Here is a 110228-nt window from a genome sequence, read left to right as displayed (position 1 = left end):
CAGTGGGACATCAATAATCATAGGAAAGTTTTTTTCCTAAGAGGCAATGGGCGCGCCCTGTGTTTTTCGCGCCCATTGCAAGCATTCAAGGCTGGATCAATATCGTTCCAACTGTGCTTTCACCTTTTCTTCGTCACCGGTGTGGCGCGCCTTTTCCAGGTGCTCAGCTTCGCGGACGAATTGGATGCGATGCCAGCCAACCCAGAAGACGACACCAATGATGACCATTAGAACTTCGTAACCTTGGAAGGGATAGACCGGCCCGACTTCGGCCAGATCCACGGCCCAGTTTGTATAACCATTCGTAGACATATCTTACTCCCTCATTTCGCTGCTACGCCACGGGCGGCCAGTTCTTCTTTATCGGCTTCGATAATGGCAGCTTTGGCGTCCTCATAGGCATGGTGTTCAGCGTAATCGAGACCCTGAAGTTCAACTTCTTCCGGGATGCGCAGTACGCCGGCAGCGGATTGCATTTTCGCCAGAGCCCAGCCTGGCAGGAACCCAAGGACAAAGAACATGATGACCGCACCCGTGATCTGACCGATCGGGTTGATGGTTGCATAACCTTCATATGGTGACGAAGGCACGCCCCACAGGACAAAGCCCGCGATGACCAGCCCGACGACACCTGCATAGCCATGCACGGCTACAGCACCGACAGCATCATCCAGCTTGAACCGACGCTCTACCCAGTAGTGCAGATTATAGACGATCACGACGCCGATTGCGGCAATGATCATCGCTTGGATCGGGTGATACAAATCGTTTCCAGCAGACGCGGTGATGATACCGGCCAGACCGCCCGAGAAGGTCCAGAAGGCATCTCCCTTCGAGACGACATAGGCTGCCATCAACCCGCCCGACAGCGACATCAGGAAGTTGAACGTAATCGCCGACAGCGTGGTCGGGGCCAGATAGATGTTGGTTGCAGTCCAGGTGGCGCCAACGATCTGACCGTCGATAACCTCGGGCGAGATTACCGGAACGTTACAGGCGGCATAGAAACCCCAGAACCCGGTATAGATCAGGAAAATACCGATGGTCAGCAACCATGGATTATGCGGAGGAATATCCCGCGGCGTTCCATCCTTGGCAAACTTGCCAAGTCGTGGACCCAGTACCATGATCACACCAAGTGCGTAACCACCTGCGATTGCATGGATAACGCCTGACGCATAAGCATCGTGATACCCCAAGATACGCACCATCCAGCCACCATAGTGCCAACCCCAAGCAGCGTCGATGATCCACCAGACGGACCCGATCATGACTGCATGGACCCACAAAGCCGATGACCTGATCCGTTCGATCACTGAACCAGAAACGATCGAGGCGGCTGTCCACGAGAACAGAAGGAACGCGGCCCAGAAGACCCCTGTGATTCTGTCGTCCAAATTGGTTGCCATTGTGTTCGCCCACGGTAGATTTGCGGCACCTGCTTCGGTGTCGAGACCGCCCCAGAACGGAAAGTTCGGGAACGCCCAGTAGATCCACCATCCAAAGAAGAAGAACGTGACCGTCACCAGCGGGATGATCATGATGTTTTTCATCAATGTGTGCATATGGTTACGGGCCCGACTGGCACCGACTTCGTACATGCAAAAGCCCACATGGATGAGGAACATGAAGACGACCGTTACCCAGTAATAAAACTCGGTAAAGACCGTCGTAAGTGCATTTAGATTGCCATCCACTTCGTAGTCTCCCTGTTGTTGCAGCAGGAGGTCTTTCTGCGAAGCATTTCCTGCTGGGAATAATTGTATACTAAGGGGACAATCTCATTGGCGACCTGTCAATAGATATGTGGGGCAAACATCTTTAAGGTCTGTGCTTGATGTATGTCCCCACACGTCCAAAAACGCACTAAGCCACAGATAAAGAAAAGAAATATCAATACTCCCGGATGTTCTTAGGGTGCAAAAATTGCAGGCAAATATTCCCAACAGGAAAAAATTCTGCACACAAGTGTTGATTTTCAACCCAACATCGGCCTCAATATGGGCAACAAAAACGATCAACGGGAGAACCGAACCATGGCCATTCTTTGGAGGACGTCGGCCCTTGCGCAGCGCCACGCCCAGATCGGCGGCGAGCTTGAAGACTGGAACGGGATGGGGACTGCTTGGTTCTATGACCAGAGCCCTGAACGTGCCAAAGCTGACTACGAAGCAATTCGAACCAAAGCTGGTCTTATGGATGTTTCCGGCTTGAAAAAGGTTCACGTGGTTGGTGAGGATGCCGCCTATGTCATTGATCGTGTCACCACGCGGAACGTCGAAAAGATCATGCCGGGGCGGTCGACATATGCCTCGATCCTGAATGCCGAAGGCAAGTTTGTTGATGATTGCATCATTTATCGCCTGTCGGTGAACACGTGGCTGGTGGTGCATGGCACAGGCACCGGAATGGAGCAGCTGACATCCGTGGCGGCGGGTAAGAATTGTTCGGTCATCTTCGATGATGACATGCATGACATGTCGCTGCAGGGTCCGGTGGCTGTAGACTTCCTGGCTAAGCACATCCCCGGAATTCGCGATCTGGCCTATTTCGGCATCATGCAGACCAAGCTATATGGCTGCCCGGTGATGATTTCGCGGACCGGCTATACCGGTGAGCGCGGGTATGAGATCTTCTGTCAGGCCAAGCACGCCGTGCATTTGTGGGACAGCATTCTGGCTGATGGCAAGGATATGGGCATCGTCCCGGTCCAGTTCTCGACGCTCGACCTGTTGCGCACCGAAAGCTACCTGCTGTTTTACCCCGGCGACAATTCCGAAACCTATCCGTTCGATGGCGATACCTGCGGCGATACACTGTGGGAACTGGGCCTGGATTTCACTGTCTCACCTGGAAAAACCGGCTTTATCGGTGCCGAGAACCACTATGCATCGCAAGGCAAAGAGCGGTTCAAGATCTATGGCGTCAAACTGAACGGCACGACCCCGGCGGATGAAGGCGCGGATCTGCTGCAAAACGGCGAGAAAGTCGGCGTTGTCACCTTCGGCATGTATTCTGATATCAATGGTCACAATGTGGGTATCGCGCGGATGCCGGTCGCATGTGCATCACCCGGCACCAAGCTGACGGTGCGCAACGGCGATGGGACAGAAATAACGGCAACTGCGGAAGAGATGCCGTTCTACGATCAGGACAAATCGATCAGAACCGCAAAGGGCTGAGTTTCAGGGGGCGCGACGGACACACCGTGGCGCCCTTTTCCTATTGAGGGCACAATGTCAAAGTTCGAATTTCCCAAGTCAATCGCAAGCCGCCCGGTCTGGGGCGCGCTAGAGGTTCGCCAGGGCGAACATCATCTCATGATAGCCGAGGCCCAAGGGGCCGAAGCCATTCTCGACATCGCAACACCTGACCTGATGGCCAAAACCCATCTGATCTATATCCCGAAAGGCACCGATTTCGCGGAAAAGCTAAGGGCATTGAACCCTGCTCAATTCTATGAAGGCCCGTCTTTCGAGGCGTCTCTGCCGCGCATTCGCAGGGTTCTGGAGGACGCGCATATGGGATTGCAGGTCTACCTGACCGGCACCGAAGGCATGATGGGGCAGGCCATGAATGAAGTGATGGCTGTGGGTCTGCCACACACGGCGATCCAGACCGAACATCGCGGATCGGTCGCCCGTCGGATGCAATGCGTGCATTGCAAAGGCATCACCGAAGACGTCGAGATTGACCCGTTTGTCTGTTCACATTGCGGCCTAAACCTGTTTGTGCGCGATCACTACTCCCGCCGTCTTGCCGCCTATCAGGGCGTCCGTATCGACGCCGAGGATCATGGTAATGTGCCCGAGTCGAAGGGGATTTACGAATGAGCGGTGCTGAGAAAATTCAGGTCAAGGTGACCGAGATCACTCCGCTGAACGAATTGGTGACGCGGTTCCGGTTCGAACGTATCGACGGCGCGCCATTACCAACCTTTTCGGGCGGGGCACATACTGTGGTCGAAATGCAGGATGGTGCCATTACACGGCTTAACCCCTATTCGTTGATGTCGGATCCGTTTGATCAGTCATCTTATACAATTTCGGTTCGACGCGATGATGAGGGCAGGGGTGGTTCGCTGTTCATGCACCGCCAGGTCAAGCTGGGCGACGAGATGACCATCAGCTATCCGGTCAACTTGTTTTCACTGGATTTGCGCGCCCGCAAGCATCTGTTTCTGGCCGGTGGCATCGGGATCACCCCGTTTCTGGCTCAGATCAAACAGTTGGAACTGCTGCACGGGCATTGGGAGTTGCATTACGCGTGCCGAAACACTGCCTTGGCATCTTATGCTGAGCAACTGACAGACAGACATCCGAACGAAACCCATCTGTACTATGACGATCAGAGCCAGGCGATTGATCTGAAAAATCTGCTCAGCGGGCAACCCCTGGGAACGCATGTGTATGTGTGTGGTCCAAAGGGCATGATCGACTGGGTCCGAAACACGGCTGCCGCCGAAGGCTGGCCCGAAGATTGCGTGCACTACGAAGAGTTCCTGGCGCCTCAGCCCGGCAAACCGTTCGAGGTGCGCTTGGCGGCATCGGATAAGGTCATTCATGTGGGTGAAAACGAAAGCCTGCTGGAGGCCATCGAACGTGAAGGCGTGGACGCACCATATCTGTGCCGCGGTGGGGCCTGCGGTCAGTGCGAAACCGTTGTGCTCGACCATGAAGGTAATTTCGTTCACCGCGATCACTGGCTGACCGGCGAAGAAAAGGCCGCGGGCAAGAAAATCATGCCCTGTGTATCGCGCTTCGAGGGCAAGTCCCTCGTGCTGGACCGTTGAGAGGAGGCCCAACATGACCATTCAATTCAACGACGAATCCTTCCGCGATGACTATACGTTTCACAACTCGGACTGGGCGATCAAACGCTTTCCGTTTCCGTTTCACGAAGACAGCTATATGTATTCGGTCAACATGGAACAGCATCGCGGCGGGCCCAAAGGATCGGTCTACGAGATGCGGTTCGACGTCGACGAACACTATGTGTCCGAGATGAAAGACCGCGCCATGGTATTGGATCAGGATCCGTTGCGCTGCCAGTCACTGCCGCATATGACTTTGGCCGGTTGGGACTTGCTGGAGCTGATCATGGTCAGCAAATCCGAAGACTATCCCGATCTGTTCGAACTGCATCGCAATGGGAACCAGTGGCGCTGGGTCAACAAACCGATGGGCATTGATCACAGCTTTACCTTCATGGACGAAACAACGCTTCCGTACGGGCCGATGGAATACATCACCCGTCAGGCACAGGGTGATTTCGCCGTGCTGGATCAGCGTGACGAGATGCTGTGGATGGACGCGGGAATGGTGACGACCCAAGCGGATTGGAGCCTGGATTTTGACATCGGAATGAACTTTTTCGAATGGCACGCGCCGGTTCCCAAAGCCCATGAAATGGGCATTTTCCAACGCGCCCTGAAATTCCTGCTGAACATTCAACAGGGTGCCCCGGCACGGCGTCTGAATTGGACTATGACAGTGAATCCGCTGCTGGATACCAGCCCGGAAAACTATCACAAATGGGGTATCCAGAAGACGACGCTGACACCTGAAAACATAGCGCACAAACAGTATCTGCGGGTCGAGTTGCAAACCTTTTTCCGCCTACCGCGTTCCAACGCCCTGGTGTTCCCGATCCGCTGCTACCTGTGTAGTTTTCAGGACCTGATGACCGTACCCAAATGGGGCCGTCGTCTGCATCGGGTCATCCGGGACCTGCCGGTCGAGCTGGCAACCTATAAAGGGTTCATCGATAACCGCCCCATGATGTTGGACTATCTCAGCCAGTTTGACGACGGGTTGCCCACGTCTCCGGGGATCTGGCCGGATTTGGAAACGGAACCACCTTTGTCTAAGTAAGCGAGACTTGCGAAATTTCTCAACTCATATGATTGACCCGGGCGAAGCGCCTTGGCTCATCTCGAGTGACGATTTTGCATTGTATGACGTGCTTGCGCTGCTTCGCGCGTCATTTCAGTATATGGATGCCCGGATCGACCCTCCGTCTTCTATCCATAGTCTGAACGTGGAAGGAATGCAGGTGCATTGTCAGGGTGGCGGCGAAATCTGGGCCGTTGGGCGACCACTTTTCGCGTGTATGTTTCTGACGCCCAAGCCCGACAGTTTGTACCTTGGAAAGCTTGCGGTGAAGGATGGATTGCGGGGTCAGGGTATCGGCCGCAGGTTGGTGGATCATGCTGTACGCCGTGCTGCAGAGCTTGGCTTACCTGCGCTGGAACTGGAAACACGCGTGGAACTTACTGAAAACCATCGCGTATTTTCGAGGCTGGGGTTCACGATCGTAAGCACGGGCAGTCGCGAAGGTTATGACAGACCCACAGATTTCTTATTGCGCAAACCGATCAGTTTGTCTGCGGATAGCTGATCACTGATATATACCGCGCCGGCAGACTGACAAGCCGTTCGGGCCCATGCGGAGCATCTGCATCAAAGAACAGGGTATCGCCGGGTTTTAGCGGGTAAATCTGGTCCCCGTGGCGGTAATCCACCTCACCGTCCAGCATGTAAATCGTCTCGATCCCGCCATGTTGGAAAGTTGGGAACACATCTGATTCAGCGGTCAGGGTAATCAGATACGGTTCTACGATCACGCCGGATCCGTTGGCACCAATATGTCCCAACAGGTTATACTGATGGTTCGCACGTGTTCCTTCACGCTCCAGTTCGACGCCTTCTCCTGCTTTTGTATGAACCGCCTCGCGGCGTTCTTCAAACTGCCGGAAAAAGCTTGTCAAAGGAACCGAAAGCGCATCCGCCAGCGATTGCAGAGTCGTCAAGGACGGCGACGTATTTCCGTTTTCGATCTTGGACAGCATGCCAATCGACAGGCCGGTCAACTGGGCCAGCTCTGCGACCGTTATGTTCTGCTGTTTGCGAAAGGCACGAACCTCGCGGCCGATGGCAACTTCAAGAACTTTCTCTCTGTCACCCGAACGAACGGAATGTGGGTCCTGCGTCAGGTTTGCTGCCATTTCTTTGTCGCGTTTTTTCAATTTCATTCTTTCAACGTCTTGCTACACGTGTCCAAACCGGTTCTGCAAGCAGGCGCGGCGCAATACCCAATTCTATTCGGATTACCATAGCATCAGTTTTTCCTGATAGTAATATAATCATGCTGACAGAAAACAGAATAGAGATCGGATTCTCACTGTTTGACGGCTTTCACGGCTCTGACGCCGATGTCCTAAATCAAGGTTCGGCAGCTGTGGCAAGGATGCTTGGTACACCGGAACGTCTTAGGTTTTGACCCTTTCATCGGGCACTTCCACAAGAGACCTCAACCAGCGACGCGGATTGACGCCGATCACCCTTAAGAACTCGCGGTTGAAGTTCGACTTGGTGTTAAACCCGCTGGCCAGCATCGCCTCGGTCACCGATTTTCCAGTCTTCATTACGGCGCAAGCGTGAGATATCCGATGCCTATTGATGTAGCGAGACACATTCTCGCTTTTGCCTTTGTTGATTGCGCTTGAAAGCTGCTTTTCTGGAACCTGCAACTTTCGGGCCAACCGGGCCAGTGTGAGATCGGGATCGAGATATGGCTTATGTGTTTCCATATAGGCGTCGAGCTTTTCGACAATAGCGGTGTCACGGGTTTTATCTTGCTTGGAATACGCATCGCGCGTGTCAGAACCAATGCTCTGGCTTTCGATTGCATGCGATAGGCTGAGCGCCCCTAATATGAGCAATGTGATTGCGGAAAACAGGCTTGGCAGCCAGAGCAAGACCTCGGTGTCTCCTGATGCAAGGCGGACTGCAATGAATATGTCGCTGCCTGCTGAGGCGATCAAAGCGATGGCCAGAACACGCCAAACCCAAACAATCATGCGCCCGTTTTCTAAGCGGCTATGGGGCAAACAATCTTCGCCGCGCAAGAGCATAGACGCGATGGCGATACCGTATGCCGCAAAGAGAAAGGGGATCAACACGTCCAGCGCTTCGGGTCGGGTTGCCAGAAAACTTATCGCAAGGGCCGGACCTACCGCATGCAAATACAAGTCCTGTCTGCGCAGATAACCCACCGAGGCCTGACGAAAGGACAGCCACGCGGATGCGGCAATTACAGTCGCAAGAATGGGCTGAACGATCCTGAGACCCGTAAAGCCATAATATTGCACAAGCGCGATAACCGCACTTTGTGCTGCGCAACATCCGATGAGGACCAAAAGCGTGGGATGGGTTTTGCGGGTCAGAAAGCGATGTAAAAGAAAGCCCGAAAGCAGCAGGGCAGTAATCATTGGGATCGGTAGAACTGGCATCAGGGGGGTCCGTTTTCGTCTGTCATAGGACCTAAATCCTGATCTGCGCGACCTTAAACCGGATTCAGGTCGTATGAAATCCCGACAGCGTCTGAATGTAGGCCGACACTAATGCCACCCTACAAAAAAGGCGCGCCATGAAACTTCCTCTTCTTACCCTCGTCATGACTCTTTCGGCGGGCACGGAAATTGCTGCACAAGATGTCGGCCTCGTCGAATTGACGATTGCCGCACCTCATCATGATCAGGACATGCAAATGGCTGTCATGTTCCCTGCGGCAGGTCAGCGCCAGACTATGTTTGCAGAAAATGCAGTGTTCTATGGAACAGAAGTAGTCGAAAACGCCAAGCCGGTGCCAGGGCAACATCCGGTTGTTCTTCTCTCACACGGATGGGGCGGCAATTATGCACGAATGGCGTGGCTTAGTGCGGGGTTGGTCTCGCACGGTGCAATCGTAGTGGCAGTAAACCATCCAGGCAGCACGACCTTAGATTTGGATTTCGATACCGCATTTAATCATTGGACCCGCGCCCAGGACATGTCCGCCGCGTTGGATCACGCTCTGCAAGACCCGGTTTTCGCCCCCCTCATCGACACTTCACGGATCTACGCCACGGGCTTCTCTTATGGTGGCTGGACAGCCCTTTCGCTTGCGGGCGTCCAGGGCAATCGTGACGGATTTTTCGATTATTGCGAGGCCGCAGGGGCAGGGTCACAATTTTGCGCAAAGCTGACGGCAGAGGGCGTCGATGTAACCGCAATCGACCAGGAAAAATATGAGGCTTCTTACAAGGATCCACGGGTCAGTGCCGTCGCAGCCATTGATCCGGGACTAACTTGGGATCTTGCGCGTAAGGACGTGCGGGACGTGACAGCCTCGCTTTTTCTGATTGGATTGGGTGACGGGGCCGGCAGGCTGAATGCAACAGACACGAGTGCCCTGGGAAGCAATTTTGAGGCGCTGGTTCCTCAGGCGTCTGTGATGACGATCGCGCCCGCAATGCATTTCACCGCGCTTGGATTATGTAAGCCCGCCGGTGAAACGATTTTGATCGAAGAGCAGGACGATCCTGTTTGCACTGATCCTGGGGGAACGGACCGCGCCCAAGTCCTTGATATGATAATTGACAGTTTGGCCGCTCACTTCGATCTGAATTAGTGTATTTCGGATACTTACATATCGGCATTGCATCCAATGGTGCGGGCCGACCATACCCCTCAGCGGTATACCAAAAATTCGTAGTTGGCTTGCCGCTACCTGCCACTGGCTTTCTTCGTGCCCCGGTGATGGGCGAGATCGATGAGCCGTCTGAATGTTGGGCATTCCAAATGCGATGGCGCCGGGCAATCCGCCACATGTCGCAGGGTATCGCGCAGCGCCGTCAGCTCGCGGATTTGCCGATCCAGCGCATCCGCACGAATGTGAAACTCTTGCCGGGGGATATTCGGAGATCCATCAAGGCCGAACATCCCCGAGATTTCCTCAAGTGAAAACCCCGCAGATTTGCCCATTGAGATCAGGGCTAGTTGCAATAAGACATCCGGCGTGAACTGCCGACGAAGCCCGTGCCGCGCAACAGACGAAATCAGGCCAAGCTCATCATAGTAACGCAGCGTTGAAGTTGGGGTGCCGGTCTTTTTCGACACCTCGCCTATATCCAAAAGTTTCATGCTTGACCTCAAGTCGACTTGAATTCGTAACGTCGCCTTCTGTAGCGATTCCGACAAGAGGAAAATAGTGGTGCACATCAAATCAAATGCATTGAAGACAACGAGACCCGGCGCTTTGTTGTGTTTCTCCCTGTCCATGCTGCTGGCCTCATTGGGCACCAGCATTGCCAATATTGCCTTGCCTGCAATCGCCCAGGACCTGAAGGCGCCGGTACATCAAGTGCAATGGGTGGTGATCGCATATCTCGCGACACTGACGCTGTTCTCTGTGCTGGCTGGACGACTTGGGGACCGCTTTGGACGACAGCAGATGCTGATCTTCGGGCTTATACTTTTCGCGCTGGCCTCTGCGTTTTGCGGCTTGGCGCCCAATCTCAAGGTGTTGAGTGCCGCGCGGTCTCTTCAGGGAATGGGCGCTGCATTCCTCATGGTGCTGACCGTCGCACTTGTTCGCGATATTTTTGAAACAGAGCGTGTCGGGCAAGCCATGGGCCTGTTGGGCACGATGTCGGCGGTCGGAACTGCACTGGGACCTTCGTTGGGTGGGGTGCTGATTGGAAAACTCGGGTGGCAAGGAGTGTTCTTTGTCCTGGTGCCGATGAGCCTGACTACGGCCGTTTTGGCCGTTCGGCTTTTGCCCGCAAGTGTTTCCTCTGGGATAACACCTCTGGTCGGACTAACTGCACTGCGAAAGAGCGGCGCTATCCTCGGCCTTGCAGCAAATTTTCTGGTGGCAAATGTGATGTTGACCACTTTGCTGATAGGCCCCTTCTTTCTGGGGCAGTCTCTTGGGCTGAGCGCGGCGAAAGTGGGGCTTGTCATGTCGGTCGGACCAATCATTTCGATCTTCCTCGGCGTCCCATCGGGTCGGCTAGTGGATGCATGGGGGGCGGCGCGTGTTCTGTCGCTTGGGCTCATTGCTCTGACCACCGGGACCTTTGCGCTTGCGGTCCTGCCAGTCGCATTCGGTGTCATTGGTTACATTGGCGCTATCAGCATCCTGACACCGGGATACCAGTTGTTTCAGGCCGCCAACAACACCATGATCATGGTGGGGGTTCGGGCAGATCAGCGGGGGACAGTTTCAGGGCTGCTTGGCTTGTCGCGCAATCTGGGCCTTATTTTCGGCGCCTCTGTCATGGGGACGGTCTTTTCCTTTGGGATCGGGGCCCGCACCGTCGAGGCAGCATCTGCTGAAGCGATTGCCAACGGGATGCAGCTCACCTTTGTAATCTGCGGGGTATTGGCCATCGTGGCGTATTGGCTTTCGCGTCGAACTTCGTTGAAGAGCATCACCAGTAAGACAGTCGCGAGATAATGATAAAGGAGGTCGCAGTCCTACCGATGAACACTTTTAAACCTGTCCCAATAGACGGCTTGAACGTACAGATTTGGGGGCATGGCGATACGCCCGCGCTCATTTTCCATGGGGGGCCAGGGTCGGGTCTCAACCCGCAGCACACAGCCTATTTCGACGCCGACCGCCATCGGGTGGTTCTTTTTGACCAACGCGGAACAGGGTTGTCGGGCAGAGCTGGTCGGGTCACAGCAAACACGACTCAGCACACCCTACGCGATGCCGAGGCCATCCGGATGACCCTGGGATATGAAGATTGGATTGTGCTGGGTGGTTCATGGGGTGGCGCACTGGCATTGGCCTACGCATCCGCTCATCCTGATCGGGTACGCGCATTGATCGTGCGCAGCACGCATATCTGCCGTCCTTCAATGGACCAGTGGATGTTGCGCGATAGGGCAAAGCGTTTCGAAGCCGGGCAGCGTGCGCGTGGCCTGTTTCTCGATCCTCTCGATGAGACTGAACAGCTCCATCCTGCCAAAGCATGGTTTGCCCGTATGGAAGACAATGACGCGCAAGCACGTGAGGCAGCCCGCCGTGTGATGGCCCTTGAAAATGCGTTTCATGGACCGCAACCCGGCACTGTGCGGCTTCCGGCAGCCGTCACCCAAAGCGACATAAATCGCACCCGCGTGTACCTTTGGTACTGGCTTAATAATTTCTTCCTACCTGCTACCGGCCCCGGAGATCCAAATACAATCGCCGTACTCCCACATCGTTTGATCCATGGGGCGGATGACCTAATTTGCCCGATTGAACCTGCCCGTGCCTTTGCCCAAGCTGGAAAGCTTCAATTTGAGGAGATTGAGAGACTGGGTCACAACGGTTTGGCGCCGCAGATGATCGCTGCTGTGCGCCAAGCCGTAGAAGATTTGAGCGGTTGAGCATCGAGCAGAAGCGCGTTCTCAAATCGGACAATCGCGGCAATTCCGAGTGCGCGCAATTTGGGTTCAGGGCATCGTCATTTTTTTGGTTGCGTGAGGTGGCTGAAGCAAAGCGCGATGCCTGACCGCCTTCGATTCCGTATGCGAGAGACAGGGGACAATTCTGGCTGGTCATTTCGCTTCGCGCGTCGATGTTGCTCAGCAGTTTATATCGTTTTGCCGGTAATCTTTTGGTCGAATTTTGTGCCAAGGCGACCCATCTCACCCGATTTAAAAAGCTGTTTGTTCTTGCTCGGCATTCACGTTGGCTGTGGCACCTAAAAGCCCAATGGCAGGAATAGTTAAGTTATCTATGAGGCGCATGTTTAGCCTCGCCCGGTGCCAGCTTCGTATGAGGCAGATGATTACAAATCGAAATATTTTTCGAAGCTATTTTCTGCATATGTGCAATCGAAATAGAAAACTCCGACCACGGGCAATACTGCACCGTACCTTCGGGGCAGGATCACTTTAGTCAGCTACAACCTCAAAGGTGACAACGATGGCGGTGTTTTCGCTGCCTTTGGTGTATACGCGCCCCTGATACTGGCCGGGTTCTGCCAGATCATGAATGGTGAGGCTTACGGCAACGTCGACGGCCTGTCCCGGGGGAATACGGACTGCGGAAGGTTGGATGCTCATCTTGTCGGTTGGCAACACGTTGCCGTCGCGGCTGATCATGTCGCCCGGTTCGAACTGCAAGTCGACAACGTCTGCTCCGGCAGGTGCAGCAAAGGACAACAGAATGGTTCCTGTCTCACCGGGCCTGCAGGGCTTGCGGCAGTGAAAGGGTCCGTCCAGTTGTTGTGTGGTGCTGTTTTCCGCATTCAGAATGCCCCGTGCGATCTGAGATATCGGAAGTGTATCCTGCTCCGGAACGGCCTTGGTGGCCGTGCGGAGAGCGCTGACAAATGGTTTTCGCTCGAAATAAGGCATAGCTCAATGTGCACAGCCTACAGCGTTTAGTAAATGACAAACTTGAAAGGAATGCGTATTGGATTCGGCGGTGGATTCACGGGATTTCGAAATTTAAGATATTGAATATCTACAAAAAAATAGGGCGAGTGTTAGACCTGACGCGCCACCAGATAATCCATGAACTGACCAAGAAACGCGCGCGGCGCCGCGTTGGTATTTGCAAATACAACATCGAATTCCCGACGGGCCGCCGCAAGCAGGTCATTTGCTGCGGCCTGAGCATATTCAATGCAAGAATAGTGGTTCATCCGCGCCAATACCCATTCGACCTCTTGCTCCGAACGGGCCGTTCTTGGCTTTTCTAGAAACTCTGACAGTCGGGACTGTTCCTGCCGATCCGCCTGCGCCCCAAGACGTCCCAGCATCAGCGTGCGTTTGCCTTCGTAGATATCCCCACCGATCTCTTTGCCGTATTTACCCTGGCTTCCCACAAGATTCAGAACGTCATCCTGGATCTGAAAGGCGGCCCCCAGAAAAAAGCCGAACGCGTTGAAGTCATCCAGATTCAGCGCCCCGGAGGCGACATCGTCCGGGCGCGCGATCAGGGCACCTATACGCATCGGGTGAATGAAGCTGTACCAGCAGGTTTTCTTCAGACACATGGTCAGATAGTCGGACGGGCTGAGGTCAAGGCGATTGTCTTTTATCCATCCCAATTCAAGGGCTTGGCCCTCGATCGACTCTTTCAGCAGGTGATCAAATTCGTCCACCACACGCGCGCCGGTCATCGGGCCCAGAGGGCCGAGGTTCTGGCGCAGCAGGCTTAGCGCCAGAGATTGCATGCCGTCGCCGATATTGATCGCCAAGGGCACACCAAGACGTTTGTGCATACATTCCCGACCCCGTCGGAAATCGCTGAGGTCTTCGATATCGTCATGAACCAGAAATGCATTGTGCAGCAATTCGATGACCGCAGCAGCAATTTCGGCATCCTCGGCTTTTCCGCCGAATGCTTCACACGTGGCCAGAAGAAGGGCAGGTCTAAGCCCTTTGCCCGAGGTTTCGATATAGTCCCGCATAGGCCCATAGAGATAGGCTTGCGGCTCACCCGTTGGCATTTTGTCCAACAGTACCTTGCGCGCCTGATCGCCATAACGCGTCAGCTGCTCAAGGAAGCCTTGCGTGGCTGCGGATGCCGGCTGCGCCTTGGGAACAGTCACCTGTCAGCCCTTCTGTGTGATGATGACTTTGCGACCGGACGTGTCGGTTGGCGGTGAGGTCGCCTCAACAATGCCGATCGCCAGATCTTCGGCAAAGTCCGCGCCGGGGATCGGTGTGTCCCGGCCCGGCAGATGCGCGGCCATCAGATTATAGAGCTCAGGAGGTGCCGCGACCATGCGCAACGCGTCCGAGATCGCAGGGTCTTCGACAATTCCGCCGGGCTTGGAGTATTCGGCCGTCAGCGGACCAATCGCGGCCAGCGGTCCTTGCCCACCACGTTTGGTGCCGGTGGCGTCTTGTCCCATGCGCAAAGCGGCCTCGACAGCGATGGCAAAGCGTTCATCCCAGGGCTCACCCGCCTGATATCGGGCATAGTCATAGGCCCGCAGGGGTTGCAGGATGTCGGGCTCATGCAGATCCCAGATTTCACAGGGCTGCGCCTCAGAACCACTGCGCCGTAGGATGGCATTGACGGCTCTTCGGGCAGCCTCATTTGCGCCTTCCATGGTGGCCAGGTCGGTGTTGGTCCGGACGTAGTCGGACGCAAGCATAAAGTTCGGAATCAGCGTCGCCGCTTCGGGCCGCAGCCGCCAGCTGTTAATGCGGTTTACCAACAGCGGTTCGACATTGCTTTCTCGGGCAGGATGATCGGGGTCCTCAACGATGTCGGGATCCAGGAACCAATAATGCAGTTCTTCATCCCTGAGGACGATGTTGCCATCAACGTTCAGGCTGCGTTTGAGCTGTTCCCAGACCTCTTTGGCGATTTCTTCACGAGAGCTGTCGCGCGCGGTTTTTCCGTTCGTGCCCGGCTTGTCCCATTCGGAAATATCGACCGAGAGTAATCCCTTGGTCTTACCATCGGCCCAGTTTTCAAAATCTATCTGGGACCAGAATTGTTTTTGCGAAACAGCCGTCAGCGCCCAAGGGCTGTCGATAAAGATCACATGGCCATGGGCTAGTTCAACATCCTTGGTCAGGTAAAACTGTATGCCATTCATCCATTGCACGTCTTCGGCAAGCAATGGCAGCTTGGCCAGACCCGGATCTACCTTTGTCATGGCCGGCGTCACCAAAGGTGCAATGCGTTCAATGGGCAAGGCGCTGATGAACCAATCACCGGTGACCTGCTTTTGCGTGCCGTCCTGTTCAACCGTGGCGCTGGCAATTCGGCCGTTTCGGCATTCAATCCCGGTCACCTTGGAATCGAAATGGTACACCACACCCCGGCTTTTCAGATATTCCAGCCAAGGCTGAATCCAGACCAGATTGGTTGGCCCGTTCAGCAGCCTGTTGCTGGTCGCCTCGGGTGTTGCGATCCCAAGCTGCAGTTGAATGGCGACATCGCCGACGGTCTTGGTGCTTGCGGTTGTCGCTTTGGCCGCCACCAGTGACCGGGTCAGGCCGATTGCCAGAAACTTCTGATAGGCTTCGGACCGCTCCGCGGCGCCGATGAATTCCCACCAGCCGATACGTTCATACTCATCGAACCGGCGCTCTTTGCACGAGGTCGCAATGCGCCACATGCAACCAATGAAATGTTCGATATCCTCAAAGTCGATTTCGTTGCGCGGCGAGATTGTATAGGCAAAGGTCTTGAGCGCATTGGCGACCTCTTTTAGCGATTGTGGAAACCGCTCGGGTACGATGATACCGGGGTGGTCGAACTGGCTGACCAATACCTGGGTTGTCGGAACCAGATTGTCGTAGCAGGTGCCCTTGTCATAATAGGGCGTGCGCGACATCGTATTGGTGATGTGCCGGTAGAAGTTAGGGAAGAACCGGAACCCATGTTCACCGGGCAACCAGGGGCGTTTGACACCGGGTGGCAGGTCATAGCCGTGCATCCCGATCCAGTCTTTCAGCGCTCTGATATGTTCCTCTTTCGAACCGTGATCGTCTTCGCCTTCAAGCACCGGAATGCTGCGGGCCTTGCCGCCGGCGATAAGCTGACGCTCATACACTTCGACTTCGAAACCCCGTTCGATCAGCTCATGCGCGGCGCTCATCCCGCCGACGCCTCCGCCTAATATGACCACCTTTTCAGCCATCGGATGTTCCTTTCGCGGAATAGACGTCAAATCGCAGGGTGATGTCGGACAGGCTGGCCTCTCCGATTCCGAAACCCTGCAGACGGTTGATCCACATATAACGCGGATTCGAGGTCAGATACCGGGGCGCCAGCCGAACCGGGGCACTGGGTGGCAGCTTGCCCTTGGCAAGGGCGGCATAGCCATCCGTACCGAAATCGCAGATCCCGGTATCGTCGAACATGACCGGGGCACCGCCGGTTGTCGGATTGATCAGCGCCTTGGCATGCAGAATACCCACGCCATCAGGGCGCACGCGCATCCAGTCTCCGCCCACGGGCTCGATCGTTCCGTTCAGGTTCGGGCCGGTCACGGTACCGCCCTCTTTGATCGCAAAATGCAGCCATATGCCATCGGGAGTTTCACCCGATGGGTTGAAGTTGCCTGAAAACGGCACCTCAAAATGGGCGATATGATCCAGCACCGGACTGGATGTCTCGTGTTTTGGCGCGCGATCTTCTGGTTTCGGCGCGACCGCGTTTCCGGGGTCATAATCGCGCCCGCCCGAGGTCAGAACCGGCCGCCAGGTCATCTGTTTTCCCACAGCGGGAACGGGCAGGGCCGCTGCAAATTGTTGCAACCCCGATTGTGGATCCTGACCCAGTGGCCACCCACGGACAGCCCGTTCAGGTCCGCCCCCTTCGCGATAGAACAGGCGCAGCGTGTCATGCGGAGATATCGCAGGCCCGGCCTCAACCAGAACCCGCTGTACCCCGGTGGCGGCCTGAAAGGCGGCTTCGGACCAGCGCAGGGTGACCCCGCCGTCGCTGAATTCCCGCATACCCATCGCGCCGGTCAGCACGTGATGGTCGAGATAGCCTGAGCTTCTTTGATCCTGAGGCGGAATTTCTGCTGAACGCGGAAGATATGATCGCCATCTGCCGAGGTCTGCAGATATTTGACCGCAATGTCAGAAGGCACAACAATCTCAACCGGTGCGCCCTGCAAAGACACCAGCACGGCCTTGTTCACCGGAAATGCGCCAGACCGCAGCAGCGGCCCGTCCAGAAATGGCAGAATGCTGTCGCGGGGCAGGACCATCGAGTTTTCCATCGGTGTCGTGACCGCCTGGAACAGGCCGTTACCCATCACACAGGCATAGGGTCCAAGATGACCCAGGGATTCCAGTTGACTGATCCCCGCAACCACGGCCTCGAAAACCTCGGGGCCGGTAGGCTTTTTCTTGGAACCGCTGGAAATGGGTTGTGCCTCCCCCGCTTCCAGCAGGCCTTCGTATTTTCCACCACCGCTTACGGTATAAACCGGGGGCAGCGTGACGGGTGCGCCGGGCGCGGGTTGGGGGCCTTCACCGGTGCCGGCCTGACCGTTAAAAATGATCTCATCCTCAACCCGTGCGACAATGGCAGCCGCCCGGCGGAACATAATCAGCGCGGCGGCCAGTTCGGGATCTGCAAGCTGTGCGCCTTTGACATGGACGTTCACGGACACTGTCGACAGCCGCGTCGTATCAAAATCATTCACGCCAAAGCGCATCTTTGGACCGGTCGCTTCGGGAACCAGTTCAAGCTTGTTCAGAGGAACCGATTGGGTATCAGCCGGTAGCGGGCCGTAGAGCGGCAGAAAACTGGCAGCAATACGCGCGCGCAACGCTTCATCGTGGACGGCCTTGTTCACAGCGTCCCACTGCTGCTGGTCCAATTCAAGTGCTTCGGTCATCGTCTCCCCCTTCTGGATGGCACTGCGCGGTTAAATCTGGCAGCTATCTAATTTCATAACGTTTTAGCAAATTTGTTCAGGCAATCCAGAGCGCGTTTCTCTTGAACAACTGCCCCGATGTCACGTGCAAGCTGCAGGGCTTGATTTGCCTCAGTGACAGCTTGGTCAAGGTCGCCACGGGCGGCCAATGCTTTAGCGCGCACACGGTGATATTCCGGCTTGTTCAACATCTCTCCACGGTCCCACCCGGGCGTGCAAACATGTTCAAGCCGGTTCAGGGCGTCCTCGATATGACCCTGATCTATCAACAGCTCGGACAGGACAATCTGGTTTTGCGGGAAGGTAAAGTTGCCGCCAGCCTGGGACACAAGGTCCATATAGGTCCCGACACGAGCAGCCCCCCCGATCACGTCACCTTTGCCCGCCTGAGCCAGACCCAGATAGATATCCTGCATTGCGTGAAGATACAGGAACCCTTCTTCGTCCGCGATCCGACGCGCTTCGTTCATCGTATCGTCCAGCAAGTCCCATTCGCCCGCATACGGAAGGAACATCGACGACGCGCCCATAATGTAAACAAGGTTGGGGGCGTGTTCGAACGGCTTGCTGATTTCGATCGACTTCAGGCGGGCCTCTTCGGCCTCGTCGAATTTGCCAAGCTGCCACAGAAGACAGCCCTGAATGGCAAAGAACGACGCGCTGGTCGAGGACTGGGTCATCGGCATCATGGCCATGTCAAGCTCGGGCGTGATCAGGGCAAGGCCCCGTTCAAGCTGTCTTTCGCAATCGGCGAACTCGCCGCGGAAATAATGAGTATAGCTGAGCGCTCGAGCAGCAAGGACGTTTGTAACCGGATCCGGTGCAAGGCTGGCCATGCCGTCAAGGGCCTGCGCCATCTCAAGTGCGCGGTTCATCTGGCCCGACACAAAGAAATGCGTCCATCGGCAGAAGGTCGCGGCAAACAGGGTTTCGCCCGCACCCAGCGCCTGTGCAAGATGCATCGCACGGGCTGCGGTCTGCCCAACCTGTGTGGATGACCAACCGTGTATCGCCATGAACGCAGGCAACACATTCATCTGAACGCCAAGCTCTACCCCATCTCGTTCGGGACCGCCGGGCATCGTTTCGATATTGCGCAATGCGGCCTGAAAAGCGGCAATCGCCGGTAGGTTCGCAAGGCGGCTGAGGGCCTGTTCACCCGCCAGAACCCAGTGGGTAACAGCCTCGCCCTTAAGACCGCCTAGATCGCAGTGATGCGCCACGGTATCCGGTGTCGGGTTACCAAAAGCCTTGTGACCGGCCAGCAATTCTTTGGCGATTTTCAGGTGAATCTGTTCCCGGTCTTCAAGTAAAAGCGACTGGTACGCTGTGTCCTGCACCAGCGCATGGTGGAACGTGTAAGTCGGCGCCCCGGCTTCGCTGGTGATGGATACCAGACCTGCACCGATCAGTTGGATCAATGCCGATTCCACATCCGTTTCCTTGGGCGCTACCGCATGGATCATCGCCGACGTGAAGCTGCGGCCAATCACGGATCCCAACTGCGCTACAGGTCGCGCATTTTCCATCCGGTCCAGCCGCGACATCAGCGAGTCATGAAGAGTTGCGGGAATACTGAGGGTTCCCATTACCCCGGCGTCGATGGGCACGTCCTGCGGCAGCTGATCCAGAACCGCCTTGGTCATTTCCTCGATATAAAGCGGCACACCATCGGCTTTTTCGACAATCTGTCTGACCAAAGTGACCGGCAGGCTGCGCGGTACGGCAACACGGCGCACCAGTTCAGACGCTTCGAGAACCGAAAGAGGTGTCAATTCGACGATTGACGCGCGGCCTTCAAAATGTTCCGGAGGCTCGTATTCAGGGCGGTGCGTCAGAACCACAAGGATGGGCAACTGGTCCAAGGCGTCGATCAGCGCGTCCAAGGCATCCAGCGTGGTTGCGTCCGCCCAGTGCACATCTTCGAATACCAACAGCAATGACCCGCGTTCATCGCAGATGCTCCCGGCACAGCGGATCAGCAAGTCCAAAGATTTGCGGGCTTTCTTGATCGGATCGGGTTCGACCGGAGCGTCAGTTTCAAACCCGGCCAAATCCAATAGCAGCGCAGCATCTTCTTCGGTCAAACGAGAGGCGTTTTTCGCGTATTCCCTGATCGACTCGGTTACCTTGTCGGTATCAGTCTCATCCCCTGCAAACCGCCGAAGCTCGGCACGCAGCGGGTGCAGGGGCAAACTGGCAAGATGCGGGACACATTGCAGGGTCATAGGCCTTTGTCCCAGCGTTTTGCTGAGGGAATTGATCAGCCGCGATTTCCCGATACCGGCCGGGCCACCAACCAGCGCAACCTGACCCGATCCGCGCAGCACATGATCCCAAAGCCCTGTCAGGCCGGTCAGGTCGTCTTCGCGGGCAACCAATTTGACCGTGGACTTGCCGGTGCGCGCGTCGAACCGGCTGGCGGCGATCTTTTCGTCAATAACGCGGAAGACCGAGCGCTCACCATCAAATCCCTTCAATTCGTGATTGCCGCGCGGTTCAAAGTTGAAGGCCCCTTTTGTCAGGCGCCATGTCTCGGACGAGACGACAACTTCACCGGGATTGGCCAATCCCTGAAGGCGTGAAGCAAGGTTGGCCGTTTCGCCAACAATGAAATCCTGTGTTCCCAGGCTGGCAGAGGAAACAACCCCGACAACGACAACTCCGGTTGCGATTCCCGCGCGCAGGTCCAGGTTTTCACCGAACTTGTTTTCCAGATTCTGAACCGCTTCGATGGTTTCCAAAACCGCACGCACCGCGCGCTCGGTATCATCTTCAGTGGCTTTCGGATATCCGAAATACATCATGATGCCATCGCCCTGCTTATAAGCCAGGTGGCATCCGTGTTGTTTCATCGTGCCGATGGCGGTGTCCAGATACAGATTCATGATCTGCATCAGCTCTTCCGGATCATGCCGCTGTGCTAATTGCGTGGACCCGACCAGATCACAGAATACAAGCGTCAGCTGTCGCCGTTCGGCCACACGGGACATTGCGGGTTTGTCGGACGCTTCCTGAAGCTTCAGTTCTGCCTGTGTTTGCCGAAAACGTTTCCTTTGACCGACAGTCAAACCCAGATCTCGAAGTTCCGGGTCTGTCAATTCGTCCAATATTACGTCGTCTATCCCTTCTTCGAGAAACCGCGCGCTGAAGTCATGTAGATCGGCGTTTTGCAGAATAGTTGAAAGGCGTGTGGATTTCCCGATGACAGTCGTCATTGATCAGCGCTTGCCCCCTGGTACTTCTTCGGCACATCGTTGCATGCCTCTTTCGCGTCAATATCGCGCCGAATCCAAAAGATTGACGTGGTATCAGACCAATTTGGTAACAAGTGTGGCAGATGTCAGGCCGAATTGCTATGATATTGCGGTCAAGCCTCCCAAATGAATGGTTTTGTTGTCAAATCGGAACCAGCCCGGTGTGGTCGCACCACTCAGACGCAATTTCGGTCGGTCCGAGGTTAATTGGCACCAGGTACAAGGCCTCAGGGGTTCAGGTTAATCCGGCCGGAAACCAGTGGTCTGACCGGATGGCCGTAAATATGCCGGTTGGTCACAAATGCGTCGCGAGCCCTTTCGCGGGCCATAGCTCTTGGATAAAAGAATAACGCGCCAGCACCGAAACGCCGGCCTTCGATGTCTTCATTGAATTACCGGGAGAATACCTGTGACGTCTTTCCGCCTGGCGAAACTAGCGATCCTTTGTCTTGGCATTCCAACCATGTCCCTTGCGCAATCCGCCGAGGACCCTAGCGCTGGGCTGTTGATGGAACTGAACAATCTGCAACAGGTCGACGGCAACTGCCGATTGTCATTTCTGGTGCAAAATCAAACCGGTGCCGAGATTGAGGCCGCCAGTTATGAAGCCGTTGTCTTTGACGCTCAGGGCAATGTTGTCAGCCTGACGCTGTATAAATTCCGCGATATTCCTGCAGGTCGTCTACGGGTGCGGCAGTTCAGCATCGCGGACATGAGCTGCGGCGATGTTGGCCGGATTCTAATCAACGGATCCAATACATGTACGGTCGAAGGCGCCGAGAGCGATCTGTGCGACGCGGCCCTGACCCTGAACAACCGAACAGATGTGGAGTTTCTCAGATGAGCCCGCTTGATGCTTTGCGTGAAATTGTTGCCCTTGGCGGGCCGGTGGTTGCGGTCCTGATCGCCATGTCGATCGTGACGCTGGCCGTCACGCTGTACAAGCTTTGGCAGTTCACCGTTTCCGGTGTCGGTCGGCACAAGATCCTGTCCCAGGCGCTTGCGGCCTGGGATGCAGGTGACACGCAAGCCGCAAGGGCCAAGCTGGCGGAAAGCCGCAGTTATCTTGCGCCGCTAGTCAGCACTGCCATGGATGCGCCCATCATGCCCGGGCTGGACCAAAGGCTGGATGCCGAGGCCGGGTTGGCCTTGGCGGGCCTTGAACGCGGCTTTCGCCTGCTGGACACCGTGGCACAGCTGGCGCCTCTGCTGGGCCTGTTCGGCACCGTCCTTGGCATGATCGAAGCGTTCCAGAGCCTTCAGACTGCCGGATCGTCGGTTGATCCCTCGCTGCTTGCGGGCGGTATCTGGGTAGCGCTGGTCACCACAGCGGTTGGTCTGGCCGTGGCGATGCCGACCTCGATGGTTCTGTCCTGGTTCGAAAGTCGCACTGCGCGCGAACGGGTTTTCGCCGACAAGGCCTTGAGGACCGTTCTTGTTCCGGGGCGGGGATCGTCAGACCCTGCCCAGATGGCCGCTGTCCCAACGACAGCAGATCATGCGTAATCGGGCACCATTTGTGCGACGGCCAATGTCGATGACGCCGCTCATCGACATCATTTTCCTTTTGTTGCTTTTCTTCATGCTGACTTCGACCTTCTCGAAATATGCCGAGATCGAATTGAGCAGTGCGACCGGCGGCGCCTCGACCGACGAAGTTACGGGTCAGCGGGTGTTTCTGCAGCTGGGATCAGAGCGCCTGATCCTGAACGGTGTGCCGGTCACATTGGACGACGTGGTCGAACAGGTGAACACCGGTCAGGTCCTGGTCAGCCTCGACCCCGATACAACCTCGCAAAGGCTGGTCAATCTGCTGGTACGGTTGCGTGGCCGTGACGGGTTGAGCGTTCTGGTGCTGGAGTGAGGCGATGATCCGCAATATTCGACCCCGCCGCAAACGCGATTCGACCATTGCTTTGATCAATGTCGTGTTTCTGATGCTGATCTTCTTTTTGATCACCGGAACGATAGCGCCGCCGCTGGATCCGGATCTGCAGCTTGTTGATACGTCAGAACTGGAGGGCAGTGAGCCCCCCGACGCGTTGGTTCTGCACAAGAACGGATTGCTCAGCTTTCGGGGCCAGCCGATGACCCCCGAAGCCTATATGACCGGCCGCGACCCCGCGCCGGTGCGGATCGTGCCCGACCGGGATGCACCGGGCCACCGGCTGATCGAGGTGACGGGGACTCTGCGGCGGTTGGGGGCGACGTCGGTCTTTGTCGTGACCGAAAAGGCGCTGGAATGATCAGACGCTCGGTTGTCATTGCGACTATTGCGGTGCTGGTGTCGCTGTTGATTCACTTAGGCGGGTTGAGCGTGACAGCGCCCCATCTGACGGAAACCGCAGAACCCGCAGGCCCGGCCGATGCCATCGCGCTGGGCAATGAGTTCGAAGAGATTGCCGATGTCGTTGCGGACCCGGTTGAGCCCGAGCCCGCCCCCGAATCCGAACCGGAACCGGAAGAGCCGCTGGAGCCCGAACCGGCACCCGAACCCGAAGAAGTGCCGGTCAGCGAAGCATTGGTCGCCTCTGATAACCCTCAGCAGGTCCCTTCACCCGATCTGGGCAAGTCCGAAATCGTGCGCCCGGTTGTGACGGAAACGGTTGAGCCGTCGGAAACCACATCTGAGACACCTTCGGACGCAAATGAAGCCGCCAGCCAGGACGAAGATTCCACGCCTCAGGCCGAACCCAGTGAGCAGGCCGAAACACCCGAAGGAGTGCCCGAGGCCAGCCCGGTGCAAGCCGAAGAACAGGCAGCGGTTGACCCGGCCCCGGCCGAAGTTCCCACGCCCGAGCCATCGCCGGTTCCCGACATACCGCTGATAGCTGACATACCCGACGTCGACATCCCACTTGTCGAGCCCGAACCCGAACCTGAGGCGAAAGAAGAGACAGCGACGGCACTAACCTCTTCGGTGCGTCCGAAGCTACCGGATCAACGACCTAGTTCCAAACCGCAGGGCGTCTTGCCGGGCTCCAACGATTTCAGTGATCTGCGGTTCCCAGAGAAAGAAGTCGAATCCCCGCTGTCGCAGTACAAACGCGCGGGAATTGACCCGTTCACACGCGGCAACACCAGTGCAGGTTCAGGGGGAAGGGGGCCAGGCAATTCCACCAAAACCAACTATGCTGGCCGTGTGCTCATGCATCTGAACCGGGCGCCTTTGGTCTATGTTTCGGCACGCGGTTTCGCTCAAGTCTTTTTTCAGATCAACCCGGATGGCACCTTGGCCTTTGTCGATGTGGTCGACAGCTCTGGATCCCCCGAAGTCGACCGCGCTGCCAAGGCGCAGGTTCGTGCGGCGTCACCTTTCCCGTTGCCCCCTGGCGGTGTCAGCCGCAGCCTGTCATTTTTCTATAACAGCAACTAGCATATGATGCCGTAGCAGGATCGCATCCGACCCGAAGCGCGGCTGGGCATTATGCTGTGTGACTGGGCGTGCCCTTGGGCGTGGCAATTCCCGGAATGCGGACTCTCAGATTGCGACTCACCTGAAATTGGGCTGCAGTCACAACAGGGGTAGGGACCGAGAATCCCTGAATCATGCGACCTGTCAATAATTCCCGGTTTAAAGAGGTGGTCTGGCTTTTTTGCGTTCAAATTTTTGTAACGTTTCCAATGAGCGAACAAAGTGCTCGAAAAGCTTGAATATCTACGCCCTGCGGCCTTTTTGCCCGGTGCAAAGTGGCAACACCGTTGCAGGCAGAGGGCGTGGAAAATCCCGTCTCGCTATTGTGCCCATGTTGAAATTATTCGACGAATTTAGCCGCCGCTTCGGTGGCACTACTCCTCTCAAAACTTATGGATTAACCATGAAAAACGTACTCATCGCATCGACCGCGCTGATTGCAACCGCCAGTGTTGCTGCCGCGGAAGTCAAATTCAGCGGCTATGGCCGCTTTGGTCTGGGCTATGAAGAAGACCGTTCAGCAACCACCACCACAACGACCGCGTCTGGTGCGGTCAATTCGAACAACGCCTCGACCGACGATACCATTTTGGTGTCGCGTTTTCGTCTGAACATCGACGCCAGTGCCGAAACAGATGGCGGCGTTGAATTCCAGGGCCGTGTTCGTCTGCAGGCGGATGACGATTCAAGCACCGGCGAGCAGAACGAAGCTGGCCTGAATGGCGCCCGTTTCTCGGTTATCTATGGCGGCCTGCGTGTTGACGCCGGTAACGTTTCGGGTTCGTTCGACAACCTGGATGACTACTTCGGTACCGAGCCGGGCCTGGAAGAATTCCTGGGTCAGTATTCGGGCGTGAACTATTCCTTCCTAGAATACAGCTCAACCGGCACGGGCGCGAATGCTGTGTTCTTCCGCTACACCGTTGGCGATCTGGCATTCTCGGCATCCTATGACCAGGACACGAAATTCCTGGGCGCAGGCATCACTGACGACCGTGATCGCTGGGACGTAAGCGCAACTTACACCTTCAACAACTTCACCGCCTCGCTGGCATATGGTGAAACTGATGAAGGCGCAGGCGTTGACAAGGAAAGCCTGACTGTTCTGACCTTGGGTGCAGAACTGGGCGATTTCTACGGCACCCTGTTCGTGGCTGACGATGACGTCAACAACGACGCCGAAGACGGCACCGCTTATGGTTTCTCGGTCGCCTATGATCTGGGTGCGGCAACCACGCTGCAGCTGGTTTACGGTGACGGTTCGGCTGACGACGACACCCGCAACATCGGTGTTGGCGCCATCTATGACCTGGGCGGCGGTGTATCGCTGCGTGGTGCAGTTGGCGAGATCAAAGACGGCGATGACGACGGCAAGATCCGTGCCGACTTTGGTGCTCAGTTCAACTTCTAAGCTGATCTGAACCATATTGATCTAAGGGCGGGCCTTCGGGTCCGCCCTTTTTCTGTCTGACTATTTCTTTTCAAAGAACAAAATGACTTCACCCAGCCGGATGCCATAGCGCGAGACATAGGCCCGGTTCAGCAGCCGGTCATCGCTCAGCAGCCACATCCAGTCATCGAAATCGACCCGCATGGTCCCATCCTTGACGGGCAGGTCGATCTTGTAGGTCCAGTTGAAGGTATCGCCACGCTCGATCCCGCTGGCGGTGCCCAGCACGCCGGGGGCTGTGCCGGTCCAGGTATCCTCGCCGGTTTTGGTCAGGGTCCAGACGCGCTGCTCGGTTGCGCCGTCGTCATAAACGAAATCCTCGATCAGGGTCAGCGTCTCGCCATCCCATGTACCATTGATATCAACAGTGAACCGGCGTGGCACATTGCCCAGAACATCCTGAAATTGACCATAGGCCACAGTCTGACCCTCAAAGAACTCTTCCAGGTTCAACTGCCGATCGGACAAAAAGGTCTTGGGGGTTCGGGGTTTCGCGGAGCAGGCAGCCAGAACGGTCAGCCCCAGAACAGCAAGGCCCGCGATGACAAGACGACGTGGTTTCATTGCAGCACCCGTGTTTCAGCGGCGGTGTCATGGCCATTCGCCCGGTCCAGATAGGTCGATTTGGTGGAGGGCGCCGGGCGCATGGTGGCGATCAGCTCGGCGACTTTGATGCCGAACTTTCGCATCTCGGACCGGTTCATGATCACGCCACTTTCCGTCAGGTACATCCAGTCGGTCACGTCCAGCGTGTGTCCCCCTGCGTCCTCGGGCAGGATGATCTTGTAGGTCAGCTTTACGGTCGAGCCCGAGACCGTGCCGCGCCCTTCGCCCACGATGTCATCTGCTGTCGCGATGAATGTGTTTCCTGTGCCCAGAGTCAGATACCATTTGCGGGCCATCTTCTTGCCGTTGGAATAGGTGAAATTCTCGGTCAGAGTGCCTGTGTTGCCGCCCCATTCCCCGACCATACGGGCGACAAAGCTGTTCGACATCTTACCGTCGGGGCCATAGATCAGCCCTTCGGACAGGATCTCCCCGTTCAGGTTTTCCGTCATCTTAAACGCGGGGCCGGTGCCGCTGTAATCCTCAGGCGATTGGGCCCGAAAGCTGAGATAGCGCCCTTTTGCGATGGACAGGGCGAAGATGATGAGCAGGGCTATAGCAAGTAGTTTCATTTGGCTGAGACCTCAGTTGGCAGCGTCAGGACCATTCCAAACGCGCCGAGTTTCAGGATGCAGGGCAAAATGGCATAGGCGAGGTTGAGCGTTCGCAGCGCCTCGGCTGAATTTGCCTGTCCCGGAGTGAATCCGCTGCGTTCCAGCAATGGAAGGGTGAAAAAGGCCGCCAGGGCCAGCCCCAGCTTGCCCGCGAATGACCAGATGCCGAATGCGGCGGATGCGTTCAGACCTGCGCGTGTCAGAGCGACCGAGAACATGGCCGGCAGCACCACCATATCCGCCCCAAGTGCGGCGCCCGATGCAATGCAGATCAGGGCGAACCCGGCTAGGCTGCCGGTTGACAGCGTCGCGGCGCTGACAAAGGCCGCAATCGACAGCGGCATGGCGATCATTAGGGTCTGTTTCGGGCCAATCCGATTGCTGAGCCGCGCCCAAAGGGGCACGCTTGCCCCCGCGCTGAGGAAGAACAAGATCAACAGCGGTCCTGCCATGCCTGGCAGTTGCAGCCGGTCTTCGACAAAAAACAGAAACAGAGTCGAGGTGATGGCGACCGGCAAGCTGTTGATCAGCGCCAGAACCAGCAGGCGTAAGGCTCCGGCATCGCCCAGCCCTGCAAGGGTCAGGGCCTGTCCGGTGATCGGCGCGCGTCGCCAGATCGGGGCCGTCAGGACAAAGGTCAGAATGGCGATGAGGCCCAAAAACAGCCCGAACGCAGGATAGCCCTGCGCCTGCGCGCCAAAGGCAACAAACAGCGCGGGGGCACTTGCGGCAAGTATCACGCCGGTTAGCTGTCCGCCTTCGCGATAGGCGGCGAGTGTCATCAGCTCGGACGGGGTGGGCGTTTTGGCCAACGTGGCGCTGCGGCCATAGAGCAGGATGGTTCCCAGGCTGTAGGCTGAAAACAGCAGGATAAGGATGGCCACCAAACTGGCAACGGACGCGCCCTCAGACAGAGTGAACAGCAGCGGGAAGCCAACGGCCAGCCCAAGTGCGGCGAGGGCAGCAAACAAAAGCTGGCCACCAGGCCACCGGTCAATCGCCCAGCCAATCAGGGGATCCTGCACAAGGTCAACCAAACGGATCAGCAACAGGACGGCGCCGATCACCCCAAGGCCAATGCCCAGATTGACCGCCGCAAAACGTGGGAGGTGAATGTAAAGCGGGATGCCTGCAGCGGCGAGCATCAACGCATAGAGACTGACCCGGGGATACAGCATCACTGACCCTTCAACTGCCGGGTAAAGTTGGCCGATCTAGTGTTGCTGCCAAGAAAGATCGACATGAATGCGCGCGTGATGCCCGGGCTCGACAAGGTGCAGGTTCTGCTGCCATTGCGCCAGAACCCGATCTTGTCCGGCCCCTCCGAGATTGCCAAATAGCTGTCGCCTTTGCTGACGGCCTGAAAACAGGCCTGCAACTGATCGGCGGTTGGAGGCGGGTTGCCCTGTCGCACCATTTCGTCAAGCGTCGACTTGATCAGAGCCTTCTGCGCGATGGATTTGCGGTATGTCAGTTTCAGTCCGAACTCTTGATTCCAGTCAAACGGTGCGCCGCCGGGCGTATAAAGCCTGGCATCGTAAACCGGCAAACCCAGGAACCGGAACGTAGAGCTGCCCAGAACTTTTGGATCGTCCAACCGTTCAGCCAAAGGTGACGCCGCTAAACCGCAGGGCAGCACCATCGCCAGCGCCAGAATGGCCTGGCGCAACAGCTCAAATATCGGCCGCAACAGGGATGGCCGCGATCTGTTCGGGGGTGCCATTGTCTGCTCCGATGGTTTGCGGGCCGCCAGTGATCCGCTCGACGACATGCATGGCGCTGGCAATCCCGTCTTCGTGAAACCCGTGCCGGTTATAGGCGCCCGCAAACCAGGTGCGGTTCTGTCCCTGCATCTCGCGGATTTGCCCCTGTGCCCAAAGTGCGGCCTTGTCAAAAACCGGATGGGCGAATTCGACCTGATCATAGATTTTGTCGGCGGCGATCTCGGATGAGGCGTTCAGCGTCACAAACAGCGGGTCACTGTCGGGAATATTCTGCAGCCTGTTCATCCAATAGGTCACCCCGACATTCCCGGCCTGTGAGCGATAGGTCCAGCTGGACCAGCAGGCCCGGCGTTTGGGCATCTGCGACGGATCGCAATGCAGGATGGCCGTGTTGGGCCGATACTGGATCGCGCCAAGCGCGGCTGCTTCGGCTGGGGTGGCATCCTGGCCCAGAATGGCAAGGGATTGATCCGAGTGGGTGGCCAGAATGATCTCATCATACTGATCCGACTGGCCTTGGCTGTGAACGGTCACGCCTATCTCATTGCGCTGAACCCTCTGAACGGGGCTGGCCAGACGTATTTCGGCCCCGCGGGCACGCAGGGTGGCGTCAATCCGGCGGACATATTCAATGCTGCCGCCCTTGACCGTGTACCATTGGTGCTGATTGGCGCGGCCATTGGCCAGCAGAGCGTGATTGCGAAAGAACTGCACCAGCGACCGCGCCGGGAATTGATCCACAAATTCAACCGGGGTCGACCAGATCGCCCCGCACATGGGCATCAGGTAATTGTGCCGAAACCAGTGCCCCAACCGCAGCTGATCAACCAGCTCTCCGATGGTTGTGTCATCGTCCTTGGCTGCGTCCGGGGCCTCTCTGCCAAAACGCAGGATGTCGGCGATCATCTTGTAATAGGCCGGCCGCGCAAGATTGCGTTTCTGCGCCGTAAGAGTGCGCAGGTTGTTCAGCCCGTATTCGATGCGCCCGTTGTCGATGGTCGCACCAAAGCTCATCTCGGATTTTTCGACAGGCACGTTCAGCGTATCGAACAACCGTGTCAGGTAAGGGTAGGTGGCATAGTTGAAGACGATAAAACCGGTATCGACGGGCTGATCGCCATTTTTTCCCGCCGTGACCGTGCGGGCATGCCCGCCAAGCCTGGGTTCAGCCTCAAAGAGTGTCACGTCATTGTTTTCGGAAAGATAATAAGCCGCTGAAAGGCCTGAAATGCCTGCGCCAACTATGGCGATTTTTTTCCTGCCCCTTTGGGTTTCGTCGAACATGATAGCCTCGTTACGTGACGTTTTGATAAAGAATACGCAGTAGGAGCAGGATTGGATCATTCAAGACAGGGGTTTTTCGGGTGCGGCTGCAATTTAGCGGCCTCACCGCGAGCAACCGAAGGTGATCCAAACTGGCCGTGTAACCGTATTGCAATAACACAATTCAGAAATGGTCGGCATGAACAGCTTTGACGGGAAAACTTATTGGATAGTTGGCGCAAGCGAAGGTTTGGGTCGTGCATTGGCGCAAGCTCTAAGCAATCGCGGCGCCCGGGTGATCCTGTCGGCGCGAAACGCGAAACGCCTGGATGAAATCTGCAGCATTCTGCCAAATTCAAAAGCCATTCGTTGCGATGTCGCCGATTTAGACTCTGTTCGACGTGCCGCTTCCGCTGCCGGAAAGGTGGATGGCCTTATCTATAATGCCGGAGCTTATGACCCGATGCGCAGCATTGAGTGGAACACCGAGGCCGCTCTTCGGATGTCCGATGTGAATTTTCAGGGCGCTTTGCGGGTTCTGGGCGAAATACTTCCTGGGTTTGTTAAGGCCGGGCAGGGGGAGATCACGCTGATCGGGTCGCTGTCCGGCTATCATGGCCTGCCATCTGCAGTCGGGTATGGTGCCAGCAAGGCGGCTTTGATTTCACTGGCAGAAACCATGCGGCATGATCTGGCGGGTTCGGGCGTCACGGTTCGGATCGTAAATCCCGGCTTCATCAAGACTCGCCTGACCGAAAAGAACAGTTTCAGGATGCCGATGCTGATGACGCCTCAGGGCGCGGCCCAGCATGTGGTTCGGGCAATGTCCCGCCACAGATTCCGCACAGACTTCCCAGCTCCGTTTTCATGGCTGATCCGCCTTGTGGGCTATTTGCCGGATTGGGTGATATATCGCGGAAGATAGGCCCTAACATTGGGGTTTTGAGCTTCTGCCAGGCTTAACCGCAGGTCAGATTCTGTATGATCCCCGAGCCGTCCACAAAGACGTTCAACCGGTCGATGCGATAATCCTGTGTGGCGATGTCATCGGGGCCTAAAACGCGCGACCGTTCGGGTAATTGCGACTGAATGGTCGATACAGGCTTGCCAATCGCATCGGCAAATGGCTCTCCTCTGCAAAAAGCCAAATCGACCGGGGCGGGTTCAAGTGGCAGTGGCGCGTCCTCAGGAGCGGGCGACTCCGTACATGCGACCAGCAAAATCAAAACAGGGGTCAAACGGCGCATTGGCGCTCCTCTTTCTGGCAATGTCGTTTCTGTAATATCAAATATTTAGCATTGCTGCCATCAAAGCGCAGTTGAAAAAACCCTGCATTTAACGCAGGGTCAGGCCAAATTTGACTGGGAGAAGTACATCATGCGCACCCGTGCCGCTGTCGCCGTTCAGGCCGGCAAACCTTTGGAAGTGATGGATGTGAACCTCGAAGGCCCCAAGGCGGGCGAGGTTCTGGTCGAGATCAAGGCGACCGGCATTTGCCACACCGACGAATTCACCCTGTCGGGTGCAGACCCCGAAGGCCTGTTCCCCGCCATTCTGGGCCATGAAGGCGCAGGTGTGGTGGTCGAGGTCGGCCCGGGCGTGACCAGCCTGAAGCCGGGCGATCATGTGATCCCGCTTTACACCCCCGAGTGTCGCGAATGTGAATACTGCCTGCATCCCAAAACCAACCTGTGTCAGGCGATCCGTTCGACGCAGGGCCAAGGGTTGATGCCCGATGGCACCTCTCGGTTCTCGACGCTGGATGGTGATCCAATCCTGCATTACATGGGCTGCTCGACCTTTGCCAACCACACGGTCCTGCCGGAAATCGCGCTTGCCAAAGTGCGCCCGGACGCGCCCTTCGACAAGATCTGCTATATCGGTTGCGGTGTGACCACCGGCATCGGAGCGGTGATCAACACCGCCAAGGTCGAGATCGGCAGCCGCGCCATCGTCTTTGGTCTGGGTGGCATCGGCCTGAACGTGATCCAGGGCCTGCGACTGGCAGGGGCCGATCAGATCGTCGGCGTCGACCTGAACCCGTCCAAGGTGGAAATGGCCACCCGGTTCGGGATGACCGATTTCGTAAACCCCAAAGAGGTCGAGGGCGATCTGGTGCCCTATCTGGTCAACCTGACCAAAGGCGGTGCAGATTACACCTTTGACGCAACGGGCAATGTCGGCGTGATGCGCACGGCGCTGGAATCTGCACATAAGGGCTGGGGTGAATCGATCATCATCGGCGTGGCACCTGCAGGGGCCGAGATCTCGACCCGCCCGTTCCAGCTGGTCACCGGTCGTTCCTGGCGCGGTACGGCCTTTGGCGGCGCCCGTGGCCGCACGGATGTGCCCAAGATCGTCGACTGGTACATGGAAGGTAAGATCGAGATCGACCCGATGATCACCCACACCATGGGCCTGGACGACATCAACCATGGGTTCGACCTGATGCATAAGGGCGAAAGCATCCGCTCGGTCGTGGTTTACTGAGAAAACCGAAATAGTTTCCGAGGGCGGGCTTTTGCTCGCCCTTTTTGCGTCTTACATTCCTTACCATGAATTAAATTTAAGGTTGAGGATTTCAGGTGACGACAGAAAGGACAGACCGTCTGGCGGTTCTGATCGATGCGGACAATGTCTCTGCAAAACATGCAGCAGAGATTTTCGAAGAAATTGCCACGCTCGGTGAGGCTGGTTTAAGGCGGATATACGGGGATTTCTCGAACGGATCACCGCAGGGATGGGAGGCCAAATCTCTGGCCGAATACGCCATCGTTCCGCATCAGCAATTCGCCAACACATCCGGCAAGAACTCCAGCGACATTGCCTTGGTCATTGATGCCATGGATATTCTGCATTCGGGTCGGTTCAGCGGCTTTGTGTTGGTCTCGTCAGACAGCGACTTCACGCGACTTGCCAGTCGGATACGCGAGCAGGGGTTGGATGTGTTCGGAATAGGAGAACGCAAAGCCCCCAAGGCCTTTGTGGCAGCGTGCAACCGGTTCATCTATATTGATAATATTGAGAAGCCAGCGGCACATAACCCACAGGCCAAAAAGTCCGAAAGCCCAAAGCCAAAGCAAGAGCTGAACCATGCCTTTCAGCTTATTCGCAATGTCGTTCAGAATACCAATGAGCCGGACGGCTGGACCAGCCTTGGGATTGTCGGAAGTCAGCTGGGTAAGATGTATCCGGATTTTGATTCCCGCTCTTATGGCCACAAAAGGCTGAGCGATCTGGTGCGCGCCATAGACCGGTTTGAAAAGAGCGGCGAAAATGGTGGTCTCAGGATCAGATGCAAAGAGCCATAAAGGCAGGGGTCATTCCCCCGGTCGTGTCGCCCCCGTATCGGATCGGGGCGAACGAACCCGCAGAACCGGGGTGTTGGCTGAGGTGGTGTTCGACCGGCTCTCGCGCCAGACGACGAAGACGCCCGAGGCAATGATCACACTGGCCCCCACGGCAACCCAGCCGTCTGGCTTTTCGCCGAAAAACGCCATGCCAAAGATCGTGGCCCAGATGATCTGGCTGTATTGGCTGGGGGCGATGACCCCCGCTGGCGCGGCACGATAAGCCAGAATAATCAGGTGTTGGGCAATGACAGAAAACACTCCGACCAGTGCCATCATGGCCAGATGCAACAGGGACGGAGGCTGATAAACGGCCGGTTGCGCGATGCTCATGACCACTATGGCCAGCAGCATCGGATAAAGGATCAGAACGGCCGAGCGTTCCTCATTGCCGATCTTACGGACCAAAACCGACGCGAAAGCGCTGCAGAACGCGGCCGTCAGCGCCGCCAGATGGCCTAGCGTGATGTCCGTGGTACCCGGGCGCAGAACGATCAACACGCCGATCAGGCCCACGCCAACCGCGGCCCAACGCTGGGCGCGGACTACCTCGCCCAATATGGGGATCGACAGGACCGTGACGATCAGCGGGAAAGAGAACAGGAGTGAATATACCTCGGCCAAAGGCAGGACCGAAAAGGAATAAAATGCGCAGGACATGCCTGTGACCATCAACCCTGACCGCAGCAGGACCAGCCAGGGATGGTGCGGAAGGAAGTTGCCGGTAGAGCGGTCTGTCAGGATTGTCACAGCCATCGGCACAAAGGAAAACAGCGTGGCGAAAAAGATGATTTGCATCACCGAATAGGTTCCGCCCAGCACCTTGATCAGCGCATCGTGGCTGGCAAAGACAGCAAAGCCCAGAAACGCATAGCCAAGTCCCCGGAGGGTGGTGTTTTGAGTGCTCATCGGTCTGGCCTTGGGCAGCGGAATGGTGGGTTCATCCGTTGCATAAACCCATTTTTCAGAGTCTGATAGCCCTTATTTTACCGCTAACATGACTACCGGCCATGATCTGAGATCATCGCAGGATCGGTGGCGCGTCCTTTGGCTGGCGCGCGGATTGTACACCCACTTTCATCCCTACGCCGATGCGCCGGGCCAGCGCCACCCAGGGCAGCGCGGTCTCGGGAGGCAGGGTGCTATGGGCCACCTCCTCGAACAGGTCCAGCCAATGATCGAACAATTCGGGCCTGATATCGGGCCTTTCGATGTGAATACGCTGCGGATTTCCGTCATAACAACGCTCATACAGAATGGCGTTGCGCCAGAACGCGGCGATCTTGTTCTCATGCGGGGGCCAGTCGCTGACATGGTTTGCAAAGACCGGCGCCAGTGCCTCGTCCTGCCGGACGCGGGCGTAGAATGCGCTCACCTGCGACATGATCTGTTCAGCGGTGGCGGGAAACCTCGGAGGAATTCCTGGGCGGGCAGGAGAGGTAGGTTTGGACATGGGCGTTCCGAAACTGAATTGCGTCCCGTTCAGATCGGATTGTAGCCCGTGCTGTCAAGCCACGGCGCGTATATGTCGCGCTGTCTCAAAGAAGCGTTTGCGCAGGAAACGGGTCGGTTCCCCTCGCCGGGTCAGGCATCTTTTGTACAAAGAAGGAGACCTAACATGCACAAAATATCTGCCCTGCCCACCGCGCAGGTTCAGGCCTATCGCCAAGGCGCGCCTGATGGTTATGGCAACCCGCCCGAACGGGCGATATCGTACGGGGAAGGAAACCCCTGCCGTCATTGCCTGACCTATATTCCCAAGGGAAAGGAAATGCTGGTGCTGGCCCACCGGCCCTTTCCAGCGACACAACCTTTTGCTGAAACCGGGCCGATTTACCTTTGTGTAGAGCCTTGTCAGCGCTATGAGGATCTCACCAACCTGCCCCAGGCGCTGACCGCCTCACCCACTTATCTGATTAAAGGGTACGGATCGGACGACAGGATTGTTTACGGCACCGGGATCATTACGCCGCAGGCGGAATTGCAAAACGCTGCCGGGGATATCTTTGCCCGCGCGGATGTCGCCTATATCCACATCAGATCCGCGTCGAATAACTGCTATCACGCGCGGATCGACCGCGCCTAAAGCTTAACCCGGTGCAATCCCCGGCGCGGCTGATCAAGATCAGCTGCCGGGACATCGCCCGCCCGGGTCGAGGTCAGGGCCAGGAACACATCCTCAAGATCCGCTTCTTCGGTGCGAACGTCCCGGATACGGATGCCCACGGCCCTGACGGATTCCAGAACCTGTTCGGCACTGGTCTGGGCACTGCGATAGCGCAGCACCAGGCTGCCATCGTCGCGCAGTGTGGCCTCGACTCCCTCGGTCGCAGGCAGTTCAGTGACGGGGCCATCCGGAATAATTACCATCGTCCGACCATCCATGCGGCCCAGCAGGTCTGCCGTGCTGTCCTGTGCGATCTTTTCGCCATGATTGATGATGGCGATCTGGTCGCACATCTCCTGTGCTTCTTCCAGGTAATGCGTCGTCAGGATGATGGTCATGCCCTGCTGGTTCAGCTTGCGCACGTTGGCCCAGAGCATTTGGCGCAGCTCGATATCCACGCCCGCTGTGGGTTCGTCCAGAACCAGCACTTTGGGGTTATGCACCAAAGCCTTGGCCAACAGCAACCGGCGCCGCATCCCGCCGGACAGGGTGCGGGCATAGGCCTCGGCCTTGTCGCTGAGGCCAACCAGTTCGAGGATTTCATCACTGCGCCGCTGCGCCTTTGGTACACCATATAGGCCAGCTTGAACCTCCAAAGCACCGCGCGGGGTAAAGAAAGGGTCCAGGTTCAGCTCTTGCGGCATAACGCCGATGGCAGCGCGAGATTGGCGCGGGTTGCGGTCTTGGTCATGACCCCAGATCGACACATGGCCTGCAGATTTCACCACCAACCCGGCCAGAATGTTGATCAGGGTCGATTTCCCAGCCCCGTTCGGCCCCAGCAATCCAAAGACTGAACCGCGCGGGATTGTCAGGTCGATGCCCTTCAGCGCCTGCTTTTCAGGCTGGCCCTTGCTGCCGCGATAGGTCTTGCGCAGCCCTTCGATCCTGATTGCCGCATTGTCCATGTGGCTCTTGCCCCCGGTTTGCTCATCGCTCATAAACGCACCTAATGCATGCCCGCGAGGCCGACAACCAGTGAAGGATCGCCAGCCGTGACAATCGAAGCGCCGGAAACCAAGATCGTCGAAACCTCTCGTGTCGCCTGTGATGGCGGCGAAGGTGCATTGGGCCACCCACGTGTTTGGTTACAGATCCCCGAAGACACCGGCTGGGTCGAGTGCCCCTATTGCGACTGCAAATTTGTCTTAAAAGGGCACGAGGCCAGCGCCTGAATGTGCAAAGCCGCGGGCAGGTTTTACCTCTGCCTGATCATTGGAGCTGTTGGCTATTTTCTGGCCGCCGCTATCGGAATGCTTCTAACCGGATCGGGAAATCGGGCGCAGGGCGATGATACGATCGAAATCGCCTGGTCAGCGGGCCGATCTACAGGCCTCCTGGCTGCCGGGTTTTTCCAACCACAATCAGTTTTAAGGCCAGAGGGCGTTTCAACGCGCTGCGAACCTGCCATGTCTGGGCCGGTGAGGTGCTGTGGGCTGCGAATGAAGACTTCGGCACTTGGGTTCCATTGCCTTACTCGATCACTTTGTCCCGCTTGATAAACCAATCAGGCAAGGTCTAACCTGCCCAACTAATGTCGTGTTCTGACGATAGCTTTGCGCCGGCTCAATGGAGGAAGTGTGTTGATGGACGCCAGTATCCAAAATACCAACCAACCGGTCTTCGGATGGATTGGTTTTAGTGTTTCCGCGATGGCCCTGTTGGGCGCCCTGTTCCTGTTCTGGGCCGGGCCATTCGCACCGCAACAATCGACTGGCGTGTCTTTGGGAGAGCTTGCAGCCGAGCTTGGAAAATCCACCCTGCGCTCGGCCGCCGGGCTGGACCAACCCGAGCCGGTGGCCCGGGTCCGTGATCTGGACGACTTTCTGCAGATCGGCGTAGCCCTTTTGGGAGGATTGGCCGTCATCCTGTCGGCCATAGGCATTCTGCGCCATGAAAAACTGCGCCCGGCCATTGCGGGTATCGCAATCGGCATCGGCGCAATCCTGTTTCAGTTCTTTGCTTTTGCGTTTTTCGCTTTCCTCGGTGTGCTGGTCATTATGGCGCTGCTCAACAGCTTTTCGGATGTATTTGGCGGCCTGTTCGGCGGATAGTTCACCTTCTGTACTGGTCACCCGTGCGCCCCTGTGGCAGAACCATCCCTGACCGACAGGGAGCGCGCGCATGAGCAATTTCGGAAAAGGGTGTCACCTTCATCTTATTGACGGATCGGCCTTTATCTTCAGGGCCTATCACGCGCTGCCGCCGCTGACGCGGAAGTCGGATGGGTTGCCGATTGGGGCCGTGTCTGGGTTCTGCAACATGCTGCAGAAATATGTCGAAGGAAACACCGGGCCAGACGCGCCGACCCATGTGGCGGTGATTTTCGACAAGGGCTCTCATACGTTCCGCAACGATATGTATGACCTTTACAAGGCCAATCGCGAGGCGATGCCCGAGGATCTGCGCCCTCAGATGCCGCTGACCCGCGAGGCGACCCGCGCCTTCAATATCGCCTGCAAAGAGCTTGAGGGCTATGAGGCCGACGACATCATTGCCACCCTTGCCATACAGGCGCGTGAGGCCGGTGGTCGCGTCACGATCGTCAGTTCCGACAAGGACCTGATGCAGCTGGTCGGCGATGGGGTCGAAATGCTGGATGCGATGAAGAACAAGCGCATCGACCGCGATGGTGTGTTCGAGAAATTCGGCGTCGGGCCTGAACGTGTGGTGGACGTGCAGGCGCTGGCCGGGGACAGCGTGGACAATGTGCCGGGGGCTCCGGGCATTGGGATCAAGACGGCGGCGCTTTTGATCAATGAATTTGGTGATCTGGAAACCCTGCTGGACCGCGCCGAAGAGATCAAACAACCCAAACGCCGCCAGACCCTGATCGACAAACGCGACCAGATTGAGCTGTCGAAAAGACTGGTGCAGTTGGATGAGAACACGCCGCTGGATTTCACCTTAGACGATCTTGAGGTGCAAGACCCTGAACCTGACACTCTGCTGGGCTTTCTGGCTGAGATGGAGTTCCGCACCCTCACCAAGCGCATAGCGGACAAGCTGGGGGCCGAGGCACCGGTGATTGCAGACGCGCCTGCGCCCGTTGCAGATGTGGCCGAGGCTGAAGACATTCCATTCGACGCGTCGAAGTATGAATGCGTCCGCGACGCGGGGGCTTTGCAGAAATGGATAGACCAGGCCTATGAGCGTGGCTGGGTTGCAGTGGACACCGAGACCACCGGGCTGAACGAGATGATCGCAGATCTGGTTGGCATTTCGCTCTGCATTGAGGCGGGCGAGGCCTGCTATATCCCATTGATCCATCGTCAAAGCGCCACCGACGATCTGTTCGGCTCGGACGCTCTGGCCGAGGGGCAAATGCCGATTGAACAGGCTCTAACACTGATAAAACCGATGTTAGAGGACCCGTCGATCCTCAAGATCGGGCAAAACATGAAATACGATGCCAAGATTTTTGCCCGCTATGGCGTGGATGTGGCGCCGATTGATGACACGATGTTGATGTCCTATGCGATGCATGGCGGCGAGCATGGGCATGGCATGGACACCCTGTCCGAGCGTTATCTGAACCACAAGCCGATTCCGATCAAACCGCTGCTGGGATCCGGCAAATCCGCGATCACCTTCGACAAGGTTCCGATTGACGAGGCCACGGCCTATGCCGCCGAGGACGCTGATATCACCCTGCGGCTGTGGAAACTGTTCAAACCTCAGCTGCATCAGGTTCAGGTAACGACCGTCTATGAAACGCTGGAGCGCCCTCTGGTGCCGGTTCTGACCGAAATGGAGATGCATGGCATCAAGGTTGACCGCGATGTCCTCAGCCGCATGTCCAACGCGTTTGCCCAGAAAATGGCCGGGTTAGAGGCTGAAATCCATGAATTGGCTGGTGAAAGCTTCAATGTCGGCTCGCCCGCTCAGCTGGGCGAGATTCTGTTCGACAAGATGAGTCTGGAAGGCGGCAAGAAGGGCAAAACGGGTAAGTACTCGACCGGTGCCGATATCCTTGAAGATCTGGCAACCGAGCATGAGTTGCCGCGTCGGGTGCTGGATTGGCGGCAGCTATCGAAACTGAAATCGACCTATACGGACGCGCTGCAGACCCATATCAACCCCGATACGGGCCGGGTGCATACATCCTATTCGATCACCGGGGCGAACACGGGTCGTTTGGCCTCGACCGATCCGAACCTGCAGAACATCCCCGTGCGCACCGAGGAAGGTCGTCGCATCCGCGAGGCGTTCATTGCCGAACCGGGAAATGTGTTGGTCAGCCTGGATTATAGCCAGATCGAGCTGCGGATTCTGGCGCATATTGCCGATATTCCGGCCTTGAAGCAGGCGTTTACCGATGGGCTGGACATTCACGCCATGACTGCGTCGGAAATGTTCGACGTGCCGCTGGATGAGATGACGCCGGATATTCGCCGTCAGGCCAAGGCGATCAACTTTGGTGTGATCTATGGCATCTCGGGCTTTGGTCTGGCGCGCAACCTGCGCATTCCACGGGCCGAGGCGCAGGGCTTCATCGACCGCTATTTCGAACGCTTCCCCGGCATTCGGACCTATATGGACGACACCGTCGCCTTTGCCAAAGAGAATGGCTATGTGCAGACCCTATTCGGGCGCAAAATCCATACGCCCGAGATCAATGCCAAAGGGCCGCATGCGGGATTCTCGCGCCGGGCGGCGATCAACGCGCCGATCCAAGGAACAGCTGCCGATGTAATCCGCCGCGCGATGGTGCGGATGCCGGATGCGATCCAGGGCCTGCCCGCAAAGATGCTGCTGCAGGTGCATGACGAATTGCTGTTCGAAGTATCCGAGGACGCTGTTGACCCGCTGATCAACGCGGCGCGTGACATCATGGAGGGCGCATCCGACCCGGCGGTGAAACTGGACGTCAAGCTGAGCGTGGATGCGGGCCAGGGCGCAAACTGGGCCGAGGCGCACTAGCAACGCCTCTCATCAGGCCCGGCGGGCCCTCTTCGCGGCGGGTCAGCCCTGCGGTCTGACCATGCGGTTGACCATCCGTTGCACGCTGGGTCCCAGCAGCAGGATGACCGTAAAGGCGATGGGCCAGCAAAAGGCCCATGAGCTCATCCAGTCGCCCAGTGTGTTGGGGCCGAAACCGATGGCCTTGGCTGTGGCGATGCCGGTGACGATGCAGGACATCAGGCCTGACATGATCAGGCTGAACAGGGCGCGGGCATAGCGGGCAGGGATCATCCGGGCATCCTTGGTCTGTGGTTGCCTTGATCTGCGCTATTTTTCCGGGATATTCCAGTGCGGACGGACAATCAAAGATGCATCCAGCCGAGTGTATCGGCGGTACGTTGGATCGAGGGCTGATATTCGGCACTGACCCAGCCGGTGTAGCCGCTGTCATCAATCGCTCGGAACAACTCGGCAAAATTCATCTCACCTCGACCGGGCTCTGAGCGATCCGGGGCCGCTCCGATCTGGGCGTGTACGATGCGGTCTTGGTAATCCTTCCAGACTTGCAGCGCGTTGCCATGGATCATCTGGGCGTGGAAGCTGTCATATTGCAGGCCGACATTGGGTCGGTCGACGCGATCCAGAACCTCGGCCACCAGATCGTAGGAATTCAGGAAATAGTCGGGCTGCGATACTGGGTTGAGCGGCTCGATCGTGAAGGGTTGCTGGGGCGCGTGGTCCGCTGCCCATTGCAGGTTCTGCACAAAACAATCCATGGCAGCCGAACCCGTCGCATATCCCGACATGATGTGGATTTTCTCGGGCCGCAGCGCCTGAGCATAGCGTAGAACACGGCGGATGTCGGACTGGAACCGCGCCTCACCGCCCGGAACGGCGGCATATCCGGGAGTTCCGCCGGTGTAGTTGGGTGGCGGCGCGTTGATCAGCACCAGGTCGAGCCCGTTAGCCAGCAGAGCACGGCGGGTTTCCTTGGAAGCCAGATCATAGGGAAACAGAACCTCAACAGCCTTGAACCCGGCCTGCGCGGCAGCTTGAAACCTGTCGAGATAGGGCAGTTCGGTAAAGAGCAATGAGATATTTGCAGCGAATTTGGGCATGGATGGCCTTTGCGTGTCTGTTCGCCGGACCATATCGGTCGGGTGATTTCAGCGAAAGGGACTGAAAACGACAGATTGTCGAAAATCGGCCAGATCACCCAGTTTAATTCAGTGACGTTCGGGACAATGCGGCGAATCATTTCTGGCGTCGCTTTGACCAGAGGTATGACCCATGGCACTGAGCCCTGACCCCGTGCGCGGGACCGCTATTTCTATGTCTGCCGACCGCAACTCCGCGTTGTCTGGCAACGGGTTGGCGGTTGCCTCGATGCTGGCATGGGCCGCAGGTTTTCCGGCGGCGGAGGTCTTGTTGCAAAGCTGGTCGCCGGTGGGCTTGCTTGCGGCACGTCTGGGTCTGGCGGTTCTGGTGCTGCTGCCGATCTGGCTGATGCTGGACGGTCCCAGCCGTATTCTAAGGGCCAGATGGGGATGGGCCATGATCGTCGGAGCGTTTGGCTTTGGCTGCCCGATGTTCCTGCTGATCCTGGCGCAAAAGCTGACCGATCCGGTAACCGTCGTCATCATCGCCTCTTGCGCGCCACTAATCGCAACCCTGCTGGAGCTTAAGGCGGGCACACGTCGGCTGAGCTGGAATTTTGGCCTAGGCGTTCTGGTTTCAATTATCGGCGGGCTGATCGCCACCAGCGCCGTCGCCCCGGCGCAGCTGGGCCTTGGGGCCTTATGCGCGGTCGTGTCGGTCGTCTTTTTCAGTTGGGGAAGCATGACCACAGCGCGCGATTTTCCCGAACTCAGCCAGACCGGGCGCGCGACGATCACGTTGATCGGTGGTTTTGCCATGGCCGTGATCTTGTGCTTTGCCGCTGGGCTGCTGGGCATGGAGGTGATCCCCGAGGTTGCCATTGACGGACAGCAGATCGGGATGTTGGGGATCTATGCGCTGATTTCGCTGGGGCTGAGCCAGATCCTGTTCGTTGCTTCGGTTGGCAAGCTGGGCGTGGCGCTGGCCTCATTCCATATGAACATCGCGCCATTTTACGTGATGCTGATCATGATTGTGCTGGGGGATGAATGGAATTCAACCCGCGCGCTGGGCGCGGGCATCGTGGCGGTCGCCGTTGTTCTGGCGCAGGATCGCAGGCCGCGCTCAGCCCAGATCGGCTGAGCGGATCAGCGGAAAGAACTGACCGCCTGACCATACCCCGAACCAGTCTTCATGATCGGTGCCGATCTCGACCAGTCGGTAAAAGCTTTTGCGGTCAATGCGCGCCTCTAGATTTGCGCGGATCAGGATATAGGGCGAGGGTTCCTGGGTCTTCGGATCAAACTCAACACGGATCGGGTGATCCGGTCCGGCCTTGGCCGTGTCACCCACATGGGTGCTGAAAGTCAAAATCTGCGCCGCGCCTGAGCCTGTGGCATCAAAGTCGACAGCGACGAACGGGACATCCTCGACCGTGATTCCCACCTTTTCGACCGGGGTCACCAGATAATATTTGCCCTCTTCTTTCTTAAGAATTGAGGAAAAAAGCTTCACAAGCTCGAACCTGTTGATGGGCGAGCCTAAATAACTCCAAGAACCATCTTTTGCGATCCTGATGTCCAGATCGCCACAAAACGGGGGATTCCACAGGTGAACAGGGGGTAAATCCCGTGTTTTCGCGGCTTTGACTGATGCCGCAATGCCATCAGGAGAAGGTGTCACAGGGATTTGTCCGCTCATTACTTTTGCCATTTCCTTTTCGCGCGATACACTTCAACCATACTCGTCCACGGAAGGGAAAGTCATGAGCGAACCTGCCGACCTCGTATCCGAGATCGAAGCGCTGGAAACTAAACTGCAAGAGGCCAAGGCCTCGATCACCCGACGCTTTATCGGGCAAGAGCGGGTCGTGGATCTGACGCTGGCCGCGCTGTTATGCGGCGGGCACGCATTGCTGATCGGATTGCCAGGGCTGGGCAAGACCCGGCTGGTTGAGACTTTGTCGACCGTGATGGGCCTGCATGGCAACCGTATCCAGTTCACGCCGGATCTGATGCCGGCTGATATTCTGGGGTCCGAGGTTCTGGATACGGCCGAGGATGGCAGTCGCCACTTCCGGTTCATTCCCGGCCCGATCTTCTGTGAATTGCTGATGGCGGATGAGATCAACCGCGCCAGCCCGCGTACACAGTCGGCTTTGCTGCAAGCGATGCAGGAACGCACCGTCACCGTTGCGGGCGAGGATCGTGCGCTGGATGAGCCGTTTCACGTGCTGGCCACGCAGAACCCGATTGAACAAGAAGGCACCTATCCGCTGCCCGAGGCGCAGTTGGACCGCTTTTTGGTGCAGATTGACGTCGAATACCCGGATCGTCAGACCGAGCGGGATATCCTTCTGGCCACGACCGGTGTCGAAGAAGACGACGCACATCAGATTTTCACCAAAGAGGAATTGCTGGCGGCGCAACTTCTGTTGCGCCGGATGCCGGTTGGCGAGTCTGTGGTCGAACTGATTCTGGATCTGGTCCGCGCATTCCGCCCCGGCGAAGCAGGCGTGTCCGATCGTGTGGCCGAAACCGTGGCCTGGGGCCCTGGCCCCCGCGCGGCGCAGGCGTTGATGATGACGGTGCGTGCCAACGCCATGTTGCAGGGGCGACTGGCCCCCAACGCCGAAGATGTTCTTGAGATGGCCCGCCCGGTTCTCAGCCATCGTATGGCGCTGAACTTTGCGGCCCGGGCGCGCGGTGACAGCCTGGCTGATCTGATTGACTCGACCGCGCTTGGGCTGATCCGAACCGAGGCTGCGGCGTGAATGCCGGGTTGACTCTTCGTGAAAGATCCGAGGCCGAGGCATCCCGGCTACCGCCCCTGTTGGCGCGGGCGGAACATCTGGCCGGAACCGTCTTGCTGGGTGACCATGGGCGTCGCCGATCCGGGATGGGTGATGATTTCTGGCAATACCGCCCGGCACAGGTTGGCGACAGCCGCCGGATGATCGACCACCGCCGCTCGGCCCGTGGCGATCAACAATTTGTGCGCGAACGCGAGTGGCAGATTGCCCAATCGGTGATGCTGTGGGTGGATCAGGGCGCGTCGATGCGCTTTGCCTCGGACGCTTCGCTGCCCACCAAGGCGGATCGGGCGCGGTTGCTGGGCCTGGCAACTTCGATCCTGCTGGCGCGTGGTGGTGAGCGTGTGGGCCTGACGGGCACAACTCTGCCGCCCCGGCGCGGCAATGCCCAGATCATCCGGCTTGCGCAGGCCTGGTCCGAGGATGATCAAGCCGACTATGCGCCACCCGAACACCGCGCCATGATCCCCCATGCGCGGGCGGTGTTCATCTCCGATTTTCTTGGCCCGATGGAAGAGGTTGAACTGGCCCTGTCCAAAGCTGCGGATCGTGGCGTGCGCGGGGTGGTCCTGCAGGTGCTGGATCCCGGTGAAGAGAATTTCCCCTATCGTGGACGCACCATTTTCGAAAGCGTGGGCGGCTCGGCCCGGCATGAAACGCTAAAGGCTTCTGATCTTCGTGACCGGTATCTTGCGCGCCTTGCCGAACGAAAGGATACCTTGATGCGCTTGTGTCGGGTGACGGGATGGCAACTGGGGCTGCACCACACTGGCGACAGCGCACAGGCGGCTCTGTTATGGCTGTATAGCGCTTTGGACGGGGGCAGAGTATGACGGTTTTGGCTGGGATAGGCTTTACCGCGCCCTGGGTGTTGCTGGGATTGTTGACCCTGCCCATCCTGTGGCTGGTCCTGCGCGCTGTGCCGCCTGCGCCGATCCGGCGAATGTTTCCGGCCGTAACGCTGCTGCTGGGGCTGAAGGACGACGAGAGTGTTTCGGATCGGACACCATGGTGGCTGCTGCTGTTGCGAATGCTGGCGGCGGCGGCGATCATTATCGGTCTGGCCGGGCCGGTTTTGAATCCCTCGCGGGATCAGGTGGGTTCGGGGCCGCTGTTGTTGGTGCTGGATGCCAGCTGGGCAGGTGCAAGCGGCTGGCCATCGCTTCAGGACCAGCTTGATACGCAGCTGACCGAGGCCGGACGCGCCGGACGCACGGTGGCCTTGCTCAACTTGACGGAGCCAGAAGCCCCAGTCTTTCAGGCCGCCGAAGCGTGGCGGGGTCGGCTTCCGGGGGTGACTCCGATGCCCTGGCAACCAACTCAGCTGCAGATGGATCAGGTGCTCGATATGCTGGATCAGCTTGATGGTGGTTTTGATACATATTGGTTCAGCGACGGTCTGGAATTTGCGGGTCGGGAAACGGTTCTGGCTGCGTTGCAATCGCGCGGGGAAGTAACCGTGTACCAGTCAGGCTCGCCTGTTTATGCGATTCTGCCCGCCGCCTATCAGGATGGTGTCATTCAACTGACGGCCCAACGCGCCACTGCTGGTCCGGAAAACATCCTGACCATTTTGGCACAGGGGCGCGATCCGGCGGGCGCAATGCGGGTTCTGCAATCCGCCAATATCGTCTTTGCTGAAGGCGAAACGCTTGCTCAGGTGGAGCTGGCGCTGCCCTCGGAACTACGGGCCAGAATCACCCGGTTCGAGATTCAGGGCCAGCGGTCGGCGGGTGCCGTAACGCTGACCGATGACAGCCTGCGCAGGCGTGAGGTGGCCCTACTTGCGGGCAGTTTGAACCGTGAAGGGTTAGAGCTGTTGTCGCCGCTGCATTATCTGACACAGGTTTTGGTCCCGACCGCGGATTTTGTCGAGGGCGGGTTGATGGATGTGTTGCCCGCCAATCCGGATGTGATTGTTCTGGCGGATGTGGCGAAATTGGCCGAAGCGGAACAACTGGCGGTGACCGAATGGGTCGAACAGGGTGGGCTGCTGTTGCGCTTTGCCGGGCCGCGCATGGCCGCCAGCGATCTGGGGCGGGATGTCGAGGATACCTTGCTGCCGGTGCGCCTGCGCAGCGGTGGCCGTTCGGTCGGCGGCGCGATGAGTTGGGGTGAGGCCAAAGGTCTGGCCCCGTTCCCCGAAACCTCACCCTTCTACGGGCTGCGCGTGCCACCGGATGTTTCGGTGACCACGCAGGTCATGGCGCAACCAGACCCTAATTTGGCCGATCGGGTGATTGCATCGCTCTCGGATGGCACACCTCTGGTCACGCGCAAGGCGTTGGCGTTGGGGCAGGTGGTGCTGTTCCATGTCACCGCTGATGCCGAATGGTCGAGCCTTCCCCTCTCGGGCCTGTTTGTCGAGATGCTGGATCGGCTGGCCGTCGCCTCGGCTGCGAAATCCCGAGAGGAGTCGCAGTTGCAGGGCACGACCTGGGAACCGCTGCAGGTCATGGACGGATTTGGAGGCTTGTCGGATGCAGATAATCTGGCAGGCGTCGATGGGGTTGATCTTGCCGCCGGCGCAATCGGGCCGGACCTGCAGCCGGGCCTGTATGAAAGCGGCAAGCAAAAACTGGCGCTGAATGTGCTGGACGCGGACTCGGTTCTGATGCCCGCTGTCTGGCCATCCGATGTGCCCATCAAAGGGCAGGAAATCAGCGCCGAAACGCCGGTCGGGGGAATTTTGCTTAGCCTCGCGCTGATCTTGCTGACGGTGGACGTCATTGCGTCACTTCTGTTGTCGGGGCGACTTGGGCTGGCCCGGGCCGCGGCGATGGCGCTGGGTGCGTTGCTGATTGCACCTGACCTTCAGGCTCAGACGCCCGAGGAAACCGATTTTGCCCTGATGGCAACGCAAGAGCTGGTACTGGCTCATGTCAAGACCGGAAACGCGCAGGTTGACGATATCGCGGGCGCCGGGATGCGTGGCTTGGCGCAAACTTTGTTCTTCCGCACTTCGGTCGAACCGGCAGAGCCCATCGGCGTTGATCTGGAACGGGACGAGCTGGCGTTTTTCCCGCTGCTGTACTGGCCGATCACGCCGGAACAGCCGCAACCCTCGGACGAAGCCTATGCCAAGCTGAATGCCTATCTCCGCTCGGGCGGCATGATCCTGTTCGACACGCGCGACGCGGATGTGGCGCGTTTCGGTGCAGCCAGCCCCAATGGCCGCAAGCTGCAACAACTGGCCGCCCCGCTGAATATCCCTTCGTTAGAGCCTGTTCCGGATGACCATGTTCTGACGCGGGCCTTCTATTTGCTGCAGGATTTCCCGGGCCGATATGCTGGTACCGAGATTTGGGTCGAAGCCGCCCCGCCGGATGCGGAACAGATCGACGGCATGCCGTTCCGCAACCTAAACGACAATGTGACACCGGTAGTGATCGGCGGGAATGACTGGGCCGGGGCCTGGGCCGTCGACCGAAACGGGCAGGCCTTGTTGCCGGTTGGGCGCGGATATGCCGGTGAGCGGCAGCGGGAATTGGCCAATCGTTTTGGCGTCAATCTGGTGATGCATGTGCTGACCGGGAATTACAAATCGGATCAGGTCCATGTGCCTGCGCTGCTGGACAGGTTGGGACAATGACCGGAACCGTTATCTTTGACCCTCTGATTCCGTGGCCCGTTCTGATGGTCGTTGCCGCGATTGCCATATCAGGCGTTGTTCTAGCCCTGTGGCGGGGCCTGTCTGGCTGGGCCTTGCGCGGGTTGGCCGCCCTGGTCGTGATCGCGGCCATGGCGGGGCCTGTTTATCAGGTCGAAGATCGCACTCCGCTGACCGACATCGTGGTGATGATCGAGGATGAAAGCGCCAGCCAGACCCTGTCCGATCGCCCGGAACAGACAGCACAGGCCGCTGCCGAACTGGCGGCCGAGATCGACACGCGCGACAATACCGAGCTGCGCCGGATCCGGGTGGCTGACAGCGATGGGGATGAGGGCACACAGGTCATGGCTGCGCTGAACAAAGTCCTGGCCGAGGAACCCTGTGCGCGCATTGCGGGGATCCTCGTGGTTTCGGATGGGATCGTGCATGACGTTGATCAGGCCCCTGACCTGCCTGCACCGATGCACCTGTTGCAGACTGGGCGGGCCAGCGACTGGGACCGCCGTCTGATCGTCCGCAATGCACCGGCTTTTGCCATTATCGGAGAGCCGGTCACGCTGACGTTGCGGGTTGAGGATAGCGGCGCAGTTCCTGTTGCGGCTGCGAATGCGCCTTTGGAAATTTCGGTTGATGGCAATGCGCCAGAGCATTTCACCATTCCAATCGGTGTCGATGTCGAGCTACCGGTCAAGCTGTCCCATGGCGGGCGGAATGTCATCCAGTTTACCGTACCCGGCGTCGAAGGAGAGTTGACCGACCGCAACAACACCGCACTGATTCAGATGAACGGTGTGCGCGACCGTCTGCGGGTGCTGCTGGTTTCGGGTGAACCGCATCCAGGTGGACGGACCTGGCGGAACCTTCTGAAATCCGACAGCTCGGTTGATCTGGTGCATTTCACGATCCTGCGACCGCCTGAAAAGCAGGATGGTGTGCCTGTGGACGAGTTGTCTTTGATCGCTTTTCCGACTCGAGAACTGTTTCTGGAAAAGATCAACGATTTCGATCTGATCATCTTTGATCGCTATAAGCGGCGCGGTATTCTGCCTGCGGTCTATCTGGAGAATGTCACCAATTACATCAATGATGGTGGTGCGGTTCTGATTGCGGCTGGTCCTGATTTTGCCAGTGCCGACAGTATCTTCCGCTCGCCGCTGGCGCCGATTCTTCCGGCCCAACCCACCGCGCGGGTCATCGAAGAACGCTTTGTCCCCACAGTTACAGATATGGGGCACCGGCACCCGGTGACCACGGATCTGGGCGATTCCGAGCATTGGGGTGCATGGTTGCGCCAGGTTGATGTCCTGTTCCGATCAGGTGAAACGCTGATGACCGGCGTCGATGACCGGCCGCTGCTGGTGCTGGACCGGGTCGGAGAGGGGCGCGTGGCAATGCTGGCCTCTGACCACGCCTGGCTCTGGAGCCGTGGCTTCGACGGCGGTGGTCCGCAGCTTGAACTGCTGCGGCGATTGGCACATTGGATGATGAAAGAACCCGAGCTTGAGGAAGAGGCTCTGTGGGCCGAAGCAAATGGTCAAATCATGCGCGTCATCCGTCAAACCCTGGGGGATGACGTCGGAACAGTTACCATCACGCAGCCCAATGGCGAGACACTTGAGGTGACGCTGAACGAAGTTTCTCCAGGGCGGTTCGAAGCTCAGATCTTCGGCCCCGAGATTGGCCTCTATCGTCTGAAAGAGGGTGAACATTCGGCGGTAATTGGGTTGGGCCCTGCGGCCCCCAAAGAATTTGAGCGCACGATTGCTACTGATCAGATCCTTGAGCCGGTTCTGGCCGAATTGCGCGGCGGTGTGATCCGGGTCGAGGACGGTTTGCCTTCGATCCGCAATGTCCGCGCTGGGCGGCCTGCGGCGGGGCGGGGCTGGATCGGGCTGACCCCGCGCGATGCCTACCAGACCAGCTCTGTAACACAGGCTGGTGTTCTACCGCCCTGGCTGGTGCTTTTGCTGGCCGGTGGTTTCCTTCTGGCGGGTTGGCTGCGTGAAGGTCGACGTTAGGTCATTCGATCACAACGCTGATTGTGGCCCCAACCACCAGCATCAGTCTTGGTAAAGCACCGTTTGAACCGGCTTTGCTGCGTCAGGTTTGTCGTGTAATCCCACACAATTTCTTTGATCTGAGCGCCTGTAGCGCATTCAGATACCGCAGATTTTGCGTTGAGTAGGAAAAGACAGGTACCGGCGAGGCAGGCAGTTTTGGACGTTTGCGGCCTCTGAGCCTGCCATTGGTCTGTGGCAACAGGCACGGCTTAAACACTTTTTCACGCTCTGTCAGGATGCTGTGGGCAGATTGTACCGGGATCACCTTTGATGAGTCTTGCAACCAAACTGGCACAGGAAAGACGCGCACGGCTTGCCGCTGAACGTCTGCTGGAGATGAAACAGGCCGAGCTATCAGCGGCCAACCGGAAATTGGGCCTGCACGCGATGGCTCTGACTAAACGCATTGGTGAAACGCGGGCCGAGGTTGAGACGGTGCGCGATGAAAATGAAAAAGTTAAATCGGACCTGACATTGGCCAATGCTAAGATCGAAGTGGCCGAACGGCGGCTATGGCATTCGATCCAGACCTTCCCAGACGGGTTTGCATTCTTCGACGAAGAGAGCCGGTTGATCGGGGCAAATGCCTCATATTTCAGCCTGTTTGAGGGGCTGGATGAAGTAGCGCCCGGTATCAGCTATGGCAGAATTCTGGAAACCCTCACGCAGGAGGGTCTGATTGATACCGTCGACGAGGCGCAGGATGATTGGCGCGCCAGGATGCTGGCCCGTTGGAAGTTGTCCAACCCGCCGTCAGAAATCGTCAAGCTGTGGAACGGGCTCTATATCAAGCTGATTGATCAACGCGGTGGCGGTGGCGATGTGGTCAGCCTTGCGCTTGATATAACCGCCTCGGTCCGGCATCAGGCCGAACTGACCGCGGCGCGCGAACGGGCCGAGGCTGCAAACCGCGCGAAATCTGCATTCCTGGCCAATATGAGCCATGAAATCCGCACGCCCATGAACGGTATTGTTGGCATGACCGAGTTGATGACCGAAACCGCGCTGGATGAAGAACAACGGCTCTATCTCAACACGATCCGCAATTCCGGTGAAGCCTTGCTGGTGATCATCAACGATGTTCTGGATTACTCGAAGATTGAGGCGGATAAGCTGGTCCTGCACCCCGAACAGTTCGATTTCGAACGCTGTATCCTTGAGGTGGCGATGCTGCTGCAGCCCAGTGTTCGTGACAAGGGATTAAGCCTTTTAGTCGACTATGACCTGTTTTTGCCAACCCTGTTCGTGGGCGATCCGGGCCGGGTGCGTCAGGTCTTGACCAATCTGGTTGGAAACGCGGTCAAGTTCACGGCGGAAGGGCATGTCTTGATCCGCGTCACGGGGGTCCCTCGCGCGGAGGCCCAGGCCTGTGATATTCATGTTGCCATAGAAGATACCGGTATCGGTATTGCCGAGGATAAAGCGGCGCATATCTTTGGTGAATTCAATCAGGTCGAGGATGAACAAAACCGACAGTTTGAAGGGACCGGGTTGGGCCTGGCCATCACCAAACGACTGATCAAATTGATGGACGGTGCCATCTGGGTCGAAAGCGAGCCGGGCCAGGGGTCCTGTTTTGGATTTCGGATAACGCTGCCGACGGTCGAAGGTCCGCAACCCGCCCCCCCGAATCTGGAAGGATGTCTGCGCCATGTGGTCGTGGTTGAAGATCTGGCTGTCAATCGAGCGATCTTGTCAAAGCAACTTGGTCGTCTGGGTGCCAAGGTTACCGAATGTACCACCGGAACCGAGGCGCTGGCTACGCTTGATGACACCGTAGATCTGGTGCTGTGCGATCACGATCTGCCGGACATGGACGGGCTGGATTTGGCGGCCACGATAAAGGGCCGGGGGTGGACGGATATCTCTGTCGTGGTCATGTCGGCCAATCCCGGCGTGATTCATGCTCATCCGGCCTGCCAGCTCATTGACGGAGTGTTGCAAAAGCCGATCCCTCGTTCAGAATTATATGCACGTCTGACCGCTCTGGGACGATCAGCGGATTCGATATCGAATGGTTCCGACACGCAAAACCCAACGGTTGCGCAGGTCAGACCGATTGCCGAGGATCAAAGGCTCATGCGGGTTCTGGCTGCTGAGGACAACAAGACCAACCAGCTGATCCTGCGCAAGATGGTCAAGGATCTGTACATTGATCTTCGCTTTGCGGGCAACGGGCTTGAGGCGGTCGCCGCCCATCTGGAATTCGACCCGGATTTGATATTCATGGATATCTCGATGCCCGGAATGGATGGTAAACAGGCCACAGGTGAAATCCGCCGCCGCGAGGTTGAAACCAATCAGCACGTCCCGATCGTAGCCCTGACCGCACATGCAATGAGCGGAGATGATCAGGGTATTTTATCGGCTGGATTGGACTACTACCTGACCAAACCGCTGCAAAAACAGAAAATCCACCAGATGATCCTTGACCATCGGCCAGACGGAACGCAACCGGTTCTTGATGACGAAACCCGAGCGTTCTAGGCTGCCGACATGACTGATGACCGTGGATTTCACCCCCGCGCGCTGGGCGAGATTGCCATTCGCTGCGCAGATATGGCCGCTATGGTGCAGTTCTATGAACAGGTGGTCGGCCTGCAGCGTCTGAGCGGTGACCATGACAGCGCTATAACCTTCTTCCGGATAGCCGAGGGGTTTGGCGGCCATACGCAAGTTCTGGCCCTGTTTCACCACAGCACCGCGCCACGACCGGGGCAACATCGGGCCGGTGCAGAAGGTCCCGTAACAGGAGCGGGATCGTCGCTGCATCATATCGCATTGTCGCTGCCCTTCGACGAGCAGGCGGCGGTCATAAGTTGGTATGACAAGATCGGCCAACCCTATCGCGTCGAGCAGTTCGGATGGGTTGGTTGGCGCGGAATTTTCACCGAAGACCCGGAAGGCAACACAGTTGAACTGGTCTCTTACGACCCGTCGATGCTGGCTGAGGCCTGATAGGGCCGGATAAAGACCGGCTTGTCGTTCTCTGACAGGTCGGGTCGGTATTCATAGCCGCCCGAGTCGAACTCTGTCAGGCTGGCGGGTTCGGACAGACGGTGTTGAATAACATAGCGGGCCATCGCCCCGCGTGCCTTTTTGGCAAAGAAGCTGACGATCTTTGGCGTGCCGCCCTTGTCTTCCATGAAGACCGGCGTGATGACCCGTAATTTCAGCGCTTTGGGGTCTACTGCACCGAAATATTCCTGACTGGCGCAATTCAACAGCACATCGCTACCGGTACCGGCTGCCTGAGCGTTCAGCGCCTTGCTTAGTTGGTCGCGCCAATAATCGTACAGGTTCTTGCCGCGCCGGGTCTTCAGCCTACTGCCCATCTCAAGCCGATAGGGCTGAATGGCGTCCAGCGGACGCAATATGCCATACAGTCCGGACAGGATGCGCAGGTGATCCTGGGCCCAGGCCATCTCTTCCACATCCAGCGAAGTCGCTTCGAGCCCCTGATAGGTGTCTCCGGCAAAGGCCAGTGCGGCCGGGCGTGTCGCCACAGCATCGGGGGCGTCCGAAAAGGCGCGATAACGGTCGCGGTTCAGGCGGGCCAGATCATCGCTCAGATCCATCAGCTTTTTCAGGTCGCCCAGCGTTAGATTGCGGGCGGTTTTCGACAGGCGGATCGCGTCATCCTGAAAGTCGGGCTGCGTGACCTCAACATTCCGTTCTGCCCAATCCAGCCGTTTGGCCGGGGAAATCACTACCAGCATAGTCGCCCTCGTTTCTTGCCTGTTGGTGGGTATCTAGCTTGCCATACGCAGCACGTCCAGAAAGGCGGCTCCAAACCTTTCGTGACGGCGGCCACCCAGAACCTGTTCGATGGCGCGCGGGTCGTCTGATCGCAACTGCGCCACCTTTGCCAGTTGCGAGGCGGTACAGGTCAGCGGCTTGTCGATTCCATCAGGGCCGCGCGACAGTTGCGACTGAACTTCGAGCAGGCGGTCGTAAATCTCACCTTGATCGCGCCCGGCCAATTTGCGGCGGGCCGGGTGCAATTCCTCGACCGCGCCGGTCAGAACCTCCAGAAACGTGGCCCCGTATCGTTCCAACTTTTTAGCACCGATTCCGCTGATCCGGGCCATATCATCCAGCGTTGCAGGGCGGGTTTCCGCCATTTCGATCAGGGTGCGATCGGGAAAAATAACATAGGCCGGGACCCGCGCGGATTCGGCCAGCGCACGGCGTTTCGCCTTGAGTGCGCTCAGCAGCGGTGCGTCTTCTTCGGATACCATCTCTTTGACCGCAGGCCGACGGGTTGCTTTGCGGATCGTGTCCTTACGCAGGTTGATCTGCGCCTCGCCTTTCAGGATCGGCTTGGCGGCCTCAGTCATGCGCAGCGCACCGTGGCGGTCGGGATCAGGACGGACCAGATCATGGCCCATCATCTGCCGGAAGATCGCCTGCCATTGCGGGCGGGACCAGTCCTTGCCAATGCCATAGGTCGACAGATTGTCATGTCGGCGGGCGCGGATCTTGTCGGTTTCATTGCCCAACAGGATGTCGATCAGATGGCCTGCGCCGAACCATTCCTCGGTGCGCAGGATCGCGGACAGGGCCATACGAACCGGGGTGGTGCCATCGATCACTTCCGGCGGGCTGTCACACAGATCGCATTTGCCACAGGGTTCGGTCTGTTCACCGAAATAACCCAGCAAAGTCTGACGGCGGCAGGCCAGCGCCTCGGCCAAGCCAAGCAGGGCGTTCAAACGGGCGTGATCGGCCATCCGCCGTTCAGAGGGAGCAAGCCCCTCTTCTATCTGTGACCGGCGCAGGCGAATGTCATCTGCCCCAAACAGGGTCAGGGTTTCTGCCGGGGCGCCATCACGCCCGGCGCGGCCGATTTCCTGATAATAAGCTTCGATGGATTTGGGCAGGTCCGCATGGGCGACCCAGCGGATATCGGGCTTGTCTATGCCCATGCCAAAGGCAACCGTGGCCACCACGATCAGACCATCCTCGCGCGCAAAGCGGGTCTCGACGATGCGGCGATCTTCGGGATCCATGCCGCCGTGATAGTGACAGGCGGTGTGGCCTTCGGCACGCAGGGCCTGTGCCAGAACCTCGGTCTTGTTACGGGTGCCGCAATAGACAATGCCGGATTGGGTTTTGCGCGCGGCGGCAAAATCCAGGATCTGTTTGCGGGGCCCATCCTTGGCGGCAAAGGCCAGGTGGATGTTAGGCCGGTCGAACCCGCGCAGAAATTTGCGCGGGGCTGTACCGTCAAACAGCTTTTCGACAATCTCGTCCTGCGTTTCCGCATCTGCTGTGGCGGTGAAAGCGGCCAAAGGCACATCCAGCGCACGCCGCAGCTCTCCGATCCGAAGGTAGTCGGGGCGGAAATCATGGCCCCATTGACTGACGCAATGCGCCTCGTCCACCGCAATCAAGCTGACATTGATCCGCCGCAACATGCCCAGCGCCGATCCGGCGGCCAGACGTTCGGGAGCCATGTACAGCAGCTTGAGCCGTCCGGCCTCCAACGCCTCCCACACGGCATCGGTTTCTTCGGGGGTATTGCCGGATGTTAGCGCGCCGGTCTCGACGCCTGCTTCCTGCAAGCCGCGCACCTGATCGCGCATCAGGGCAATCAGCGGAGAGATCACCACTGTGACCCCTTCACGCATCAGCGCAGGCAGCTGGAAACACAGGGATTTACCGCCACCCGTGGGCATGATGGCCAGCACGTTTTCGCCCAGCGTGACGGCATCGACGATCTCTTCCTGACCGGGGCGGAAGTCGTCGAATCCAAAGACATCTCGCAGCAAAGGCGCGGCGTCGAACATGTGCGGGGGTGCCCTGTTTTAAGGTTTATCTGCTCTTAAGACAGGACAATCACATACTAAGATTCACTGAACAAGAGGTCAGACAAAATAGACCATATTGTTGATCAGGATAATACGCAGCGCATAGACGCCGATCAGAACCACCAGGGGCGTCAGGTCAAGCCCGCCCATTGCAGGCAGAACGCGTCGGATCGGGCCGTAAATCGGCTCTAACAGGCGGTTCAGCCCGTACCAGATCTGCGCAACCAACTGTTGATGCAGGTTCAGCACCTGGAAATTGATCAGCCAGCTCATGATGACATGGGCCAGAATGATGAACCAGACAATGTCCAGAATCAGCAGCAGAATTTGGATCAACGACAGCATGGGGCCTCCGGATTTCACATCTGCTGAGACCTAAGCGCCCCTGCACAAAAGAGCAAGTCCGCGCCAACAGAACGCTTGCGAATTGAGCCAAAGCCCCGTCTTATGATGCCAACAATAAAAAACGGGGCAGGTATGGCAGAGATTTCCAAGCGCAAACGCATCTGGGGCTGGTGGTTCTTCGACTGGGCAAGTCAGCCCTATCACACGCTGTTGGTGACCTTTGTTTTTGGGCCCTATTTTGCCGGGGTAGCTGCCGAGTATTATCTGAACGCCGGTCTGGGTTCCGATGCCGCAGACGCACGGGCGCAGACGGTGTGGGCGAACTGCATGACCATCGTGGGGCTGATCATCGCCTTTGGTGCCCCGCTGATGGGGGCGATGGCGGATGTTTCGGGCCGTCGTATACCATGGATATTCGGCTTTTCCATCATGTACGCGGTGGGCTCTGCTGCGCTGTGGTACACGTTGCCGGACGGGTCAAACATGTGGCTGATGCTGTCGGCCTTTGGCCTGGGTTTTGTCGGGGCGGAATACGCGCTGATCTTCGCCAATTCTCAGCTGCCCGATCTGGGTGATGACAGTGAGGTGGGCGAGATATCGGGTTCGGGCTTTGCCTTTGGCTATTTCGGCGGGCTTATCTCGCTGGCAATCATGCTGGCCCTGTTTGTTGAGCAGGGTAATGGCAAGACCCTGATCGGCATGGACCCTGTTTTTGGTCTGGACGCCGCAGCACGCGAAGGCACGCGATTTGTCGGGCCGTTCACCGCCGTGTGGTTCATTCTGTTCATGATCCCCTATTTCCTGTGGGTGCGCGACGATCCAGATGTCGAAAAGAAAGGCAGCGTCAAAGAGGCGCTGCAGCTGCTGGTCAAATCAGTCTCTAACCTGCGCAATCGCGTCAGTCTGGCCAGCTATCTGGGCTCGTCCATGTTCTATCGAGACGCATTGAACGGGCTGTATATCTTTGGCGGGGTTTATGCGGGGCTGGTGCTGGAATGGGATCTGATCAAGATCGGCAAATTCGGGATTGTCAGCGTTCTGGCCGCGGCAGCCTTTGCCTGGCTTGGCGGCAAGCTGGACAAGAAATACGGCCCCAAACCTGTCATTCTGGTTGCGATCTGGGTGCTGATCTTTGTCTGTATCACCGTCGTGATGATGGACCGGACCCAGATCTACGGTATCGCCCTGCCCGAAGGGTCGGGCCTGCCGGATCTGGTGTTCTTTGGTTGCGGTGTTCTGATCGGCGGCATGGGGGGTATCCTACAATCGGCCAGCCGTTCTCTGATGGTGCGCCACACCGATCCCGCTGCCCCGGTCGAGAGCTTTGGCCTGTATGGCTTGTCCGGCCGCGCCACCGCATTTGCGGCCCCTTTGTTGATCGGGATTGCCACAACCCTGACCGGTAGTGCGCGACTGGGGGTGTCACCCATAGTTCTGTTGTTTATTCTGGGACTGTTCCTAATGCGCTGGGTGAAACCGGAAGGGGATCAGAGCAGATGATTTTATTACGTTTTTTCGCGGTCATTGCCGCAATCACATTCGCCGGTACCGCAGGTTCCGAGCCGCTGGCCAAGCAGTTATTCGGAGGCCAAAAGCAAAGTTCACAACAAAAACCGGCCGCTTTCGGCAGTTATTCGCGCGGCTGTGCGGCGGGGGCGGTACAACTGCCCGAAACCGGACCCACCTGGCAGGCTATGCGCCTGTCACGCAACCGCAACTGGGGCCATCCGCAGGCGATCGACTATGTCCAGGATCTGAGCCGGTTTGCGGCCAAGCAGTCAGGATGGAATGGTCTCTATATAGGCGATATCAGCCAGCCGCGCGGCGGGCCGATGACATCGGGCCACCGCAGCCATCAGCTGGGTCTGGACATCGATATCTGGATGCTGCCCGGTGACAACATGCGTCTTTCCCGCAAGGCGCGCGAGAATATCTCTTCGATTTCCCTGCGCCGCTCGAACGGTGCCTTTGTCAACGGCAGCTGGACCAAACAGCATCACGCAGTGCTGCGTGAGGCCGCAAAAGACAAGCGCGTGGCTCGGATATTCGTCTTTCCCGGTGCCAAGGTGCAGATGTGCAATGACGAAAAGGGAAACCGCGCCTACCTGCGTAAAATCCGGCCGTGGTGGGGCCATCACTATCATTTCCACGTGCGGTTGGCCTGCCCCAGAGGATCAAGCGGCTGCGTGAACCAGGATCCGCCGCCCAAGGGTGATGGTTGCGCCGAAGCACAGCAATGGGTGAACAACATCCTCAACCCACCACCGCCCGATCCAAACGCGCCAGCACCCAAGAAGCGACGCGAATACCGGATGGCCGATCTGCCCAAGCAATGCACAAACGTCTTGCAATCCAACTGATCGCGGCGCTGCTGCTGACAGGTATGGTCTGGGCGGAGGGGGTAAAGCCTGCCGCTTTTCTGAACAATTTTGCATGGCGATATCAGGCGGATTGGTTCGGCGGATATTCGGGCATTCACATCTTTGACGGTGGGACCCGCATGATCGCGCTGAGTGATCGTGCAACGATGTTGGACGCTCGTATTGATCGAAACGAGGATGAGATTACTGGCATCGAGATCCAGCGGCACTGGCCCATCCTGTCCAGCACCGGCAAGGTTCTGGTGGGCACAGCGGGCGATTCCGAAGGCCTGGCAATCGCCCCTGACGGTGGGGTCTATATCTCATTCGAGGGGGTGCACCGGGTGGCTTATTATTCCGATCCGACCGGCCCGGCGCAGGTTCTGCCACGCCCCAAAGCCTTTGAGGTTCTTGACCATAACGGCTCGTTCGAGGGGCTGGCCATTGACGGGCTTGGGCGGCTGTACACCCTGACCGAAAAGAGCCGTACCGTATCGGGGGACATACCGGTATATCGTTGGGATGGTCAGTCGTGGTCGACACCTTTTGTCCTGCCGCAACGGGGCAAGTTCCTGCCAGTAGCCGCGGATTTCGGCCCCGACGGGCGGTTCTATGTGCTGGAACGATCGGTGTCCCTGACAGGCTTTCGGTCGCAGCTCAGGCGTTGGGAACTGAATGGTGACACACCGCAATCCGAAGAGATCTTGCTGCAAACCGCGCGTGGGACGCATGACAACCTCGAAGGCCTGTCGGTCTGGCGTGACGATCAGGGAAGGTTGCGGGTTACGATGATTTCGGATGACAATTTTCTGGCCCTTCAGCGGACGGAACTGGTGGAATATCTGCTGCCCGATTGACAGGCCTGAAACAAAGGTCTAAACGCACGGCTTGCCTTGGGATAGTCCCTTGGCCAAGTCGCCGCTACCTTGTCAAAACGGGCATCAAAATATGCAACGCGCTTTTATTCCCGGCATCCTTGCCATGGCCACCATCGTTGTGGCTTCGAACATTCTGGTCCAGTTCCTGATCCTTGACGGGCTGTTGACCTGGGGTGCTTTCACCTATCCGCTGGCCTTTCTGGTCACCGACATCATGAACCGCGTCTATGGTGTGGCAACCGCCCGCAAGGTCGTGTTTGCCGGATTCGTCACCGGCATCATCTGCTCGCTGATCGGCAGCCAAATCATTCTGCAGGGCGACGGGTTCACCTATGCCGCTGTGCCGCTGCGGATCGCTGTTGCCTCTGGCACTGCTTTCCTGATCGCCCAGCTGACCGATGTCACCGTGTTCAATGCAATGCGCGGGGGTCGCTGGTGGCGCGCACCGCTGGTCTCGACTCTAGTGGGTTCGGCGCTGGATACAGCATTGTTCTTCACTATCGCCTTTTCGGCCTCGATCGCGATCTTCGGCGCCAATGCCGACGCTGCGATCAGCTGGGCGTGGGAGCCTGTTCCCTTCATGCTGTCTGGCCCGATGGCACCCCTGTGGGTCACGCTGGCCTTTGCCGACTGGCTGGTAAAGTTGTCGTTGGCGCTGGCGGCGCTGATCCCCTTCAAGGTGATCGTTGCGCGCCTGACCGGGCAGCCCGTTTAAAAAACGCTTTGAGAATGGCACAACTTGTGTCACCATCCTTGCTAACCGCAACAGATAGAAAAGGAGGTGATCCAGTGTCAAGAAAGAGATTGGAGAGAGGTGTTGGAACAACCGGGGGGATTGCCTGTTAGGGCAGCCCTTGGCGGAGCGCTCGCTCCGGCTGGTCGATTGATCTAACCGACCCAACCTCCTGAACTTTCGAAGGGCCGTCCTGCTAGGGCGGCCCTTTTTGTTTCCGCGCAGCACTTGTAAGGTCCGCCCCATGTTGCGGATCAATGACGATATCACCCTGCAAGACTGGGAAATGACCGAAAGCTTTGTGCGCTCTTCCGGCCCTGGCGGGCAGAACGTGAACAAGGTTTCGACCGCAGTCGAGTTGCGGTTCGAAGCGGCGCGCTCGCCCTCACTGCCTGATCCGGTCAAGGCGCAGCTGAAACGGTTGGCTGGGCGGCGCTGGACCAAAGAGGGCGCGATCATCATCCAGTGCGAGGAAACGCGTAGCCAGGCCCGCAACCGCGAGATTGCGCGGGTGCGATTGGCCGAACTGATCACCCGCGCGCTTGTCAAACCCAAACGGCGTATCGCCACCAAGCCCACCTATGGCTCGGTCAAACGTCGATTGGCCGCCAAAAAGGCCCGTTCGGACGTCAAATCTCTGCGCGGCAGGGTCGACGAAGATTGATCTGGTAACTTCTTTGCGCCTTGCTACTCTGCCCTGACAGGCGACAAGGAGGCAAAGCCATGAGGTTGGAGGGAAAAACCGCAATCGTAACAGGCGGCGCGTCCGGGTTCGGTGCCGGTATCGCGCAGAAGTTCATTGCAGAGGGCGCACGCGTGATGATCGCGGATATCAACGGCGCTGCGGCCCGCGAAATGGCAGAAACGCTGGGCGCGCAGGCCATCGCGCAGCAGGTTGATGTGGCCAGCACGGCATCGGTTCAGGAAATGGCGGACACCGCCCACGACGCCTTTGGCGGGCTCGACATCCTGGTCAACAATGCCGGAGTGACCCATCTGCCGACCCCGCTCGAAGACGTCTCCGAAGAGGATTTCGACCGTGTCTTCAAAGTGAACATGAAATCCGTCTATCTGACCGCCCGCGCCTTTGTGCCGATGATGAAGGCACGCGGAACCGGGGCGATCCTGAACGTCGCCTCAACCGCCGGGCTGTCCCCGCGCCCCAACCTGAACTGGTATAACGCCTCCAAGGGCTGGATGATCACCGCAACCAAGACCATGGCGGTGGAACTTGCTCCGTCCGGCGTGCGTGTCAACGCGATCTGCCCTGTGGCTGGGGAAACGCCGCTGCTGAAATCCTTCATGGGCGAAGACACCCCCGAGATTCGCGCCAAATTCCTGTCGACCATCCCATTGGGTCGCTTCTCGACTCCCGAAGACATGGCCAATGCAGCCCTCTTCCTGTGCTCGGACGAGGCCAGCATGATCACCGGCACAGCATTGGAAGTGGACGGTGGTCGATGCATCTGATCCGCTCTTCATCTGGCCAAAAATACCTCCGCCGGAGGCAGCGCGCGTCTGCGCGCTTTCCAGCCCTAGACCAAAGACAAAAATGACCCCCGGACCCAAGAACCTGATCACCGATATCCCCGGTTTGAAAGTCGGTAACGCGCAGGATGATGCACTGAAATCCGGTGCCACGGTCCTGACAGCAGAATCCCCCTTCATGGCCTCGGTTCACGTCATGGGCGGCGCACCCGGAACGCGGGAAACCGACCTGCTGGCCCCCGACAAATCGGTGGACCGCGTTGATGCGATCGTGCTGTCTGGTGGCTCGGCTTTCGGGTTGGACGCCTGCTCAGGGGTTACGGATGGTTTGCGGGCCGACGGGCGCGGCTTTGCTGTCGGGAATGCGATTGTGCCCATCGTGCCGGGAGCAATTCTGTTCGATTTACTCAATGGCGGCGATAAAACTTGGTCCGAGAATCCATACCGCGCTCTCGGAAAGGCAGCCTACCACGCTGCCGCAGAACGTTTTGCGCTCGGTTCAGTCGGGGCAGGAACCGGCGCATTGGCGGCTATGCAAAAAGGTGGCCTGGGTTCTGCATCGTTGGTTCTGGACGACGGCATCACTGTAGGCGCGCTTGTGGCAGCCAATCCGGTCGGCAGCGTCACGACACCTGGGGATCGCCACTTTTGGGCGGCGCCATTCGAGATCGGCAACGAATTTGGCGGCCTGGGGCCAGACCTCTCATCGGGTCAAGCACAGATTCAGCAAAGCCGCAAAGCTCTAGCTATGGGGCAGGTTGACCCGGACCGGGCCAACACGGCCATTGCAATTGTCGCAACTGATGCAGCGTTAACCAAGACACAGTGCCACCGCCTGGCGGTGACAGCTCATGATGGCATCGCTCGCGCGATTGTGCCTGCGCATACTTCACAAGATGGTGATCTGGTTTTCGGCATCAGCACCTCCGGTCAAGCTGTTGACCCAAGCGTGCTGCCTATGATCGCGCATGCAGCCTCGGTTTGCCTGTCGCGGGCGATCGCCCGTGCGATTTATCTGGCGACACCCAGTGCAGGCGATCTTCTGCCCTGTTGGGCAGACGTACATGACTTAAGTTAAGGACGACCCGATCCCGGCTGTGACACAGTGCCATCGCGCGGCAATCTGCGCGTTGACTCTCTGCCGCGCCAGAGGTCCTTTCTGTGCAGCCAATTCGTATCGGAGCAAAAGTTATGAATCGTATCCTCGCGACCGCAATTGCCGGCCTACTGGCCCTTCCAGTCTATGCTGAAGGTGACACCGAAGCTGGCAAGAAAGCCTTCAACAAATGCAAATCCTGCCATCTGATTGCTGATCCCGATGGCGAGGTGATCGTAAAGGGCGGAAAAACCGGCCCGAACCTCTATGGGGTTGCAGGCCGTACTGCTGGGACGGTCGAAGGGTTCAAATACGGTGACAGCATTGTCGAAGCCGGTGAAAACGGCTTGGTCTGGGACGAGGCAACTTTTGTCGAATATGCCCAGGACCCCAAAGCCTTCCTGCAATCCTATCTGGATCAGACCTCGGCCAAGTCCAAAATGACCTTCAAGCTGAAAAAGGGCGCTGAGGACGTTTACGCCTATATCGTCAGTGTTTCGGGCGAATAACCTGGGAAACCACGCAATCGGTAAGACCAGAAAAGGCCGCAGCCCCTGCGGCCTTTCGTGCGGTTGATAACCGGATCAATAGACGCCAGTTTGGAATCGCGTGGTGCATTGCCCGCTTTGCACCACAGCCAAGCCTATCAGGCCAAAGCTATTCCGGAATTCCCGGTCGCCCAGGCGGATCGGCAGCAGGAGACGACAAATGGGAATCATGATCCCGGCCTGGGTTGATGGTGAATTGACCCCCGTTGAAAAGCTTGAAGCCCATGAAAAGGGTCTGCGGCACAAAGCGGTGTCGGTCTTTGTTGTGCGCGGCACCGAGATTTTGCTGCAGCGCCGGGCGATGGGCAAATACCACACGCCGGGTCTTTGGGCGAATACCTGCTGCACCCATCCTGACTGGGGTGAGATGCCCTCGGTCTGTGCAGTGCGTCGCCTGCAAGAGGAACTGGGGATCACCGGGTTGTACCCCGAATATCGTCACCGTTTGGAATATCACGCCGATGTCGGCAATTCGCTGATCGAGCATGAGGTGGTAGACGTATTCCTGGCCCATGTTCGAGGACCACTGAAGATCGAGCCGAACCCCGAGGAAGTGATGGATATCCGCTGGATCGACTACCACGATCTGCTGGCCGAGGTGCAGCGCCATCCTGACCGGTTTACGCCTTGGCTGAAAATCTATCTGCACAACCACGCCGACACGATTTTCGGCCCCGATCTGATTATCTCGGCCAAATCCTGATGCACCTGCTTGCAAGGTCCGCCCAAGGGGCATAAATCAACCCGTCATGGCCAAGCAGAAGACAGACCCGAATTACAAAGTCATCGCCGAAAACCGGCGCGCCCGCTTCGATTACGCGATCGAAGAGGATATCGAGTGCGGCATCATTCTGCACGGGTCCGAGGTCAAATCCCTGCGGGCAGGCGGGTCGAACATCGCCGAAAGCTATGCCACGGTTGATGACGGAGAGCTGTGGTTGGTCAACAGCTATGTCGCCCCTTACGAACAGGCCAAGGTCTTCAAACACGAAGAACGTCGTCGCCGTAAGTTGTTGGTGTCGCGCAAAGAGCTGTCAAATCTGTGGAACGCGACCCAACGCAAAGGCATGACGCTTGTGCCGCTGGTCCTGTATTTCAACCACAAGGGCCTGGCCAAGATTAAGATCGGCATCGCCAAGGGTAAGAAAAACCACGACAAGCGCGAAACCCAGGCCAAGCGCGACTGGTCACGGCAAAAGCAACGCTTACTGAAAGATCACAGCTAAAGGCGCTCGATTATCGGTTGTCAGATGGATTTGATCCTCGCGTTCTCAATCAGGCTACCGGGGCTGTGTCACAGATACAGCAGATGTCCGGTTAGAGCCCAAAGCAGCCTTTGCAAATCGATGCAAATCACTTCCGTTGCTTGTCACTTTCAGTCTTTGGTTGCGGCCAAACTCTTCTGTTCGAGTGCTTTTTTGAATGTGGCTGTAAGCCGCTCGTTCAACGCGTGGTGAGGTTTAGCAGATGAACCGTAGTGCAATTCTGCCAACGCGGCGATGTCGTTAAATATCACCACAGACCCTCCATTTTCGCCTGCATATACAAGAAGTTTCTGGCAAAATGCATCCAAACCAATTGCGGGGAAATCCGCCATTGCAACGCCGCCCGGCGCTGGCCCCCCAAAGAGAAGCAAGACAGCGTCAGGTAGCGTGACGCCATGCTTGTAGGCTTGCTTGGCGAAATCGATTTCACCAAACCAGACCGTATCGTCCTGTGCCGTCACAATCCTGGTCAGGTTTGATACTGCTTCAGCGACGCTAAGTGGGGAGGTCAGTTCGATAATGCCGAAGTCTGGGGTCAATCCATCTGTAGGTGCCGGTGTTGCGCCTGCACCATCCACTACCGCGTTAAGTCGGATCCCAAAGTTGTTGAGTGATTGCTGGTTGTCTAAAGAATGCCGGATCTTCAAAAATTCTGCGTTCGTATAAATGTCCTTGGCGGTTCCATCCTGCGCAAAGGACAACACCCGAAACGGCAGGTCTAAGCCTGCTCTGACATTGTCGCTCAGGATCGATGTGTTGATACTCGGGTCCGAAAATATTTGAACCCGTGACGGCGGCATCTCAACACCTTCTGCTGCTGCTAACCGCGCATGATCAATTGTCACAACTGAGTTGAACCCGGCGTCTTCCACTGCGCGCTCAATGGCAGCAAAACTGTTATCTACAGCCGCCTCGGCTGAGGACGCATATGCTTCGGACCCTCCGGTCAGCACCAGAGATGCTGCAACGAGACTAAATTGACAATGATGGATTAGATTTTTCAGGTCTTTCATTTGCTTTCCCCATTTTTGAGCAAGAGCATGAGTGACAGAGCAGCAAAAACCAGTTCGGCTATCAGATAAAATACCAGTATTGCCCCCGGCAGACCATCCAACAGGATGCTCAAAGCACGGCCGCCAGCAAGCCCTGCCATGAACAGAAAAAGTACCCACAGCGCGGACCGCTGCAACTTCGGCTTTGTCGACGCAACCAACCAAAACAGTGCGTTCGCCAGATAGAGGCCCATGATGGCGCGGAAGACATGCGTTTGGTTTACACCTTCGACGGGAAAACCCAACAGATAGGTTACGGAAGCCGACGGCATGAGGCCGTAAGATAACGCTATGGGCACAAGGCCCAAGGCAGCCAGGATCAATAACGAGCGTTCTGTCATGATACCGTTCCCATGGTTTCGATGTTGTTGGAGCGTCGCCTACTAACCCAGTATGGCACCCCCCTCCAACGGTATAAAGGATAGTATCTTATTCAGAAGTATAGATTATTGAAATGTAGTGTGGTCACCTAGTCGCGCTGTGGATAGGCTGCGGAAAGTAAAAAGGCGGAGGGACAAATGAAAACATTAGCGGCAATGACACTTGGGCTGTGTATCGTAGGGTCTAGCGTTTGGAGTGACGAAAGTGAGCGCCCAAACATACTCGTGATTATGGCTGACGACGTAGGATGGGCAAGCCTCGGCGTTTACCATGGGGGTATCAAAAGTATCGAGACCCCAAATCTCGACCAGCTTGCTTCCGAAGGTGTACGCCTGACGGATTACTATGCTGAACCCAGTTGTACGGCGGGTCGGTCGGCATTCATGACAGGACAAATGCCTATTCGAACAGGTATGCACACTGTTGGTCTCCCGGGCGATCCAGTTGGGTTGCACCCCGATGATCCCACGCTGCCAATGTTTTTGAAGAAATTGGGCTATACCACGGGTCAGTTTGGCAAAAATCATCTTGGAGACCTGAATGAGTTTTTGCCTACCACCAAGGGCTTCGACGAATATTGGGGTTGGTTGTATCACTTGAACGCAATGGAATACACAAGTGACCCAGACTGGCCCGATGACCCGGAATTCGTGGCGCAGTTCGGTCCACGTAACATCATCCATTCGTACGCTACCGAAGAAGACGACGAAACGATCGACCCTCGTTTTGGTAAAGTTGGAAAACAACGCATTGTCGATGATGGGCCCGCCCCACCAGAACGGCAAGCGACCTTGGACGATGAGGTAACAAATCACACCAAAGACTTCATTTCTCGCGCGGTAGAAGCAGATACTCCATTCTTCGTGTGGATGGCTCCGGCACGGGCTCATGTCTGGACACATCTTAGTCCCAAGTATGAGGCGATGCTTGGTGACGGTCGCGGTCTGCAAGATGTCATTATGAAAGAACTGGATGACAACGTCGGGAAAGTCTTAGCTCATCTGGTCGACCTTGGAGTGTCCGACAATACTATCGTCATGTTCACCGCGGACAATGGTCCGGAGACGCTGACGTGGCCGGATGGAGGCACGACACCCTTTCATGGCGAGAAAGGAACGACTTGGGAGGGCGGTTTCCGCGTCCCGGCGGTCATCAGGTGGCCCGGCAAGATCCCCGAAGGGCAGGTGTTGAACGGTATTTTCAGCGGCTTGGACTGGATGCCAACATTTGTTGCTGCTGCGGGTGGTCCGGCGGACCTCAAAGAGAAACTGTTAGAAGGTTATGAAGGCTTCAAAGTCCACGTCGATGGCTACAATCAACTTCCTTATCTGAGCGGAGAAGCGGAAGAGAGCAGCCGTCGGGAACTGCTCTACTACCAGGGAACGGACCTTCAAGCTGTGCGCTATAATGATTGGAAAGCTCATTTCGTAGTTCAAAACCATGGATGGTCTGGCCCAAAAGAAGAGTTGGTAGCTCCGTTGCTCTATAACTTGCGCAGAGACCCGTATGAGAAAGCAGCTGATGAAAGTGGCATGTATGTCCGTTGGATGGGAGAAAAAATGTGGGCGTTCGGGCCCGCCGCACGCATTGTGCAATCGCACTTGGCGACCTTCCAAGACTTCCCGCCGCGAGGACGACCGGTAGCAAATCAGAGCCACGTAGAAGAACAAACTTCCAAGGAAGGTGGCATGTCTCAGTAGAAAACTGAACTTCCACTATTCAAATGCAGGGCGAGCTTTCGTTGGACACAGCCGCAAGCTCGCCTTTGTGAAACTACATTTTTGGCGACCCAAACGGGTCATTACTTTGAGTAAATGGCCGACACTTTCTGATTTTTGTAAATGGCGGTTTTGTCCGCTCTACCGACATTGACCATCAGCCTAACTCGCAGCACTGACTTGCCGTAGAAATTCACCGTTCGCACAGGTGGCCCCATAAGAACCCAACTTTGAACAAAGCAGAGCCCAAATGCGGCAGCGATCAGAACGCCATGGCCGCCTGAACAGCGCGTTGCCAGCGGTCATAGGCGGCGTCGCGTTCCTCTGCGGATAGTTTGGGTTCGAACCGGCGATCCAGCGCCCAGGTTTCCGCGAATTCCTGTTGATCAGGGTAGATGCCCGCGCGCATACCGGCCAGCCAAGCCGCGCCCAGAGCGGTGGTTTCTTGCATCACGGGTCGGTCGACCTCGGCGCCGAGGTAATCCGACAGGCCTTGCATCGCCCAATCAGATGCGCTGGCACCGCCGTCGACGCGTAAGATGACATCGGTATCTGCGCCCCAATCGCCCTGCATGGCATGCCACAGGTCTCGGGTCTGATAGGCGATGCTTTCCAGTGTTGCCTTGGCAAATTCTGCCCGCCCGGAATTGCGGGTCAGGCCAAAGACCGCGCCCCGACAATCTGGTTTCCAATAGGGCGCGCCCAATCCGGTAAACGCGGGCACCAGCACAACATGCTGGTTGGGGTCGGCCTGCTGCGCCAGCTCGCCGCTTTCCGGGGCGGTTTCGATGATCTGCAGCGCATCGCGCAGCCATTGCACCGCGGCCCCTGCGACAAAAATCGAACCCTCAAGCGCATAGGTTTTTTGCCCGTCCAACTGATAGGCAATCGTTGTCAGCAGGCGGTTCTTCGAGGCGACCGGCTGAGGCCCGGTATTCAACAGCGCAAAACACCCCGTCCCATAGGTCGATTTCATCATGCCGGGCTGAAAACAGGCCTGCCCGATGGTCGCGGCCTGCTGATCGCCCGCAACACCCAGAATCGGGATATTTCCCCCAATCAGAGTCGTTTTTCCGAAATCCGAGGCGCAATCCTGTACCTCGGGCAGCATGGACATGGGCACATCCAACAGATCGCAGATCTCGGTGCTCCAACAGCCTTTGTGGATGTCGAACAGCAGTGTGCGGGCAGCGTTGGTGGCGTCTGTCACGTGGTTGCAGCCTTCGGTCAGGCGCCAGATCAGGAAACTGTCGATGGTGCCGAACAGTAGATCGCCTGCCTCGGCGCGGTCGCGGGCGCCGGGGACATTATCCAGTAGCCATTTGACTTTGGTGCCCGAAAAATACGGGTCCAGCAACAGCCCGGTCTGCTGGGTCACGTCATCCTCGCAACCGGCCTGCTTGTAGCGGGCGCAGATATCGGCGGTGCGTCGATCCTGCCAGACGATTGCGTTGTGGATAGGCTCGCCGGTCTGTTTATCCCAGACCACGGTTGTTTCACGCTGGTTGGTGATGCCGATACCGGCAATCTGATCGGGGGTTGCGCCAACGCTCTGCATCACCTCGCGGCAGACACGTAGGACGCTGTCCCAGATTTCCTCGGGATCGTGTTCGACCCAGCCTTCTTGTGGGAAATGCTGCGTGAATTCATGCTGCGCGGTGCCTGCCCGTTGCATGTCCGCGTCGAACAGAATGGCCCGTGATGATGTGGTGCCCTGATCAATGGCAAGAATATAGGTCACGCCTGCGCCCCCCTTCGCATTTGGTTTTGCGAGACTTTAGCGCAAACAGTCGGTTGCGTACCAGAGTGTTCAGACGGGAATATTGTCGATTAGACGCACTCCATCCGCCCAGGCCGCGGCAAACAGGCGGGCGGGTCGGTCGGCATGTGTCAGCGGGTTCAGAGATTCCGCACAGCGCAGTTGGATATATTCCACTTGTGTAAAACCTGCGGCCAAAAGATCGGTACTGGCCTGTGCTGCCAGTGTGTCGAACGGGGCGCCGTTCTTTAGCGCGTTGGCCAGATCCAGCATGATGCGGTGTTTGTGCGCTGCAATCTCCACCCCCTCGGGCGAGAGGCGCTGATTGCGCGAGGACATGGCCAGACCCGAGGGTTCACGCACCGTGGGGCAGCCGATCACTTCGATCGGGATATCCAGATCGCGCGCCATGCGGCGCACGACCAGCAGCTGTTGATAGTCTTTTTCCCCAAAATAGGCTCTGTCTGCCTGGGTTTGCAGGAACAGTTTGGCGACCACAGTGGCGACGCCATCGAAATGGCCGGGGCGGAATTCGCCCTCCATCACACTGGTCAGGCCAGTTACAGATACGGTGGTGGCAAAGCCTTGCGGGTAGATCTCGTCCGGGTCCGGCACATAAATTGCATCAACGCCATAGGGGGCCAGTTTCTGAGCATCTTCGATTTCGGTGCGCGGATAATTGGCCAGATCCTCGGGGTTGTTAAACTGCGTTGGGTTCACGAAAATCGTCACGATAACTCGGTCGGTGCCATTTTTGGCCGCCTCAACCAGAGACAGATGCCCCGGATGCAACGCGCCCATAGTTGGGACGACGCCGATTGCCTCACCATTCTTGCGCCAGTTGGCGGTCAAGGCGCGCAGATCGGAGAGGCGACGCAGGATCGGAGCGGTCATTTAGCTGTGCCCTGTGACGGAGCCTGATTGGCAAAGACATGTTCATCGGCGGGGAAAGCGCGTGCGCGCACTTCGGCGGCGTACTCGGCGATGGCGGCCTCGGCCAGTGGCCCCAGCTCGGCATATCGTTTGACGAATTTCGGTTTGAAAGCGGTGAAAAAGCCGACCATGTCGTCCACCACAAGTATTTGCCCGTCACATTCGGCGGACGCGCCAATGCCGATAGTAGGGATGGCGACCTCGGCAGTGATTTGGTTGGCTAGACCCTGCGGGACCTTCTCTAACACAAGGGAAAAGGCGCCTGCATCAGCCACGGCATGGGCATCGGCCAGTACCGTCTGTGCCTGAACATCACGGCCCTGCACCTTATATCCACCTAGCGTGTTGATCGACTGTGGGGTCAGGCCGATATGCGCCATCACCGGGATGCCGCGCTTGACCAGAAAGCGGATGGTTTCGGCCATTTCGACCCCGCCCTCTAGCTTGATCGCACCGGCACCGGTTTCCGCCATCAGGCGGGCGGCATTGCGGAACGCCTGTGAGGGGCTTTCCTCGTAACTGGCAAAGGGCATGTCGATGACCATCATTGCCTTGTCCAGCCCGCGCGCCACGGCCTGACCATGCAGGATCATCATCTCCATCGTCACGCCAAGCGTCGATTCCAACCCGTGTAGCACCATGCCGACACTGTCACCGACCAGAACAAAGTCGCAATGATCATCCATCAGTCGGGCCATCGGAGTTGTATATGCGGTCAGACTGACCAGTGGCTCGCCACCTTTTCGGGCGCGAATATCCACGGCATTCGGGGCTCTTTTGCGGGCGGTGGCGCTCATGCTCGCTCCTCGCGGTTCATGTTGCGGTGCGGCATAGCAGATTGGACCGGGCCAAAGATAGCCCGGTTGCGCGAACATTTCCTTGATTGACCTAAGGTTTAAAGGGACATTGGTCCGCAGACCGGTCCGCGACATGCAGGACCACGCAGTTTCAGTGGGGAGACAACGATATGACAAAGCAGATGTTTCGGTCTTTTGCATCGGCGCTGGCGATTGGAGCCAGTTTGATAGCCACCCAAGCCCTGGCCAAATCCGACATCACCATCGCAATGCAGCTTGAGCCGCCGCATCTGGACCCGACCAGCGCTGCGGCACAGGCCATCGATTCGGTTGTCTATACCAATATCTTCGAAGGTCTGACCCGGTTCATGGGCGACGGATCGGTCGTGCCCGGGCTGGCGGAAAGCTGGGAGATTTCAGACGACGGCACCGTCTATACCTTTAAGCTGCGCGATAGTGTGACCTTCCACGATGGCACCACCATGGATGCCGAGGACGTCAAATTCAGCCTTGACCGGGCCCGTGCTGAAGACAGCGCCAATGCACAAAAGGCCCTGTTTGCCGGGATCGAAAGCGTTGAGGTCGTGGATCCGCTGACCGTCAAGGTCACCCTGTCAGGGCCAAACGGGAATTTCCTGTTCAATATGGCCTGGGGGGATGCGGTGATTGTCGCCCCCGAAAGCATAGAGGCGATCAAGACCAACCCGGTCGGCACCGGCGCGTTTGCCTTTGGGGACTGGGTGCAGGGGGACAGCATCACGCTGACGCGAAACCCCGACTATTGGGGTGATCAGCCCGCGTTAGAGTCTGCTACATTCAAGTTCATCTCGGACCCGACCGCCGCCTTTGCTGCCATGATGGCCGAGGATGTGGATGTGTTCGACATTTTCCCGGCGCCTGAGAACATGCCGCAGTTCGAGGCTGATCCGCGCTTTCAAGTGCTTGTCGGCTCGACCGAGGGTGAGACGATTCTGTCCACCAACAACAAGCAGCCGCCCTTTGACGACATCCGGGTGCGGCAGGCGCTGGCCCATGCCATCGACCGTCAGGCAATTATTGACGGCGCGATGTTCGGCTATGGCACGCCCATCGGAACGCATTTTGCCCCGCACAACCCGGCCTATGTCGATCTGACCGGCAATTCGGCGTATGACCCCAAGAAGGCCGCGCAGTTGCTGGCCGATGCGGGCTATGCCGAAGGGTTCAAGACCACTCTGCACCTGCCGCCGCCTTCTTATGCTCGCCGCGGAGGCGAGATCATCGCCGCGCAACTGGCCGAGGTCGGGATCGAGGCTGAAATCATCAATGTCGAATGGGCGCAGTGGCTGGAATCGGTGTTCAAGGGCAAGGATTTTGGTCTGACTATCGTCAGCCATACCGAGCCGATGGATATCGGCATCTATGCGCGGCCCGACTACTATTTCCAGTATGACAGCATCGACTTTCAGACGCTGATGGAGACGTTGAACGCCACCACCGACCCTGATGAGCGTACCCGCCTGTTGGGCGAAGCGCAGCGTCTGATCGCAAATGATTACGTCAACGGGTATCTGTTCCAGCTGGCCAAGCTTGGCGTTGCCAAGGCTGGCGTTCAGGGACTTTGGGAAAACGCACCCACAGCGGCCATCGACCTGACCGCCATCAGTTGGGCGGAATAAGACCAGTTCCAGAGAGGAGACCGGCGCATGAGAAGATCAACCCTCGTTGCGTTGATGATTGCGGTTTTAGCCGTGATTGCGCCGGTCGCCAAAGGGGATACGCCGCTTGAACAGGCGGTGACACTGTGGCTGGAGGGCGATGATGAACGCGCTCTGCCACTGCTGGCGGATCTGGCGGCTGATGGCAACGCGCAGGCTCGTCTGCTGTTGGGGCGAATTGAAACCGCCGATCTTGGACCATCTCCGTTCCGCCAATCGCTGGGCCGAAAGGGTTCGCGCAAGCTGTTTCGTCAAAAAGACCTGACGGCCTTTGGCCGATCCTGGCTGTTGGTCGAGGCGAAAGGTGGAAATGAGCTTGCCCAAGCGCTGTTGGATGCCAAACGCCCCACACCAGACCCGAAGCTGATTGCACAGCTCAATGCGTTGGGAGAACATCAAGCTACGGACTACCCGACGCGAATCGTGGCGCTCTATGGCGATCCAGAAATGCGCGGCGATCTGTTGGCGGATGGGCAGCTGATGCAGGACCTCAAACCTTATCTGAGTTATCTGACGGTCGATCCCGAGCCGCGCGGCGACGGTCTGGCAGCGCTGCGCCACATTCAGCCTGATCCAGTTGACATGAATTCCGATCAGGCGCTGGGCATGGCGGGATTGCTGGCCCTGGGGCTGGGATATGGCGATCTGTCTGTGGACAATAGCTGGCGCCCGGCGGTGGAAAACTGGTTGATGACATCCCAGTCGACCCGCCCCATCGCGCAGCTCTGTTCTGACCAATGCGGGGCCGAGGCACCAAACTGCGCCTTTGCCTTCCTTGCCCTGTTTGGCGGCTATTTCGAGGTCATCCGCATCGACAGCCCGCTGGAAACGCTCATCCCGCAGGAGCAGTTTCTGGACAGTCCTCGCGCGCGCCTGATGGTCCTTCGTCGGGCGGCACTGGCCCGGACCGAGACAAATCTGGAAACGCTGGTGGACAGCGCACCCGCGGCGAAGCTTTCGACCTGCGCGACTGATTTGGTCCGGCAAGAGCAGCAGTCCTACAAGTAGCTGTTGCGTAGGCGCCGCTCGCACCCGTAACCTGTTTGTAATGCTACGCTATGCCCTCAAACGTCTGATTTCGCTGGTGATCAGCCTGGCTATCGCCTCGGTGGTCATTTTTGCAGTGATCGAGGTCGCGCCGGGCGATCCGGCATCCTTCATGCTTGGCGTCAACGCGCAGGCGGACACGCTGGCCGCGCTGCGGGCCGAGCTGGGGTTGGATGTGTCCAAACCGCAGCGCTATTTCAACTGGGTCAGCGGAATGCTGGTCGGGGATTTCGGCACTTCATACACCTATCGCACGCCGGTGTCGCAGATGATTGCGGACCGACTTTGGGTGTCGCTGCCGCTGGCGCTTTATGCACTGACCCTTTCAACCCTGATCGCCTTTCCCGCAGGGATTTACGCTGCTGCGCGCCGGGGGCGGCCCGGCGATGTGGCGGTCATGGGGGCCACACAGCTCGGCATCGCCGTGCCAAATTTCTGGTTTGCCATGATGCTGGTGCTGGTCTTTGCCATCAATCTGCGCTGGTTCAACGCTGGAGGGTTCGCAGGCTGGGACGATGGGTTTTGGACCGGTCTACACTCGCTGACCCTGCCAGCCATAGCGCTGGCTCTGCCACAGGCGGCGATTCTTGCAAGGGTCATGCGGTCGGCCCTGCTGGATATTCTGGGTGAGGATTTCATGCGCACCGCACGGGCCAAGGGCCTGTCCCGCCGACAGGCGCTGTGGCGTCACGGGGTGCGCAATGCGCTGATCCCGGTGTTGACCATCATCGGGCTGCAGTTTTCCTTTCTTCTGGCCGGGTCCATCATTATCGAACAGGTGTTTTACCTGCCCGGCCTCGGGCGGCTGGTGTTTCAAGCGATCTCGGCCCGCGATCTGATCGTGGTGGAATCCGTGGTCATGCTACTGGTTTTTGCAGTGATCACGGTAAATTTTCTGGTTGATCTCGCCTATGCCGCCGTTGACCCCCGTCTGAGGAGCAGGACATGAGCCGCAACCTCATCCTTGGTGCAGTACTCTCCTCGCTGGTGGTCTTGGCGGCTGCACTTTCCTTTGTCTGGACGCCCTACGCGCACGCCGCGCTGAATATTCCCGCCAAGCTGCAACCACCCAATGAGCAGCACTGGTTTGGCACCGATCATTTTGGGCGGGACATGTTCTCAATGATCATGGTGGGTGCGCGCACTTCAATCGCTGTGGCCTTGGTGGCGGTGGGGATCGGCATGACATTGGGCGTGCCACTTGGTCTGGCGGCAGCGGCGCGCAAAGGCGCGTGGCTGGATGAGGTGATCATGCGCGGCAACGATCTGGTTTTTGCTTTCCCGTCGTTGGTCATCGCCATCCTGATCACTGCCGTTTTCGGTGCCGGGGCGGTCAACGCCATCATTGCCATCGGTATCTTCAACATTCCGGTCTTTGCCCGTATCACCCGTGGCGCTGCGCTGTCGCTGTGGGAGCGAGAGTTCATCCTGGCCGCCCGGGTCTCGGGCAAGGGTGCGGCGCGGATATCGGCGGAACATATCCTGCCGAATGTGGCGAACTTGCTGATCGTACAGGGCACCATCCAGTTCAGCCTTGGCATTCTTGCCGAGGCAGGCCTGTCCTATGTCGGGTTGGGTGCGCAACCGCCTACGCCCAGTTGGGGCCGGATGTTGGCAGATGCGCAGACGATGGTCAGTTTTGCCCCGCATTTGGCTCTGATTCCGGGGCTTGCAATCATTGTCACTGTTTTGGGGCTGAACCTGCTGGGCGACGGTTTGCGGGATTGGCTGGACCCCCGAATACGGGTGGCGCGCGCATGAGCTTGCTGGAAATCGAAAATCTCAACCTGTCGATTCATGGCATGGACATCCTCAAACAGGTCAGCCTGTCTGTTGCGTCGGGTGAGATCGTCGCCGTCACCGGTGAAAGCGGTTCGGGCAAGTCAATGACGGCGTTGGCGGTGATGCAACTGCTGCCAAACGGTGCGGATGCCGCGGGCGCGATCCGGTTGGACAGGCTGGACCTGCTGAACTGTTCCGAGGATGAGATGTGCGCCCTGCGTGGCGCCTCGGTCGGGATGGTGTTTCAGGAACCCATGACCGCGCTCAACCCGGTCAAAACCATCGGGGATCAGGTGATGGAGACAATCCTGATCCACAAAGCCATGCCTACTGCACAGGCCCGGTCCCGTGCCGAAGAAGTGCTGACGCGCGTCGGCCTTCCGCCCGAAAGGTTCCCTCTGTCCAGGTATCCGCATGAGCTGTCCGGTGGTCAGCGTCAGCGCGTGGTGATCGCCATGGCCATCGCGTTGCGCCCAAGGTTGTTGATCGCGGACGAACCTACGACGGCGCTGGACGTCACTACGCAGGCGCAGATTCTAGACCTGCTCACGGGGTTGGTGCGCGAATACGACATGGGATTGCTAATGATCACCCATGATCTGGCGGTTGTGGCCGATATGGCCGACCGGATCATCGTCATGCGCTATGGCGAAGTCGTCGAGGCCGGCGCCACCGAACCCTTGCTGCGGTACATGCAGCACCCCTATACACGCATGCTGTTCCGGGCTTCGGGCCATCAGGTCGACCTGCCGGAACTCAAACCGGCACAGCCTTTGCTTGAGGTTGCACAGGTGGTCCGGGATTACCGTTTGCCCCGAAAGGGCTTGTTTGATGCGCCGCGACACCACAGGGCTGTGGCTGGGGTCAGCTTTACACTGAACAAAGGCGAGCGCTTGGGCCTGGTCGGAGAGTCCGGGTGCGGAAAATCGACCCTAACACGGGCTATCCTGGGGCTGGAAGAGGTGCAGAGCGGCCAGATTCTGCTGGACGGGCAACCAGTATTCACCGGGCACAATCCCAATCTGGCCGTCCGGCGTAAGATGCAGGTTGTGTTCCAGGACCCCTATGGCAGCTTCAACCCCCGACACCGGGTCACGCGCCTGATCACCGAGCCGTTTCACCTGCTCGAACATCCCCCAACCGGGTCCGAGCGGCAGGATCGGATCGCCGAGATTCTGACGGCCGTAGGTCTCAGCCCCGATGACGCGGGTCGGTACATTCACGAGTTCTCGGGCGGGCAGAGGCAGCGTATCGCCATCGCCCGTGCCCTGATCATCCGGCCCGAACTGATCTTGTTTGATGAGGCGGTCTCGGCCCTTGATGTTTCTGTCCGAGCGCAGATCCTTGATCTGCTGGCCGAGCTCTGCGGCGCCTATGACCTGACTTATCTGTTCATCAGCCACGACCTAAGCGTCGTGCGCACCATTACCGACCGGGTTTTGGTGATGCAGGCGGGGCAGATTGTCGAACAGGGTGAGACCGAACAGGTCTTTTCCAACCCGCAGCACCCCTATACCCAAACCCTGATCGCCGCCGCACCGACCCTGCCGGATATCGGTCAGGATGTAGCATAAACTTCAATGTTAGAGACGAAATGGAGCCTGACATGACCAATCCCCTGTGGTTCGATCCCAGCTTGTGCCTGATTGGCGGCGCGTGGCAGCGGCCTGCGTCTCAGGCCGATTTGCCGCTGATCAACCCGTCGGACGGGTCCGAGCTATGTCGGATCGCGCGCGGGGATGCTGATGACATCGATGCTGCGGTGAACGCGGCGCAAAAGGCGCTGGATGGGGACTGGGGCCGCAAAACCGCACTGGAGAGGGGCCGCATTCTGACCCGATTGGGCCAGATGGTGCTGGAACGTGTCGATGATCTGGCTGCGTTGGAGGCGATGGATGTCGGCAAACCCCTGACACAAGCGCGCGCCGATGCGGTGGCACTGGCGCGGTATTGTGAGTTTTACGGAGGCGCGGCGGATAAGGTGATGGGCGAAACGATCCCTTATCTGGATGGCTATACCGTCTATACCCTGCGTGAACCGCATGGTGTGACGGGCCACATTGTGCCGTGGAATTATCCTATGCAGATCATCGGCCGCTCTGTCGGGGCGGCGCTGGCAATGGGCAATGCCTGTGTGCTGAAACCAGCGGAAGAGGCCTGTTTGACCGCGCTTGCCTTTGCCCATCTGGCGCAGCAGGCCGGGTTGCCGGCGGGTGCTTTGAACGTGGTTCCGGGGCTGGGGGCCGAGGCCGGGGCGGCGCTGTCGGCGCATCCGGGGATTCAGCATGTGTCCTTCACCGGCTCCGTTGCCACCGGCGCGTTGGTGCAACAGGCCGCTGGGCATAACGTGGTGCCAGTGACGCTGGAGCTGGGCGGGAAATCCCCGCAGCTGGTGTTCGACGATGCAGATCTGGATGCGGCCCTGCCGTTTCTGGTGAATGCGGGCGTTCAGAACGCAGGGCAGACCTGTTCGGCCTCCTCCCGCGTTCTGGTGCAACGCGGAGTGTATGAGCAGGTCAAATCGCGCATGGCCTCGGCCTACTCCGAGTTGACTGTTGGGCCCGCGTCCGAAGATTTGCGCCTGGGGCCCCTGATTTCAGCACGTCAGAAGGACATCGTGACCGGATTTATCGACAAAGGCGCAGATCTGAATATCGTGGGCCAGGGGCCGATTGTTGGTCACGCACCCGAGACTGGCGCCTATGTGCAACCGACCTTGTTTGCCGACGTACCCTCTGATCATGTTTTGGCACAGGATGAGATTTTCGGCCCAGTCCAAGTGCTGATCCCCTTTGAGACCGAGGAAGAGGCCCTGCAGATCGCCAACTCCACCGATTACGGGCTGGTTGCCAGCATTTGGACACGCGATGGCGCGCGGCAGATGCGGCTGGCAAAGAAGTTGCGGTCGGGGCAGGTGTTTATCAACAATTACGGCGCTGGCGGCGGTGTGGAGCTGCCCTTTGGCGGTGTCGGGAAATCTGGCCATGGTCGCGAAAAAGGGTTCGAAGCGCTGTACGGGTTCTCACAGGTGAAAACGGTAGCTGCGTTCCATGGTTAGGGCCTAAACGATGACCTCGATTGGCTGTTGCACCCCGACGCCGAAGACACGCTTGTAGCGCTCAATCTGATCTGCCGGACCCATCGCTTTTTCCGGGTTGTCCGACAGTTTGACCGTCGGGCGACCATTGGCCGAAACCGCCTTGCAGACCAACGAGAAGGGTGCCAGCGCGTCATCGGGAACCAGCCCTCTGAAATCATTGGTCAGCAGCGTGCCCCAGCCGAAGGATACTTTGGTGCGGCCTGCAAACTGACTTTGCAGTTCGCGGATTTTGCCGACATCCAGACCGTCAGAAAAGATCACGCGTTTCTGTTTGGGATCCTCACCGCGCGATTGCCACCATTTGATCGCAGTTTCTGCACCGGTTGCCGGATCACCGCTGTCGATTCTGATGCCGGTCCATCCCGCCAACCAATCTGGCGCGTCGTCCAGAAAACCCTTTGTGCCATAGGTATCAGGCAGGATGATCCGTAGGTTGCCGTCATGTTCCTCGTGCCAATCGCTAAGCACGTCATAGGGTGCCTGCGCCAGTTTCTCATCAGTATCAGCCAGCGCAGAGTAAACCATGGGCAACTCGTGGGCATTGGTGCCGATGGCCTCGACCTCGCGCCGCATGGCGATCAGGCAGTTCGAGGTGCCGGTAAATGCAGGGCCCAGACCTTCGATCATGGCTTGGACGCACCAGTCCTGCCATAGAAAGGAATGCCGCCGTCTGGTGCCGAAATCGGCGATGCCCAGCCCCTGAATCCCTCGTAGATGTTCGATTTTCTCCCATACACGGGTCATCGCACGAGCATAGAGAATTTGTAGCTCGAACCGCCGCATCGCATTCAGCACCGAGCGGGATCGCAGCTCCATCAGGACTGCCAATGCAGGAATTTCCCACAGCATGACCTCGTGCCATTTGCCTTCAAAGGTCAATTCGTACTGATCACCTTTGCGTTCAAGGTGATAGGGCGGCAGTCGCAGGTTCTCGAACCACCCCATGAAATCCGAACGGAACATCTGACGTTTGCCATAGAAGGTATTGCCGCGCAGCCAAGTGCTTTCCCCCCGGCTCAGGCTGAGTGACCGAATGTGGTCCAGCTGTTCGCGCAGCTCTCCCTCATCAATCAATTCAGCCAATGGAATGTGATTCGACCGGTTAATAAGTGAAAACACCACATCCGTTTGGGGCTTATTTCGAAACACTGACTGGCACATCAGCAGTTTGTAGAAGTCTGTGTCGATTAAAGACCGGACAATCGGGTCAATCTTCCATTTGTGATTGTATACTCGCGTCGCAATATCGACCATTGGGAACTCCTGCGATTTCCGTTGTTAGATCAATAGGTGCGTGGAATGGCAAGAGTCGCTAAATTGATGACAATGACAAGGTCAAGTCACAATGCGAGCATATTGTGGGGTCTTTTCACCGGTTAGTGGAAAGAGGGGGATGGATAGTCGAGGTTTAGTTAGTGAATGGTTCTCGAGTACGACTTTGATATTGTAACGATCGCTTCGGGGGAAAACGATCCGGAGACGACCCCGTCAGGGGCGCAAAACGGACGCAAGGTGCGTGCGCTGTTTCGGAATGTGAAAACAGCCGATGCATTGCGGGCAGCGTCACCCAAAATACGCAAAATTTTTCATGATGCCGGTTTTGGTCTGGATTCGACGCGCAGCGAGATTACCCATGGATATTACCGTCCACAGGATACGGCGGACAGGGATCGCATTCTGCGAGCCTTGTTTCACAATATCCGGACGACGGGAGTCAAAGGCGAATATTGCGGCGAGTTTGATTTCCTGAAGTTCATGAACGATGTAAAAGCCGCCAAGCCGCGCGCCGGGTTGCCCAAAGAGGTTCCGATGTGGAAACCTAGGCCACAGCAGGCGGAATCGGTCGGACCAAAGCGCCGAACTGTACCAGGCCGGGTTGGGTTTGCTTTGGGGTTGGCGGTGACTATCTTTGCACTGCTCAAGTATCTGGCGGCTGCGGGGGCAACCCCTTAAATCAGCCGAACGCCAGCATCTTTCATCGCGGTCTCTGCCGAGGCCAATGACCCATCCAGATTAATTGCCCGGCAGGCTCTCATCTGAACTGACACGTCGAAACCCAGCCGCGCTGCGTCAACCGCAGAGTAGTAGACGCAGAAATCCGTGGCCAGTCCGACGAGTGTCAGTCTCTCGATTTCACGGGTGCGCAGATACCCTTCCAACCCGGTGGGCGTGGTCTGGTCGTTCTCAAAGAACGCCGAATAGCTATCGATGTTGCTGCGGAACCCTTTGCGCAGGATCAGATCGCCATCCGTACGCAGGTTCGCATGAAATGCTGCCCCATTTGTTCCCTGCACGCAGTGATCTGGCCACAAAACCTGAGGCCCATAAGGCATCTCGGTCATGTCATAGGGGTTTTTGCCCGCATGGCTGCTGGCAAAGGACGAATGCCCCGCAGGGTGCCAGTCTTGAGTCAGGATCACCGCGTCAAAATCTGGCATCATCGCGTTGATCGGAGCCACGATCTCATCTCCGCCGGGAACCGCCAACGCACCGCCGGGACAGAAATCGTTCTGAACATCGATCACAATAAGGGCATGGGTCATGGGGACCTCCTTCGGTTGCGTTATCGGTAATGGGCGCGACAAGGGGCGTCAATCCGGTCTCTTGCGACTCTGTCCGCGCGGGTTTAGACCGCGCGCATGTATACGATCGCTGCTCTCTATCATTTCACCCGGTTCGCCAACCACGAAGCCCTTCGTGAGCCCTTGCTTGAGCTGTGCCTCGCGCAATCGGTCAAAGGGACGCTCTTGCTGGCACAGGAAGGGATCAATGGCACTATTGCCGGACCCCGCGCTGGCATTGACGCGGTTTTGGCCCATATCCGTGCGCTGCCCGGCTGTGCTGATCTGGAGTGGAAAGAGGCCACGTCTGACCAACCGCCATTTGGCAAGATCAAGGTACGCCTGAAAAAAGAGATCGTGACCATGGGCCAACCGGATATCGATCCGCGCGCCCGTGTCGGCAATTATGTCGAGCCCGAAGACTGGAATGATCTGATCCGCTCGGATGATGTGGTGGTGATCGACACCCGAAATGATTACGAGGTGGCAATCGGTACGTTTGAGGGCGCGTTAGACCCTGAAACAAGCAGTTTTCGTGAATTCCCCACCTGGTGGGAAGAAAACAAGGACCGGTTCCACAATAAGCGTGTGGCGATGTTTTGCACGGGTGGCATCCGGTGTGAGAAATCCACCAATTACCTGTTGGGTCAGGGGGTCGAGGATGTCTATCACCTGAAAGGTGGCATCTTGCGATACCTCGAGGAAATGCCCGTCGAGAACAGCACCTGGCAGGGCGAATGCTTTGTGTTCGACAACCGCGTATCTGTTGGGCATGGGCTGGTCGAAGGGCCGCACAACCTGTGCCATGGCTGCCGTCGCCCGATCCTTCCCGAGGATGTGAAACGTGCCGAATACGAACACGGCGTGTCCTGCCATCAATGCATAGAGGAAACCTCTGAGGTCGACAAAACCCGGTTCCGGGAACGTCAAAAACAGATCCTGCTGGCACGTCAGCGGGGACAGGAGCATCTGGGCGCAGACTGATTTGCTGAAATCTGGTTGCCACGCAGGACAGTCCACCGGATAATCCCGGAGATTTCAGCGCGTTGGAGGTTCCATGTCCCGAAAACCCACGACTTTGGAAGAATGGAAATCAACGCTGCTGGCGGCAGCCGCAATGGTGGTTGCCAGTTTCCTCGCATGGTTCGGTCTGTCCCGTCTGAGCGAGGGCACTGCAGGTGACACGATCGGTACGATCGCCTCTGTGGGGCTGGTTGTGTGGATGGTGTCTCAATCCTGGTTCTATATGACTCAGGTGAAATCACCGCGCCGCATTCTGTTTTTGATGGGTGTGTCCTTTATTCAGGTCGTTCCGTTCCTGTTCGCCGCTGCCTATGGCGCATTCGGGTACCAGGATAATTGCGTCATCGGGGCGCAAGGGCCCGCTGATATCCTGTATTTTTCTTATGTTACATTCACCACCGTTGGGTACGGCGATATGTCCCCAACCGGGCTGTGCCGCGCCCTGGCCGTGGCCGAGGCGGTGACCGGCTATATCCTACTGGGCCTGTTCGTCGCGGCGGCGGTGGCGTTGTATGCCCGCAATCATAGTCCGGATTAGGCTCTGATTTCGTCTATTTGTTTTGATCTATCCAACGCGACATCATCTGTTTGTCGCGAAAGCACTCCGACGGGATTGGGCGGCGTTTGCTGCGCGAGATACGTTCGGCAAAGGCAACCTGCTTGCCGGTCGGGTAATTTGCAAATGGCGAGGGATCATCAGGTTTGTGTTTGGAAATCCAGGCAGACATGGACTGACGGTCGCGCTGCGCCTCGACCGGAATCTCAAGTGCAGTTTGCTCCGCGATGGCGCGGGCATAGCGTATCTGCCGATCGGTGGCGGGCAGCAGGTGATAGTCGTTTGTCGGGCCGTGCGGGGCGGTGTTTCGCAATGAATGGGCCATCGGTTGATCCTCTGACTATGTAGAACATAAATAGAACATTTACCGAAAATTTCAAGCCACGGCCTGTTGGAATTGGCAGGAAATCGCTCTGGATCAGTTTTATTGACTGCTGAGTCAATAAAATATAAACGCGGAGGAAACAGCTTCTGATCAGGGAATCCCCACAATGAGATTTCAGCCCAAGGCGAGCCATTTCATCAACGGTGAATATGTCGACGACACGACCGGAGCACCCATAGACGTGATCTACCCTGCAACAGGGGAAGTGATCGCACGGCTGCATTCTGCTACTCCGCAGATCATAGATCAGGCTCTAAACAGTGCAAAATCGGCACAGGCAGACTGGGCCGCGATGTCTGGGACCGAAAGGGGCCGTGTTCTGCGCCGCGCCGCGGACATCATGCGCGAACGCAATCGTGATCTGTCGATCATCGAAACCCACGATACTGGAAAACCGCTGCAGGAAACGTTGGTTGCCGATGCTACCAGCGGAGCCGATGCGTTGGAATATTTCGGAGGTCTGGCGGCCTCGCTGACCGGCGAGCATATCCCGCTGGGTGGTGGGGATTTCGTATATACGATCCGTGAGGCGCTTGGGGTTTGCGTCGGAATCGGCGCGTGGAACTATCCAACCCAGATTGCCTGCTGGAAAGGCGCGCCTGCTTTGGCCTGCGGCAACACGATGGTATTCAAGCCTTCCGAGACCACGCCCTTGTCTGCTCTGCAAGTGGCCGAAATCCTGGTCGAGGCCGGGGCACCAAAGGGTGTCTATAACGTAATTCAGGGTTATGGCGATGTGGGCGCATCACTTGTGACGGACCCCCGTGTTGCCAAGGTCTCGCTGACCGGATCGGTACCGACAGGGCGCAAGGTTTATGCCGCAGCAGCCGATGGCATGAAGCATGTCACGATGGAACTGGGCGGCAAGTCCCCCATAATCGTGTTCGACGATGCAGATATCGAAAACGCCGTGTCTGGCGCCATTTTGGGGAATTTCTACTCCTCGGGTCAGGTCTGTTCCAACGGCACCCGCGTTTTTGTACACAAAGGCATCAAAGAAGCCTTCCTCGATCGCCTGTCCCAGCGTCTGGCGAATGTGAAAATCGGCGACCCGATGGATGAAGAGGTTAATTTCGGTCCGATGGTTAGCGAAAACCAGATGAATATCGCTCTGGGTTATGTTGAAAAAGGCAAGGCAGAAGGTGCCCGTTTGGTCTATGGCGGTGCGCGTATCGAAAGCGACGGGTTCTACATTCAGCCCGCCGTCTTTGCCGATGTGACCGATGAAATGGCCATCGCGCGCGAGGAAATCTTCGGCCCGGTTATGTCAGTGTTGGATTTCGAAACCGAGGAAGAGGTGATGGCCCGCGCCAATAACACCGAATTCGGTCTGGCAGCCGGTGTGTTCACCAAAGATCTGACCCGAGCCCATCGTATCGCGGCCGCGTTCGAGGCGGGCAGCTGCTATATCAACACTTACAACCTCGCACCGGTTGAAGCCCCGTTTGGCGGGTCAAAAATGTCTGGGGTCGGGCGGGAAAACTCGAAATTGGCAATCAATCATTTCAGCGAGATGAAAACGGTTTATGTCTCGATGAATGACGTCGAGGCGCCTTACTGACTAAACCCACCAATTCAGGCTCTGTTCATGGGGTTTTCCCTCTGGAACAGAGCATTGGATGCCGCGGTTCGTCAGGAGATCAGCCCTGACTGGGTGGCCACCCTGAGTTTTGCCCAGACGTTTCAGTCTGCCCTCACAAGTGCGAGAAGCTGAGCGATATTCTCCCGGGCGTTGGCGCTGTTTTCAAGCAGGGCAGTTGCATCCGCCAATGGTTGTTCTTCAATCCTGGTTACAGGTTCTGCCAATGCCAGAGTCGACCGCCTGACCTGTCCGAATTTTTGGTCGACCGCAGGCTGCGGGACGTCTTCCTTATCAGAAAGCCAGAACAATCTTTCTGCTTCGTTCACCCTGTCAAACTGCAACAATACCCGCCCTGCATTTTCAAACTCACCTATATCCAGATCGGCCTGCGCCCGCAGTGACATGGCCTTGTCCGAGGGGTCATCCCCTAACTCCAGCAAGGCTTTGTGTGGCTGGCCGGACAACAATGCCGCTTGCGCGCGCAAAAGGGCTCGGTCCTTTCGCCTGATAGTGTCCAGAGGTCGGTTGGACCAAAAGAGCGTTGGACGGGCAAACCCCAGCGATGCCAACCTTTCGGCAATGGAGATTGCTGTTTCGGTTGTCAGCGATTGTGCCATCGGTTCGGGCAGGTTGAAGATGCGCCGCAAAAAGGTATCGTCGTCGGCGCGCGCAGTCAGTACTTGAACGGCCCGGTCCAGCGTTTCAGCTGAATTCGGAATATCTTCTAACAGATCAAAAGACTGGTCGAACTCTTGGCCCAAACTCAGCGCCAGCGCATATGTACGTTGCATAAGTGGGCCGATCTCAGATCGGCGCAATTCGACCGTATAAGATGCGGCAAGTTCGAGCTCCCGGGCGGAGGCTGACCCGCGTTCCGCCCACCGCTGTTCAATCAGTCGCGCCAGCGCCAGAGGCGCTTCGAGCCCCGCTTCCGAGCTGCTCACTACGTCATTCAGCAAGGATTCGGATTTTTCCTGATTACCTTCAGCCTTTGCAACACCGGCCTTGGCCTGTGTTGTGCCGGGGCTGGGTTTGGTTTCGATGCGATCAACAGCCCGCAAGACGCGCCGCGCGGCTTCAAGTTTTTGGGCTGCAACGAAAATGTCGGACAGCATAGGACCGACTTGCCGGCGCAGATGATCCGGTAGTCGAGCAAAGGATTGTTCCATAACCCTTATCTGGGCATCTTCGGCGAGCCTACCCTCGGTCAGAGCGGCCCAGATTGCGGCGTCACTTTCGCAACGCTGTAGGTCGCGGAATGGATTCGACCCTTTCAGTGGCCGGTCGTCCAGAACAGCGGCAATCGCAGAAATCCGGTTCGTTTCTGGCGTCTCTTCACCCATCCAGCTAAGGCTGCGAACCGCCTCGGCACCGAAGCCGAAATACGCATAGAGCTTGGCAAGCTTCAGGGCCCGTTCTTTATCAACGCGGTCGAATTCCTGAAACAGGCCGGTGCGCAGCTCTGCCACCTGTTCGGGGAACAGGCGCCCATCGGACCAGCTGTCAAAGCCTAGCTCGGCGCTGGAAATGCAGGCTGGTTTCTTTTCCAGTTGTGGAATGGATGGTCCCAGCAAGCCATCCAGATCGTCCAGTACCGACGTAACTGCGATGTTCAGGTCCATACGCGGTGGCATGTCGAGCGATTGATTGCCATTCGAGTTCCTGGGCCCAATCTGAGATAGTTCAAGATTAACCAGATCTCGGTCAGCGCCCTGCAACAATCGCGTCGATAGCTGGTCCTCAAATACCTGCGCATTGAGATTCAAAAGCGGCAATACCAGAGGATCAAGCGCCTGTGGCCCGGGCAGCGGGGCGTTTACCACAGCGGCTTTGGGCAGCGTTGGGGGTGGAATGTCGCTGCTGATCGGTGGAAGGGCTGCCCCCGGCGCAATATCCACAACGATCATCGTGTTTTGATGCAGAAATGCGGTGGCAAAGCAGTCGCAGCCGAATTCCATCTCTAACGCATCACCCGGGTTGGTCTGTGAGATCGCAGACAGACGGTTCTGCGACAACCGCTGAAACACTGCCCCGGTCTGAAATTCGGCATCAAAAAGCGCTATGTCGAGTCTTGCGCCATTCTTCGTTTGCTTCAGACCCCATTCCGTACCCGGGGGCACCTGCACAACAAGACGCGTATACCCGCCATGCTCACCCGATCGCACAGGAATATCGCGCGCGCTTACCTGTCCTGCGGCAGCAAGGGCTGCCGAAACCATCAGGGCGCATCGGATCATGCCGCTGCCTGCTTGAGTTCTTTCAAGGCCTCTTCAAGTTCTGAGAAACCCGGTCTGTTATGGGTGGGAGTGTTCTGCCGCCCGACCTCAATGCACATGGCTGGGTTGTGGTTGTGCAGGTTGGCAACCAGAACCTCTTTGATCAACTGATAGAAATGATTGTCTTCTTCCACCACGGATTTGAGTTTTCCTGCAAATGGGCCGACCAGCCCATAAGCTAGAAAGACCCCCAGGAACGTCCCGACCAAAGCGCCACCGATCAGCTTTCCTAACACTTCTGGGGGTTGATCAATCGAGCCCATCGTTTTGATAACGCCCAGAACTGCCGCAACAATTCCAAGTGCGGGCAGGCCGTCAGCAACAGTCTGTAGCGCGTGGCTAGAATGCATGGCGTGGTGAAAATTCGCCTCCATCCGCTTTTCCAGCACCTCTTCGACCTGGTGGGGATCGTCATAATTCAAAGAGGCAGCTCGCATTGTGTCGCAGATCAAGTCGACGGCTTCTTTGTCGGCCTGAATTTTAGGATAAGTCGAAAACAGAGGCGAGTTTTCGGGTTCTTCAATATGTTGTTCGACTTCGACTGGGTTGGCCTTGGCGATGCGGATCAGCGAAAACAACAGGCACAGTAGATCACGGTAGTCATTGGGCTTCCACTTCGGCCCCTTGAATACTTTTGCCATATCCTTGATCGTGTGCTTCACGGCGCTCAGGTCATTGCTGATCATAAATGCGCCGACCGCGGCGCCACCGATCATCATCATCTCGAACGGCAGGGATTTCATGATGATGGTCATTTTCCCGCCAGCCGCCAAATAGCCGCCGAACACCATGACGAAAATAACAACAATTCCGACAATTCCGATCATAAGAGGTCTCCGGCGAATTCCGATGCAGGGTTGAAAATCATGGGGGCTACTCCTGCGGAGCCGAAGCGTTTCGCCCGGCCATAATCACGCTGATTGTATAGGCAGCCTCGGGGTTCAGGCCTGCCAAAACACCGGCTGCGGCATCGGGCGGCATCCGTGACAGGAATCCGGCGGCAAAGGTCGGGTCCATCGTTTCAAACAGGGCGGCCGCATCTTTCGGCTTCATGTTCTGATAGACATCCGTCAGGCGCGTCAGGTCTGTCTCAGCCGCTTTTTCTGCAATGGCCAGCGTCTCACGCAGCGCCTCTTCGGCCTGCTGCAGGGCGGCCAGGCGGGTCTCAATGGCCTCATCGGCAATGGCCAGCGCCTTTTCCCGATCAATGGCTGTGGCTTCGCGTTTTTTCAACGCTTCTTCGCGCCGCAGCAATTCGGTCAGCAATATTCGGGCACCGGGCAGTTCTGCTTGGGTCTCTTTCGGTTTTGATTCTGCCTGTTCGGCCCCTTTTGCCAGGGCTGGTGCAGCCTCAAACCCCAGCCGAATCGCGGCTGATCCAAGCATCAACAGTGAGATCACTGTCAGCACACCGCTTCTTGGTCGTTTCTCTACAACGCGTCCGCTCATGTCGCGGCCTCTTCGCTATTGCGGTCGTGGCGGAAAAACATCAGCCCGCCCGGGCGCTTTTTTTCCTTAGCGTCCCCGGATTTGGGCGCGACAGGGGCTTCTGGCTTTTCCACCGCTTCGACCGGAGCCTCATCAGGCTCAGGTTCCGCCGTTGGTTCCTCGGCTCCGGGTTCTTGCAGCTTGGGTTCTTCAACCGTGATGTCTTCGGCGGGTTCTTCGGCCGGAATGACATCGTGCATCGAGGCCATCATCAGTTCGAGCCGCTGAGCAACCGATTCCGCCCTTTGGGTCAGTGCCTCAAGTACAAGGCCCGACTGGTCCGAAGCAGTTCGTGCCGAATCAAGAGATTTCTTCAGCTCATCCGCCTGGGATGACAGGACAGCGACCGCGCCACCGACACCTTGTTCCAGATTAGTGAACCGCTTTAACCGACGGGACAGCACAAAACAGTAAAGACCCGCGCCCAGCGCACCTGCGACCAGCAAAATATCTGCAATCAGCTCCATCTCGGCCTCCTAATTCAATACGAATTCCATCACGAGGACATCGCGCACGCGCCCTTCCCCGACGACGATTTCAATGCGACGCAAAAGGTGACCGCGAATGCGCATCAGTGCGAGCGAATCCTCCAGGTCCGACACTTCGACCGCCCGCAGATACCCGTTCAGAACATCCATGATTCGAGGCTTCATCTTCTCGACATCCGAGGCGTAGCTGCTGTTCACCTCAAGCTGGGCATGGAATTTCAGGTGCCGCGAATCGCCGGCACTGACCGAGACGATCACCGCCGGCAGGTCGATAAAACCAACCTCAGGCAGGGCTTTAACCTCGGTCCCTTTGTCTTTTTCTTTGGCGTCTTCCGCGGCTGGTTGGCCGCCAAATGGCAGGAGTCCCGAAGTGGTCAGGAAATACCCGCCCGCAGCCCCGGCAACGGCCAGAATCACCCCAATGATCAATCCTTTTTTTCCCGATTTTTCCGGGGCTTCTGCCTGTTCTGCAGTCGCGTCAGTCATGACGTCCTCATTCATTCAGTCTGGGGATGTCATAACCCGGCAGGGACTAACCGATTGTTAAGGGCAATCGTCCAAACAGGGGGTGCGCCGGGCAGAATGTCGGTGAGTCGGAGGTGAGCGTGCAGCAGATCGGAACTGTCTGGGCAAGTTTGGACAGGCGAAAGCAAATCATTGTCGCCGGTGCAGTTGTGCTGGTGTTTTTGGGGGTCCTTGCGATGTCGCGGTTGGCGACGGCGCCGTCGATGACCCTACTCTATGCCGGGCTGGAAAGCGCCGCGGCGGGGGATATCGTTCGATCACTGGATCAGCGCGGCGTACAGTATGAGATTCGAGGCGGTTCGATTTACGTGCCCGGCTCGCAGCGGGACGAATTGCGCATGACTCTGGCCAGCGAAGGCCTGCCTGCGAACGGAAACCGCGGGTATGAGCTTTTGGATTCACTCAGCGGTTTTGGCACCACCTCGCAAATGTTCGATGCTGCCTATTGGCGTGCGAAAGAGGGTGAGCTTGCACGCACGATTGTCGGCAGCCCTCACATAAGTCAGGCACGCGTGCATATTGCCAACGGGTCAACGAACCCGTTTCAGCGCAGCGTCGCGCCGACGGCTTCGGTCTATCTGGTGTCCTCGGGTGCGGATTTCACTTCGGATCAGGCCAAGGCGATCCGTTTTCTGGTCTCTTCTGCCGTCAGCGGCCTCGCACCCGAGAATGTGGCGGTGATTGATTCAAATGGTGCGGTCATTGGCGCAAAAGAGACTGCGGTTGCGGCAGATTCTGCGGATGACAAGTCGCGCCAGCTGCGCGAACGGGTCCTGCGTCTGATTGAGGCCCGAGTGGGGGCCGGAAATGCAGTCGTCGAAGTCAGTGTCGATACGGTCACTAAAACCGAATCCATCCGTGAAAGGCGCTTTGATCCTAAGGGGCGCGTAGCCATCAGCACCGATGTCGAGGAACGGTCTGACAGCGCCCGGAACCAATCGTCCGATGTCACGGTGGCGTCGAACCTGCCCGATGGCGACGGCGCAGGTGAGGATGCATCCAATTCAAATGCCACACAGACGCGGGAGAGGGTCAACTATGAGGTATCCGAGACGGAGCTAGAGGTTCACACCGCACCCGGGGCGATCAAGCGCCTGACAGTGGCGGTGCTGGTGAATGGAATGCGCTCGGTTGATGCCTCGGGTGCAGAAAGCTTTGCGCCATTGCCTCAGACCGAGCTTGACGCATTGGGAGAGCTTGTGGCCTCGGCCGTTGGGTTCCATGCAGAACGAGGTGATGTCATCACCCTGAAATCGCTGGATCTGCCCGCAGTAGAGCCTGGCGGAACTGTGGTTTCGTCCTCGATCTGGCAGCAGGTTCATTTTGACGCGATGTCACTGGTCCAAATGGCCGTTCTGGCGATCGTGATGCTGGTTCTGGGATTGTTCGTGATCCGTCCGATCCTGATGAAACCGGCCCTTGCCCCCGCCCTTTTACCAGCGGGAACACTGCCAGAGCCCGAGGCAGTTCTGACCGGTGAGATCGCGACCGAAGAGGGCGGGCAATTCGCCGCCATTCCGGGGCACGCCCCAGCAGACGTGCCGGCATTGGCGGCAAATCCAGGCGCTGATCCGGTTGATCGGCTGCGCGCCATGATCGGAGACAAGCAGGAGGAAACCGTGGAAATTCTGCGCAGCTGGCTTGAAGAAAGTGAGGAGCGTGCGTGATGTCGATAGCTCATCTTCTTGAGGATTTCACTGTACAGGCCGGCGGCGGCAAAGTTCATTTTCTGGACGAAGAGGCGCTGGAGGAACAGCGGCTAGGCGCCTTCGAACACGGCTACAGCGCTGGTTGGGACGATGCCCTTCAGGCCCAGGAACAGGGTCGTGGAAAGGTATCAGACAACCTTGCCCGCGCGCTCGAGGATATGTCCTTTACCTATCATGAGGCGACGAGCCGGATGACACTGTCGTTGGAGCCCATGTTCCAGAGCCTCGTCAATCTGGTGTTGCCGAACACCCTGGATCGGGGGCAGGCCACGCGGCTGGTCGAACAGCTTACAGAAATGGCCGGTGAACAGATTGGCCAACCGATGCAAATCTTTGTGCCTTCGGGGTTCGCGAGTGTTGTCGAAGGGCTGTTGCCCCCCGAATTGGCCACCCCGACCCGCGTTGTCGAGGACCCGTCTCTTGGGGCCGGTCAGGCACGTCTGCAGGTTGGTACCTCGCAGCGAGAGGTGGATAGCAGCGCCTTGCTAGAGACAATCCGTTCAGCATTTGACGCTTACGTGTATGAGGCAAAAGAGGCATTGAACAATGAGTGACCCGCAATCCCCCAAACCCGAAAAAGCCAGCCCGTTTGATTCCGTTCCGATCGAGGTAACCGTGTCAGTCGGTCGGGCGCGCCCGCTAATCCGAGATCTGCTGAATATGGGGGAAAACGCTGTTCTCACCCTGGACAAACGGATCGAAGATCCTGTGGACCTATATGTTGGCGATCAACTGGTGGCGCGCGGTCTGCTGGAAGAGATGGAGGGTGATCAAGCCGGGCAACTGGCCGTGCGCCTAACCGAAATCGCGGATCTGCAGAACGGGATCGGGTAATGCGTTTCCTGTTTTGGGTGGCGGTGTTGCTGACGCTGACCCCGTCTCTGGCCGCCGCACAAGAGGTGTCGCTGTCGCTGGGCGAAGGTGGTTCGATCTCCGCGCGCACCATTCAGTTGATTTTGCTGATTACCGTGCTCAGCCTTGCGCCTGGGCTGGCGATCATGATTACCTGTTTCCCGTTCCTGATCACCGTTCTGGCCATCTTGCGGCAAGGGATCGGATTGCAGCAATCCCCCCCCAACATGCTGATCGTCAGCCTCGCACTGTTTCTGACCTATTTCATCATGGAGCCGGTCTTTTCCGAATCCTGGGCCACAGGCATTCGCCCCATGGTCGAAGAAGCGATGGAGGTCGAACCAGCGTTGGAGCGCGCGTTGCAGCCGTTTCGTGCCTTTATGGCAGGGCGAGTTGATCCCGATACCTTCCATGCCATGGCGGCCCTACGCCCTGGGGGTGATACTGTGTCCTTGTCGGCCGAGGCACCCTTGTCGATCTTGATGCCGTCTTTCATGCTCTCTGAGATAGCGCGGGCGTTTCAGATCGGGTTTCTGATCTTCCTGCCGTTTCTGATCATTGATCTTGTGGTGGCCGCTGTGCTGATGTCGATGGGGATGATGATGGTTCCGCCTGCAACAGTGTCGCTGCCGTTCAAACTAGCCTTCTTTGTCATCGCCGACGGCTGGTCGCTGATCGCAAGCGCGCTGGTGCGTAGCTATATGACATGAATCGTCACTGCCTGGTGATCTGCAGACGTGCGCGCAGGCCTTGCTCTCCGGCTTCGAAGCTGAGGGTGCCGCCATGCTGTTCCGCGATTGTCGCCGCGATTGTCAGTCCCAGACCAAACCCATCCGAAGACCCGGAGTTTGACCCGCGCCGGAACGGGGCCATCAGGGCTTCGATATCCGAGACGGACAGATCGGCCCCTTTGTCCTCGACGGTGATGGTTGCTATTTTGGCATCGGTTTCCAGCTGAACCTCGGCATGGCGCCCATATTTCAGCGCATTGTCGATCAGGTTGGTCAGGGCGCGCTTTAGCGAAATTGGCCTGCCAACGACCAGTATCCGCCGGGTCTCGGGCAGGGATCCATGCCCTCGGCGCGACATGAAAACGGACGTGCCGCCCTGTACCGCCACTGGGGCCAGCTTTTTCAGGGTCACCGGCAGTCCCATATCCTGATAGTCCGCGACCAGAGCCTCGACCAGCGACGTCAGTGAAATCTGCCGCGGTTCTTCGATGCTCAGCTCGGACCGTGTGTAGGTCAGAACGCTTTCGATCATGCCGGTCATCTGATCGACATCGGCCTCAAGTTTTTCGCGCAGCTCGGCATCTGGGATCAATGCGGCACGCAGCCGGACGCGGGTGGCCGGGGTGCCCAGATCGTGGCTGACACCCGATAAAACAGTGGCGCGCTTTTCCAGTTGCATGCGCTCTGCGTCCAGATGCTCGTTCACGGCAGAGACGATGTCGCGCAGTTCGGCCGGGCCATCGGCCTCATAACTGTTCGGCCCACCCCGCCTTTTGCGGTCGCGCAAGGCAGTAGAAAAGCGGGTGAAACTGTCTGATACATTGCCCACCGAGGTCAGGATCACCGCCAGCGCGACAATAGCGACCAGAATCGTAGGCAGACGCAGGTCGGTTGGGGCTGCACGGCATCCCCAGATATCTGTCCCGTCCACCTGTTGCCATGCGCCGCGCCCATAGCGGGCGATCAGTATCGGTTCGCTGCAATAGGTCGCCAAAAGCCGGGTCAGGTTGCCCATTTTCTCAGGGCCGGTCTGGTCGATGCCGGAGAGGATGTCGGACACCGGGTAAACCAGCCGGTCTGACATCACAGCCAGCGTCAGCTCTCGGCCTGAAACGGGTGCTGAGCTGTCAGTCAGGATCGACAGGTTGGTGACAAAGCTGCGATCCGAAAACCCGGGAAGTTGCTCAAACTGCCCGGCATCCGCCAGGCTGGCTGCTTTGGGCGGCAATGGTACGATGGAGATGCCTGGCGGTGGGGATTTACCGATGCGCAAATCCTCGTAAATAGCGAACCCGGCAACATATGCACGGGTCTGGAATTCCTGCCATGCCCGGGCCGAGGCGAACCAAAGGCCTGCGGCCAGCAACCCCGAGGTAAAAGCGGCGCAGGTCCAGATCCAGCCCAGGCTGCGCAGGCGCGTGGCGCGGACGGTCATGCGGTTTCGTCCACAGACACCTCTGCGGCAAAGATATAGCCCACACCGCGTTCGGTCTTCAGCATTTGCGGGTCTTTGGGGTTGGCTTCGATCTTGGATCGCAGCCGCCCGACCAGCATGTCGATGGCGCGTCCCTGGCCTTCGCTCTTGTCATTAGCGCCTGTTACATCCAGGGCCGCGGCGATTTCATCCCGGGTCAGGGGAATATGCGGGTTGGCCAGAAAAACCTTGAGCATTGCTGTTTCTCGCTGCGACAGGGATACCAGATATCCGTCGGGCGAATGCACTTCGTCCCGTTTGCCGTCATAGAGCCAGCCGTCAAACTTAAAGGAGCGGGTGCGGCGGCGATAGGCAAGCGAAGGTGTACGACGCGCCCGTTGCATGACGGCGCGTACGCGAGCCAGCATCAGTTGCGGATTAAAAGGCTTGGCGATGTAATCGTCGGCGCCCACCTCATACCCGGCCATGCGTTGATGATCGGCGGACAAGGCCGAGACCAGAATGATCGGCACGTCCTGTTCGGCCCGCAGGCGGGCACAGATATCAACGCCGTTTTCATCCCCCAGCATCACATCCAACAGAATCAGGTCGATCCGACCCGACTTGAGATGGGCGCGGATTTCGCTTTCGGAACTGGCGGGCAGCGCAATGAAGCCATTCTGTTGCAGGAACTGGGTCATCATCGACCGCATTTCAGGGTCGTCATCCACCACCAACAGCCGCGGAATGCTCACAGTGTTCGTCCTCCTGTTCTCTGGCCCCAAACTTCGTCCATTGTAACGAACGGAAACAGATTCAATGCTAACGTAACACGCTGTAACAAAAGCGGTGAAAATTTGCGCCATTCCCGGGTATTGGCCCGGATTTAGCGTTGTCAGACTCAGATAGGGACACAGTATTGCGGCATTGCCATTTTGACTGGCACCGAATTCTCAGGGAGGAGAAAACATGAAACGATTTTCTTTTGCGACTGTGTCCGCATTGGCCGTCGCAGCCGGATCATCTGTGGTGGCCGAACCACAGGCGGAGGTCTTGCATTGGTGGACATCCGGTGGCGAGGCCAAATCGGTGGCCGTGCTTCAGGAAGAGTTTGCCTCGAACGGGGGCACATGGACCGATATGCCTGTCGCAGGCGGCGGCGGTGATGCAGCCATGACGGCGCTGCGGGCGCGGGTTCTGGCAGGCAACGCGCCGACAGCGGTTCAGCTGAAAGGCCCGGCGATTCAGGAATGGTATGAAGAGGGCGTTCTGGCCGATATCTCGAACGTGGCCGCCGCCGAAGGCTGGGCCGACGTTCTGCCCGCGTCGATCGCTGGTCACATGATGTGCGAAGGCACTTGGTGCGCGGCGCCTGTGAACGTTCACCGCATCGACTGGATCTGGGCCAATGCCGATGTGCTGGCTGCGAATGGCATCGAAATGCCCACCACATGGGATGAGTTCAACGCCGCTGCCGAGAAACTGCAGGCCGCCGGTGTGATCCCACTGGCCCATGGCGGTCAGGCCTGGCAGGACGCCACGGTTTTCGAAGCCGTTGCACTGGGTCTTGGCGGACCCGAGTTCTATCAGAAAGCCCTGGTCGATCTGGACCCCGAAGCACTGACCTCGGACATGATGATCCAGGTCTTTGACCAGATGCGCACCCTGCGTGGCTATGTGGACGAGAACTTCTCGGGCCGTGACTGGAACCTGGCCACCGCGATGGTGATGAACGGCGAAGCGGCCTTTCAGATCATGGGTGACTGGGCCAAGGGCGAATTCCTGGCAGCGGGCAAGAAGCCTGGTGAGGATTTCCTGTGCGCCTCGACCCCCGGCGATGGATATCTGTACAATGTCGACAGCTTTGCCATGTTCGAGGTTGAGGGCGACGACAATCGCGCCGGTCAGGAATTGCTGGCCAAGCTGATTGTTGCACCGAACTTTCAGGAAGTGTTCAACCTGAACAAGGGTTCGATCCCGGCCCGGACCGATGTGTCGCTGGATGCCTTTGACATCTGCGCGCAAATCTCGGCCGAAGACATGGGCTCGACCTCGGCAGGTGGTTCACTGCTGCCGTCTTATGCCCATGGCATGGCGCTGCGCGGGTCGCAGGCTGGTGCGATCACAGATGTTGTGACCGCGCATTTCAACTCGGATATGTCCTCGGCTGACGCGGTTCAGCAACTGGCGGACGCGGTGGCCAACAGCTACTGATCCAATACGCTCTGCCCCCCAAGGTGTGGGGCAGAGCATCTTTCCCCGGAGGAAAACATGTCCGAATGGCTGGAAAACCACCTGCCCAAGGTGGTGCTGGCACCGTCGTTCATCGCCGTATTGATCTTTGTCTACGGATTTATCGGATGGACCGCATGGGTGTCGCTGACCCGATCGAAACTGCTGCCGAAATACGAGATCCATGGCTTCATCCAGTATGAGCGCCTGTTCGACTCTCCGCGCTGGGATACGGCGATTGGCAACCTGTATATCTTTGGTACTCTGTTCATCGTGATCGCGATGCTGCTGGGCCTGCTGCTGGCCATCCTGCTGGATCAGAAAATCCGCGTCGAAGGAGCGATCCGAACAATCTATCTCTACCCCATGGCGCTGTCGATGATCGTCACGGGCACGGCGTGGAAGTGGATCCTGAACCCCGGTCTGGGGATTGAGTCCATGGTGCAGGGTTGGGGCTTTCCCAACTTCGAATTCGATTGGCTTGTGAATCCCGATTACGCGATCTACACCATCGTCATTGCCGCACTCTGGCAAAGCTCGGGCTTTGTGATGGCGTTGTTTCTGGCCGGTCTGCGCTCGGTCGATGGCGAGATCATCAAGGCCGCACAGGTCGATGGTATTCCAACATGGCGTATCTATACCGCGATCATCATCCCGTCGATGGCCCCGATTTTCCTGTCCGCTTTCATCGTGTTGGCGCATCTGGCAATCAAAAGCTTTGACCTTGTCATCGCCCTGACCGGAGGCGGTCCGGGCTATGCGACCGATCTGCCCGCCACCTACATGTATGCGATGGCCTTTTCGCGCGGCGATATCGGTCAGGCGGCGTCTTCTGCAATGATCATGATGCTGGTCGTCTTTGCCATCGTGGTTCCTTATCTCTACTCAGAATTGAGGGCTAAAAATGACTGATCTGTCGATGCCCCACACCCAAACCCCCAGCCAAAGTAACATGAGCAAAATCGCCCTGCGCTGGCTGCTTTACGTGGTGCTGTGTCTGTTCGCGCTGTATTACCTGATGCCATTATTTGTGATGTTGACGACATCGCTCAAAAGTCTTGAGGAAATCCGTACCGGTAGTCTGATATCGTTACCGCGTGAGGTGAGTTTCGAGGCCTGGAAAACCGCTTGGTCGGGCGCCTGCACGGGTATCCAATGCGAAGGTCTGCGGCCTTACTTCTGGAACTCGGTCCTGATTGCGGTGCCTGCGGTGGCTATCTCGACCCTGCTGGGCGCTCTGAATGGTTACGTTGTCGCGCAGTGGCGGTTCAAAGGGGCTAACATCATCTTCTCGCTGATGCTGTTTGGTTGCTTCATTCCGTTTCAGGTCGTCCTGCTGCCGATGGCGCGCCTTCTGGGCATGATGGGTATTGCCGGAACCATTCCGGGTCTGATTTTTGTCCACGTAATCTATGGTCTTGGCTTCACAACGCTGTTTTTCCGCAACTATTATGTCTCTATCCCGGCCGAGCTGACCAAGGCCGCTCGCGTCGATGGGGCCGGGTTCCTGCGGATTTTCTGGTCGATCTTCCTGCCACTGTCACTGCCGATCATCGTGGTAACCGTGATCTGGCAATTCACGCAGATCTGGAATGATTTCTTGTTCGGCGTGTCGTTCAGCCAGGCGGGCACACAGCCTGTGACTGTGGCGCTTAACAACATCGTAAACTCCACCACCGGTGTCAAAGAATACAATGTCGACATGGCCGCCGCGATCATCGCGGGTCTGCCGACGCTGCTCGTCTATGTCGTTGCCGGTAAGTATTTCATCCGCGGCCTGACCGCTGGCTCTGTGAAGGGATAGAATGATGGCTCCCATCCTTGATATCAACAAGCTGTACAAGAACTACGGCGCAACCGAGATCCTGAAGGATATCAACATCTCGATCGAACCGGGCGACTTTCTGGTGCTGGTTGGCCCCTCGGGTTGTGGCAAATCCACCTTGCTGAACTGTATTGCCGGGCTTGAACCGATCACCGGCGGCACGCTGGCCATTGGCGGCAAGGACATGACCCATGTCAGCCCCAAGGATCGCGACATTGCCATGGTGTTCCAGTCCTATGCTCTGTACCCGACCATGTCGGTGGCCAAGAACATCACTTTTGGCATGAAGGTGCGCGGGGTTGATCAGCCCACGCAGGACGCTAAGCTAAAGGATGTGGCCGCGCTGCTGCAAATCGAACCGCTGCTGAACCGCCGTCCTAGTCAGCTGTCCGGTGGTCAACGTCAGCGGGTGGCGATGGGACGGGCGCTGGTGCGCGACCCCAAACTGTTCCTTTTTGACGAGCCGCTGTCGAATCTCGACGCCAAGCTGCGGGTCGAGATGCGGACAGAAATCAAGAAGCTGCACCAGACGCTGGATGCCTCTATCGTTTATGTGACCCACGACCAGATCGAGGCAATGACGCTGGCCACCAAGATTGTGGTTCTGAAAGGCGGGATCGTGCAGCAGATCGGCAGCCCGGCCGAGATCTATAACAACCCTGCCAACCTGTTCGTGGCTGATTTCATGGGCTCACCTGCGATGAACCTGATCCCTGCAAAGGCAACCAAGAACGGCACAGGCACCGAAATTGCCATCGAGCGGTCATCGGGTGAAACGCTAGTCCTGAAGGATGCCCGTGATCTGTCACTGCCGCAGGATGTCATTCTGGGCCTGCGCCCAGAGGATATCGCCGAGGCCGGGTTCCGCGCCGGAGACGGTGTACAGGAAGCGGTTTGCATGGTCGACATGGTCGAACCTGCCGGAGCTGACACCTATGTTGTGTCCGAACTGGGCGGCAAACAGGTCACTGCGCGCCTGCACGCGGAAACCAGCGCCCAGGCCGGACAAGAGCTGAACCTGGCCTTTGACATGAGCAAAGTGTCCTATTTTGCCAAGGAAACCGGCGAGCGGTTGAACTAGCGCACTGCGCAGGACTTGTTCTTGCTAAACTCGGGCAATTTCGCCAAGTACTGACGCCATGTCAGGCCAACGAGATTGCCCGGGGTATTTCGATGATACTGGAAATTCGACATTACACACTAAAACCGGGCCGCCGAGAAGCGTTCATAGAATTCTTTGAGAAACACAATCGCGCTGCGTTGCGGGATGCAGGAATGCTTGTGTTTGGGCCGCTCAGAGATCTGGAAAATCCTGACAAAGTGCATTGGATGCGCGCGTTCTCTTCGTTGGAAGAACGCGACAGGATAAAGGACAGCTTCTATGGCGAGGCGGTCTGGAATGACCAGATCGAACCCATTGCAATGCCAATGATCGCACACTATGAGGCCGAACTGGTCGAAACTACGAGCGGATTTGAAAGTTTTGACTGCAGCAAATCGCTGTGAATTCACCCGGTTCGCTTCATATCCTTGATCAGACGGTTCAGATCACCGCCGCGCGCGTCCAGCATGGCGCCAATCTCGGTACGTTCGGTCAGCAGCATGTTCACGCCTTCGATAAACATGTTGAAGAATTTGTCGCGGCCGGATTTGTCGGACACCAGGAAGGTCACCTCAAAGGGCGAGGAGCCTTGCAGCTTGACCGAGGTACGCACCTCGTATCCGGCTTTGATCTTGCGCGCATTTCGAACGGTCACCTCGCCGCCAATGAACTCGCGAAAGCGACGTCCGTATTTGTTCGAGATATAGCCCTGAAACGCGTCGGTGAACTGCTTTATCTGTGACGCACTGGCCGAGCGGCCATCGGCCCCCAGCACATAGCGGGCCATGATCGGAACGTCAGCATATTGCACGAAGATCTTTTCAAAATCGCGGATCATGCTCTTTTCGGATTTTCCCGAACTGATGACGCGGTTGATGTCATCCACAACGCTAACGACCAACGCTTTTGCACTGGCCTCTGTCTGGGCAAAGCCTGGCAAGGGGAGGGTGGCTAGCGCCAGGCCGGCGATGCCAGATGCAATAAACTCTCTTCTCTTCAAATAATTACTCGGCATATGGATCCTCGTAGGGGTCAAGGTAGGGGTCTCTGACAGGGTCGGTCCCGATATCTGCATAGGGATCGTCATACAATCCCAGATAGGCGTCCTCATCATCGCGTGCCAGTTCGAAACGTCGATTTTGCAGGTAAATTGTTTGTGCCTGCTTATAGCTGTCAGCACTTTCATAGAGGATGGAATCGACTGTGTCCGAGAACCGTCCACGGTCGCCCATCCGCCTTACGATTTCGGCGTAGACGCCGATATTCTCAACCGGGCGCACCGGTGTGAAGTTGATCGGGTTCGAAAACAGGTTGACGACGACGCCGACCGCATCCCTGGATGTTGAGGGGCCATAGAAGGGCAATTCCACATAGGCGCCTTCGCCAAAACCCCAGACGTGCAGGGTTTCACCGAAATCGGTATCCACGGGCGGCAGGTTCAATTCGCTGGCCGGGTCAGACAGACCCGCGCCACCAACGGTCGTATTGATGAGGAACCGCAGCAGGGCATTGCCCGACTGCTTCAGATTGCCCTGCAGCAGATAATCCAGAGCCTGACCCGGCATAGTCAGGTTTTCGGCAAAATGGTTGAAACTGGTCACCATCGGATCGGGCACGATCTTCACATAGCCCTTCGAGGCCGGACGGAACAGGAACCGGTCGACGCCCAGATTGAACTTGTGAATGCCGCGGTTTGTATTCTCGTAGGGATCGAAAGTATCGCCGCGCGCGGCCTGATCGGCGGGTTGGGACGCACAAGCGCCAAGAACGGTCATCAGGGTCACGACAATCAGGGGCTTGAATCTGATCTTGCTCAACACGGTATTTCAACTCCAAACGCGCCAGCCGTTTTGTGAGTGGGGCTGGACGCTCAATCAATAATGCCTGCGGCCATTTTGCGGCTCAATCTGTCGTCACATAAAGGTTTTGGGCCCATTTTGAAACAGTTCGCGTTTAACCCGGCCGACTGCATCAGGTAAAGTGACACAAGTTCAACACCTCGGGATAAGAGAAGTTACGCTTAATACGCCACTGACCGCAGTTTTACTGGTTTCACACTTTTCCAGCCGAACGATCCCGGATAGCGTCCGGCCGAGTCTATATCAGGTGAGGATCAACCGATGAGTATCGCAGCAAAACTGGAAAGCCTGGGAATCAGTCTGCCGGACGGGCCGGCGCCCGCCGCCAACTATGTGCCTTTCGTGCGGGTCGGCAATATCGTCTACGTTTCAGGACAGATTTCCAAGGATGCGGAACTGATCACCGGCAAGCTGGGTGATAACATGGATGTTGCAGCGGGTGCTGCGGCTGCCAAGGTCTGCGCGATCAATCTTCTGGCGCAGGTCAAGGCTGCTTGCGGTGGCGATATAGAAAAGCTGGTGCGTGTGATCAAACTGACAGGGTTCGTGAATTCAACCGCCGATTTCACCGACCAGCCGCAGGTGATCAATGGTGCGTCGGACTTTCTGGTCGAGGCGCTGGGCGAGGCTGGTCGCCATTCGCGCTCGGCCGTGAGTGCAGCGTCGTTGCCGTTGGGCGTCGCGGTTGAGATCGAAGGCATCTTCGAGATCGCATGACCCCGGTACTGCCCGCTACGTTCCTACAGGCCCCGATCACGCATCGGGCCCTGCACGACAAATTGGACAACCGCCCGGAAAACAGCCGGGCGGCGGTTCGTGCCGCTGTTAAGGCCGGTTACGGGATTGAGATTGATCTGCAGTTGAGCGCCGACAACCGGGCTTTGGTCTTTCACGACTATGACCTGGGGCGACTGACCGGGCGACCGGGCCCAGTTCGGCAGATTTCGGCGCAGGTAGCGTCCGAGACACAGCTGTTGCACGCTGATGACGGTATTCCGACACTGGATGATGTGCTGGAAATCGTGGCGGGCAAGGTGCCCCTGCTGATCGAGCTTAAGGATCAGGACGGTGTGATGGGCCCGAATGTGGGCCCGCTCGAGCGCGATACTGTACGAGCCCTTGAGGGTTATGAAGGTCCGGTGGCGCTGATGTCGTTCAACCCCAATTCGGTGGCTGAACTGGCGCGGTTGGCGCCGCATTTGCCCAGGGGGATCACGACCTGTTCGTATCAGCCCAAAGTCGAACTTTTGCCTGCGGCGGTGTGCGATTACCTGCGGGACATCCCGGATTTCGCAAGGGTCGGGGCCAGTTTCATCAGCCACGAAGCCGAAGACTTGTCCCGCCCAAGGGTCGCCGAGCTGAAGGCGCAGGGTGTTCCGGTCCTGTGCTGGACCGTTCGCTCGGCTGCGCAAGAGGCCGAGGCCCGCAAGATTGCCGATAATGTGACTTTCGAAGGGTACTTAGCCGCGCATCCGGGTTGAACCGCGCCCCTTCCGTCACAGATAGAGATGAAACGCAGAGGGCACATGGATCAGGCACAAATCGAGGTTCGGGTACTTGGATCGCTCTCGCAGATTACTTCGGCAGAGTGGGACAGCTGTGCCTGCCCCGAGGCTGCGGATTGGGGCCGTCCGCTTGATCCCTTTACCACTCATCGCTTTCTTTTGGCTTTGGAGGAAAGCGGGTCGGTCGGGCCGGGTACCGGCTGGCAGCCGCAATACCTGACGGTTTATCTGGATGGAATGTTGATCGGGGCCGCCCCGATGTATGCCAAATCGCATAGTCAGGGCGAATATATCTTCGACCACAACTGGGCGCATGCCTATGAAAACGCCGGCGGGCGGTATTATCCCAAACTGCAGATTGCCGTGCCGTTCACCCCGGCCACCGGGCGCCGCTTTCTGCTGCGGCCGGGATATCAGGCGGTGGGCATGTCCGCCTTGGTGCAGGGGGCGGTGCAGCTGGCGGCGGACAATCAGGTTTCCTCTGTCCACGCGACCTTTTGCACCGAAGATCAGGCGCTGGCTGGCGCGCAGATGGGCCTGATGCTGCGCCATTCCCAGCAATTTCACTGGCTGAACGACGGGTATGCGGATTTCGATGGATTTCTGGCCGCTTTATCCTCGCGCAAACGCAAGAACATTCGCAAGGAACGCGCGCAGGCCTGCGCCTTTGGCGGCGAAATCCGCGCGTTGACGGGTGATGACCTGCGCCCTGAACATTGGGACGCGTTCTGGGAGTTCTATCAGGATACTGGCGCTCGGAAATGGGGCGTGCCCTATCTGACGCGGCAATTCTTTGATATCGCTCAGGAAACCATGGCGGATGACATGGCATTGGTTCTGGCCGAGCGCGGCGGGTATCCGATTGCGGGGGCGCTGAACTTTATCGGGCGCGAAACGCTTTATGGCCGTTACTGGGGCTGCGTCGAACATCATGCCTGCCTGCATTTCGAACTGTGCTATTATAGGGCAATCGACTTTGCCATTGCGCAAGGCCTGGCCCGGGTCGAGGCAGGGGCGCAGGGCGAACACAAGCTGGCGCGCGGCTATCTTCCCACGCGCACGCACAGCCTGCACTGGGTCAATGACCCCAGCTTTGCCGATGCGATCAAAAAATATCTGGACGCCGAGGCCCAAGCAGTGGGAGAAGAAATCGAGATTCTGACTGATTATGGCCCGTTCAGAAAGTCGAACCCGGAGGAACACCAATGACTGAACTTCTGTCGACCGAGACCCGTGGCCCCTTGCTGGACCCGCTGTTCAAAAGCGGCTGGACCATGGTCAAGGACCGGGATGCGATCACCAAGACCTTTATGTTCGAGGACTTCGTCCACGCCTTTGGTTGGATGACCCAAGTGTCTATGTTTGCCGAGAAATGGAACCATCATCCCGAATGGTTCAATGTCTACCGCACGGTCGAGGTGACGCTGTCCACCCATGATGTCGGCGGGCTTTCGGCGCTTGACGCCAAACTGGCCCGCAAGATGGACAGCCTGGTCTAACCGCTGTCACCGCGTGATCCGACACCACCGGCAAGGCTGGCAACCTGACCCAGCCGCCTGAACTCGGCTGGGGTGACCAGGTTGTCACTAACGTCGATTTCGGCAGGTATCCGGGTAGTTCTGTTGCCGATCATGCGCACGGACCGTGCTGCGGGGTTGATGTCGAGACAACGCCGGTCATAGCAGGTCAGGCCAGTGGCGCTGATCTCAATCCTCGATTGGCCATCAGGGCCGGTCACAACAGGGGCCTGCGGCACATCACATGCCGCAAGCAACCCCAGCGCAAAAAGAGCGCTCCATTTGGTCATTGCATACTCCTGTCTGGCCCAAGGCCGCAGAGCCTAGTCCAGTTGACCGTTGCTGTTCTGATCAGCAGAAATAAAATCTTCGGTCATATGCTGATCGTATTCCGTTCTTGAAATATTACTATCCCGGTCCCGGTCAACCTTTTGGAATTGCTTTATATCCAGAAACGGCTTGGCTTCATCCAGGCCCAATGTGCCGTTCTTGTCCTCATCCATCGTCTGGAACGCATAGTCGGAAAAGGCGTCGAACTCATCTTTCGACAGGAAGCCGTCATTATTGGTGTCGATGGCCTTAAGCTCATTCTCATGCAGCTCCGCCACGGTTTCGGCCGTTGCGGCACCCGCCAGGGACAACATCGACAGGACGATTGCGGTTTTCATCTTCATCCCTCTCAACATGCGAACCTCTGACCTTCAACGCCGCCGACCGCAGCACCCGCTGCCGTCAGGATGGTTTTCCCGGAACCGCCGCCAAACTGATTGCCGATGACACCGCCCAGCAAGGCACCACCCACTGTGCCGCTCAGGCAGGCGATCTCATGCTGTCGTGCGGCCTGTTGCTGCGGGGTAGGGGCCGGTCCACAAGCGCCAAGTGCGCCGGTCAGACCTAAAAGAAAGGTAAATGTCTTTAGGTTCATAAACAAACTCCCTGATGAATATGTACCAAGTATTCGCCCATCATGAGAGTGCCGCAAGTTAAATTGCGAAAATGGCCCCAGCAGCACTGGGGCCAGATCAGGTCAGATAACCTCTAACAGCCCTTCACCTGCGGAAATCTCGCAGACGCCGGGATTTTCCTCCAGGTTCATGGCGACCACTTTGCCGTCTTCGACCAGCATCGCATAGCGCTTGGACCTGCCGATCAGACCAACGGGCGGGGCGTCGAAATCCATCCCGATGGCTTTGGTGAATTCAGACGCCGCATCGGCCAACATGGTTAGGCCAGTCGCAGTTGCGCCGGTGGACTCGCCCCAGGCGCTCATGACAAAGGGGTCGTTGACCGAGATGCAGATGATTTCTTCCACGCCTTTTGCATCGAACTGGTCTTTGGTACGCATAAAGCTTGGAACATGCGCCGTTGTGCACGTGCCGGTATAGGCGCCGGGCACGGCGAAAATGACAACCTTGCGCCCTTTGGTCTTGTCCGAAACGCGGACCTCTTCAGGGCCATTTGCCCCCATTTGGGTCAATGTGGCGTCGGGCAGAGTGTCACCTGTTGAAATCATTTTTTCGCTCCTGTCATTTGGATTTGCAGAGTCGGGCCTAGCCGCAATATAGGTGAGCTAACAAAAGTGACCACGGGAATTCGACAGGGTGAGGGGAATATGAGCCATATTGTCGTGATTGGCGCCGGCCAGGCAGGTGCTTCGCTTGTCGCCCGGCTGCGCAAAGATGGGTTCGACGGCGAGATTACTCTGATCGGCGCGGAGCCGCATTTGCCCTATCAGAGACCACCTTTGTCCAAGGCCTATCTTCTGGGTGAGATGGGGCTAGAGCGCCTGTTCCTGCGCCCCGAAATCTTCTATACCGATAACAATATCACCCTGCGCCTTGGTCAGCGCGTGACCGACATCGACCCGCAGGCCAAGACAGTAGCGCTGGGTGATCAGGTTGTTGCCTATGATGAGCTGGCCCTGACCACCGGATCAGACCCGCGCCGCCTTCCCGCTGCTATTGGCGGCGATCTGGACGGCGTGCATGTGGTGCGCGATCTGGCCCATGTGGACGAAATGGAACCCTTCGTCTCTGAAGGTGCGCGCGCTTTGATCGTGGGTGGGGGATACATCGGGCTTGAGGCCGCAGCCGTTTGCGCCAAGCGCGGGGTCAAGGTGACCCTGGTCGAAATGGCCGACCGCATTTTGCAACGGGTCGCCGCCCCCGAAACCAGTGACTATTTCCGAGCACTGCATTCCGAATATGGCGCCGATATCCGCGAAGGCGTCGGGTTGGACCGACTGCTGGGTGAAAACGGCAAGGTCACTGGCGCGGTGCTGACCGATGGAACAGAACTGGCGGTCGATTTCGTTGTTGTCGGCGTTGGCATCGCTCCTGCAACCCAACTGGCCGAGATGGCCGGGCTTGAGCTGGACAATGGCATCAAGACAGATGCGCATGGGCGCACCTCTGATCCGTCGATCTGGGCGGCGGGCGATTGCGCCTCATTCCCGCATGCTGGCGGGCGTATCCGTCTGGAAAGCGTGCCAAACGCGATTGATCAGGCCGAGATTGTTGCCCAGAACATGTTGGGCGCGGCAAAGGATTATACTGCGATTCCGTGGTTCTGGTCGGATCAGTATGACGTCAAACTGCAGATCGCGGGCCTGAACACCGGGTATGACCGGGTGGTGACCCGCAATGGTGACGGGCAGACCGTGTCCTTCTGGTACTATAAGGGCGATCAGCTGATCGCGGTCGACGCGATGAACGATCCGCGTGCCTATATGGTTGGTAAGCGTCTGATTGAAAGCGGAAAAACAGCTGATCCTGCTATTGTGGCCGACCCGGATGCGGACCTGAAACCGCTGCTCAGAGCGTGAGGATCATCGCCGGAGCCTTCCGAGGTCGGGCTTTGGCCTCGGTCGGCAAGGGGGACGCCGGCGCGCATCTGCGCCCGACCACAGACCGGGTACGCGAAAGCCTGTTCAACGTACTGGCCCATCAGATTGATTTTGACGGGCTGCGCGTGTTGGACCTGTTCGCAGGCACCGGTGCGCTGGGGCTTGAGGCCTTGTCGCGCGGTGCGGCACATGTGAGCTTTGTCGATGATGGCCGCGTGTCACAGGGCCTGATCCGCAAGAATATCGACCTGACCCGCAGCTCTGACTGTACCGAGCTGATCCGTCGCGACGCAACGCGGCTGGCGGCCAATCCCGACGCGCCTTATGACCTGATCTTCCTGGACCCGCCCTATGGCAAATCCCTTGGGCAAAAGGCGATTGCGGCTCTTTCTGACGGCTGGTTCGCACAAGGCGCCCTTGTCGTCTGGGAGGAAAACGCGCCCATGCAGCCGCCCGACGGGTTCGTGTTGCATAACAGCCGCAAATATGGCGACACGCATATCACCCTGATGTGGAATGGCGATCCGGATGCATGATCTGGTGATCTTTGATTGCGACGGAGTCCTGGTCGACAGTGAGCCGCTGTCCAATCAGGTACTGGTCGACAATCTTGCCCGTTATGGCCTGAACCTGACAATCGAAGACAGTATGAAGCTGTTCGTTGGGGGCACCATGACCGGGGTGCGGGACAAAGCCCGGGCGCTGGGCGCGGAGCTGCCCACAGGCTGGGTTGATGAGGTCTATGCGGAAACCTATGACCGGCTCCGACTTGGCGTGCAGCTGATGCCCGGCGTGGCGGACCTGCTGGCGGTTCTCGAGGCAAACGGGCTGCCCTTCTGTGTCGCCTCGAACGGCAGCCCGGACAAGATGCAGATCACTTTGGGTCAGAACGGGTTATGGGATCGGTTTCGCGATGTCGCCTTTTCGGCCCATGTCCTGAGAACGGCCAAGCCGGACCCGACATTGTTTCTGACTGCGGCTGAACGCTTCAACGCGTCAAACCCTCTGGTGATCGAGGACAGCCTCAGCGGCGTGACCGCAGCAAGCAGGGCACATATGCGCTGTTTGGCCTATGCACCGCATGGTGGCGGTAAAAAACTGGCCGCTGCGGGGGGCGAAGTCTTCTCTGACATGGCGCAGGTTCCGGCGCTTTTGGGGATTTGACCCGGTCATGTTACCCTGCGGGGCATGGACCGTGCACTGACCCCGTCGAATTGGTCACTTCCGCAAGAGGCTGACACCGCAACCGATCCCCAGCGCACGCCTCTGCGCGCGCCGGTTTTCATCCATGATGCGGTCACGCCATGGGGGCAGGAAACCCTGCTGCTAAAGCTGCTACGGGATCAGGCGGCGGATCAGGAAGAATAGGTCGGGTGGTACTTGCCGCCTGGCGACAGGGTAAAGATCTCGACCCCATCTGCCGTTACACCGACCGAGTGCTCAAACTGTGCCGACAGTGACTTGTCGCGCGTCACGGCGGTCCAGTCATCGGCCAACGTCTTGGTCTCGGGGCGGCCCAGATTGACCATCGGCTCGATGGTAAAGAACATGCCCTCTTCCAGAACCGCACCAGTGCCCGGACGGCCATAGTGCAGAACGTTTGGCGGTGCATGGAAGACCCGGCCCAGCCCGTGGCCGCAAAAATCGCGGACTACGCTCATCCGGTGTGCCTCGACAAATGATTGAATCGCGTGGCCGATATCGCCGAACGTGTTGCCGGGTTTGACCATCTCGATGCCCTTGAACAGGGCATCATGAGTGATCTGGATCAACCGTTCGGCTTTGCGCGGCAGCTTTCCCGCTACATACATGCGCGAGGTATCCCCGAACCAGCCGTCGACAATAACGGTCACGTCGATATTCAGGATATCGCCATCCTTCAGCTTTTTGTCGCCGGGAATGCCGTGGCAGACCACATGATTGACGCTGATACAGCTGGCATGCTGATAGCCCTTATATCCAATCGTGGCCGAAGTTGCGCCCGCATCCTCGACCATCTGCGTGATGAGCCCGTCAATCGCGCCAGTGGTCTGGCCGACGAACACATGATCGGCAATATCATCCAATATCCGCGCAGCCAAAGCCCCTGCCGCCTGCATGCCGGCAAAGTCACCCTGTTCATAGATACGGATACCGTCCTTGGTCAGACGGCCACGATGTTCTTTCATCGATGCGAGGCTCCAAATATTTCGCGCAGCACCCTTTTTACGCTGCTTGTGCAGAAAGTACCAGAGGGCGCACGGTCGCGGGTTAAGATGGGGATCAATGCCGTGGCTTCAAGGATTGGTCGGATTGCCTTTGTTGGGCGCGTGCTTTTTCTGAGCACATTGCCCAGTCGGAGGGGTGCGCTAATGTCGGCTTAGGGTCAGGACCCATTGATTTCCGTTTTGCGGCGTGATTCACGGTTCAAAAACGAGCGGTGAACATGTCTGATCTC

At 57.7% G+C, this 110228-nt stretch carries 114 protein-coding genes; 66 read left to right on the top strand and 48 right to left on the bottom strand.

Annotated elements, in window-relative coordinates:
* Window positions 1-96: 96 nt before the first annotated feature.
* Complete coding sequence (locus AC2FIM_RS16165; protein WP_142638480.1) at window positions 97-312, bottom strand: hypothetical protein; 216 nt, start codon at window positions 310-312, stop codon at window positions 97-99.
* A gap of 11 nt (window positions 313-323) precedes the next feature.
* A complete protein-coding gene (locus tag AC2FIM_RS16160) occupies window positions 324-1697 on the bottom strand; it encodes an ammonium transporter (RefSeq protein ID WP_271951763.1) in 1374 nt (457 codons plus the stop codon).
* A gap of 339 nt (window positions 1698-2036) precedes the next feature.
* Here AC2FIM_RS16160 and AC2FIM_RS16155 point away from each other — a divergent pair, with 339 nt between their 5' ends.
* The 5 genes from AC2FIM_RS16155 to AC2FIM_RS16135 are packed head-to-tail and all read left to right on the top strand — an operon-like array spanning window position 2037 to window position 6399.
* Complete coding sequence (locus AC2FIM_RS16155; protein ID WP_142638484.1) at window positions 2037-3182, top strand: aminomethyl transferase family protein; 1146 nt, start codon at window positions 2037-2039, stop codon at window positions 3180-3182.
* A 54-nt stretch (window positions 3183-3236) separates the two neighbouring features.
* Window positions 3237-3833, top strand: coding sequence for a dimethylamine monooxygenase subunit DmmA family protein (locus AC2FIM_RS16150; protein WP_271951766.1), 597 nt, complete (start codon window positions 3237-3239; stop codon window positions 3831-3833).
* Complete coding sequence (locus AC2FIM_RS16145; RefSeq protein ID WP_281973362.1) at window positions 3830-4792, top strand: PDR/VanB family oxidoreductase; 963 nt, start codon at window positions 3830-3832, stop codon at window positions 4790-4792. Before AC2FIM_RS16150 ends, AC2FIM_RS16145 begins: the two co-directional genes overlap by 4 nt.
* A gap of 13 nt (window positions 4793-4805) precedes the next feature.
* The gene (locus tag AC2FIM_RS16140; protein ID WP_142638490.1) at window positions 4806-5873 is read left to right on the top strand and encodes a heme-dependent oxidative N-demethylase family protein; all 1068 of its coding nucleotides are present in this window, start codon (window positions 4806-4808) and stop codon (window positions 5871-5873) included.
* A gap of 28 nt (window positions 5874-5901) precedes the next feature.
* A complete protein-coding gene (locus tag AC2FIM_RS16135) occupies window positions 5902-6399 on the top strand; it encodes a GNAT family N-acetyltransferase (protein WP_496678502.1) in 498 nt (165 codons plus the stop codon).
* On the opposite strand, the gene AC2FIM_RS16130 is transcribed toward AC2FIM_RS16135, so the two are convergent.
* Both AC2FIM_RS16130 and AC2FIM_RS16125 read right to left on the bottom strand, forming a co-directional pair.
* Window positions 6377-7033, bottom strand: coding sequence for a helix-turn-helix domain-containing protein (locus tag AC2FIM_RS16130; protein ID WP_185956716.1), 657 nt, complete (start codon window positions 7031-7033; stop codon window positions 6377-6379). The genes AC2FIM_RS16135 and AC2FIM_RS16130 overlap by 23 nt on opposite strands.
* Window positions 7034-7270: 237 nt before the next feature.
* The gene (locus tag AC2FIM_RS16125) at window positions 7271-8293 is read right to left on the bottom strand and encodes a helix-turn-helix domain-containing protein (RefSeq protein ID WP_496708239.1); all 1023 of its coding nucleotides are present in this window, start codon (window positions 8291-8293) and stop codon (window positions 7271-7273) included.
* Between the two features lie 137 nt (window positions 8294-8430).
* Between AC2FIM_RS16125 and AC2FIM_RS16120 the strand changes: the two genes are divergently transcribed.
* A complete protein-coding gene (locus AC2FIM_RS16120) occupies window positions 8431-9453 on the top strand; it encodes an alpha/beta hydrolase family protein (RefSeq protein ID WP_496732165.1) in 1023 nt (340 codons plus the stop codon).
* 95 nt (window positions 9454-9548) lie between these two features.
* On the opposite strand, the gene AC2FIM_RS16115 is transcribed toward AC2FIM_RS16120, so the two are convergent.
* Window positions 9549-9965, bottom strand: a complete 417-nt coding sequence (locus tag AC2FIM_RS16115; protein ID WP_496678496.1) for a helix-turn-helix domain-containing protein — start codon at window positions 9963-9965, stop codon at window positions 9549-9551.
* Between the two features lie 70 nt (window positions 9966-10035).
* Here AC2FIM_RS16115 and AC2FIM_RS16110 point away from each other — a divergent pair, with 70 nt between their 5' ends.
* On the top strand, window positions 10036-11283 hold the full coding sequence (locus tag AC2FIM_RS16110) for an MFS transporter (RefSeq protein ID WP_496678494.1): 1248 nt from the start codon (window positions 10036-10038) through the stop codon (window positions 11281-11283).
* On the top strand, window positions 11283-12206 hold the full coding sequence (locus AC2FIM_RS16105) for an alpha/beta fold hydrolase (RefSeq protein ID WP_496732163.1): 924 nt from the start codon (window positions 11283-11285) through the stop codon (window positions 12204-12206). The genes AC2FIM_RS16110 and AC2FIM_RS16105 overlap by 1 nt, the downstream gene beginning before the upstream one ends.
* Before the next feature lie 510 nt (window positions 12207-12716).
* Here AC2FIM_RS16105 and AC2FIM_RS16100 read toward each other — a convergent pair.
* The 6 genes from AC2FIM_RS16100 to AC2FIM_RS16075 all read right to left on the bottom strand — a co-directional run bounded on the left by AC2FIM_RS16100 (window position 12717) and on the right by AC2FIM_RS16075 (window position 21408).
* Window positions 12717-13181 (bottom strand): hypothetical protein, encoded by a 465-nt coding sequence (locus AC2FIM_RS16100; RefSeq protein WP_142638504.1) that lies wholly within the window; start codon window positions 13179-13181, stop codon window positions 12717-12719.
* 131 nt (window positions 13182-13312) lie between these two features.
* Window positions 13313-14383, bottom strand: a complete 1071-nt coding sequence (locus tag AC2FIM_RS16095) for a polyprenyl synthetase family protein (protein ID WP_221929491.1) — start codon at window positions 14381-14383, stop codon at window positions 13313-13315.
* A 3-nt stretch (window positions 14384-14386) separates the two neighbouring features.
* A complete protein-coding gene (locus AC2FIM_RS16090; RefSeq protein WP_496678489.1) occupies window positions 14387-16435 on the bottom strand; it encodes a hydroxysqualene dehydroxylase in 2049 nt (682 codons plus the stop codon).
* A complete protein-coding gene (locus AC2FIM_RS16085) occupies window positions 16428-17255 on the bottom strand; it encodes a DUF3237 domain-containing protein (protein ID WP_281995742.1) in 828 nt (275 codons plus the stop codon). Before AC2FIM_RS16085 ends, AC2FIM_RS16090 begins: the two co-directional genes overlap by 8 nt.
* Window positions 17256-17269: 14 nt before the next feature.
* Window positions 17270-18151 (bottom strand): encapsulin, encoded by an 882-nt coding sequence (locus AC2FIM_RS16080; protein ID WP_271951782.1) that lies wholly within the window; start codon window positions 18149-18151, stop codon window positions 17270-17272.
* A gap of 53 nt (window positions 18152-18204) precedes the next feature.
* On the bottom strand, window positions 18205-21408 hold the full coding sequence (locus tag AC2FIM_RS16075; protein ID WP_271951784.1) for an adenylate/guanylate cyclase domain-containing protein: 3204 nt from the start codon (window positions 21406-21408) through the stop codon (window positions 18205-18207).
* A 448-nt stretch (window positions 21409-21856) separates the two neighbouring features.
* Between AC2FIM_RS16075 and AC2FIM_RS16070 the strand changes: the two genes are divergently transcribed.
* The 6 genes from AC2FIM_RS16070 (at window position 21857) to AC2FIM_RS16045 (ending at window position 26273) form a co-directional block, all read left to right on the top strand.
* Window positions 21857-22291, top strand: coding sequence for a hypothetical protein (locus tag AC2FIM_RS16070; RefSeq protein ID WP_271951786.1), 435 nt, complete (start codon window positions 21857-21859; stop codon window positions 22289-22291).
* The gene (locus AC2FIM_RS16065) at window positions 22288-22953 is read left to right on the top strand and encodes a MotA/TolQ/ExbB proton channel family protein (RefSeq protein ID WP_271951788.1); all 666 of its coding nucleotides are present in this window, start codon (window positions 22288-22290) and stop codon (window positions 22951-22953) included. Before AC2FIM_RS16070 ends, AC2FIM_RS16065 begins: the two co-directional genes overlap by 4 nt.
* Window positions 22946-23311, top strand: coding sequence for a biopolymer transporter ExbD (locus tag AC2FIM_RS16060; RefSeq protein ID WP_271951790.1), 366 nt, complete (start codon window positions 22946-22948; stop codon window positions 23309-23311). The genes AC2FIM_RS16065 and AC2FIM_RS16060 overlap by 8 nt, the downstream gene beginning before the upstream one ends.
* A gap of 4 nt (window positions 23312-23315) precedes the next feature.
* Window positions 23316-23693, top strand: coding sequence for an ExbD/TolR family protein (locus AC2FIM_RS16055; protein ID WP_271951792.1), 378 nt, complete (start codon window positions 23316-23318; stop codon window positions 23691-23693).
* The gene (locus AC2FIM_RS16050) at window positions 23690-24823 is read left to right on the top strand and encodes an energy transducer TonB family protein (RefSeq protein WP_271951794.1); all 1134 of its coding nucleotides are present in this window, start codon (window positions 23690-23692) and stop codon (window positions 24821-24823) included. Before AC2FIM_RS16055 ends, AC2FIM_RS16050 begins: the two co-directional genes overlap by 4 nt.
* Before the next feature lie 442 nt (window positions 24824-25265).
* Window positions 25266-26273: a porin gene (locus AC2FIM_RS16045; RefSeq protein WP_142638522.1), complete on the top strand. Its 1008-nt coding sequence runs from the start codon at window positions 25266-25268 to the stop codon at window positions 26271-26273.
* Window positions 26274-26333: 60 nt separating this feature from the next.
* On the opposite strand, the gene AC2FIM_RS16040 is transcribed toward AC2FIM_RS16045, so the two are convergent.
* Genes AC2FIM_RS16040 through AC2FIM_RS16020 form a run of 5 tightly spaced genes read right to left on the bottom strand, consistent with a single transcriptional unit; the run spans window position 26334 to window position 30540 of the window.
* Window positions 26334-26876 (bottom strand): DUF3833 domain-containing protein, encoded by a 543-nt coding sequence (locus tag AC2FIM_RS16040; protein ID WP_142638524.1) that lies wholly within the window; start codon window positions 26874-26876, stop codon window positions 26334-26336.
* Window positions 26873-27490 carry a DUF3833 domain-containing protein gene (locus tag AC2FIM_RS16035; RefSeq protein ID WP_496708240.1) on the bottom strand — a complete coding sequence of 206 codons (618 nt, stop codon included), beginning with the start codon at window positions 27488-27490 and terminating at the stop codon, window positions 26873-26875. The genes AC2FIM_RS16040 and AC2FIM_RS16035 overlap by 4 nt, the downstream gene beginning before the upstream one ends.
* Window positions 27487-28710, bottom strand: coding sequence for an MFS transporter (locus AC2FIM_RS16030; RefSeq protein ID WP_142638528.1), 1224 nt, complete (start codon window positions 28708-28710; stop codon window positions 27487-27489). The genes AC2FIM_RS16035 and AC2FIM_RS16030 overlap by 4 nt, the downstream gene beginning before the upstream one ends.
* Window positions 28710-29255, bottom strand: coding sequence for a hypothetical protein (locus AC2FIM_RS16025; RefSeq protein WP_496708241.1), 546 nt, complete (start codon window positions 29253-29255; stop codon window positions 28710-28712). The genes AC2FIM_RS16030 and AC2FIM_RS16025 overlap by 1 nt, the downstream gene beginning before the upstream one ends.
* The gene (locus AC2FIM_RS16020) at window positions 29206-30540 is read right to left on the bottom strand and encodes an NAD(P)/FAD-dependent oxidoreductase (RefSeq protein WP_496708242.1); all 1335 of its coding nucleotides are present in this window, start codon (window positions 30538-30540) and stop codon (window positions 29206-29208) included. Before AC2FIM_RS16020 ends, AC2FIM_RS16025 begins: the two co-directional genes overlap by 50 nt.
* Before the next feature lie 178 nt (window positions 30541-30718).
* Between AC2FIM_RS16020 and AC2FIM_RS16015 the strand changes: the two genes are divergently transcribed.
* Window positions 30719-31444, top strand: a complete 726-nt coding sequence (locus AC2FIM_RS16015; RefSeq protein WP_496678467.1) for an SDR family NAD(P)-dependent oxidoreductase — start codon at window positions 30719-30721, stop codon at window positions 31442-31444.
* A gap of 34 nt (window positions 31445-31478) precedes the next feature.
* On the opposite strand, the gene AC2FIM_RS16010 is transcribed toward AC2FIM_RS16015, so the two are convergent.
* Window positions 31479-31766 carry an I78 family peptidase inhibitor gene (locus tag AC2FIM_RS16010; RefSeq protein WP_496678465.1) on the bottom strand — a complete coding sequence of 96 codons (288 nt, stop codon included), beginning with the start codon at window positions 31764-31766 and terminating at the stop codon, window positions 31479-31481.
* 130 nt (window positions 31767-31896) lie between these two features.
* Here AC2FIM_RS16010 and AC2FIM_RS16005 point away from each other — a divergent pair, with 130 nt between their 5' ends.
* Window positions 31897-33009 (top strand): S-(hydroxymethyl)glutathione dehydrogenase/class III alcohol dehydrogenase, encoded by a 1113-nt coding sequence (locus AC2FIM_RS16005; RefSeq protein ID WP_271951808.1) that lies wholly within the window; start codon window positions 31897-31899, stop codon window positions 33007-33009.
* A gap of 95 nt (window positions 33010-33104) precedes the next feature.
* Window positions 33105-33830, top strand: a complete 726-nt coding sequence (locus AC2FIM_RS16000) for an NYN domain-containing protein (protein ID WP_271951810.1) — start codon at window positions 33105-33107, stop codon at window positions 33828-33830.
* Window positions 33831-33839: 9 nt separating this feature from the next.
* Here the strand turns inward: AC2FIM_RS16000 and AC2FIM_RS15995 are convergent, their stop codons facing one another.
* Both AC2FIM_RS15995 and AC2FIM_RS15990 read right to left on the bottom strand, forming a co-directional pair.
* Window positions 33840-34778, bottom strand: a complete 939-nt coding sequence (locus tag AC2FIM_RS15995) for a DMT family transporter (RefSeq protein WP_271951812.1) — start codon at window positions 34776-34778, stop codon at window positions 33840-33842.
* Between the two features lie 112 nt (window positions 34779-34890).
* A complete protein-coding gene (locus AC2FIM_RS15990) occupies window positions 34891-35322 on the bottom strand; it encodes a group III truncated hemoglobin (RefSeq protein ID WP_281973335.1) in 432 nt (143 codons plus the stop codon).
* Window positions 35323-35487: 165 nt separating this feature from the next.
* Here AC2FIM_RS15990 and AC2FIM_RS15985 point away from each other — a divergent pair, with 165 nt between their 5' ends.
* Complete coding sequence (locus tag AC2FIM_RS15985; protein ID WP_496678462.1) at window positions 35488-35955, top strand: DUF1203 domain-containing protein; 468 nt, start codon at window positions 35488-35490, stop codon at window positions 35953-35955.
* On the opposite strand, the gene AC2FIM_RS15980 is transcribed toward AC2FIM_RS15985, so the two are convergent.
* Window positions 35952-36944 carry an ABC transporter ATP-binding protein gene (locus AC2FIM_RS15980; RefSeq protein WP_496708257.1) on the bottom strand — a complete coding sequence of 331 codons (993 nt, stop codon included), beginning with the start codon at window positions 36942-36944 and terminating at the stop codon, window positions 35952-35954. The genes AC2FIM_RS15985 and AC2FIM_RS15980 overlap by 4 nt on opposite strands.
* Before the next feature lie 87 nt (window positions 36945-37031).
* On the opposite strand from AC2FIM_RS15980, the gene AC2FIM_RS15975 reads away from it, so the two are divergent.
* From AC2FIM_RS15975 to polA, 3 genes are all read left to right on the top strand, one after another.
* The gene (locus tag AC2FIM_RS15975) at window positions 37032-37211 is read left to right on the top strand and encodes a zinc-finger domain-containing protein (RefSeq protein ID WP_142638543.1); all 180 of its coding nucleotides are present in this window, start codon (window positions 37032-37034) and stop codon (window positions 37209-37211) included.
* Between the two features lie 411 nt (window positions 37212-37622).
* Window positions 37623-38090 carry a hypothetical protein gene (locus AC2FIM_RS15970; RefSeq protein ID WP_281973333.1) on the top strand — a complete coding sequence of 156 codons (468 nt, stop codon included), beginning with the start codon at window positions 37623-37625 and terminating at the stop codon, window positions 38088-38090.
* 70 nt (window positions 38091-38160) lie between these two features.
* Window positions 38161-40959 carry a DNA polymerase I gene (gene polA / locus AC2FIM_RS15965; protein ID WP_496732160.1) on the top strand — a complete coding sequence of 933 codons (2799 nt, stop codon included), beginning with the start codon at window positions 38161-38163 and terminating at the stop codon, window positions 40957-40959.
* Between the two features lie 42 nt (window positions 40960-41001).
* On the opposite strand, the gene AC2FIM_RS15960 is transcribed toward polA, so the two are convergent.
* Window positions 41002-41232 (bottom strand): DUF2798 domain-containing protein, encoded by a 231-nt coding sequence (locus AC2FIM_RS15960; RefSeq protein WP_281973331.1) that lies wholly within the window; start codon window positions 41230-41232, stop codon window positions 41002-41004.
* Window positions 41233-41303: 71 nt separating this feature from the next.
* Complete coding sequence (locus AC2FIM_RS15955; protein WP_496708244.1) at window positions 41304-42059, bottom strand: hydroxypyruvate isomerase family protein; 756 nt, start codon at window positions 42057-42059, stop codon at window positions 41304-41306.
* Between the two features lie 172 nt (window positions 42060-42231).
* On the opposite strand from AC2FIM_RS15955, the gene AC2FIM_RS15950 reads away from it, so the two are divergent.
* Window positions 42232-43182: a DMT family transporter gene (locus AC2FIM_RS15950; RefSeq protein ID WP_246097260.1), complete on the top strand. Its 951-nt coding sequence runs from the start codon at window positions 42232-42234 to the stop codon at window positions 43180-43182.
* On the opposite strand, the gene AC2FIM_RS15945 is transcribed toward AC2FIM_RS15950, so the two are convergent.
* On the bottom strand, window positions 43165-43740 hold the full coding sequence (locus tag AC2FIM_RS15945) for a DUF1285 domain-containing protein (protein WP_281995727.1): 576 nt from the start codon (window positions 43738-43740) through the stop codon (window positions 43165-43167). The two genes, AC2FIM_RS15950 and AC2FIM_RS15945, sit on opposite strands and share 18 nt — an antisense overlap.
* A 64-nt stretch (window positions 43741-43804) precedes the next feature.
* Here AC2FIM_RS15945 and AC2FIM_RS15940 point away from each other — a divergent pair, with 64 nt between their 5' ends.
* The 6 genes from AC2FIM_RS15940 to AC2FIM_RS15915 all read left to right on the top strand — a co-directional run bounded on the left by AC2FIM_RS15940 (window position 43805) and on the right by AC2FIM_RS15915 (window position 53482).
* Entirely contained in the window at window positions 43805-44812 is a 1008-nt protein-coding gene (locus AC2FIM_RS15940) for an AAA family ATPase (RefSeq protein WP_271951824.1), read from the top strand.
* A complete protein-coding gene (locus AC2FIM_RS15935; RefSeq protein ID WP_142638555.1) occupies window positions 44809-45684 on the top strand; it encodes a DUF58 domain-containing protein in 876 nt (291 codons plus the stop codon). Before AC2FIM_RS15940 ends, AC2FIM_RS15935 begins: the two co-directional genes overlap by 4 nt.
* Entirely contained in the window at window positions 45681-48443 is a 2763-nt protein-coding gene (locus tag AC2FIM_RS15930) for a DUF4159 domain-containing protein (RefSeq protein WP_281973327.1), read from the top strand. Before AC2FIM_RS15935 ends, AC2FIM_RS15930 begins: the two co-directional genes overlap by 4 nt.
* A complete protein-coding gene (locus AC2FIM_RS15925) occupies window positions 48440-50482 on the top strand; it encodes a hypothetical protein (protein WP_496732157.1) in 2043 nt (680 codons plus the stop codon). Before AC2FIM_RS15930 ends, AC2FIM_RS15925 begins: the two co-directional genes overlap by 4 nt.
* A 312-nt stretch (window positions 50483-50794) precedes the next feature.
* On the top strand, window positions 50795-53011 hold the full coding sequence (locus tag AC2FIM_RS15920; protein WP_496678448.1) for a response regulator: 2217 nt from the start codon (window positions 50795-50797) through the stop codon (window positions 53009-53011).
* A gap of 9 nt (window positions 53012-53020) precedes the next feature.
* Window positions 53021-53482 carry a VOC family protein gene (locus AC2FIM_RS15915; RefSeq protein ID WP_142638563.1) on the top strand — a complete coding sequence of 154 codons (462 nt, stop codon included), beginning with the start codon at window positions 53021-53023 and terminating at the stop codon, window positions 53480-53482.
* On the opposite strand, the gene yaaA is transcribed toward AC2FIM_RS15915, so the two are convergent.
* From yaaA to AC2FIM_RS15900, 3 genes are all read right to left on the bottom strand, one after another.
* Window positions 53452-54243, bottom strand: coding sequence for a peroxide stress protein YaaA (yaaA, locus tag AC2FIM_RS15910; RefSeq protein ID WP_142638565.1), 792 nt, complete (start codon window positions 54241-54243; stop codon window positions 53452-53454). The two genes, AC2FIM_RS15915 and yaaA, sit on opposite strands and share 31 nt — an antisense overlap.
* Window positions 54244-54276: 33 nt before the next feature.
* Entirely contained in the window at window positions 54277-56316 is a 2040-nt protein-coding gene (recQ, locus tag AC2FIM_RS15905) for a DNA helicase RecQ (protein WP_496708245.1), read from the bottom strand.
* A 78-nt stretch (window positions 56317-56394) separates the two neighbouring features.
* Window positions 56395-56682, bottom strand: a complete 288-nt coding sequence (locus AC2FIM_RS15900) for a YggT family protein (protein WP_271951835.1) — start codon at window positions 56680-56682, stop codon at window positions 56395-56397.
* Window positions 56683-56814: 132 nt separating this feature from the next.
* Here AC2FIM_RS15900 and AC2FIM_RS15895 point away from each other — a divergent pair, with 132 nt between their 5' ends.
* The 10 genes from AC2FIM_RS15895 to smpB all read left to right on the top strand — a co-directional run bounded on the left by AC2FIM_RS15895 (window position 56815) and on the right by smpB (window position 65011).
* Entirely contained in the window at window positions 56815-58182 is a 1368-nt protein-coding gene (locus AC2FIM_RS15895) for an MFS transporter (RefSeq protein ID WP_496708258.1), read from the top strand.
* Window positions 58179-59042 (top strand): penicillin-insensitive murein endopeptidase, encoded by an 864-nt coding sequence (mepA, locus tag AC2FIM_RS15890; RefSeq protein ID WP_496708246.1) that lies wholly within the window; start codon window positions 58179-58181, stop codon window positions 59040-59042. The genes AC2FIM_RS15895 and mepA overlap by 4 nt, the downstream gene beginning before the upstream one ends.
* Window positions 59015-59899, top strand: a complete 885-nt coding sequence (locus AC2FIM_RS15885) for an esterase-like activity of phytase family protein (protein WP_496708247.1) — start codon at window positions 59015-59017, stop codon at window positions 59897-59899. The genes mepA and AC2FIM_RS15885 overlap by 28 nt, the downstream gene beginning before the upstream one ends.
* Window positions 59900-59990: 91 nt before the next feature.
* Entirely contained in the window at window positions 59991-60635 is a 645-nt protein-coding gene (locus tag AC2FIM_RS15880; RefSeq protein ID WP_496678444.1) for a queuosine precursor transporter, read from the top strand.
* Window positions 60636-60897: 262 nt separating this feature from the next.
* On the top strand, window positions 60898-61317 hold the full coding sequence (arfB, locus tag AC2FIM_RS15875) for an alternative ribosome rescue aminoacyl-tRNA hydrolase ArfB (RefSeq protein ID WP_496678443.1): 420 nt from the start codon (window positions 60898-60900) through the stop codon (window positions 61315-61317).
* A gap of 59 nt (window positions 61318-61376) precedes the next feature.
* The gene (locus tag AC2FIM_RS15870) at window positions 61377-62123 is read left to right on the top strand and encodes an SDR family oxidoreductase (protein WP_496678442.1); all 747 of its coding nucleotides are present in this window, start codon (window positions 61377-61379) and stop codon (window positions 62121-62123) included.
* A gap of 82 nt (window positions 62124-62205) precedes the next feature.
* Window positions 62206-63219, top strand: coding sequence for a P1 family peptidase (locus tag AC2FIM_RS15865; RefSeq protein WP_271951844.1), 1014 nt, complete (start codon window positions 62206-62208; stop codon window positions 63217-63219).
* A gap of 113 nt (window positions 63220-63332) precedes the next feature.
* Window positions 63333-63746, top strand: a complete 414-nt coding sequence (locus AC2FIM_RS15860) for a c-type cytochrome (RefSeq protein WP_142638581.1) — start codon at window positions 63333-63335, stop codon at window positions 63744-63746.
* A 199-nt stretch (window positions 63747-63945) separates the two neighbouring features.
* Window positions 63946-64488 carry an isopentenyl-diphosphate Delta-isomerase gene (idi, locus tag AC2FIM_RS15855; RefSeq protein ID WP_271951847.1) on the top strand — a complete coding sequence of 181 codons (543 nt, stop codon included), beginning with the start codon at window positions 63946-63948 and terminating at the stop codon, window positions 64486-64488.
* Window positions 64489-64534: 46 nt separating this feature from the next.
* The gene (gene smpB, locus AC2FIM_RS15850) at window positions 64535-65011 is read left to right on the top strand and encodes an SsrA-binding protein SmpB (RefSeq protein WP_271951849.1); all 477 of its coding nucleotides are present in this window, start codon (window positions 64535-64537) and stop codon (window positions 65009-65011) included.
* A gap of 149 nt (window positions 65012-65160) precedes the next feature.
* On the opposite strand, the gene AC2FIM_RS15845 is transcribed toward smpB, so the two are convergent.
* Entirely contained in the window at window positions 65161-66063 is a 903-nt protein-coding gene (locus AC2FIM_RS15845) for a DUF302 domain-containing protein (protein WP_142640381.1), read from the bottom strand.
* Window positions 66060-66443, bottom strand: a complete 384-nt coding sequence (locus tag AC2FIM_RS15840; RefSeq protein WP_142640380.1) for a DUF4345 domain-containing protein — start codon at window positions 66441-66443, stop codon at window positions 66060-66062. Before AC2FIM_RS15840 ends, AC2FIM_RS15845 begins: the two co-directional genes overlap by 4 nt.
* Before the next feature lie 177 nt (window positions 66444-66620).
* On the opposite strand from AC2FIM_RS15840, the gene AC2FIM_RS15835 reads away from it, so the two are divergent.
* Window positions 66621-68183: an arylsulfatase gene (locus AC2FIM_RS15835; RefSeq protein WP_142640379.1), complete on the top strand. Its 1563-nt coding sequence runs from the start codon at window positions 66621-66623 to the stop codon at window positions 68181-68183.
* A gap of 280 nt (window positions 68184-68463) precedes the next feature.
* Here the strand turns inward: AC2FIM_RS15835 and glpK are convergent, their stop codons facing one another.
* From glpK to panB, 3 genes are all read right to left on the bottom strand, one after another.
* Complete coding sequence (gene glpK, locus AC2FIM_RS15830; protein WP_496678438.1) at window positions 68464-69942, bottom strand: glycerol kinase GlpK; 1479 nt, start codon at window positions 69940-69942, stop codon at window positions 68464-68466.
* A 69-nt stretch (window positions 69943-70011) separates the two neighbouring features.
* Entirely contained in the window at window positions 70012-70854 is an 843-nt protein-coding gene (gene panC / locus AC2FIM_RS15825; RefSeq protein ID WP_142638600.1) for a pantoate--beta-alanine ligase, read from the bottom strand.
* Window positions 70851-71690: a 3-methyl-2-oxobutanoate hydroxymethyltransferase gene (gene panB, locus AC2FIM_RS15820; protein WP_271952346.1), complete on the bottom strand. Its 840-nt coding sequence runs from the start codon at window positions 71688-71690 to the stop codon at window positions 70851-70853. The genes panC and panB overlap by 4 nt, the downstream gene beginning before the upstream one ends.
* 170 nt (window positions 71691-71860) lie before the next feature.
* On the opposite strand from panB, the gene AC2FIM_RS15815 reads away from it, so the two are divergent.
* From AC2FIM_RS15815 to AC2FIM_RS15790, 6 genes are read left to right on the top strand one after another with little or no spacing between them, the layout of a single operon-like run.
* Window positions 71861-73348 (top strand): ABC transporter substrate-binding protein, encoded by a 1488-nt coding sequence (locus AC2FIM_RS15815; protein WP_271952348.1) that lies wholly within the window; start codon window positions 71861-71863, stop codon window positions 73346-73348.
* Window positions 73349-73375: 27 nt separating this feature from the next.
* Window positions 73376-74395, top strand: coding sequence for a hypothetical protein (locus tag AC2FIM_RS15810; RefSeq protein WP_282022086.1), 1020 nt, complete (start codon window positions 73376-73378; stop codon window positions 74393-74395).
* 40 nt (window positions 74396-74435) lie between these two features.
* A complete protein-coding gene (locus AC2FIM_RS15805; protein ID WP_282027660.1) occupies window positions 74436-75383 on the top strand; it encodes an ABC transporter permease in 948 nt (315 codons plus the stop codon).
* Window positions 75380-76195, top strand: a complete 816-nt coding sequence (locus AC2FIM_RS15800; RefSeq protein WP_496732154.1) for an ABC transporter permease — start codon at window positions 75380-75382, stop codon at window positions 76193-76195. The genes AC2FIM_RS15805 and AC2FIM_RS15800 overlap by 4 nt, the downstream gene beginning before the upstream one ends.
* Complete coding sequence (locus tag AC2FIM_RS15795; protein ID WP_496678432.1) at window positions 76192-77790, top strand: ABC transporter ATP-binding protein; 1599 nt, start codon at window positions 76192-76194, stop codon at window positions 77788-77790. Before AC2FIM_RS15800 ends, AC2FIM_RS15795 begins: the two co-directional genes overlap by 4 nt.
* A 32-nt stretch (window positions 77791-77822) precedes the next feature.
* Complete coding sequence (locus AC2FIM_RS15790; protein WP_496678430.1) at window positions 77823-79274, top strand: aldehyde dehydrogenase family protein; 1452 nt, start codon at window positions 77823-77825, stop codon at window positions 79272-79274.
* 3 nt (window positions 79275-79277) lie between these two features.
* Here AC2FIM_RS15790 and pncB read toward each other — a convergent pair whose 3' ends face one another.
* Window positions 79278-80570, bottom strand: coding sequence for a nicotinate phosphoribosyltransferase (gene pncB / locus AC2FIM_RS15785; protein ID WP_142638615.1), 1293 nt, complete (start codon window positions 80568-80570; stop codon window positions 79278-79280).
* A 165-nt stretch (window positions 80571-80735) separates the two neighbouring features.
* On the opposite strand from pncB, the gene AC2FIM_RS15780 reads away from it, so the two are divergent.
* Window positions 80736-81269 (top strand): hypothetical protein, encoded by a 534-nt coding sequence (locus AC2FIM_RS15780; RefSeq protein ID WP_496678428.1) that lies wholly within the window; start codon window positions 80736-80738, stop codon window positions 81267-81269.
* Here AC2FIM_RS15780 and pncA read toward each other — a convergent pair.
* Window positions 81266-81859 carry a bifunctional nicotinamidase/pyrazinamidase gene (pncA, locus tag AC2FIM_RS15775; protein WP_142638619.1) on the bottom strand — a complete coding sequence of 198 codons (594 nt, stop codon included), beginning with the start codon at window positions 81857-81859 and terminating at the stop codon, window positions 81266-81268. The two genes, AC2FIM_RS15780 and pncA, sit on opposite strands and share 4 nt — an antisense overlap.
* A gap of 96 nt (window positions 81860-81955) precedes the next feature.
* On the opposite strand from pncA, the gene trhO reads away from it, so the two are divergent.
* A complete protein-coding gene (gene trhO, locus AC2FIM_RS15770) occupies window positions 81956-82861 on the top strand; it encodes an oxygen-dependent tRNA uridine(34) hydroxylase TrhO (RefSeq protein ID WP_496678426.1) in 906 nt (301 codons plus the stop codon).
* A 73-nt stretch (window positions 82862-82934) separates the two neighbouring features.
* Window positions 82935-83438: a potassium channel family protein gene (locus AC2FIM_RS15765; RefSeq protein ID WP_281973307.1), complete on the top strand. Its 504-nt coding sequence runs from the start codon at window positions 82935-82937 to the stop codon at window positions 83436-83438.
* 13 nt (window positions 83439-83451) lie between these two features.
* Here the strand turns inward: AC2FIM_RS15765 and AC2FIM_RS15760 are convergent, their stop codons facing one another.
* Complete coding sequence (locus AC2FIM_RS15760; RefSeq protein ID WP_271952366.1) at window positions 83452-83781, bottom strand: hypothetical protein; 330 nt, start codon at window positions 83779-83781, stop codon at window positions 83452-83454.
* A 166-nt stretch (window positions 83782-83947) separates the two neighbouring features.
* Here AC2FIM_RS15760 and betB point away from each other — a divergent pair, with 166 nt between their 5' ends.
* On the top strand, window positions 83948-85402 hold the full coding sequence (gene betB, locus AC2FIM_RS15755) for a betaine-aldehyde dehydrogenase (RefSeq protein WP_496678423.1): 1455 nt from the start codon (window positions 83948-83950) through the stop codon (window positions 85400-85402).
* A 122-nt stretch (window positions 85403-85524) separates the two neighbouring features.
* On the opposite strand, the gene AC2FIM_RS15750 is transcribed toward betB, so the two are convergent.
* The 5 genes from AC2FIM_RS15750 to AC2FIM_RS15730 are packed head-to-tail and all read right to left on the bottom strand — an operon-like array spanning window position 85525 to window position 90161.
* Window positions 85525-87660, bottom strand: a complete 2136-nt coding sequence (locus tag AC2FIM_RS15750; protein ID WP_496708248.1) for a hypothetical protein — start codon at window positions 87658-87660, stop codon at window positions 85525-85527.
* Window positions 87657-88526 carry a flagellar motor stator protein MotA gene (gene motA / locus AC2FIM_RS15745; RefSeq protein ID WP_271952372.1) on the bottom strand — a complete coding sequence of 290 codons (870 nt, stop codon included), beginning with the start codon at window positions 88524-88526 and terminating at the stop codon, window positions 87657-87659. Before motA ends, AC2FIM_RS15750 begins: the two co-directional genes overlap by 4 nt.
* 46 nt (window positions 88527-88572) lie before the next feature.
* Window positions 88573-89148, bottom strand: coding sequence for a MotE family protein (locus AC2FIM_RS15740; RefSeq protein WP_271952374.1), 576 nt, complete (start codon window positions 89146-89148; stop codon window positions 88573-88575).
* Window positions 89145-89654: a hypothetical protein gene (locus AC2FIM_RS15735; protein ID WP_271952376.1), complete on the bottom strand. Its 510-nt coding sequence runs from the start codon at window positions 89652-89654 to the stop codon at window positions 89145-89147. The genes AC2FIM_RS15740 and AC2FIM_RS15735 overlap by 4 nt, the downstream gene beginning before the upstream one ends.
* A gap of 9 nt (window positions 89655-89663) precedes the next feature.
* Window positions 89664-90161 (bottom strand): flagellar basal body-associated FliL family protein, encoded by a 498-nt coding sequence (locus AC2FIM_RS15730; protein WP_271952378.1) that lies wholly within the window; start codon window positions 90159-90161, stop codon window positions 89664-89666.
* Window positions 90162-90280: 119 nt separating this feature from the next.
* On the opposite strand from AC2FIM_RS15730, the gene fliF reads away from it, so the two are divergent.
* The 4 genes from fliF to fliP are packed head-to-tail and all read left to right on the top strand — an operon-like array spanning window position 90281 to window position 93471.
* Window positions 90281-91867, top strand: coding sequence for a flagellar basal-body MS-ring/collar protein FliF (gene fliF, locus AC2FIM_RS15725; protein ID WP_271952379.1), 1587 nt, complete (start codon window positions 90281-90283; stop codon window positions 91865-91867).
* On the top strand, window positions 91867-92463 hold the full coding sequence (locus AC2FIM_RS15720) for a FliH/SctL family protein (RefSeq protein ID WP_496729257.1): 597 nt from the start codon (window positions 91867-91869) through the stop codon (window positions 92461-92463). Before fliF ends, AC2FIM_RS15720 begins: the two co-directional genes overlap by 1 nt.
* A complete protein-coding gene (locus tag AC2FIM_RS15715; RefSeq protein WP_271952383.1) occupies window positions 92456-92743 on the top strand; it encodes a FliM/FliN family flagellar motor switch protein in 288 nt (95 codons plus the stop codon). Before AC2FIM_RS15720 ends, AC2FIM_RS15715 begins: the two co-directional genes overlap by 8 nt.
* Window positions 92743-93471, top strand: coding sequence for a flagellar type III secretion system pore protein FliP (fliP, locus tag AC2FIM_RS15710; RefSeq protein ID WP_271952385.1), 729 nt, complete (start codon window positions 92743-92745; stop codon window positions 93469-93471). Before AC2FIM_RS15715 ends, fliP begins: the two co-directional genes overlap by 1 nt.
* A 4-nt stretch (window positions 93472-93475) precedes the next feature.
* Here fliP and AC2FIM_RS15705 read toward each other — a convergent pair whose 3' ends face one another.
* Window positions 93476-94927 (bottom strand): sensor histidine kinase, encoded by a 1452-nt coding sequence (locus tag AC2FIM_RS15705; protein ID WP_142638646.1) that lies wholly within the window; start codon window positions 94925-94927, stop codon window positions 93476-93478.
* Window positions 94924-95661 carry a response regulator transcription factor gene (locus AC2FIM_RS15700; RefSeq protein ID WP_271952387.1) on the bottom strand — a complete coding sequence of 246 codons (738 nt, stop codon included), beginning with the start codon at window positions 95659-95661 and terminating at the stop codon, window positions 94924-94926. Before AC2FIM_RS15700 ends, AC2FIM_RS15705 begins: the two co-directional genes overlap by 4 nt.
* 214 nt (window positions 95662-95875) lie before the next feature.
* Here AC2FIM_RS15700 and AC2FIM_RS15695 point away from each other — a divergent pair, with 214 nt between their 5' ends.
* The 5 genes from AC2FIM_RS15695 to AC2FIM_RS15675 all read left to right on the top strand — a co-directional run bounded on the left by AC2FIM_RS15695 (window position 95876) and on the right by AC2FIM_RS15675 (window position 100469).
* Window positions 95876-97120, top strand: coding sequence for an ABC transporter substrate-binding protein (locus AC2FIM_RS15695; RefSeq protein WP_282022100.1), 1245 nt, complete (start codon window positions 95876-95878; stop codon window positions 97118-97120).
* Window positions 97121-97177: 57 nt separating this feature from the next.
* Window positions 97178-98050 carry a carbohydrate ABC transporter permease gene (locus AC2FIM_RS15690; RefSeq protein ID WP_142638652.1) on the top strand — a complete coding sequence of 291 codons (873 nt, stop codon included), beginning with the start codon at window positions 97178-97180 and terminating at the stop codon, window positions 98048-98050.
* Window positions 98043-98942, top strand: coding sequence for a carbohydrate ABC transporter permease (locus AC2FIM_RS15685; protein WP_496678407.1), 900 nt, complete (start codon window positions 98043-98045; stop codon window positions 98940-98942). Before AC2FIM_RS15690 ends, AC2FIM_RS15685 begins: the two co-directional genes overlap by 8 nt.
* A gap of 4 nt (window positions 98943-98946) precedes the next feature.
* The gene (locus AC2FIM_RS15680; protein WP_496678405.1) at window positions 98947-100044 is read left to right on the top strand and encodes an ABC transporter ATP-binding protein; all 1098 of its coding nucleotides are present in this window, start codon (window positions 98947-98949) and stop codon (window positions 100042-100044) included.
* Window positions 100045-100136: 92 nt separating this feature from the next.
* Window positions 100137-100469 (top strand): putative quinol monooxygenase, encoded by a 333-nt coding sequence (locus AC2FIM_RS15675; protein ID WP_271952393.1) that lies wholly within the window; start codon window positions 100137-100139, stop codon window positions 100467-100469.
* A 2-nt stretch (window positions 100470-100471) separates the two neighbouring features.
* Here AC2FIM_RS15675 and AC2FIM_RS15670 read toward each other — a convergent pair whose 3' ends face one another.
* Entirely contained in the window at window positions 100472-101080 is a 609-nt protein-coding gene (locus AC2FIM_RS15670; protein WP_271952395.1) for an MlaC/ttg2D family ABC transporter substrate-binding protein, read from the bottom strand.
* Window positions 101070-101840, bottom strand: coding sequence for an MlaA family lipoprotein (locus AC2FIM_RS15665; protein ID WP_142638706.1), 771 nt, complete (start codon window positions 101838-101840; stop codon window positions 101070-101072). Before AC2FIM_RS15665 ends, AC2FIM_RS15670 begins: the two co-directional genes overlap by 11 nt.
* Window positions 101841-102185: 345 nt before the next feature.
* Between AC2FIM_RS15665 and AC2FIM_RS15660 the strand changes: the two genes are divergently transcribed.
* From AC2FIM_RS15660 to AC2FIM_RS15645, 4 genes are read left to right on the top strand one after another with little or no spacing between them, the layout of a single operon-like run.
* Entirely contained in the window at window positions 102186-102641 is a 456-nt protein-coding gene (locus AC2FIM_RS15660) for a RidA family protein (RefSeq protein WP_142638661.1), read from the top strand.
* A complete protein-coding gene (locus AC2FIM_RS15655) occupies window positions 102638-103405 on the top strand; it encodes a glycerophosphodiester phosphodiesterase family protein (protein ID WP_142638663.1) in 768 nt (255 codons plus the stop codon). The genes AC2FIM_RS15660 and AC2FIM_RS15655 overlap by 4 nt, the downstream gene beginning before the upstream one ends.
* Before the next feature lie 45 nt (window positions 103406-103450).
* The gene (locus tag AC2FIM_RS15650) at window positions 103451-104638 is read left to right on the top strand and encodes a GNAT family N-acetyltransferase (protein ID WP_271952411.1); all 1188 of its coding nucleotides are present in this window, start codon (window positions 103451-103453) and stop codon (window positions 104636-104638) included.
* Window positions 104635-104928: a 4a-hydroxytetrahydrobiopterin dehydratase gene (locus AC2FIM_RS15645; RefSeq protein ID WP_142638667.1), complete on the top strand. Its 294-nt coding sequence runs from the start codon at window positions 104635-104637 to the stop codon at window positions 104926-104928. The genes AC2FIM_RS15650 and AC2FIM_RS15645 overlap by 4 nt, the downstream gene beginning before the upstream one ends.
* Here the strand turns inward: AC2FIM_RS15645 and AC2FIM_RS15640 are convergent.
* From AC2FIM_RS15640 to AC2FIM_RS15625, 4 genes are all read right to left on the bottom strand, one after another.
* The gene (locus AC2FIM_RS15640) at window positions 104925-105236 is read right to left on the bottom strand and encodes a hypothetical protein (protein WP_142638669.1); all 312 of its coding nucleotides are present in this window, start codon (window positions 105234-105236) and stop codon (window positions 104925-104927) included. The genes AC2FIM_RS15645 and AC2FIM_RS15640 overlap by 4 nt on opposite strands.
* Window positions 105237-105269: 33 nt before the next feature.
* Complete coding sequence (locus AC2FIM_RS15635; protein ID WP_142638671.1) at window positions 105270-105614, bottom strand: EF-hand domain-containing protein; 345 nt, start codon at window positions 105612-105614, stop codon at window positions 105270-105272.
* An 11-nt stretch (window positions 105615-105625) separates the two neighbouring features.
* Window positions 105626-105871 (bottom strand): glycine zipper 2TM domain-containing protein, encoded by a 246-nt coding sequence (locus AC2FIM_RS15630; protein WP_271952399.1) that lies wholly within the window; start codon window positions 105869-105871, stop codon window positions 105626-105628.
* A 102-nt stretch (window positions 105872-105973) separates the two neighbouring features.
* Window positions 105974-106459, bottom strand: a complete 486-nt coding sequence (locus AC2FIM_RS15625; protein WP_142638675.1) for a peroxiredoxin — start codon at window positions 106457-106459, stop codon at window positions 105974-105976.
* Window positions 106460-106558: 99 nt separating this feature from the next.
* On the opposite strand from AC2FIM_RS15625, the gene AC2FIM_RS15620 reads away from it, so the two are divergent.
* From AC2FIM_RS15620 to AC2FIM_RS15605, 4 genes are read left to right on the top strand one after another with little or no spacing between them, the layout of a single operon-like run.
* On the top strand, window positions 106559-107770 hold the full coding sequence (locus AC2FIM_RS15620; protein ID WP_496708254.1) for an NAD(P)/FAD-dependent oxidoreductase: 1212 nt from the start codon (window positions 106559-106561) through the stop codon (window positions 107768-107770).
* Window positions 107767-108327, top strand: coding sequence for a 16S rRNA (guanine(966)-N(2))-methyltransferase RsmD (gene rsmD, locus AC2FIM_RS15615; protein ID WP_496678391.1), 561 nt, complete (start codon window positions 107767-107769; stop codon window positions 108325-108327). The genes AC2FIM_RS15620 and rsmD overlap by 4 nt, the downstream gene beginning before the upstream one ends.
* Entirely contained in the window at window positions 108308-108955 is a 648-nt protein-coding gene (locus tag AC2FIM_RS15610; RefSeq protein WP_496678389.1) for an HAD family hydrolase, read from the top strand. The genes rsmD and AC2FIM_RS15610 overlap by 20 nt, the downstream gene beginning before the upstream one ends.
* A 24-nt stretch (window positions 108956-108979) precedes the next feature.
* Entirely contained in the window at window positions 108980-109159 is a 180-nt protein-coding gene (locus tag AC2FIM_RS15605) for a hypothetical protein (RefSeq protein WP_496678387.1), read from the top strand.
* Here the strand turns inward: AC2FIM_RS15605 and map are convergent.
* A complete protein-coding gene (gene map / locus AC2FIM_RS15600; protein WP_271952408.1) occupies window positions 109147-109959 on the bottom strand; it encodes a type I methionyl aminopeptidase in 813 nt (270 codons plus the stop codon). The genes AC2FIM_RS15605 and map overlap by 13 nt on opposite strands.
* Between the last annotated feature and the right edge of the window lie 269 nt (window positions 109960-110228).

This window comes from Ruegeria sp. CDSC052, assembly GCF_059610685.1.
This window is presented reverse-complemented; position numbering and strand designations above follow the sequence as displayed.

Excerpts from the sequence above, each read along its gene's own strand:
- AC2FIM_RS15900 (WP_271951835.1), bottom strand. The coding sequence starts at position 56,682 with ATGCTGTCGTTGATCCAAATTCTGCTGCTGATTCTGGACATTGTCTGG.
- AC2FIM_RS16005 (WP_271951808.1), top strand. The coding sequence starts at position 31,897 with ATGCGCACCCGTGCCGCTGTCGCCGTTCAGGCCGGCAAACCTTTGGAA.
- AC2FIM_RS16145 (WP_281973362.1), top strand. The coding sequence starts at position 3,830 with ATGAGCGGTGCTGAGAAAATTCAGGTCAAGGTGACCGAGATCACTCCG.
- AC2FIM_RS16100 (WP_142638504.1), bottom strand. The coding sequence starts at position 13,181 with ATGCCTTATTTCGAGCGAAAACCATTTGTCAGCGCTCTCCGCACGGCC.
- AC2FIM_RS15640 (WP_142638669.1), bottom strand. The coding sequence starts at position 105,236 with ATGACCAAATGGAGCGCTCTTTTTGCGCTGGGGTTGCTTGCGGCATGT.
- panC (WP_142638600.1), bottom strand. The coding sequence starts at position 70,854 with ATGACCGCTCCGATCCTGCGTCGCCTCTCCGATCTGCGCGCCTTGACC.
- AC2FIM_RS15885 (WP_496708247.1), top strand. The coding sequence starts at position 59,015 with ATGCACAAACGTCTTGCAATCCAACTGATCGCGGCGCTGCTGCTGACA.
- AC2FIM_RS15665 (WP_142638706.1), bottom strand. The coding sequence starts at position 101,840 with ATGACCGTTCTTGGCGCTTGTGCGTCCCAACCCGCCGATCAGGCCGCG.
- AC2FIM_RS15750 (WP_496708248.1), bottom strand. The coding sequence starts at position 87,660 with ATGATCCGATGCGCCCTGATGGTTTCGGCAGCCCTTGCTGCCGCAGGA.
- AC2FIM_RS16080 (WP_271951782.1), bottom strand. The coding sequence starts at position 18,151 with ATGACCGAAGCACTTGAATTGGACCAGCAGCAGTGGGACGCTGTGAAC.
- AC2FIM_RS16085 (WP_281995742.1), bottom strand. The coding sequence starts at position 17,255 with ATGCGGGAATTCAGCGACGGCGGGGTCACCCTGCGCTGGTCCGAAGCC.
- AC2FIM_RS16055 (WP_271951792.1), top strand. The coding sequence starts at position 23,316 with ATGATCCGCAATATTCGACCCCGCCGCAAACGCGATTCGACCATTGCT.
- AC2FIM_RS15940 (WP_271951824.1), top strand. The coding sequence starts at position 43,805 with ATGAGCGAACCTGCCGACCTCGTATCCGAGATCGAAGCGCTGGAAACT.
- AC2FIM_RS15990 (WP_281973335.1), bottom strand. The coding sequence starts at position 35,322 with ATGTCCAAACCTACCTCTCCTGCCCGCCCAGGAATTCCTCCGAGGTTT.
- AC2FIM_RS16060 (WP_271951790.1), top strand. The coding sequence starts at position 22,946 with ATGCGTAATCGGGCACCATTTGTGCGACGGCCAATGTCGATGACGCCG.
- AC2FIM_RS15795 (WP_496678432.1), top strand. The coding sequence starts at position 76,192 with ATGAGCTTGCTGGAAATCGAAAATCTCAACCTGTCGATTCATGGCATG.
- motA (WP_271952372.1), bottom strand. The coding sequence starts at position 88,526 with ATGATCGGAATTGTCGGAATTGTTGTTATTTTCGTCATGGTGTTCGGC.
- AC2FIM_RS15815 (WP_271952348.1), top strand. The coding sequence starts at position 71,861 with ATGACAAAGCAGATGTTTCGGTCTTTTGCATCGGCGCTGGCGATTGGA.
- AC2FIM_RS16115 (WP_496678496.1), bottom strand. The coding sequence starts at position 9,965 with ATGAAACTTTTGGATATAGGCGAGGTGTCGAAAAAGACCGGCACCCCA.
- AC2FIM_RS15810 (WP_282022086.1), top strand. The coding sequence starts at position 73,376 with ATGAGAAGATCAACCCTCGTTGCGTTGATGATTGCGGTTTTAGCCGTG.
- AC2FIM_RS16155 (WP_142638484.1), top strand. The coding sequence starts at position 2,037 with ATGGCCATTCTTTGGAGGACGTCGGCCCTTGCGCAGCGCCACGCCCAG.
- AC2FIM_RS15625 (WP_142638675.1), bottom strand. The coding sequence starts at position 106,459 with ATGATTTCAACAGGTGACACTCTGCCCGACGCCACATTGACCCAAATG.
- AC2FIM_RS15870 (WP_496678442.1), top strand. The coding sequence starts at position 61,377 with ATGAGGTTGGAGGGAAAAACCGCAATCGTAACAGGCGGCGCGTCCGGG.
- arfB (WP_496678443.1), top strand. The coding sequence starts at position 60,898 with ATGTTGCGGATCAATGACGATATCACCCTGCAAGACTGGGAAATGACC.
- AC2FIM_RS15880 (WP_496678444.1), top strand. The coding sequence starts at position 59,991 with ATGCAACGCGCTTTTATTCCCGGCATCCTTGCCATGGCCACCATCGTT.
- AC2FIM_RS15720 (WP_496729257.1), top strand. The coding sequence starts at position 91,867 with ATGTCGATAGCTCATCTTCTTGAGGATTTCACTGTACAGGCCGGCGGC.
- AC2FIM_RS15835 (WP_142640379.1), top strand. The coding sequence starts at position 66,621 with ATGAAAACATTAGCGGCAATGACACTTGGGCTGTGTATCGTAGGGTCT.
- AC2FIM_RS15995 (WP_271951812.1), bottom strand. The coding sequence starts at position 34,778 with ATGAGCACTCAAAACACCACCCTCCGGGGACTTGGCTATGCGTTTCTG.
- AC2FIM_RS15945 (WP_281995727.1), bottom strand. The coding sequence starts at position 43,740 with ATGAGCGGACAAATCCCTGTGACACCTTCTCCTGATGGCATTGCGGCA.
- AC2FIM_RS15735 (WP_271952376.1), bottom strand. The coding sequence starts at position 89,654 with ATGGAGCTGATTGCAGATATTTTGCTGGTCGCAGGTGCGCTGGGCGCG.
- AC2FIM_RS15765 (WP_281973307.1), top strand. The coding sequence starts at position 82,935 with ATGTCCCGAAAACCCACGACTTTGGAAGAATGGAAATCAACGCTGCTG.
- AC2FIM_RS15980 (WP_496708257.1), bottom strand. The coding sequence starts at position 36,944 with ATGGACAATGCGGCAATCAGGATCGAAGGGCTGCGCAAGACCTATCGC.
- recQ (WP_496708245.1), bottom strand. The coding sequence starts at position 56,316 with ATGTTCGACGCCGCGCCTTTGCTGCGAGATGTCTTTGGATTCGACGAC.
- AC2FIM_RS15620 (WP_496708254.1), top strand. The coding sequence starts at position 106,559 with ATGAGCCATATTGTCGTGATTGGCGCCGGCCAGGCAGGTGCTTCGCTT.
- map (WP_271952408.1), bottom strand. The coding sequence starts at position 109,959 with ATGAAAGAACATCGTGGCCGTCTGACCAAGGACGGTATCCGTATCTAT.
- AC2FIM_RS15680 (WP_496678405.1), top strand. The coding sequence starts at position 98,947 with ATGGCTCCCATCCTTGATATCAACAAGCTGTACAAGAACTACGGCGCA.
- AC2FIM_RS15925 (WP_496732157.1), top strand. The coding sequence starts at position 48,440 with ATGACCGGAACCGTTATCTTTGACCCTCTGATTCCGTGGCCCGTTCTG.
- polA (WP_496732160.1), top strand. The coding sequence starts at position 38,161 with ATGAGCAATTTCGGAAAAGGGTGTCACCTTCATCTTATTGACGGATCG.
- AC2FIM_RS15920 (WP_496678448.1), top strand. The coding sequence starts at position 50,795 with ATGAGTCTTGCAACCAAACTGGCACAGGAAAGACGCGCACGGCTTGCC.
- AC2FIM_RS15780 (WP_496678428.1), top strand. The coding sequence starts at position 80,736 with ATGGTTCTCGAGTACGACTTTGATATTGTAACGATCGCTTCGGGGGAA.
- yaaA (WP_142638565.1), bottom strand. The coding sequence starts at position 54,243 with ATGCTGGTAGTGATTTCCCCGGCCAAACGGCTGGATTGGGCAGAACGG.
- AC2FIM_RS15985 (WP_496678462.1), top strand. The coding sequence starts at position 35,488 with ATGCACAAAATATCTGCCCTGCCCACCGCGCAGGTTCAGGCCTATCGC.
- AC2FIM_RS15660 (WP_142638661.1), top strand. The coding sequence starts at position 102,186 with ATGAGTATCGCAGCAAAACTGGAAAGCCTGGGAATCAGTCTGCCGGAC.
- AC2FIM_RS15650 (WP_271952411.1), top strand. The coding sequence starts at position 103,451 with ATGGATCAGGCACAAATCGAGGTTCGGGTACTTGGATCGCTCTCGCAG.
- AC2FIM_RS16125 (WP_496708239.1), bottom strand. The coding sequence starts at position 8,293 with ATGCCAGTTCTACCGATCCCAATGATTACTGCCCTGCTGCTTTCGGGC.
- AC2FIM_RS16020 (WP_496708242.1), bottom strand. The coding sequence starts at position 30,540 with ATGTTCGACGAAACCCAAAGGGGCAGGAAAAAAATCGCCATAGTTGGC.
- AC2FIM_RS15800 (WP_496732154.1), top strand. The coding sequence starts at position 75,380 with ATGAGCCGCAACCTCATCCTTGGTGCAGTACTCTCCTCGCTGGTGGTC.
- AC2FIM_RS16090 (WP_496678489.1), bottom strand. The coding sequence starts at position 16,435 with ATGGCTGAAAAGGTGGTCATATTAGGCGGAGGCGTCGGCGGGATGAGC.
- AC2FIM_RS15635 (WP_142638671.1), bottom strand. The coding sequence starts at position 105,614 with ATGAAAACCGCAATCGTCCTGTCGATGTTGTCCCTGGCGGGTGCCGCA.
- AC2FIM_RS15860 (WP_142638581.1), top strand. The coding sequence starts at position 63,333 with ATGAATCGTATCCTCGCGACCGCAATTGCCGGCCTACTGGCCCTTCCA.
- AC2FIM_RS15645 (WP_142638667.1), top strand. The coding sequence starts at position 104,635 with ATGACTGAACTTCTGTCGACCGAGACCCGTGGCCCCTTGCTGGACCCG.
- AC2FIM_RS15840 (WP_142640380.1), bottom strand. The coding sequence starts at position 66,443 with ATGACAGAACGCTCGTTATTGATCCTGGCTGCCTTGGGCCTTGTGCCC.
- AC2FIM_RS15895 (WP_496708258.1), top strand. The coding sequence starts at position 56,815 with ATGGCAGAGATTTCCAAGCGCAAACGCATCTGGGGCTGGTGGTTCTTC.
- AC2FIM_RS16045 (WP_142638522.1), top strand. The coding sequence starts at position 25,266 with ATGAAAAACGTACTCATCGCATCGACCGCGCTGATTGCAACCGCCAGT.
- AC2FIM_RS16035 (WP_496708240.1), bottom strand. The coding sequence starts at position 27,490 with ATGAAACTACTTGCTATAGCCCTGCTCATCATCTTCGCCCTGTCCATC.
- AC2FIM_RS16015 (WP_496678467.1), top strand. The coding sequence starts at position 30,719 with ATGAACAGCTTTGACGGGAAAACTTATTGGATAGTTGGCGCAAGCGAA.
- idi (WP_271951847.1), top strand. The coding sequence starts at position 63,946 with ATGGGAATCATGATCCCGGCCTGGGTTGATGGTGAATTGACCCCCGTT.
- AC2FIM_RS15805 (WP_282027660.1), top strand. The coding sequence starts at position 74,436 with ATGCTACGCTATGCCCTCAAACGTCTGATTTCGCTGGTGATCAGCCTG.
- pncA (WP_142638619.1), bottom strand. The coding sequence starts at position 81,859 with ATGACCCATGCCCTTATTGTGATCGATGTTCAGAACGATTTCTGTCCC.
- AC2FIM_RS15605 (WP_496678387.1), top strand. The coding sequence starts at position 108,980 with ATGGACCGTGCACTGACCCCGTCGAATTGGTCACTTCCGCAAGAGGCT.
- trhO (WP_496678426.1), top strand. The coding sequence starts at position 81,956 with ATGTATACGATCGCTGCTCTCTATCATTTCACCCGGTTCGCCAACCAC.
- AC2FIM_RS15950 (WP_246097260.1), top strand. The coding sequence starts at position 42,232 with ATGGCACTGAGCCCTGACCCCGTGCGCGGGACCGCTATTTCTATGTCT.
- AC2FIM_RS15705 (WP_142638646.1), bottom strand. The coding sequence starts at position 94,927 with ATGACCGTCCGCGCCACGCGCCTGCGCAGCCTGGGCTGGATCTGGACC.
- AC2FIM_RS16105 (WP_496732163.1), top strand. The coding sequence starts at position 11,283 with ATGATAAAGGAGGTCGCAGTCCTACCGATGAACACTTTTAAACCTGTC.
- AC2FIM_RS15790 (WP_496678430.1), top strand. The coding sequence starts at position 77,823 with ATGACCAATCCCCTGTGGTTCGATCCCAGCTTGTGCCTGATTGGCGGC.
- AC2FIM_RS16065 (WP_271951788.1), top strand. The coding sequence starts at position 22,288 with ATGAGCCCGCTTGATGCTTTGCGTGAAATTGTTGCCCTTGGCGGGCCG.
- smpB (WP_271951849.1), top strand. The coding sequence starts at position 64,535 with ATGGCCAAGCAGAAGACAGACCCGAATTACAAAGTCATCGCCGAAAAC.
- fliP (WP_271952385.1), top strand. The coding sequence starts at position 92,743 with ATGCGTTTCCTGTTTTGGGTGGCGGTGTTGCTGACGCTGACCCCGTCT.
- mepA (WP_496708246.1), top strand. The coding sequence starts at position 58,179 with ATGATTTTATTACGTTTTTTCGCGGTCATTGCCGCAATCACATTCGCC.
- AC2FIM_RS16130 (WP_185956716.1), bottom strand. The coding sequence starts at position 7,033 with ATGAAATTGAAAAAACGCGACAAAGAAATGGCAGCAAACCTGACGCAG.
- AC2FIM_RS15685 (WP_496678407.1), top strand. The coding sequence starts at position 98,043 with ATGACTGATCTGTCGATGCCCCACACCCAAACCCCCAGCCAAAGTAAC.
- panB (WP_271952346.1), bottom strand. The coding sequence starts at position 71,690 with ATGAGCGCCACCGCCCGCAAAAGAGCCCCGAATGCCGTGGATATTCGC.
- AC2FIM_RS16010 (WP_496678465.1), bottom strand. The coding sequence starts at position 31,766 with ATGCGCCGTTTGACCCCTGTTTTGATTTTGCTGGTCGCATGTACGGAG.
- AC2FIM_RS16025 (WP_496708241.1), bottom strand. The coding sequence starts at position 29,255 with ATGGCACCCCCGAACAGATCGCGGCCATCCCTGTTGCGGCCGATATTT.
- AC2FIM_RS15955 (WP_496708244.1), bottom strand. The coding sequence starts at position 42,059 with ATGCCCAAATTCGCTGCAAATATCTCATTGCTCTTTACCGAACTGCCC.
- AC2FIM_RS15730 (WP_271952378.1), bottom strand. The coding sequence starts at position 90,161 with ATGACTGACGCGACTGCAGAACAGGCAGAAGCCCCGGAAAAATCGGGA.
- AC2FIM_RS15930 (WP_281973327.1), top strand. The coding sequence starts at position 45,681 with ATGACGGTTTTGGCTGGGATAGGCTTTACCGCGCCCTGGGTGTTGCTG.
- AC2FIM_RS16135 (WP_496678502.1), top strand. The coding sequence starts at position 5,902 with ATGATTGACCCGGGCGAAGCGCCTTGGCTCATCTCGAGTGACGATTTT.
- AC2FIM_RS15915 (WP_142638563.1), top strand. The coding sequence starts at position 53,021 with ATGACTGATGACCGTGGATTTCACCCCCGCGCGCTGGGCGAGATTGCC.
- AC2FIM_RS15630 (WP_271952399.1), bottom strand. The coding sequence starts at position 105,871 with ATGAACCTAAAGACATTTACCTTTCTTTTAGGTCTGACCGGCGCACTT.
- AC2FIM_RS15715 (WP_271952383.1), top strand. The coding sequence starts at position 92,456 with ATGAGTGACCCGCAATCCCCCAAACCCGAAAAAGCCAGCCCGTTTGAT.
- AC2FIM_RS15760 (WP_271952366.1), bottom strand. The coding sequence starts at position 83,781 with ATGGCCCATTCATTGCGAAACACCGCCCCGCACGGCCCGACAAACGAC.
- AC2FIM_RS16075 (WP_271951784.1), bottom strand. The coding sequence starts at position 21,408 with ATGACGACTGTCATCGGGAAATCCACACGCCTTTCAACTATTCTGCAA.
- AC2FIM_RS16150 (WP_271951766.1), top strand. The coding sequence starts at position 3,237 with ATGTCAAAGTTCGAATTTCCCAAGTCAATCGCAAGCCGCCCGGTCTGG.
- AC2FIM_RS15610 (WP_496678389.1), top strand. The coding sequence starts at position 108,308 with ATGGCGATCCGGATGCATGATCTGGTGATCTTTGATTGCGACGGAGTC.
- AC2FIM_RS15970 (WP_281973333.1), top strand. The coding sequence starts at position 37,623 with ATGGACGCCAGTATCCAAAATACCAACCAACCGGTCTTCGGATGGATT.
- AC2FIM_RS16050 (WP_271951794.1), top strand. The coding sequence starts at position 23,690 with ATGATCAGACGCTCGGTTGTCATTGCGACTATTGCGGTGCTGGTGTCG.
- AC2FIM_RS15675 (WP_271952393.1), top strand. The coding sequence starts at position 100,137 with ATGATACTGGAAATTCGACATTACACACTAAAACCGGGCCGCCGAGAA.
- AC2FIM_RS15670 (WP_271952395.1), bottom strand. The coding sequence starts at position 101,080 with ATGCCGAGTAATTATTTGAAGAGAAGAGAGTTTATTGCATCTGGCATC.
- betB (WP_496678423.1), top strand. The coding sequence starts at position 83,948 with ATGAGATTTCAGCCCAAGGCGAGCCATTTCATCAACGGTGAATATGTC.
- AC2FIM_RS15960 (WP_281973331.1), bottom strand. The coding sequence starts at position 41,232 with ATGATCCCTGCCCGCTATGCCCGCGCCCTGTTCAGCCTGATCATGTCA.
- AC2FIM_RS15695 (WP_282022100.1), top strand. The coding sequence starts at position 95,876 with ATGAAACGATTTTCTTTTGCGACTGTGTCCGCATTGGCCGTCGCAGCC.
- AC2FIM_RS15865 (WP_271951844.1), top strand. The coding sequence starts at position 62,206 with ATGACCCCCGGACCCAAGAACCTGATCACCGATATCCCCGGTTTGAAA.
- AC2FIM_RS15690 (WP_142638652.1), top strand. The coding sequence starts at position 97,178 with ATGTCCGAATGGCTGGAAAACCACCTGCCCAAGGTGGTGCTGGCACCG.
- AC2FIM_RS15740 (WP_271952374.1), bottom strand. The coding sequence starts at position 89,148 with ATGAGCGGACGCGTTGTAGAGAAACGACCAAGAAGCGGTGTGCTGACA.
- pncB (WP_142638615.1), bottom strand. The coding sequence starts at position 80,570 with ATGGTCGATATTGCGACGCGAGTATACAATCACAAATGGAAGATTGAC.
- AC2FIM_RS16040 (WP_142638524.1), bottom strand. The coding sequence starts at position 26,876 with ATGAAACCACGTCGTCTTGTCATCGCGGGCCTTGCTGTTCTGGGGCTG.
- AC2FIM_RS16140 (WP_142638490.1), top strand. The coding sequence starts at position 4,806 with ATGACCATTCAATTCAACGACGAATCCTTCCGCGATGACTATACGTTT.
- AC2FIM_RS16120 (WP_496732165.1), top strand. The coding sequence starts at position 8,431 with ATGAAACTTCCTCTTCTTACCCTCGTCATGACTCTTTCGGCGGGCACG.
- AC2FIM_RS15845 (WP_142640381.1), bottom strand. The coding sequence starts at position 66,063 with ATGAAAGACCTGAAAAATCTAATCCATCATTGTCAATTTAGTCTCGTT.
- AC2FIM_RS16030 (WP_142638528.1), bottom strand. The coding sequence starts at position 28,710 with ATGCTGTATCCCCGGGTCAGTCTCTATGCGTTGATGCTCGCCGCTGCA.
- AC2FIM_RS16165 (WP_142638480.1), bottom strand. The coding sequence starts at position 312 with ATGTCTACGAATGGTTATACAAACTGGGCCGTGGATCTGGCCGAAGTC.
- AC2FIM_RS15655 (WP_142638663.1), top strand. The coding sequence starts at position 102,638 with ATGACCCCGGTACTGCCCGCTACGTTCCTACAGGCCCCGATCACGCAT.